Source organism: Dietzia sp. 2505 (genome assembly GCF_040546785.1).
Lineage (GTDB): Bacteria > Actinomycetota > Actinomycetes > Mycobacteriales > Mycobacteriaceae > Dietzia.
Window position 1 is genome coordinate 1 of sequence record NZ_JBEPON010000009.1, and the last position, 114,714, is coordinate 114,714.

Genomic DNA, 114,714 nt, shown 5'->3' on the forward strand with positions numbered 1-114,714 from the left:
GCGGCCAGGTTCTGCGCCAACGTCGCCGACCGCGCCACCTCACTCAACGCCTCCGCGCCCAACGTCTCGAGAGGCTCCGGCACGGCGCGAAGCGCGCCGAACGCCGCCGAACTCGTCGTCGTCATCATCGGACCCACCGCACCCCCCCGTGCCAATCAGACCGTGCCGTCATTCGAACGTGTGATCTATTGTATCTCCTCGCCCGAGATAGTACAAGAGTTCGAATATAAGCCTCGGGCGGGGTGCCCGGACCACCCGACGATCACACGCCAGCGGCGCCCCTCCACTGAAGGAGAGACGCCGCTGGTGGCACCGACCCTGTCGGGTCGCCGCGAGTCGGATCAGGCCGAAGCCTCTATTCAGGCAGAGGCACCCTTGGACTTACCGGCCGACTTGAGGTCGTTGCACGCCTCGACGACCCGCTCGGACATCGCCTGCTCGGCCTTCTTGAGGTACGAGCGCGGGTCGTAGACCTTCTTGTTGCCGACCTCGCCGTCGATCTTCAGGACACCGTCGTAGTTGGCGAACATCTGGCCGGCGATCGGGCGGGTGAACGCGTACTGCGTGTCGGTGTCGACGTTCATCTTGATGACGCCGTAGCTCAGCGCCTCCTCGATCTCGCTCTTGGCCGAGCCCGACCCGCCGTGGAAGACGAAGTCGAACGGCAGGTCACCCTCGTTGAGGCCGAGCTTCTCAACCGCGACCTCCTGGCCCATCTTGAGCACCTCGGGACGCAGCACGACATTGCCCGGCTTGTAGACACCGTGGACGTTGCCGAACGTCGCGGCGAGCAGGTAGCGCTGGCCGGTGTTGCCGGCCCCGAGCGCGTCGATAGTCGCCTCGAAGTCCTCGCGGGAGGTGTAGAGCTTCTCGTTGATCTCGTTCTCGACACCGTCCTCCTCGCCGCCCACGACGCCGATCTCGATCTCGAGGATCTGGTTGGCGCTGGCCGTCTTCTTGAGGAGTTCCTTGGCGATCTCGAGATTGCGGTCGAGCGGGGTGGCCGAGCCGTCCCACATGTGCGACTGGAACAGCGGGTTGCGCCCGGCGTCGACGCGCTCCTGCGAGATCTGGATGAGCGGGCGCACGAAGGTGTCGAGCTTGTCCTCCGGGCAATGGTCGGTGTGCAGCGCGACCAACACGTCGTACTTCTCGGCCACGATGTGCGCGAACTCGGCCAGCGCGACCGCTCCCGTCACCATGTCCTTGACGTTCAGGCCGGAACCGAATTCCGCTCCACCCGTGGAGAACTGGATGATCCCGTCAGAGCCCGCATCGGCGAATCCCTTGATGGCCGCGTTGATGGTCTCGGAGGAGGTGCAGTTGATCGCGGGGTAGGCGAAGCCCTCCTTGCGAGCCCGGTCGAGCATGTCCTTGTACTGCTCCGGGGTGGCGATAGGCATTGACGATCCTCCAGATTTCGGCGCTGTGACTCATCCCATCCTACGAGGTACCGCGAGGTGGCGGGCCCCGGAGGACCAGCGGGGGCACGGTTTCAGCCGTTTCCCAGCAGAGCGGGTCTACGATTCCCGAGGTGAACACGCACCTGGTGGCCGAGCAGGCCCAGCACGTCCTGGCGCTCGGTCCCGGATTCATGGACCCGGAGTTCTGGCTGTCCGGCGACGGACCGTTCGGCAACGCGATACTCCCGGCGCTCCTCGCCGTGGTCTTCATCGAGTCCGGCCTGCTGTTCCCGTTCCTGCCCGGCGACTCACTGCTGTTCACCGCGGGGCTGCTCACCCAGCAGGACAACTCCTTCGCGCCCCTATGGGTGGTGCTGGTCGCCGCCCCGATCGCGGCGTTCCTCGGCGACCAGGTGGGCTACTTCATCGGCAACAGGTGGGGCCACCACCTGCGGGAGCGGCCGGACGGGCGGATCTTCAAGCAGGTCTACATCCGCGAGGCCCACGAGTTCTTCGACAAATGGGGTCCGGCCACGATCATCCTGTGTCGCTTCGTACCGATCGTCCGCACCTACGCACCGCTGGTGGCGGGCATGGCCGGCATGCGCTACCGGGTGTTCGTGCTGTTCAACGTGGTGGGCGCGGTGTTGTGGGCCGCGGGGGTGACGGCACTCGGCGCATGGTTGGGGCAATTCACCCTGATCAAGGAACACATCGACCTGATCCTCATCGGGATCGTGCTGATCTCGGTGGTACCCATGGCCGTCACCGCCGGACCGAAGCTCGTCGACCGCATCCGCAACGGGCCCTCCGCCCCGGCGGTCTGAGCTGGCGGTCTGAGCTGGATCTCTACCGTGGCCGTCCGCCCCGCCAACGGAGGGCGGCAACGGCCGCACCGACCACCAGGATTACACCGATCCCCTGGAGTCCCGGGGAGTCGTCCGCACCGCCGTGGACGATCGCCACTCCCCCGAGGCCTACCACGCTCAGGACCCCGACGAGGATCAGGACGAACTCCGCTGCGTTCCTCATTCCTCCACCCATTCCAGCAGGTCCCCGGGCTGGCACTCGAGAACGCGACACATGGACTCGAGTGTGCTGAACCGCACCGCCTTGGCGCGCCCGTTCTTCAGCACCGCCACGTTCGCCGGCGTGAGACCCACCCGCTCCGCGAACTCACCCACGCTCATCTTGCGTCTGGCGAGCTCCACGTCAATCCGCACGACGATCGGCATCACACCACCGTGTCCATCTCGGAACGCAACGAGGTGGCCTGCCGGAGGAGCGCGCGCATGACGACCATGAGCAGCGCCGCGACGGTGATGACGACGACGACGAGGAAGAGCAACAGCGGCAGTCCGGGATCGTTCGCGTTGACGCCCACGAGCAACAGGACGAGCACGAGCATCACCCAGGCGGCGACGATCGCCCCGAGGATCACATCGACCCAGATCAGTGACGCGTCGGTGAAGATGCGGTCGGCCTTGACCAGCGCGAGCAGCTTCCAGGTGGCCACCACCACGACCTGGATGCACAGCACCCAGTAGATCGACACCGCCGTCAGTGGCCACCGCAGGTGTTCGTCGGCCGGTGACATCTCGGCCATGTGCGCGAACTGCCCCGGCAACGACATGGTCTGCAACAGGAGCAGTACCGCGAACAGCACCACCAAGGACACTCGTAGCGGCAGAACCGCTCGTCTTTCGATCTCCATCTCACGACTATGAATGACTAACTATCGAAAATCAATAGCTATCTCCTCGGCCGTTCGCAGCGTGCTCGCGGACCCAGGCGTGCATCGCGATCCCCGCGGCCACGCCCGCGTTGATGGACCGGGTCGAGCCGAACTGGGCGATCGACACGGTCCTCGTCGCCCGCAGCCGGGCGTCATCGCTGACCCCGGGACCCTCCTGACCGAACAGCAGCACACACTCGCGCGGGAGCCGGGCGGTCTCGAGCGGCTCGGCGCCGGGGAGATTGTCGACGGCGATGACGGGCACCCCCTCGGACTCAGCCCAGTCCATGAGCGCGGCGACGTCCTCGTGGTGGCGCAGGTGCTGGTAGCGGTCGGTGACCATGGCCCCGCGGCGGTTCCAGCGACGTCGCCCCACGATGTGCACCTCCGCCGCGAGGAACGCGTTGGCCGTCCGGACGACGGTGCCGATGTTGGCGTCGTGGCCGAAGTTCTCGATGGCCACGTGGAACGGGTGCCGCCGGGTGTCGAGGTCGGCCACGATCGCCTCACGCCGCCAGTACCGGTAGCGGTCGACCACGTTGCGGCGGTCGCCCGAATCGAGCAGGTCCGGATCCCAGCGCTCACCCGTGGGCCGCGGCTCACCGGGGTGCTCGAGTTCCCATGGGCCCACCCCGACCTGGCCCTCTCCCCACTCCGTCGGCCCGGCCCCGGGATCCGCCGTCGCCGCCTCCGGGTTGCCCGCAGGGCCGCTCACGAGGTGAGGCGTCGATTGACCAGCCTGATGACCCGCCCAGGCCCGATCTGGGACGCCAGGTACATCGCGGTGGCCTGCCTGCCCACCGGCCGGTGGACCTCGCGACCGAGGGCGCCGCGGAGCCGACCCAGCACCCCGGACGGGGTGTGCCGCGTCTGTTCGGCCAGGTCGAAGATCTTGCCGGCCACGTCGGCCTCGGTCAGGCGGACGCCCATGTTCCGCATCCCGGCGGTGTCGACGCCCTCGAGCATGCCGGTCCCCACATAGAGCGGCCACACCGAGCACACCCGGATGCCCTTCGGATCCCACTCGAGGTCCAGCGCCTCGGTGAGTCCACGGACGGCGAACTTGGTGGCCGAGTACACGGCCATCTCGGCCTGGCCATAGATCGCCGAGGCCGAACAGACGTTGACCACGGTCGGCGCCGGGGCCTTCTCCAGGTACGGGAACGCCGCCCGGCAGCCGTTCATCACGCCCTTGACATTGACGTCCACCAGCGCCGAGTCGCGCTCGTAGCTCGCATCCGTGAACGGCATCCCGTACAGCAGCCCGGCATTGTTGACCAGGACGTCCAGTGCGCCGCCGGAGCGGGCGGTCAACTCCGCCAGGGCGGACTCCCAGGCGTCCGGGTCCGTGACGTCCAGCGCGCCGGTGACCACACGGTCATCCCCCCGAGCCCACTCGCACGCTGCCAGGTCGAAGGCACCCACGAGATAACCGGCGTCGGCGAATCTGCGCGCGGTGGCCTCACCGATCCCGCGACCGGCACCGGTGATCAGAGCCGTCCGGATCCCGGTCCCACCCGGCGAGCCCGCGTCGGCGGCGCTCATGCCGACCGCCCGGCCGTACGGGCCGCGGCCGCCGTGCCCGTGAGCAACAGCAGCGCGGCGGTGGCGTAGGTGTCGATCACGCCGACGTCCAGGGCCCGCGCGAGCACCGTCCCTCCCTCCGTCTTGCGCCTGAGCAGGATCAACGAATCGCTGAGCAGGAACACCGGCCCCGCCACGGCCAACACCGAGGCACCGGGGCCGGACCGACGATCCACCGAGGTGGCCAGCGCCGAGAGGGCCGCCAGCAATCCTCCGTACGCGGCCAGCGGGGCGTTGGCCCGGTCCTCGGCCAGCAGGATCGCTCCGGCGGCACCGGCCACCACCCCGTGCACCGCCAATTGGACCGGCTTGAACCGCAGGCCCGACCGGAGCATCAGCCCGCCGAGAGCGAGATGCCCCACCCCGAAGGCGGCCGCGCCCGAGACGAGCCGGGTACCGGAGCGGCTGGCGTGCCCCCCGCCGAGCATGAGGATCACGTCGCCGGTGGTGTATGCCGCGCCGGTGATGGAGAGCAGTGCGGTGTCGACCGTCCCGAGACCGCCATTACCCGCTCCCGCGCCTCCGCGGGCCCCCTCACGGAGTGCGATGGTCAGCGCGGCCGGGACGATGAGCGGCTTGCAGAGCTTCTCCAGCGGGCCGAAACCGGTCGCCTTGGCGACCTCCGTCCCCGCGGCCGCGGCGAGGAACGCGGGTCCCTCCGGCCGGGAGGGGTCCATGAGCGAGAGCACCCGCTCCCGCAGCGCCTGGGTGAGGACGGTGGGGAAGGTCCCCGGCGTTGTCCACTTGGTGGTCATGTCACTCCAGTCCCAGGTCTGTCAGGCCGAGCAGGGCGCGGTAGTCCACGCCCTCGGCCCGGATCACGTCATCGGCGCCGGTGGCACGGTCGACGACGGTCGCCACGCCCACCACCTCGGCGCCGGCCTCGCGCAGGGCGGCCACCGCGGTGAGCGGGGAGTTGCCGGTGGTCGTGGTGTCCTCGACGACGAGCACCCGCTTCCCCACGATGTCCGGCCCCTCGATCCGGCGTTGCATCCCGTGCTTCTTGGTCTCCTTGCGGACGACGAACGCGTCGATCGGCCGACCCGGCGCGTGCATGATCGCCGTGGCGACAGGGTCGGCACCGAGGGTCAGCCCGCCGACCGCGTCGAACTCCCAGTCGTCGGTCAGTTCACGCAGCAACCGGCCGATCAACGGCGACGCCTCGTGGTGCAGGGTCGCGCGGCGCAGGTCCACGTAGTAGTCGGCCTCGCGGCCCGAGGAGAGGGTGACTCGGCCGTGGACGACGGCGAGCTCGGTGACCAGCTCGGCCAGGCGCGCCCTGGCGGTCGCGTCGACGGGGGTGGGGGCGGGCATCGGGCTCCTCTGATCAGCGGCGGCGGTGGCTGCAGCGACGGTATCGGTACCGGGGTCGACTCTAGACGCGGGCCACGACAGGTCGCGACAGAAGGAGGGCGGGCCGGTCGCGTGATGCGACCGGCCCGTCCTCGTTCAGCGAGAGACCGAGTCGGGGCTCGTACCTCTCCGCGACTTCTACTCGTCGACCGGCGGCTCCGGCTCCGGCTCGACCGGCGGCTCCGGGTCGACGGGCCCGTTCCCGCCGCCTCCCAGCGAACCGAGAGACCCGGTCGCGAGGCTGCCGCTGTCCTCGGGAATGACGACCGGCGGGGGCCAGCCGTCCTCGAACGTGGACCACGCGTACAGCTGGCCGGAGCCCTGCGCGGCCGCGGAGTTGGTCCCCTGGGCGCACATGGTGAAGAAGCCGATCAGATCCTCACCGCGGGGCTGGGTGGCCGGCGGCCCGAGCGCGATGGTCCGGTTGACCGTCTGCCCGTTGGTCATCTGGAACGACCCGGTCGTGCCGAACAGCCCGTCGACCTTGGCCTTCGTGTTTGCCTCTGTGATCTGCGAGCGAAGCCGGACCGCTTCGGTCGCCATGTCGCCCAGGCTGCCCTGCGGGAAGAACTGGGTGAGCGGCCACAGGGGCATGGTGATCGTCGACCCGGATGCCGAGATACTGACCGTCTCCGCCCGGACGTTCTGGTAGCGCGAGTAGTACTCGGCCGACATCTCGACGACGGGCGCCGTCGAGACCGTGCCACCGGGCCGGGCGCCCGCTGCCGTGTCCGGGTTGGGGGCCTCACAGAAGACGGTGAAGCCGAGGTTGTTGGTCATCGAGACCTGGACGGTGCCCGCTGCCCGGTCGACGTTGACGATGTCAACGGTCATACCCGCGTTGTTGACGACGACGGTGCGGCCGTCACCGTTGTCACCGGGGACGACGGTGACGGTGTTCTGCGCGGCTGCGGTCCCGGCCAGGCCGAGCACCATAAGGGCGCTCGCGGTCGCCGCTGTGAAGCCCTTGAGGGCGCTTGAGGTGGACATGAGTCTCCTTGAGAATTCGGTCTGGAGGGGGTTACGAGCCGACGGAACCGGCACCGAGGCTTCCCGTGGTGTCGGGGTCGGGCGCCGGGTTCGGATCCACGATGTTCTCGAGACCGGTGTAGAGGAACCAGTCGTTGGTCACCATGTTGCGGCACATGAACACCGCGGCAGCCCTCCATTCGCCACGGTCGCCGGTGGCCGGGACACCGAGTGCGGCCGAGTAGTCCACGGTGGCACCGGCCGGGACGGTGAACTGGAGCGCGTTGTTCACCCGGGGGTCACCCGTGCGTCCGGCGACCCGTGCCTCGTTGTGCGCCTGCCGGGGACCGGCTTCCGCCGAGCCGATGGCGCTGCCCGCGGGGAACACGTCGAGGGCGGAGCCGAACGACACCAGGTCACCGTTGGCGTTGGTGTCGGTGGGACCGGTGAAGACCCGGGTCCGGTAGTACTCCTGGACCTCCGCGGCCGCCGCCGCGGTGGTCACCTGGCCGTACCCGAGCGCGGTGTTCTGCCCGCCGATGTTGAACTGCGGGACCTCACACCGGAAGTTCGCGTCCGTGGTGTTCTCGATCGACCCGGTGATCTGCGTGGGCGCCTCTCCCTTGTCGTCGACCGTGACGATGAGTGAGGTGTCGTCGACCTTGATGACGTAGCCGCCGGGGTTCCCGCCGGGCACCTGGGCGAGCGCGGGGGCCGCGCCGGCCACGAGGGCCAGTGCGGCAGCCGCAGCGACAGCCCCGCGCACTGCTGTGGTGGTGGTTGAGATCATTCTTCACTGCTCCTGTCGTACCGATCCTCGTGGAGAGACCGGGGTCCTATCGGATTGCTCTGATCGCGGGTGACCGCGGGGTTGACTGTCAGCTGCCGAGGCCGGCGCTGCCGAGGCTGCCCGTCGAGGTGTTGGTCGCGTAGTCCGGCTTCACGCCTCCCTCGTAGGCGTGGAAGGCGTAGCGCTGACCGGAGATGGTGCAGGTCATGAACACGCCGGTCTGGAAGTCCGCGCGCTGACCCTGGACCGGGTGATCGAGCCGCACGTTCTGCTCGAACGCCGAGGTGGCGGGGATGTTGATGTTCGTCCCGAAGACCCCGTAGTGGCCGGCGAGACGAGCCTGCTCGAGAGCGGCCTCGTTCTGGTTGAGGGCGTCCCACTCCGGATTGAAGAACTCCGCGGCGCTTCCGGCCTGGACCTGTGCGGACCCGAGACCGATGTTCTGTGCACCACCCGCGGCGGAGGGGAGGTTGAGGGTCAGGTCGGCGAGCTCGGACAGCGGGTACTGGGTGAAGTAGTCGATAGAACGGGCCACGACCTCGGCGGTGGTGACGGTCGCCGCAGGTCCGCCGTCGATACCGGTGCAGTTGAGGTTGGTCCCGGTGTTGTTCTGCAACACCACCCGGACGGTCCCGGTCGCCTGGTCGAGGGGGTCGACGGCGAGCTGGATCTGCGTGCTGTCGACCGGGTACACCGTGGTGCGGGGATTGTTTCCCGGGATCTGGGCGTTGGCGGCCGGCGCTGCAGCGGCGACGAACGCCGCGGCCAGTCCGAGCGCCGCGATTCTGGCTGAAGGGTGCCACGTACGTGCCATGGATCGTTCTCCTTAACATTGGCTTAGATCTGGATGAAGTCGGATCCCGGGCCATCGGGGGCGACGACCGGCCTTCGTCTCAGATAGGTAGTCCCGGCAAGTGTGACATGACGCACACCACTGTCACACCCGACTTATTATTTAGATCCGATAACGTTTTGCCCCAATCTTCACAAACTTCACAACTGACACGTCAGTAACAATTTTGACACTTTTCGCCGGATCTGTCCTCTGCCAGCGCGTTCTCGCGCCTGAGCCGCACATCGCGAAGCTGTCGAGAAAAACCACTCCGTCCAAATAAGCCTGCGTATACCATTGGTACTCCCTAGTGGTTTATGTCACACTTCCCCTGTCGCACCGTTCGCTCAGCTGACGAACAGACAACCCGAACGCCCGTAACGGGCCGCCGAACGGCTTCCAGCACCACCCGTCGCGAGGCGCTGGAGACCTCCGAGATAAAGGACGCCCCATGTTGTTGAAACGAGCTACGGCACTGGTGGCCGGAGCCACCCTGCCGCTGGCCGCTGCCATCGCCATCGCACCGGCGGCTGCCGCACAGAACTCACCGACCACCACCCAGCAGGTGGAGGTCACCTACACCTGCACCCCCGACAACGCGTTGAACATCGGGGGCGTGAACACCTGGACCAACACGGTGGACGTCACCTACCCGACGTTCGTCTCCCCGGGTGAGTTCTTCGACGTCTCGATCCAGCCCGGACCGATGCAGCCCAACACGGTGCGCGTCGGCCGGATCACCTACGACATCCAGACCCCGAGCAACGCCGACTACCGCACGCAGGCGCTGACGGGCGGGGCGAGCGGGATCACCGCCGGCACCCCCTCGTTGGTCGAGGTCAACCCGACGACGAAGGCGACCCAGGCCGGTTCCAACACCGTCCGCATCTGGGGCAACGCCTCGGCCCGCTACGGGACGACGACCGGAACCAGCATCAACACGGGATTGCAGAAGAACAACAACCAGCCGTTCCAGCTGCCCGAGGTCACCTTCAGCATGCGTGCGCCGAACACGCCGAGCGAGCAGATCACCTTCGGCCTGGCCGGGGCCGGGGCCGCCGCGCCGACCGACGCTGCGTCGAGCCAGTTCCAGTACACCCGAGGCACCACTGCGGGCGGCACCGGCACCACAGGCGCCCAGGTCGAGTGTGCCGTGAGCGCCAACGCGGCAGCGCTCACGACCACCACGATCACGAACGCCCCGTGGGTTCCGTTTGAGTGGAACACCAACCTGAACGTCCAGGCTCAGCCCGGCACCCTCGACGAGGATTCGCTCGCCGTCAACGTGGTCACCTCGTTCATTCGCCCGGCGAACAACTTCCCCGAGGGCACGATGGTCACGATCTTCCGCGACGGTGTCGAGGTCGGTGAGGTGGAGATGCCGGCGAGCGGCACCACCGTCGCGTTCCCGGACGAGATCACGCGCACCGCCGACACCCAGGTGTATCGCTACACCGCGGTGGTGAACAACACCGACGCCCTCGGTGACACCTGGGTCGGCGCGACCGCGACCTCGTCGCCCGTCATCGTCACCGGAACCAACCCCGGTGCCGGCGGTGGCGGCGGTACCGGTTCGCTGGATCCCGGTTCCGTGGTCAACCCGATCGACTCGGCCATCGCGGGTTCACTCACCGGTAGCCTGTCCGACTCGGCCGGCTACGACATCGCTCCGCTGTCGAGCCCGAACGTCCTCGGTCTGCTGAGCTCCGCCATCTGACACACCCCGCACAACCGAGAGGACCTGTCCGCGCATCCGGCGCGGACGGGTCCTCTCGTCGCGGTAGGTCAGTCCCGGATATCCGGCGGCAACCTGAGACGGGTGGTCTGCTCGACGTCCGGATCCACTCCCGGGCGCTCACGACCGGTACCCGTGCCGGTCGAGGCCGCCGTCGACGACTCCGCGTCCGCGGCCTGCTCGTCCTCCGGTTCCGCACGCCGGTGCTTACCGCTGCCGGCCCGCGGGGGCGCGGGTGTCACCTCGGGCCGAAGCCACACGGGGGTCTGGTCGTCCGCCGGCTGCGCGTCCGATGGCTGGGCGTGGCGTCCACCGACCCCCGTGTCCAGATCGGACCCACCGTCGATGCGGGCCGCGTCGAACCGCTCGACCTCGGTGCGGATCTCGTCCTCGTCGTCCTCCGACCCGAGAGGTTTGATCCCCGACCCTCCCGTGGCCACGCCCGCCGCCAGCGGCGGGACCGAGGCGTCCTCGGGATATGCCTGACCGGCACCGCGTGTCGGCCGGGACAGGGGCGGACGCGTGGGCAGATGGTCCGCCGCCACGTCACCGCGCGCCGGCAGCGGCCCCGAGGGCTCCATGATCTCGGCGAAGGGGTCGGGCTCCTCCGACACCGAGTGCTCCACGGTGTGGTCCACCGTGCTGTCCCCGAGGGAGGAACCGGCAGCCTCCTCCGGCGCCTCACCGGCAGCAGGCTCCGGCTCGGTCTCGGTCTCGGTCTCGGCGTCTCCGCGGTCGGCCACCACCGGCACATCGGCGAGATCGCGCGCACCCTTGCGCTCCGGCACCAACCGCAGGTGCCCGGCGCGCCGGGGCTCGGGTTGCCGGCGCTCGGGTTGCAGGGACTCGGGCTGCTCATCCGCGCCCTGGTCATCCGGGTCCGCAACGGCAATGGGCTGCGCGGTGACCGAAGCCGGCGTCTGCTGAGCGACGTCGTCCGCAGCGGGCAGAACCGAGGTAGCCACCGATGCGTATGCCGGCGCGGTCGTCCCGTGCGTTCCGGTCCCGACCTCGCCGTCCATGCCCATAGTGGGGTCCGCCTCCGGGCCGTCCGCCGCCCCCGGTGAACCCGGGTCGATCTCGAGGGGCAGGGCGCGGGCCCGGCCCCCGATGGGCGGGAACGGGGCCAGCACATCGGCCATGCCGTGCAGGGCCACCACGACGTCGTCCCACGTGGACGGATCGTCGACGCCGTCGATCGTCGCCGCCACCCACTCACCCTCGGCCCAGATGCGGCGTACGTCGGCCGGGACGTCACAGACCGCGCTGGTCAGACGATCACGGTCGATCAGATCGAGTCGGCCGTAGTCGGAGCTCCGGGCCTCCAGCGACGCCACCTCGCCGGCGTCGTGGAATCCGGGCTCGGCGTCGACATCGGCGCGGCTCAGATCCAGGACCACGTCCGAGGCGGTGTCCCGGCGCAACGCCAGGACGGTCCGGCCGCCGGTGACGCCCATGATCGCCCGCCGCCCCCGGAACATCCCGTGCGAGACCGTGCCGAGTGCGCTGAGACCTCCCGCGAAATCGCCGTGCCGGAACTCCGGGGCCGGAGTGGGGGTCGGCTCGAACTCGCGGTCCTCCAGCCACCGCACCACGGGCGAATCGGCGAGCGGGTCGACGGCGGGCAGCACCTCCTGCTCGGGCCGGCGCCCGTTCTGTCGGCGGGCCGGGAGGAAGCCCCGGACCCGATCGAGCAGACGCGGCGCCGACTGTGCGGTGGGCTCGGCGATGGGTTCGGCGGTCGGCTGCGCCGCGGGTTCTGCGTCGCGGTCAGTGGCGGGTGCGGCGGCGGCCTCGTGGATGGGCCCATCGTTGACGGGCTCTTCGGGGCGCGCGATTTCCGGCCCGCCCGTTTCGGGTTCGACCGGGGTCGCCGGCGGGAACACGGACGCGTGTACCGCAGCGCCCGGATCCTCGGCGCCAGGCTTCACGGGTCCCGGACCCGCGTCACCCGGGCCTGCCGCGCGCTGGAACGGCGCCAGCTGCGGAGCCCCGGATTCGCCCGCGTGCTCCTCCCCGGACTCGTCGACGTCACCCGCCGGCGGGGTGACGGGCGGGGCTTCGTCGTCGTTCTCGTCGTCGTCGGACAGGACCCCCTCCCCTGCCGACCCGGCGCCGACCGCCGACGGGGTCCCGCGCGACGCGGCGCCCCCGCGTTGTCTGGCGTCCAGACGCAGGAGGATGAGCGCCGCGGCGAGCAGCACGAGGGCCAGGAGGAACCAGAACACGACCATGTCCACAGAGGGTAGTCAGCGCTGGTGGGGTTACCCGCCAGGCACCGCGGCGCTGCGTGACCTGGACCCGCCCGGGCACCGGCGGAGGCGCGGGCTAGCGGGGGTTCTCCCCCAGCGCGATCGGCCGCCGACGATCCGCCGACCACTGCGACCACGACCCCGGGAACAGTCGCCCCGCCTCGATCCCGGCCACCTCCATCGCCGCAAGTGCATGGCACGCGTGGATGCCGGAACCGCAGTAGACCACGGTGTCCTTACCGCTGGTCACGCCCACGTCGGCGAACATCTGACGGATACGCTCGGCGGGGAGGAACCGACCGCTCTCGTCGAGGAACGACGAGGTGGGCAGATTGACGGCGCCCGGGATGTGGCCGGCCCGCGAATCCATCGGCTCGGTGTGGCCTGCGTAGCGCTCGGCCGCGCGGACGTCGATCAGGACGCCCTCGTCGGGGCTGGCCCCCGTCTCGTCGATGTCGGCCGTGCGCATGTGATCGAGCCTGAAGGTGAAGTCGCCGCGCTCGACCGGGTTACCCGGCCCCACCGCCAGGTCCTCGCCCTCGGCGATCCACGCCTTCAGGCCGCCGTCGAGGAGATAGACGTCCTCCTTGCCGGCCCAGCGCATCAACCACCACGCGCGCGCCGCGGACGTGTTCCCCGAGTCGTCGTAGATCACCACGCGGCTGTCGTTGTCCACCCCGGCACGGCGCAGGGCGTCCTCGAAGTCGTCGGGCGAGGGGAGCGGGTGACGGCCCTCGCGGACGTTGCGCTGGCCCGAGAGCTCGGTGGGGAGATCGACGTACTGCGCACCGGGGATGTGGCCCGAGTAGTAGTGCTCGCGCCCGCGGGCGTCGCCGAGCCGCCAGCGCACGTCGAGGATCACGGGGGTGGGAAGGCTCGCCACGTCCCTGATCAACTCGCGCGCCGTGACGAGGAGGGGACTGACCTGGGTGTCGGATGCGGGTGCGGTGGCTCTGATCACGGGTCCATGGTAGTCGCGATGACGACGAGGCGGATCCCCTCATCGGGGACTGATCCGTCACTCTGTGGGCTCGGGGGCGGATACCCGACTTCCTGGCGAGCACACCGACGACTCATGGACTTAGTTCGACTTAGTCCATAGAATCTAGCTTATGACGACCGTGAATATCCACGAGGCGAAGACCCACCTGTCCAAGCTGTTGGAACGCATCGAGGCGGGCGAGACCATCACGATCGCGCGTGCCGGGCGCCCGGTCGCGGATCTGGTCCCCCACAGGCGGGCGGACATCGTATGGGGCGCACTCAAGGGTCAGATCGCCTACGTGGACGCAGACCTGATGGGCCCGGACGAGGACATCATCGCTTCGTTCGACGGAGAGTGACCGGGATGCTCCTCGACAGCCACGTGGTGGTCTGGCTCATGGACGACAATCCGCGTCTCGGCCCATCCTCACGTGAGGCGATCACCTCCGCACCCGCAGTGCTGTGCTCGGCGGCCTCCCTCTGGGAACTACGCATCAAGCACCTCAACGGAAAAGTCAGCTTGCCGACCGACTTCACTGAGTCCGTGTTCACAGCCGGAGTGGTCGAACTGCCGGTCTCATCAGCCCATGTGGCCGCCGTCGACCCTTCAGCACTGCCGCACCGAGATCCGTTCGACCACATGCTCGTCGCGCAGGCTCGCGTCGAGGGGCTGCGATTCGTCACCGCAGACGCTGCGATCCTCTCGGCCGGGCTCCCCTTCGTCGTCGACGCGAGGAAGTAGGCACTCCCCGCCGGACGGGCACCGTCGCGGGGACGCGTCACTCCGGGATCTGCGGTCGCCCGCCACGCACAACGAGACGGTCCCGACCACCACTAGGTGGTCGGGACCGTCATTCGCCGGACGCCGCGGCGACGCCACCCGGGCCCGTTGGGCACCGGAGTCGTCCGGCGCATCAGCCCAGCGTGAGCGACTCGCCGTCCTCCGCCAGCGAGACCCGCACGGTGTCGCCGTCGCGGATGTCGCCGCCGAGCAGGGCGCGGGCCAGCTTGTCGCCGATCGCCTGCTGCACCAGCCGGCGCAGCGGGCGGGCGCCGTAGGCCGGGTCGTACCCGCGCCGCGCCAGCCAGCCCTTGGCTGCGTCGTCGACCTCCAGGGTCAGTCGCCGACCCTTGAGTCGCCGCGCGAGCTCGTCGATCTGGATGTCGACGATCGACTCGAGCTGCTCCTCGCTGAGCGAGTCGAACATCACCACGTCGTCGAGCCGGTTGATGAACTCCGGCTTGAAAGCGCGCTTGACCGCGTCCATCGTCTGCTCCCGCGATCCACCCGCCCCCAGGTTGGAGGTGAGCACGAGGATCGTGTTGCGGAAGTCGACCGTGCGCCCCTGGCCGTCGGTGAGACGGCCGTCGTCGAGCACCTGCAGGAGGATGTCGAAGACGTCCGGGTGCGCCTTCTCGACCTCGTCGAGCAGGACGATCGTGTACGGACGCCGTCGTACGGCCTCGGTGAGCTGCCCTCCGGCCTCGTAGCCGACGTACCCCGGAGGGGCACCCACCAGCCGCGAGACGCTGTGCTTCTCCGAGTACTCGCTCATGTCGATCCGGACCATGGCCCGCTCGTCGTCGAACAGGAACTCGGCGAGCGCCTTGGCCAGCTCCGTCTTGCCCACACCCGTGGGGCCCAGGAAGAGGAAGGAGCCGGTGGGCCGGTCGGGGTCGGCGACCCCGGCGCGCGACCGACGGACCGCATCGGACACGGCCCGGACCGCCTCGCCCTGGCCGACGACCCGACGCGCGATCTCGTCCTCCATGCGCAGCAATTTCTCGGTCTCGCCCTGGAGCATCTTGCCCACGGGGATCCCGGTCCAGGCGGAGACGACCTCGGCGACGTCCTCAGGGCCGACCTCCTCCTTGAGCATCGCGTTGGAGGCGGCGTCGTTCTCCTCCGCCTGGGCGAGCTGCTTCTCCAGCTCGGGCAGCCGTCCGTAGCGGATCTCGGCGACCCGTGCGTAGTCGCCGTCCCGCTCGGCCTTCTCGGACTCGGTGCGCAGCGCGTCGAGCTCCTCCTTGACCTTCTGCACGCCCTGGATGGCGGTCTTCTCGTTCTGCCACCGGGCGGTCAGCTCGGCGAGCTTCTCCTTGGAGTCGGCGAGCTCGGACTGGAGCGCGACGAGGCGGTCCTTGGACGCCGCATCGGTCTCCTTCTGCAGCGCCACCTCCTCGATCTCGAGTCGGCGCACGATCCGCTCGGCGGCGTCGATCTCCTCCGGTCGGGAGTCGATCTCCATCTTGAGCCGGCTCGCGGCCTCGTCGACCAGGTCGATCGCCTTGTCGGGGAGGAATCGCTGGGTGATGTAGCGATCCGAGAGCGCGGCCGCGGAGACCAGCGCGGAGTCGGTGATCCGCACACCGTGGTGCACCTCGTAACGCTCCTTGAGCCCGCGCAGGATGCCGACCGTGTCCTCGACGCTCGGCTCCCCCACGTAGACCTGCTGGAAGCGGCGCTCGAGGGCGGCGTCCTTCTCGATGTACTTGCGGTACTCGTCGAGCGTGGTGGCACCGACCAGGCGCAGCTCACCGCGGGCGAGCATCGGCTTGATCATGTTGCCTGCGTCCATCGACCCCTCGCCGGTCGCGCCGGCGCCGACGATGGTGTGGACCTCGTCGATGAAGGTGATGATCTGCCCCTCGGAGGCCGTGATCTCGTCGAGCACGGCCTTGAGCCGCTCCTCGAACTCGCCGCGGTACTTGGCGCCCGCGACCATCGAGCCCAGGTCGAGCGAGAGCAGGGTCTTGCCCCTGAGCGACTCGGGGACGTCGCCGTCCACGATCCGCCGGGCGAGCCCCTCGACGATGGCGGTCTTGCCCACGCCGGGTTCGCCGATGAGCACCGGGTTGTTCTTGGTGCGCCTGGACAGCACCTGCACCACGCGCCGGATCTCCGAGTCGCGCCCGATGACCGGGTCGATCTTGCCCTCACGTGCGCGGGCCGTGAGATCCGTGGAGTACTTCTCCAACGCCTGGTACTGGTCCTCGGGGTTCTCGGTGGTCACGCGGGTGTTGCCGCGGACCGCGGCGAACGCCTTCTTGAGCGCGTCCTCGGTGGCCCCGAGCTCGCCCAGGAGCTTGGCCGCATCGCCCCCGGTGTGGCCCGCGGCGATGCCGACCAGGACGTGCTCGGTGGAGACGTAGTCGTCGCCCATCTCGGACGCGAGGTTCTGGGAGAAGCTGATGACGGCGAGGGCGTCGCGGTTGAAGTTGGGGGCGGCCAGCCCCGAGCCGGACGCACTGGGGTAGCTCGCGGTGAGCGCCTTGGCCTGGGTGAGCGCCAGTTGCGGGTCCACCCCGCAGGCCTGGAGCAGGGGCGTGGCGATCCCGTCCTGTTGTTCGAGCAGCGCCACCAGTAGGTGGCCCGGACGGACATCCGGGTTCCCTGCCGCCGAGGCGGCTTGGACGGCGGCCGACAGAGCCGCCTGGGTCTTGGTCGTGGGGTTGAACTGGCTCATCGACCGGTCCTTTCTTCGACGTGTTCTTGAGCGTACTCGGATCAATACCGGCCCACATCAGGACCGGACAGTCCGTACAACTACCGAACAGTTGAGTCTATTCCGCTCAAGTCGCCAATTCCGGTGTGAACGCCGCCACCACGTGAGTATGTTCTTACGGGTACCGCGAGGCCCCTCCCCTCGCATTGACCCAGAACAGGCCTCCGTTGACCCCCTCACCCCACCCCGCGCCGTGAACAGACAGCGATCCGTTCATCCCGCCGTCAGCTTCTCCGCCTACCTGCTGGCGATCGCCGTGCCGCTCGTCCTGGCTCTGGCGATCGTGGGATCCTCACCGGCCCTCCTGGCGATGGTCCCCGAGGAGCACCGCGGCACCGTCGCCTCCTTCGGCGAGGGCGCAGCCCGCGTGTCAGGCGGAGACGGCGGCCTGTTCAGGCCGGCCCACGCCGATGCCGTCAACTCCACGGTCCCGGGGACGGCCGTCCCGTTCCGGGGCGAGTGGTCGCCGCGCCGCGCCGCCGACATCCAGCCCCCGGCCGGGCTCATCGCGGGGGTCGACTACGCCGTGGACGCCACCGACGACGGGTACATCGCCCACTGGCCGTGCGAGCACGAGATCCCCGTGCGCTCCTACGACGCGCCCCCGGGCAGCGAGACCGACCTCGCGTGGGCGGTCGAGACTCTCGCCTTCGCCAGCGGCCTCCCCCTCAGGTACGCGGGGCCCGGCGCCGAGGGAGACCGCGAAGGCGACGGCGCCATCTCCGTGACGTACGGCGACCACCCGATGTTCCACACCGACCCGGAGATCGCGGGAGTGGGCGGCGTCACGGTGTGGCCGCGAGGGTTGGTCCTCCAGGGCTCGGTCACCCTGCGCCCGGATCAGATCAGCCACTCCCCCGGGGACACCTGGACCCGCAGCCTGACACTTCACGAACTCATGCACGCCGTGGGCGTCGACCACGCCGTCGCGCACGGCCCCGAGGTCATGGCGGAACGGCCGGGCCCGCACCCCCAGACGATCCTGGGCTACGGCGACCAGTTCGCGCTCCGGCTCGTCGGCTGCCTGTGACGCGCGGAGTACCCGCGACGACCCCCTCAGAGGGTCGTGACGACCTCGTCGTAGTCGAGTCGCGGCAGCCGGTCGAACCAGGCGTTCTCCGCCGGCGTGCCGATGTTGATCGCCACGAGCACGCGGTGGCGCCCGTCGGGGAAGAACTCCGCGGCGATCCCCTCGGCGTCGAACCCGGTCATCGGGCCGGCGGCGAGACCCGCGGCGCGGATGCCCAGGATGGTGTAGCCGACCTGCAGGCTCGCGTTGAGCTCGGCCGCGCCGACCCGCGCGGCCTCGTCCGCGAACAGGTCACGGGCGCCGGGGAAGTGGGGGAAGAGCCGGGGCAGTTCGTCGTGGAAGTCCACGTCGGCGGCGAGCAACGCGACGGCCGGCGCGGCGGCGGTCTTGGCCCGGTTTCCCTCGGCCAGGTGCGGCAGCAGTCGCGCCTTGGCCTCCGCGGACCGCACCACGACGATCCTCAGCGGTTGGTTGTTCATCGACGTCGGGGCCCACTTGACCAGGTCGTAGATCGCACGGAGCTGCTCATCGGTGACGGGCTCGTCGGTGAACGCGTTGGCGGAGCGGGCCTCCCGGAAGAGCAGGTTCTGCGCAGCGGAGTCCAGCTGCAGGGCGGTCGAGGCCTCAAAAGATGTTGTCATATCTACTAGAACCCCGGATCTACTCCGCCGAGTCCCGGCCGAATAGTGATGTCCGTCACCACGCGCGCCTACGCTCTCCTCATCGGCCGCTCACCTCGTCGTCGTCATCCCCCGGAGGTCTTCCCATGCCCACCCGCACCCGACCCGCGATGCTGGCCGCCCCGGTCGCCACCGCCGCCCTCGTCCTGGCGTCTCTGACCGGCTGCAACGCGATGGACCCCAACCAGGGCGGTGACACCACCTGCGGCGACTACATGGAGATGCCGCCCGAGGACCAGCGCGAGGTGATCACCACCTTCCTCGACGAGAAGGGGCAGTCCGATCCCGCCGGCATGGAGGTGACGTTGACCCAGGAATCGGCCACGCTCTACTGCGGAACAGTGGGCCAGTCGAGCGACCCGATCCGCAACATCGACACCGGGTAGCACCCCACCACACCCAATGGCCCGCCCGCTACGAACTATTGGTGACAATGGTCGGTGTGGAACGGGAGGTGATCTGATGAGGAACGGCGTCGTCGTCGACATCGGCGGCAGCGGAACGCGGATCGGTGCCGTGGTCGACGGCCGCGTGGTGGGGGTCCACGGGGCCGAGGTGGCCACCGCCGAGGATCTGGCCGCGGTGATCCGTGCCGTCGATCCCCTCCCCAGTGGCGTCGGCGTGTCGGTCAGCGGGCACGTCGACGCCGACCGTGGGGTCATCGAGGCCTCACGCGCCGCCGCCTGGGCCGAGGGGCCGATGCGCTCCCAGTTGGTCGCCCTTCTGGACGCCCCGGTGTCCGTGATCGGTCACGGCGACGCCCACGCCCTGGCCCTGACCCAACTGCCGGACGTCGAGTTCGGCGGCATCGCCATCTCCCTGGGCACCACCCTGTCGTTCGGGGCGCTCAACCGCCACGGCGCGCTCATCCACCCGTGCGGGCCCACCGGGTGGGATCTCGGGCACTGGCGGCTGGTCGTGGATGGCGGCACCACCGAGGCGTGGTGGGGCCTGGGCGGGCACGGGCTCTACGACCTTGAGCGGGAACACGGCGACGGCGCAGCCGAGATCTACGCCCACCGGGTGGGCTCCTTCGTGGTGGACGCCGTCCAGTTGTTCCGGCCGCGCACGGTCCTCCTCACCGGCGGGATCGTCGTGGGCCTGGGAGAGGCGCTGCACGGGCCGGTGGCCGAGCAGCTGCACACGTTGCCGCACACCATCTCGGCGCCACGGGTCGTGTTCTCCCCGTCCCGGGACACGGCGCTCTTCGGGGCCGCGGTGGCGGCGGGGCTCGCGATGCCGGCGGTGCGGTGACCCCTACTCGATCAACCCCCGCAGGTCGTCAGCCGTGAGGGCCGCGGAGAAATGCTCCCCGCTGTCCAGCACGGAGGCGAACAGCTCGGCCTTGCGTCGCTGGAGTTCGACGACCCGCTCCTCGATGGTGTCCCGCGCGACCATCCGGTACACCAGCACCGGGCGGGTCTGGCCGATCCGGTGCGCACGGTCCACGGCCTGCGCCTCGGTGGCAGGGTTCCACCACGGGTCCAGCAGGAAGACGTAGTCGGCGCCCACCAGGTTCAGGCCCACGCCCCCGGCCTTGAGGCTCAAGCAGAACACCTGTGCACCGCCCTCGGTGAACCTGCCGACGGCTCCTGCCCGATCGGTGGTCCTGCCGTCGAGGTGGGCGACCGTGATCCCCTCGGCGTGCAGCCTGTCGACCACCGTGTCGAGGTAGCTGGTGAACTGGCTGAACACCAGCGCCCGGTGCCCCTCGGCCACGACCTCACGCAGCGACGCGATGAGCTCATCGGTCTTGGCGGAAGGGATCGATGCGTGGTCGGGGTCCACCAGCGAGGGGTCCAGGCACAGTCGGCGCAGCACGGTGAGGCCGGCGAGGATGCTGATGCGGTTGGAGTCGAAGTCGTCGAGCAACGCCAGGAGCGACGCCCGCTGCCGGGCGAGTTCGCGCTCGTAGACCCGCCGGTGCGCGGCCGAGAGCTCCACCTCCATCACCGCATCGGTGCGCGGCGGCAGCTCGCCGGCCACCAGCTCCTTGCGTCGCCGCAGCAGGAACGGCCGCAGTCGGCGGCGGAGGCGACGCAGTGCCTCGGCGTCGCCGTCCTTCTCGATCGGGGTCCGGAACAGCGCGCGGAACTCCTTGGCGTCGGGCAGCACCCCCCGACAGGACAGGGCCGCGATCGCCCACAGTTCGGTGAGGTTGTTCTCCATGGGCGTGCCGGTCACCGCGAGCAGGAAGTCAGCCCGCAGCCCGGCGAGGGCGGAGAACAGCTTGGACGAGGGGTTCTTGGCCTGCTGCGCCTCGTCCAGGATCACCCCGGCCCATTCGATCCCCGCGTACGACTCGGCGTTCAGGCGCAGGACGGTCGCGGAGGTCACCACGATGTCGTGGGCGGCCGCGTCCTCGGCGACGGTGGTGGACGACTTGCTCTCCGTGGCAGAGCGTCGGGCCACACGCAGCGAGGGCACGAACCTCCGGGCCTCGGCCTCCCAGTTGGGAACGACCGACGACGGCGCCACCACGAGGAACGGCCCCGGCGAACCGCCCGGCCTCTCGTCAGCGCGGGCCTCGTGCGCGTGCGCGATCAGGGCCAGCGCCTGCACCGTCTTGCCGAGGCCCATGTCGTCGGCCAGGATCCCGCCGATCCGGTGTCGCCACAGCATGGCCAGCCAGTCCAGCCCCTGCTGCTGGTACGGCCGCAGCTCGGCGTCCAACGCGGCGGGCACCGGGACCGGTTCGGGGGCGTCCGAGGCCAGCTCGAGCAGTGCCTGCGCCCGACCGGTCGGTGGCGCGAGATCGTCGGCCAGCTCGGCCAGGTCCGCCCACAGTCCCGCCTGGCCGAGCCCGATCCGGATGTCACCCGTCTCGCCGTTCTCGCCGGCCCGGGCGGCCGAGGCGGCGAGCGCCTCCTCGAGAAGGGTGCGCAGCTCGCCGAAACGCTCGAGGTCCACCGGGACCAGCACGCCGTCGTCGGTGACGAACTCCGACTGCCCGCTCACCACCGCCCGGAACACCGTGGCGAACGGCACCGGCCGCCCCTCGACGGTCACGCCCACCGACAGGCCCAGCCAGTCGATGCCGGACCGGTCGTCCTCGGCCGCCACCCTGATCCGCGGCCCCTCGGCGGCCCGGCGGATCTCGGGGACCCCCTCGCGCACGGTCACCCGGACGCCGTCGAGGGCGCGCAACGCGGGTACCCCGTCCGCCAGCAGTACCGCCGCATCATGCCCTGTGACCCGCCAGGGCCCGGGCGAGACGACCCATCCCCAGCCGGCCTCGTCGACTCTCGCCGCGAGTTCGATCGACTCGTGGTTCGCCAGGACCGGTCCGGCGTCACCCAGGTCACCGGCCGTGAGCGGACGACGACGCGTCGTCTCGGTGCCGTCGCTCATCCGCAACACGTCGAGCCGGGACCACTCCGCGACGAGGTCCGGCCCGTCCGCGGAGTCGGGCCCGGCGTAGCGGCGGATCACGAGTTCGAACTCGACGCGGTCCGGCTCGGGGAGCTCCAGTCGACCGGCCCGGTCGACCACCGGGAACGCGTCGACGAGGCCGGGGAGGAACTCCCCGCAGAATTCTGCGACGGACTCGTCCGGGATCGCCAGCTCGCGCCATCGGCGAAGATCGCGGGCCACCCCGTGGTCGAGCCGCCCGACCGGGCAGAGCTCCAACACCCTGTCCCGGACCACCGCGACCAGGTCCCCGCGTTCCCCCACGAGTGCGCCGGGCAGGGGGCGGTCGGGTTCCTCGTCGTCGACGGGCATCGTCCGGGCGCCGTCGGCGTCGGGCAGCACCTCCGCCGCGGCGGTGACCATGACCTGCCGGCCGTCGGGCGACCAGGCCGTGAGCCCGACGCGTCGGCGCGGCCCGGGCCGGACGTCGTGCAGGCCGTCGTCGGGGACGATCTCCACCTCGGCCTCGGCCGCGGTCGAGATGAGTGGCCACAGCGCGGGGACCTCGGCATCGCACAGGTCCAACCACACCCTGGCCTGACGACGACTACGGGCCAGCGCGTCCACGGCGCGGAACCAGCTGGTCTGCGCGGCGGACATGTCCGCGGTCCACCCGTAGCGCAGCCGGTCCCATTCCACGCCCGCCGACTTCCACCGCCCGCCCCTGCCCGGGACCACGATGCGCGCACGGAGCCGGTTGCCCAACCCGGGCCGCAACCCGCCGGTCCAGCCGTCGTCCACGGTCTCGTCCGCCACCACCGACAGCTGCAGTCCGTAGACCTCGGACTCCCGCGGCGAGACCTGCTGCGCCGTGCCGTGGAACATCTCCTCGACCCGCCGCCGCCATTCGGGCACCGGCTCGGTGCCGCCGTCCACCCCGGCGTCCGGATCAGCGCCGGCGAACAGCATGAGCGCCGCGGCGTGCTTGCACCGCATCGCCACCGGGCACGTGCACGTACTGAGCTTCGGTCGCGACCAGCCGTCCCCGGCGGGATGCCCGAACGCGACCTCGGTCCGGTACCGCTGCCCCCCGGTGCCCGAGACCCGGGCCGACAACGTCCGCGACCCGGGGTTGTAGCTCACGTCGCCGATGGCGTCCGGGTTCACGTACGACCGCGCACGAGCGAGCGCCGCGGTCCCGACGAACCGCTCGACCTCGGACTCGGGGACCCACACGCTCGACCGCACGCACCCAGGGTAGGGGCGACCCACGACATCGCGGCGGGCGAGTTCGGCCACACCGTTGACCTCGTCCCCGGGGCGACCTAATATGAAACCAAATGGTTTCATATCAAACGCCCGAGGTGGATCTCAGTGACGACGACGTAGATCGGTTGTTCCGGGCGCTGGCGGACGCCACGCGCCGGGACATCGTCCGTCGCACGCTCACCGACGAGTGCTCCGTCTCCGACCTCGCCCACCACTACGACATGTCGTTCGCGGCGGTCCGCAAGCACGTCAACGTCCTCGAGGAAGCCGGACTGGTGACCGACGACCGCCACGGACGCGAACGCCGGATCCGGGGCAACCCCGAGGCGATCCGCAGGGCCCAGACCCTGCTGGACGGCTTCGAGCGCCTCTGGCGGGGGCGCATCGACAGGCTCGACGCCCTGCTCGCCGACGACTGACCACCCGAGCAACCCACGAAGACCACCGAAGGAGAAGGGGCCGATCATGCCAGTGACATCCGTAGACAAGGACCTCGAGGAGTTGACGATGACCATCGTCGCCGACTTCCCGGTGACGGTCCGCCGACTCTGGGACGCGTACGTGGACCCGCGCCAACTCGAGAGGTTCTGGGGTCCGCCGGAATGGCCGGCGACCTTCACCCGTCACGACATCTACCCGGGCGGTCGGTCGGAGTACCACATGACCGGGCCGGACGGAACCCGCAGCGGCGGTTACTGGGAGTACCTGTCCGTGCTCGAGGGCAGCTCGTTCGAGATCCTGGACGGCTTCACCGATGAGGACGGTCGCCCCGACCCCGAGATGCCGACGATGCGCGCGGTGTTCTCCTTCGAGGAGACCGACTCCGGCGCCCGCCTGACCACCACCACGTACTTCAACAGCCTCGACGAGCTCGAGCGGCTCATCGGCATGGGCATGGAGGAGGGCACCCGCTCCGCGATGGCCCAGATCGACGACGTCCTGGCCGACGTGCGCTCCTTCGCCGCCGACACCGGCACGCAGTCCCAGTTCCTCGACGATCGGACGGTGCGCTTCACCCGGATCCTGCGGGGCACCCCCCAGCAGGTCTGGGACGCCCACCACGATCCGGAACTGCTGGACCGGTGGTTCCACGGCCCCGACGGTTGGTCCCTGGTCGGCTGCCGGGTCGCCGCTGTGCCCGGCGAGACCACCCGCTTCGAGTGGGCCCCGGGCGAGGGGGTCGAGGGCGAGGCGTTCGCGCTCGTCGGCGAGCTCATCGAGACCGACCCTCCGCACCGCGAGGTCTTCACCGAGACGATGGAGGGGGCCGATGCGCCACCGACGCGCAACGAGCAGACCCTCACGGCCATCGGGGACGGGACCCTGATGACGCTCGTCATCACCTACGACAGCGCCGAACTCCGCGACATGATCCTCGGCACCGGCATGGTCGACGGGATGGAGGCCGGCTACCGGCGGCTCGAGTCGGAGGTCCTGGCCCACGCCTGAGAAGTCTCCGGGCGCCATCCGGCGCACCGCGTCACCAGCGCACACCGAGAGGACCCACATGCGCACGCTCATCATCACCGCCTTCATGTCGCTCGACGGGGTCATGGAGGCTCCCGGCGGCGAGGAGGGTTACCGCAACGCCGGCTGGACCTTCCGGGACATCCCCTTCGACGAGGCCGCGTACGAGATCAAGGGACGCGAGCAGGACGAGGCCACCGCCCTCCTGCTCGGACGTCGCAGCTACGAGGCGTTCTCGCCCGTGTGGCCGGGGATGACCGACGACTTCGCCAGGTACAACGAACTGCCGAAGTACGTCGTGTCGACCACCCTGACCTCGGGCGACCTCGTGGACAACTGGGGGCCGACGACCATCCTGCGTTCGGTCGGGGACGTGGCACGGCTCAAGGAGACCGACGGCGGCCCGATCATCGTGCACGGTAGCGCGATCCTCGGCCACTCACTGTCCGAGGCGGGACTGGTCGACCGGTATCACCTCCTGGTCTTCCCGCTCCTTCTCGGCGCGGGTAAGCGGCTCTTCAGCGAGGCCGACGTCGACGCCACCCCGCTGGTCCTCACCGAGCACGAGGCCTACGGCAACGGCGTCCAGGAGATGGTCTTCGACGTCGCCCGGACGGAGAGCGGCTGACGACAAGGGGGTCCGGCGGATAGTCAGCCGAGCATCCTGGCGAGCGCGAGCATGCCCTCGTCCTCGGTCGGCAGGGTGACGTGGATGAGCGCTCTGAGGGTGGCCGTCAACCGCGTCGCGAGTTCCTCGATCGTCTCGTCCTCCTCACCACCGTCGAGCCAGGCGAGCGTCTGCACCTCGATGCACGTCAACCAGGAGCGGACTGTCAGCCTCGCCAGACGCGTCGGTTCCCCGAGACCCACGCGCCGGTAGATCTCCTGTTCAGCGCGCAGGAAAACCATGGACACCACCGAGTCGTCCGTACCCGGCAGGCGCGAGTTCCGCAGCAGCGCCCTCGCGGGCAGCCTCACCTCCTGGCAGGTGTGGAGGAAGTCGTGGAGCACCCTGACGAGTTCGGCGTCCTGATCATCGGTGGCCTCGAGTCGGAGACGGTCGACGAAGTCCTGGGCGACCAGGTCCACCACCGACTGGTAGACCTCGTCCACCGAGGAGTAGTGGCGGTAGAACAGCGCCCGTGACACGCCCGCCCGGCTCACGATGTCCGCGACGGTGACCTTCTCCGAGATGGTCGCGGCGAACAGGGCGGACGCCGCCGACGTGATCTGGCGCATCCGATCCCGGGGCGGGAGGCGTCGACGCTGACCGTGGGGCCCGTCGGTTCCCCGGCCGGACCTCACCGCCCCCGCGTCGTCCCTGTCCGCACTCACGCGCCCCACCCTAGTGGGGCACGGCCGACCGGCCACTACAGGTCCACGGTGAGGCCGACACCCTCCGCGCGGTCCGTGCACAGCAGCATCTCCTGTGCCCCCGGCCGACCGGGTCCGCCCGCTCGCCCTCGGCGCTCCACGACGCCCTCGCACACCCGTACCCGGCAGGTACCGCAGAATCCCTGCCGACAGGAGTACGGGGTGTCGGCGGCGATGTCCAGGACGACGTCGAGCGCGCTTCGGTCGGCCGGGACCCGAAGCGACCGGCCCGTGCGGGCGAGGGTCAACTCGAACTCCCGCCCGGAGGTCACGGGGGGCGGGGCGAACCGCTCGTAGTGCAACGGTGCACGCACCGGCCCCCTCGCCGTGCGGACCAGGTCGAGAAGCGGGGCGGGTCCGCAGCAGTAGACGGCGGTATCGTCGTCCGCCCAGCCGAGGAGTTCCTCGGCCGTCGGGCGCCGGTCGCGCTCGTCGTCGACCAGCAGGGTGAGACGGTCACCCGCGAGCTCGGTCACCTCGTCGAGGAAGGGCATCGAGGCGCGGGATCGGCCGGCGTAGACGAGGTGCCAGTCCACCCCACGCGCAGCACTCTCCCGCGCCATGGCCACTATCGGCGTGATGCCGATCCCGCCGGCGACGAGCAGAACCCGGCGCTCTCCACAGAAGGGGAACGCCGTCCGCGGTCCCTGCGTGCGCAGAACGTCCCCCACGCGCACCCGGTCATGGATCTCCGTGGAGGCCTCCCCGATACGTCGGACCGCCACCATCAGCCTGGCCGGATCGGTGCCGCACAGCGAGTACTGGCGGCGCAGTCCGGACGGGAGCGTCACATCGAGGTGGGACCCCGGAGTCCAGGACGGCGCCGGCGCCCCGTCCCCGGGCTCCAGAACCAGCCCGACCACGTCGTCCGCGAGCTCCGGCTTCCCGACCACCCGCATCGGGCGTACCCGGTCAACGGGCCGGACCCGGTCGACCGACCATCCCTCGGACAGACCGGGGACGAACGCCACCGACGCGATCGCGCCGAGCAGCCGGTATCCGAGGATGCCCTGCCGGTGCCCCTTGAGCTCCCCCGGGATGGTCGCCATGTCAGTGCCCCGCCCGTGCCGCCGGCGAGGTGGCCAGGTAGCGGATCGCGGGTTCGACCGATCCCTGGGCGCTCGGGTGGTAGCGCCGACGCAGATAGGGCACGATCTCGCGCACGAGCACGGCGGGGCTCGGCAGGAGACCGCGTCGCGCCGCCGAGGTCCAGTCCCGCCAGCGCGCCTTGCGGTCGACCTCCGGGTCGACCGCCATGAGGAACCGGATGCCCCGGACCCACAACCAGAACAGCGCGGGGGTGACGAAGAGATAGGTGCGCACTCTACGGATGTAAGAATCGTCCAGATGGGTGAGCAGGTCGAAGCACACCGACCGGTGTTCCACCTCCTCCGCGCCGTGCCAGCGGAGCAGATCGAGCATCGTGGGATCGGCCCCCGCCCGGTCCAGCGCCGGGGAGTCGAGCACCCAGTCACCGAGGACGGCCGTGTAGTGCTCGATGGCGGCGATGAGCGCGATCCGCTCCACCAACCAGTTCTCGGCGCGGCGACCGCGGAGGTCGCGGTTACCCAGCAGGATCCGGAACGCCCAGTCGACCTGCCGGGTGTAGTCGGTGACGTCGACGCCGGCGGCGGCGAAGTGGTCGAGCACCCCGCCGTGGGCCTGCGAGTGCATGGCCTCCTGTCCGATGAACCCCAGGACGTCCTCGCGGACCCGGTCGTCCCTGATCATCGGCAGGGCCTCTCGGAGCACCTGCACGAACCAGTCCTCGCCGGCGGGCAACAGCAGGTGCATGACGTTGAAGGTGTGAGTGATGACGGGATCGCCCGGTATCCAGTGCCACGGCAGGTCCGACCAGTCGAACTCGACCTCGCGGGCCACGAGCACCAGCTGCTCCTCGTCCCGAGGAGGACGCCCGCGCTCCGTGCCGGTGTTGATCGTCATGGGATTCCTTCCGGTTGGCGTGCGGTTGGGGTGATCCGGTTCAGCCCGGCGTGAGGTCGGCGCGCGCGAGAGCGCGCAGCAACCCCGGCGCCAGGCCGTGCAGGCGCATCCCGATCCGGGACTCGGCGGTCACCGGGACGACGGCGCTGTTCCTGTCGGCGGCGCGCACGATCGCCCGAGCGACCTTCTCGGGGCCGTAGTTGCGCCGGGCGTACTGCCCGGAGGCCGCGCGCCGCGTCCGCTCCTCGGACTCCTCGTCCATCCCGACGTAGTGGGTGGATCGGCTGATCCCGGTGTTGACGAAACCGGGACAGACCACGGTGACGCCGATCCCGTGGCGCGCCAGGTCGCCCCGCTGTGACTCGCTGAGGGCCAGCACGGCCGCCTTGGTGGTGCCGTAGGCGGGCAGGATGCGGGAGGGCAGGAATGCCGCCGCCGAGGACAGGTTGACGAGCTGGCCACCGGTACCGTGGTCGCGCATCATCTCGCCGAACACCCGGCAGCCGTGGATGACCCCCCACAGGTTGACGTCGATGACCGCCTGCCAGTCCTCACGGGTGGTCTCGAGGAAGCCGCCGCCCATCCCGATACCGGCGTTGTTGATCACGACGTCCGGGACGCCGTACCGCTCCTTCAGCTCGTCCGCGAACTCCTGCCACGCGTCGGCGTCGGTCACGTCCAACCGGTACGGCACTCCCGTGCCGCCGACGAGACCGACCTGGCGGGCCGTGCGCTCGGCGCCGTCGAGGTCGCGGTCGGCGATGACCACGGTGGCCCCGCGGGTGCCGTACTCCACGGCCGTGGAGCGGCCGATCCCGCTGCCCGCGCCCGTGATGACCACGAGCTCGGTGGCCCGGCCACCGGCGTCCCGTGCGTCCCCCGGTCCGCCGGATCCGGTGACGGCCCGGATGTGCTCGTCGACCAGGCCTGCGACCACCGCGGGCCGGTCACGGACCACCCAGTGGCCGCCGACGACGGGCCGGACACTGACGTCGTCCGCACCGAGCCGCGCGCACTCCTGTAGCGCCGGCGTGACGAACACGTCCCGGGTCGGGGTCAGGACCTGCACCGGCACCGAGGTGTGGCGCCGCCGGGGGCGTCCGAGGTGGCGGCGCATGTTGGCGCGGTACATCTCGAGCCCGTTGATCAGATCGCGCTCCGGGCGCGGGGTGTCGTCCGGGGGGACCTCCGCGGCACCGGCACCGATCGCGAGGATCCGACGCCCGAGCCCGCTGCCCACCCTGCTGCGCCAGAGGGCCTCGGGCAACCGCGGGAGGTGGAACCACCCGATGTAGGTGGAGGACAGCGACTGGGCGAGCATCGGGGCGGTACGTTCGCGACCCTCCCCTGTGATCCACAGCCCGACCAGGTCGAGGCACGGACCCGAGATCGACGTGAAACTCGCGGCGCGCGAGGCCGCACCGTCCCCCGTGACGGCGTGCCAGGTCTGGATGGATCCCCAGTCGTGCCCGAGGAGGTGGACCGGCCGGTCCGGGGACACCGCCCCGATGACGGCGTCCAGGTCGGCGGCGAGCTGGTCGTTGGAGTAGCCGGCCCGGGAGGAGGACGCCTCGGAGTCCCCGGCACCGCGGACGTCGTAGCTGACGACCCGGTAGCGGTCGGAGAGTTCGCGGGTGATGCCGTCCCAGACGCTGCGGTTGTCGGGATAGCCGTGGACGCAGACGAGGGTCGGGGCGTCGGCCGGGCCGGTGACGGCGACTGCGAGGGAGAGGCCGTCGGTGGTCGTCACCCTCCTGATCTCCGTCTCGTTCCCGCTCACGCCGCGGTCTCCGAGGTCGTAGTGGTCTCCGAGTTCGGCGTGGTCTCGTGCGTCTGGCCCAGTCCGCAGGCCAGGCCCTGCCGCCTCCATCTGCGCACGTGCGGGGTCTCGTCGTCGAGCCATGCGGCCGACCCGTCCGGGCGCACCACCAGCGCCTCCTCGAACTTGACCCCGACCTCGCGGAAACCGATGTGCGGTTCGACCGCCCACAGCCCGGGTTCCGGACGGTGGTCGGAGATCGTCCCGGACGCCCACAGTGGTGAGCGGTTGTGGGCGCGCTCGACCATGAGGTCGCCGACGAGCGTGCGCACGGCACGGCTGCCGAAGCCGAACGCGATGAAGCGGGGGATGCGCGACTCGATGTCGCCGACCTGGTGGGCGATGACGCGTCCGGGGTAGACGCGGTGGCGGTTGTCATAGCCCTGGCGGCGGATCAACTCGTCGACCTCGAGATAGACGTCGCGCAGTGTCGCGCCCTCGGTGATGAGACGTGGGATCAGGTCGCGATAGGCGGCCAGGTCGCTCATCAGCTCGTCGTGGATCGGGTTCTCGCCGAGGACGCGGGCGTAGCCGATGTCCCCCACGGCGCGGTCCAGCACCGGCGCGACGTCGAGGATGTAGGGCATCCCCTGCTCCAACCGGCGGCGGGTCGGGAAGAAGTGCAGCGGCGTGGCGAACCCGCGGAAAGCGGTCCGGTCGCCGAACCACGCGAACGGGGTGTGGAACCACTCCCGCACACCGCGGTCGGTGAGCCAGGCGTGCAGGCGGGCGGCCACCTCTCGTTCGGTGACACCCTCGTCGAGGGTCGATGCCACGCTTTCGACGCATTCGTAGGACAGTCGCTGCACGTTCCGATAACGCTCGAGGAACGTGGCATCCGTCACATCACTGTGAGACATGGCGTCCATCATAGACACCGTGTCTCATAAAGCAAGGGCGGTGGCGCGGGCGGTCCCCGCAGGGAGCTACCTAGTCGCGATCCTCGAGTGCAGTGACCCGCGGATCCGGGTCCGTGGTCGCGGCCTTGGCCGCGAAGAACCGTTCGACGGCCAGGACGATCATCACCACCACGACGCCGACCGCCACCGCGGCCAGGACGACAGGCCAGTCGGACCCCGGTGCCAGGATGTCGGCCTCCTCGGTCTGCCAGGGCCACAGGGCGCGCAGGGAACCGAGCATCAGTCCGGCCATGGCGATGAGGGTGGGCTTGCGGAAGTCCTCCAGCAGGCGATCGAGAATCTTGACGAAGAGCGAGATCCCGACGAGCGCACCGAGCGCGAACACCCCGAGGTAGGCGAAGTTCCGGTCGTCCACGGCTCCGAGTGTCGGCGCGTAGAGCCCCATCGCCAGAAGCAGGTACGAACCCGACACACCGGGCAGGACCAGCGCGCAGATCGCTACCGCGGCGGCCACGAACACCAGCAGGTAGGACGGGTCGCTGATCGTCCCGCTCGGCAACCCGGACAGCACGAACGCCAGCGCCGCGCCGCCGACGAAGATCAGCCCCAGAGCCCAGTTCCGTCCACCCGGGGTGGCCCGCGCCATCCCGAGCGGCACCGCGATGCTCGCCGCGACCATGCCGAGGAACAACCCGCGTGCGATCTCCGGGCTTCCCTCGACGAAGCCCTTGAGCACCCCGGCCATGGTGAAGACCATCGCCAGCATGCCCACGGCGAGCGGGAGCAGCAGCCACCAGTCCACGTGACGGAAGGCCGCCGCCGTGCGCTCCCGCCGGTCCGGGCCGAGGATCGCCGACCGCATCCCGTCCACCACGTGCGCGCCGGAATCCAGTAACCGCGGGTACACGCCGGTCACCAGCGCGACCGTGCCGCCCGAGACGCCGGGTACGAGCTCGGCCATGCCGATCAGCGCACCGCGGAGCGCGTTCCCGACCATCCCGAGCGGTCCGGGTCGGGCGGGGAGCGGCGACCGCGGGTCCAGATCCGTGTCCGCGACGGGGTCGTGATGAACCGACTCCGCCGCGGCGCCGGGGGGCGTCCCTCCCGGTTCCGGAGTGGACGCAGGCCGTGGTGACTCGACAGACATCCCTCCACTTTCCCCGACGACCCGTGCCGAAGCCCAGTCACCACCCCGCCGACGGGCCATGACTGTGACCAACCCGTCACCTCGCGACCGTCTAGAATCGGCCGGACCGAGGGAGCGGACCGAGGCAACCGACCGAGGCAGCTGACGGGGCCGGCCAGTCGGCGCGAGGATCCGCGGCGAGGGAGGGAACGCGTCATGCCGATGCACTACCCGCCTCTCCCCGACGGCACCTACCGCTACGGCGATCCCCCGCAGCCCCTGCCCTCCCCCGTCCCGGGACCGGACCCTTCCGAGACCCCCAAGGCCGAGACCCCCACGTCCGACACCCCGGTGCCCGGGCCTCATCCGAACGCGCAGCACCCCGCGCACGAGTCGACCCCGCCGGAGGGCGATCCCGAGGGTGATCGCGCGAGCGGCAGGACGGCGGCCGCGGTGATCGTCGGAGGGCTGGCCCTCGTCGTCGTCGTGGTCCTGGGCCTCGCGCTGACCGGCCCCGGATCCGACCCCGGCGGCCCCACCGACACACCGCGTGGACCGTTGCCGCCCCAGGCCTGGCAGGCCCCCGAGCGCGCGCCGGGCGAGTTGTTCGACGTCGAGGGACGGTTCACCGTGATGTCCTCCCCGGGGGAGCCGGTCTCGGGCGACGGGTCCGGCTGCGAGCTGCCCGTCACGCTCTCGGACATCGGCGAGGGGACACGGATCACGTTGAGCGAGGGCGTGTCGACCACCCTCGGCAGCACCATGCTCGCCTATGACGGGGGCGACCTCTCCTCCTGCACCTTCACCTTCGACTTCGGCGCGGTCCCCTCCGGGGCACCCTTCTACCTGATCGAGATCCCCGGGCGCGGGCAGCTCACCTACACCGAGGACGAGCTCCGCGCGGGAGTGGACATCACGCTCGGCCGGTGACGACCGGACCCGCCCCGTCGGGAGCCGCCGGCACGGCCCCCTCCACCTGGCCTCGGTGACTCGTTGACCCGGCGAACGCGCCTCCGTAGACTCCGAAAGGCCAACCGGACGCTTGTCCAGAATTGTTGTCCCCCGGGAGCCGCCGTGAACCGCCCGTCCGTCCTCGCCCGCGCCGCCGGCGCCCTCGCGCTCGCGGCGGTCACCTCCCTCTCCGGAGTGGTCGCCACGCCGACGGTCTCCGCCGCGACCGCCGAATCCCCGTACGTGAACCCGGCCCCGGGTCTGCGCAACGTCCTGTGGGTGGGCAACAACTGGGAGGGCACCGCGGACGCCGTGCAGCCGGACGGGGACTTCCACCGGATCGCCCGGATCAACATCATCCCGGACCGCAACGAGCGCCTGGTGGAGATCCACCGCGACCCCGCCCGCCTCGCCATGTACTACGCCATCCGCCAGATGGTCGGCGAGGGCCACGACCAGTACGTCGACGACCTGTACTCGACCAAGGACGGACGGCACCTCATCGTGTCCCGGCCGAGCTTCGCCGACGTGGTCTCGATCGACATCGTCACCGGTGAGATCGCCTGGCGCTTCCCGGTCCAGGGTTTCCGGTCCGATCACATGGCGGTGAGCCCGGACGGATCCCGGGTCGCCGTGAGCGCGTCGACGGCCAAGACGGTCCACGTCCTCGACACCGCGACGGGTCGGGAGATCGGGAACTTCCCCTCCGGGGACAACGCGCACGAGAACGTCTACATCAAGGGCGGAACCCAGATCGTCAACGAGTCGATCGGCAACGTGTGGACGCCACTCGATCAACCGTGGGCCGACGTGACCAAGGGCGAGCGGGTGCTCCAGTTCGTCGACGCCGAGACGCTCCAGATCATCAAGCGCGTCGACCTGCGCGCGCGGCTCGCCGAGGCCGGCCGCCCTGAGCTGAGCATCGGGGTGCGCCCGATGACCTTCTCCCCGGACTACCGCTTCATGTACTTCCAGGTCTCGTTCTTCCACGGCTTCATCGAGTACGACATCGACGCCGACACGATCACCCGGATCGTGGACCTGCCCGTCACACCCGCCGGCGACGTGCCCCGCGAGGCTCACCTACTGGACTCCGGCCACCACGGCATCTCCATGAACCCCCAGGGCACCAAGATCTGCGTCGCGGGCACCATGAGCAACTACGCAACCATCGTCGACCGGGAGACCCTGCAGCACGGGCCGCTGGTCTCGACCGGCCTCAAGTCCTACTGGGTGACCACCGACCTCACCGGGGAGCACTGCTTCGTCTCCTGGGCCAAGAGCGACACGGTCAGCGTCCTGTCCTTCGAGACCGGCGAGGAGGTGGCCCGGATCCCCGTCGGGTACCACCCCCAGCGCATGCGGATCGGTGTGGCCCCGCAGGACTGGAGCGGCAACCCGGTGCCGCTCCCCGCTCCGGGAAACCCCCTGCCCGCGTTCTCCTGACCGCCGGTACCGGCGCCGGCGGCTATCCTGGGGCACCGGCGGACACCGACGGCAGGTAGGTAGGAGGCGCGGAGGTGGTGAGGATCCCAGGGGAGGACGACGACGCCTTCACCCGCGCCACGGACGTCGAGCGCCTCGTGTCGGACATCGACCTCTCGCCGTATCTCGGCAGGACCGCCGACCCCACGGCCACGCCGCTGACCGACCCCGTCCCGGTCTCCACGGCCACTCCCCCGCTGTTGGCCCTCCGCGACCTCCTCGCCGACCCGCGCTTCATCGGGCTGTTCGCCCGTGCCCTGCGGGACGCCGACCCGGATTTCCGCGAACTGTTCCCCCGCGACGCCTCCGGTGTGCTCGGCGAATTCGTCCGCGCCATGACGTGGGCGCTCGAGACGGTCGAGGACGCCCGGGGGGACGAGGCCGAGGTCGCCCCGGTGGTGGAGTTCGCCCGCCACCTGGGCGCCGACCACCGCAAACTCGAGCTCTCCCCCCGCCACCACCAGCGCTTCGGCGACGCCCTCGCCAGCACTCTGCGCCACCTGGCCGGCCGCGGCTGGGACGACCGACTGTCCACCACGCTGGCGACCGCGTACCGGGCACTGTCGACCGCGCTCCAGGAGGGCGCGGCCGCCGGCCAGGGGCCGGCGAGGGTCGGCGCGACCGTCGTCGAGGTCCTCCGGCCGACCCGCGACGTGGTGGTGGTCAGGTTGATCTCCGACGTGATGGTGGACTACCACCCGGGCCAGTACCTGAGCGTCCTGACGCCGTACACGCCGGGCGTGTGGCGCCGGCTCAGCCCGTCGATCCCGGCCAACCCGGCCGGCCAGATCGAGTTCCACGTCCGCGACGTCCCCGGTGGTGCGCTCAGCGGATCGCTGGTCCGCGGAGTCGGGGTGGGCGACCGGTGGGTCCTGGCCAGGCCGCTCGGGCTGCTCGAGGTGGATCGCACCGAGCCCGTCCGCGACGTGCTGATGGTGGCCGGCGGCACCGGGATCGCCCCGCTGCGCTGCCTGCTGCTGGACATGATGCGCCACGGATTCAACCCGCGCGTGCACCTGTTCTACGGCGCGCGGCACCCCGGCGACCTCTACGATCTGCCGACACTCGTCGACCTCGCGGCGACCGCTCCGTGGCTCACCATCCAGCCGGTCTCCGAGGAGGACACCGACCCGTGGTGGGCCGGCGCGCGGCAGGACCTGCCCCGCACGCTGCACCGGCGGCAGACCGGAACGCTGGTGGACGTGGTGACCGGCTGGGGTTCGTGGGCCGATCGCCAGGTGCTGCTGGCCGGGTCGCCGGAGATGCTGCGCGCCACCGTCCGCGGGATGGTCGCGGTCGGGACCCCCCGCGAGAACATCAGGTTCGACCGGCCCTGACCCGCTGACGGGCCGGCCCGGGGGTCAGGACTCCTCGAGGTCCCCCTCGGCGCGGTCGCCGCCGTCCTCCGGGGCGTCCTCACCCGCGGCCGCGCCCTCCTCGACCCCACCGGCGCCCGGGGGCCCGGGTGGTGTGGGGGGCGTGGTCACGGTCGTCGGAGCGGTGGGCGGGGTCGGGCTGGTCGGGCTCGGGGCGGTCGGGCTCGGGGTGGTCGGGCTGGGGGTCGGCGCCTCGCAGGGCTGGAAGACGCGGCGGAACCGATCCGGTACGCCCAGCTGCTCGAGTTGCTCACGGCACACCTCGGACGCCGGCTCCGCCAGGAACTCCCAGGTGTCCTCTCGCCACGACAGCAGCTCGAGATCGCCGTCCTCGCCGCTGACCAGCAGGAAGCGCCCGTCGCACTCGCGCACGGTCGTGTCGTCTCCCAGCTCCTCGGCCACGAACTCCGGCGAACAGCGCTCGGCGACCCCGGGCGGGCCGGTCGTGGTGGGCGTGGTCGGCCTCGGGGTGGTGCGCGGCGTCGAGGTGGTCGTCTCCGTGGTGGTCGTGGGCGCGGCCTCGGGCTCGCGGTCACCCCGGCCCGCACTGACCAGCCACACGATCAACCCGGCCACCAGCACCACGGCCAGCAGCAGCGCCACGATGATCCACGGGGTCTGCCCCCCGCCGGGCTCCCCACCCTGCCCGCCGTCGTCCCAGCCGTCGCCGCCGTCGCCCGGGGGCGGGACGTCCCCGGGCGGAGGGACGTGGGGCTGCGGGGGCATGTCACCGGTCGGGTGGGCGCCTGCCGGGTGGGCGCCGAGGGGCGCCGCTGCGGGGCCGGCGGGGTACTGCGACCACGCGGTACCGGTCCCGTCGCCCTCCACCGGCGGGAGGTGCTCGGTCGGCGGATCGGCCGGCGGCATCTGCTGCGTGGGCGGGTCCGCCGCCGGGTTCGGCTCGGTGGGCGGGTCCGCGGCCGGGTTCGGCTCGGTGGGCGGGTCCGCGGCCGGGTTCGGCTCGGTGGGCGGGTCGACCTCACCCTCGTCGCCGTCCCGTGGCCCGGTCACCGCACGACCTCCGCGGTCGACTCCCCGGTGGCCGACTCCCCTGTGGCCGACTCCTCAGTGATCCTGCCGTTCGCGAGCACGGGGATCGTCTTCCGGATGTCGGTCACCTCGTCGTCGTCGATCTCGAACACCACCAACCCCGCCTCGGGGCCCGCCTCGTCGCGCACGGTCCCGTCCGGTCCCACGAGCACGGAGTGCCCGACGCCGGTCGGTGCGCCGCGCGTGACCTCCACCCCCTCGACCCCGGGGTCGGCCTGACCCACGGCGACCAGAAACGTGGTGGCGTCCAGCGCGCGGGCACGGGCCAGCAGCAGCCACTGGTCGACCTTGCCGGGTCCCGATCCCCACGACGCGGCGCAGATCGTGATCCGCGCCCCGGCCGCCGCGAGCTGCCGGTACTGGCCGGGGAAGCGGATGTCGTAACAGACGCTCAGCCCGATGCCCACGCCGTCGACGGTCACCACGCGGGTCGCGTCGCCGGGCTCGACGGTGTCGGACTCGGCGAACCCGAACGCGTCGAACAGGTGGATCTTGTCGTAACCCACGTGCAGGTCGCGGTCGGGTCCGCCCGCCGCGTCGCCCCCGGCCGGTCCGGTCACCAGGAGGGTGTTGCGGACGCGACCGCCCTGACCGGGCGTGAACATTCCGACGACGACGACGACCCCGTGCTCACGGGCGATCTCGGCCACCGCGCCCGCCCAGGGTCCGTCGAGGGGCTCCGCGACCTCGTCGAGCCGGCCCGCCCCGAAAGCACGCATGGTGGCCTCGGGCAGCGCCACGATCCGGGCCCCCCGGGCGGCGGCCTCGGCCACGGACTCGCGGACCAGCCGGAGATTGTCGGCGGGGTCGCGTCCGGACAGGATCTGGGCTGCGGCGATGCGCACGGCGGTCCTCCTGGGGCTTTCGGGTTCGGGCGGTCTCCGGCCGGGCGGCCGTCCCCGACGCTACCCGCGCCGCAGCGCCCGGGCCGCTCGCGGCGCGGACCGCCGGACCGCCCGGGCACCCCGCTCCCACGTCGCCCACACGAGCAGTCCCACGACCACCGACGCGGCGAAGGAGAGCCACACGTGGCCGGCGTCGCGGATCGGCGGGTAGACGAGGAAGTGGGTGAGGTAGATGAACAGCGAGGCCGCGGCGAGCGGGGTGATCACCCGGACCACCGGGCGCGGCAACCGGATCGACGGGACCCAGATCAGGGCGAGCAGTCCGGCCACGATGACGGTCTCGCGCCCCGGGTCACCGAACCACCCCGGCACGCACAGCAGCGCGACCACCGAACACGCGATGCGGAGCCACACCGCCCGACCTGTCGAGACTGTGCGTCCGGGGGCGGCGCAGCGTGCGATCGCCCAGCCCAGGCCGAAGAGCCACAGCACGGCCGGCGCCGAATACCAGACCTGCGGGCCGCCTCCGAGGTCGATCAGGCCGAACCGCACGGCGAGCCCGGCGGCGACGAACGCGGCCGGGAGCGCGAGCGGCCACCGGAGGTCGAGGCGACTCACCGCCGGGACGGCCATGAGCGCCGCCACGAGCAGGAGACCGTAGACCACCGCCTCGATGAACCACATCTGCCACGGGTTCCACCAGCGGTCCTCCCACCACGAGCGCGGCCCGAACAGGTTGGTGGCCAACAATGGCGAATACCAGTGGTAACGGCTGGTCAACGGGGTGACGATCAGCAGCCACAGCGCCGCCGGTACCGCGATCCGGCCGGCCGTGCGCAGGACCCCGCGGGCGCGATCTCGCGCGCCAGCGGAGTGGAGTCGGAACCTCGCCATCGAGTACCCCGCGAGCGCGACCAGGACGTGGGCGCCGCCGATGATCGCGATGGCCCGCGTGTGGGAGCCGACGATCGCGAGGATGAACAGTCCGCGCAACACGATCGAGGTGTCCACGCGGGACCACGTCCGCCACGGCGCCCACCACCGGGCCACCGTCGGCACGGAGACGCGGGCCAGGTCGTCGAGTTCCCCGATCGGCCACAGGTGCCAGTCACGGGGCAGGCCCGGCACCCGGTCCTCGAGCCTCGTCGACAACACGACATAGGTCAGCGAGTCACCGCCGAGGTCCACGAACGTGGCCTCGGGGTCGAGATCGCGGGGGTCCAGTCCGAGGGCGTGCGCGATGAGCTCACCGGGGGTCCCCGCCGCATCCGCGGGGACGTCGCGGTCCCGCGCGGCGACGAGCTCGCGCAGCGCCATCTGATCGATCTTCCCCGCGGGGGTCCGCGGCGGCTCGTCCACGAGGAGGACCTCGACCGCCGAGGCGGGCAGCCCCGACGAGGCGACCGCGCCCGATACCGCGTCCTGCGCCCGATCGGCCTGTCTGGTCACCACCACCAGTCGGTCCGGCTCACCCACACACCACGCGTCCAGGCCACGATCGGCCAGCGCGGCCTCGACGCGTCCGAGGTCGATCCGGTGACCGAAGATCTTGGCCTCGCGACCCATGCGGCCCACGATCTCCACCAGGCCGTCCGGGGCGATCCGCGCCAGGTCGCCGGTGCGCAGCTCCGACAACTCGGGGCCGCGGGCCAGGTCCTCCGACTCGCGGGCGTATCCCATCATCACGTTGGGGCCGGTGTAGACCAGCTCACCCGGGGCATCGGGATCGGTGTCGTGCGGCCGGTCCACTCGGAAGGTGCCGCCGGGGATCGCGACACCGATCGCCCCGGCCCGGCTCCGCGCGAGATGCGGCGGGAGGTAGCCCATGCGGGCGGTGGCCTCGGTCTGGCCGTACATCACCACGAGCTCGGCGCCCCTGGCCTCGAGTCGCTCCGCGAGCGTGCGCACCTTCTCCGGGGCCAGCCGGCCGCCGGCCTGCGTGAGGTAGCGCAGGCGGGTGAGGTGGTCGAGCCGGTCCAGACCAACCCGCTCGAGCAGCTCCACGGTGTGGGGGACGGCGGCGAAGGTCGTCACGCCGTGGGCGCCGGCCCGCTCCCAGAAGGCGGGGCTCGACACGGAGTCCTCGTTGAGCACGACCGAGGCACCCACGAGCAGGTGGCTGTGGATGACGGACAGGCCGTAGCAGTAGTGCGGCGGGAGGGTGGTGATGGCGCGGTCACCGGGCTCGATGCGCAGGTACTCGGCGATCGCCGCGGCATTGGACAGCACGGCCCGGCGCGACTGGCGGACGAGCTTGGGCGACCCGGTGGACCCCGAGGTGCTGAGCAGCAGGGCCAGGTCGGGGTGGAGCTGGTGGCGCGGCGGGGTGTGGTGCGCGGAGTCCGCGATCGGCTCTCCCGCACCCGCCACGACGTCCGGGACCCACGAGTCGACGAGGCTGCGGGTGGCCGCGCTCTCCGGCGGCAGGAGGAGGATCGCGTGACCCGCCTCGTGCGCGGCGAGGTAGTCGACCAGGAAGTCACAGGTGTTGCCCGCGACCAGGCCGATCATCCGGCGCCCGGACGCCACCGCCGGGTACTCGGCCGCCCGGGCGGAGACCCGGAGCGCGAGATCGATGTAGGTGAGGGTGGTGTCGTCGCTGATCACGGCGACGGCCCGCCCACGGGCGGCGAGAGGCCCCGCGAGTCCCCCCACCCGCCCGGTATGGCCCACCTGCTCGATCGTCACCGGACCACTGTAAAAGGCAAGGCTATCCTGAGACAATTCCTTCACAAAGCGGGCTACTCGTGGTTCATCGGTCCTCGCGCTGGTGACGGGGCCGCCAGACCACGACCGAGGTGGAGCGCGGCACGTGGACCAGCTCACCACCGGCCCGGCCCCGCGCCGACCCCGCGCGGAGTTCCGCCAGTTCGTCGACCAGCTCGCGGACCCTGGACTGCAGCGCGTCCACCTGGTTGGTCAGCTCGATGATGCGCTTGATCCCGGCGAGGTTGACGCCCTCGTCCTGGCTGAGCCGCTGCACCTCGCGGAGCAGGGCCACGTCGCGGAGCGAGTACCTGCGACCGCCACCGCTCGTGCGTTCGGGGGTGACGATCCCCAGACGGTCGTAGGTGCGCAGGGTCTGGGCGTGCAGTCCGGACAGCTCCGCGGCCACGGAGATCACCAGGACGCTGTCGTCGGGGCCCAGTTCCCCCACGTCCCCCCGGGGGCTCATGCCGACCCGGCCCAGCCCGACCGTGGATCGAAGCCGGCCGCCCGCAGCGCCTCGTCGTATGCAGCGAGCTCGGCCTCGGCCATCCCGGCGGGGGGCGTGGCCACCCGGAGCGTGACCTTGAGGTCGCCGGTCCCGGACTTACGTGCGATGCCGCGACCCCGCACCCGCAGGATCTGTCCGTCACGCGACCCGGCCGGCACCTTGACGGTCACCCGTCCGGTGAGCGTGGGCACCGACACCTGGGAGCCACGGACGAGCTCCGGGTAGGAGACCGGCAGGTCGACGAGCAGGTCGGCGCCGTCGCGGTCGAACACGGCGTCCTTCTGCACGGTGACGGTCACGTACAGGTCGCCGGACGGTGCTCCGCGGAAGCCCGCCTCACCCTGGCCGGAGAGCCGGATACGTTGGCCGTCCTGGACCCCGGCGGGCACCTTGACGTTAATGGTGCGGGCGCGGTCGGTGACTCCGCTGCCTGCGCAGTCCGGGCACGGGTCGTCGATCTTGGACCCTGTGCCGCCGCAGTCGGTGCAGGGTTCGGCGAAGCCGAACGCCCCCTGGGTGCGCTGGGTGACCCCGGCACCGTGACAGGTGCCGCACACCTTGGGGCTGGTGCCCGGGCGGGCGCCGCTCCCGTGGCAGGTCAGGCACGGCGATGCGGACGAGAGCCTGATCTGCACCGTCTCGCCCAGGGCGGCCTCGCGGAACGACAGGGTGAGAGCGGTCTCGACATCCTGCCCGCCCTGCGGACGCTGTGCCCGGCCACGACCCGCACCGGCCCCGCCGCCACGGCCCTGGTTGAACAGGCCGCCGAAGAGATCGGAGAAGCCCCCGGCCCCTCCGGCTCCGCCTGCACCCGCGGCCCCTCCGAAGAGGTCGCCGATGTCGAAGTCACCGCCGGTGGTGGTGTATCGCCCCCCACCGGGAGGTGCGAAGCCGCCGAACCCACCGGAGGAGACCTGCGCCCGGAACTCGTCATACTCCTTGCGCTTGGCGGGGTCGCCGATGACACTGTTGGCCTCGCCGACCCGCTTGAACTTCTCCTCGGCGGCCTTGTTCCCCGGGTTCTTGTCCGGGTGGTTGTCGCTCGCGAGCTTGCGGTACGCCTTGCGGATCTCGTCCGCCGAGGCGGACTTGGAGACGCCCAGTTCGGCGTAGTAGTCCTTCTCGACCCATTCGCGCTGACTCACCAGACGCCTCCTTCCTCTATCGGTTCCTACTCAAGTCTCACTTTTCCACCTCGACCGCCGGTGTGCAGGTGCGCACCGCCAGGGCGGTGGCACCCGCACACCGGCGGGGCGGATCAGCGGACGGTGACCATCGCCGCCCGCAGGGTCCGCTCACCGTGGCGGTACCCCTTGCGCAGAACGGCGCCCAACACCGGCTCGGAGCCCTCGGACTCGTCCTGCACGGCCTCGTGGATCGCCGGGTCGAACGCGTCGCCCTCCTCGCCGAACGGCTCGACGTTGTGGGACGCGAGGAGCGCGTGCACCTTGTCCGCGAAGACCTTCAGCGGTCCCTCCTCGAGGTCCCCGTGGGCGCGAGCCCGCTCGAGGTCATCGACGATGTGCAGCAACTCGCCCAGGATCCCGGCCTTGGCGCTGTCGGCCTGGGCCTGTCGGTCCCGCTCGACGCGGCGGCGGTAGTTGGCGAACTCCGCCGACACGCGCTGCAGGTCCGCCGTCCGCTCGTCGAGCTGCGCCTGCAGCGCCGACGTGGCGTCGTCGGACGACCGGTCGCCGGCGGCGCCGTCGGTGGTGGGAGCGGAATCGTCCTCGACGATCTCGCCCTCCACCGCCTCCGACGGAGCGGCGCCGGTCTTGTCGTCGACCGCCTGCGCGGCGGCCACGTCCTCTGCGTCACCGCCCGCCCAGGCGGCCTTGTCCGTCTCCGGACCGTCCGCGTGTGGTGTGGTCACTGGAACTCACCTCTGGCTGTCTCGTCGTCCTCGGCGGCGGCCTCGACCTCGCCGGGGTCGACACCGGCCGCACCCTCGGCAACGATCTCGGCCTCGGGGGCGACGGGGGCGTCCTGGACGAACTTCTCGTCCACGGCCTCCTCGTCGGTGGCCTCCGGGTTGCCGGGATCAGGGATTCCGGTCGCGTCCGTCACTTGTCGTCCCCCTTCGGCTCGTCCTCGTCCACGACCTCGGCGTCGACGACGTCGTCGTCAGCCGAGCCCGTGGAGGTGGGGTCGCCGGCCTCGGCGCCCTCTGCCGCGGCGGCCTCGTAGATGGCCTGGCCCACGGCCTGGGCCTCGGTGTTGACCTTCTCCACGGCGGCCTTGATCGCGTCGACGTCCGAGCCCTCGAGCGCGCTCTTGGCCTCGGCGATCGCGGCCTGGAGGGACTCCTTCTTGTCCGCGGGGACCTTGTCCTCGTTCTCCGAGACGAACTTCTCCGTCTGGTAGATCGTGGACTCGGCCTGGTTGCGGGCGTCGGCCTCCTCGCGGCGCTTGTGATCCTCCTCCGCGTGGGCCTCGGCGTCCTTGATCATCTGGTCGATCTCCTCCTTGGACAGGCCCGAGCCGTCCTGGATGATGATCGTGTTCTCCTTGCCGGTGCCCTTGTCCTTGGCCGTCACGTGGACGATGCCGTTCGCGTCGATGTCGAAGGTGACCTCGATCTGCGGCACTCCGCGCGGCGCGGGGGCGATGCCCGCGAGCTCGAACGAGCCGAGCAGCTTGTTCTGCGCCGCCATCTCGCGCTCACCCTGGAACACCTGGATCTGCACCGACGGCTGGTTGTCGTCGGCCGTGGTGAAGGTCTCCGACCGCTTGGTGGGGATGGTGGTGTTGCGCTCGATGAGCTTGGTCATCACGCCACCCTTGGTCTCGATGCCCAGCGACAGCGGGGTCACGTCGAGCAGGAGCACGTCCTTGACCTCGCCGCGCAGGACGCCGGCCTGCAGCGCGGCGCCCACGGCGACGACCTCGTCCGGGTTGACGCCCTTGTTGGGCTCCTTGCCGCCGGTCAACTCCTTGACCAGGTCGGACACGGCCGGCATCCGGGTCGAGCCACCGACGAGCACCACGTGGTCGATGGTGGACACGGCGATCCCGGCGTCCTTGATGACGGCCTGGAACGGCTTGCGGCACCGGTCGAGCAGGTCCTGCGTGATCTTCTGGAACTCCGACCGCGACAGCGTCTCGTCGAGGAAGAGCGGGTTCTTGTCCGCGTCGACCGTGATGTACGGCAGGTTGATCGAGGTGGACTGTCCGCTGGACAGTTCGATCTTCGCCTTCTCGGCGGCCTCACGCAGACGCTGGAGCGCCATCTTGTCCTTGGTGAGGTCGATGCCGTTCTGCGCCTTGAACTTGTCGACCAGCCAGTCGACGATCCGCTGGTCCCAGTCGTCACCACCGAGGTGGTTGTCACCGGAGGTCGCGCGCACCTCGACGACGCCGTCGCCGATGTCGAGCAGGGAGACGTCGAAGGTACCGCCGCCGAGGTCGAAGACCAGGATGGTCTGCTCCTTGTCGCCCTTGTCCAGCCCGTAGGCCAGGGCGGCCGCGGTGGGCTCGTTGACGATGCGCAGGACGTTCATACCGGCGATCTGGCCGGCGTCCTTGGTGGCCTGACGCTGGGCGTCGTTGAAGTAGGCGGGGACGGTGATGACGGCGTCCGTCACGTCCTCACCGAGGTAGGACTCGGCGTCGCGCTTGAGCTTCTGCAGCGTGCGCGCGCTGATCTCCTGCGGGGTGTAGTTCTTGTCGTCGATCGAATCCGACTTCCAGTCCGTGCCGATGTGGCGCTTGACCGAGCGGATGGTGCGGTCGACGTTGGTGACCGCCTGGTTCTTGGCCGGCTGGCCCACGAGGACCTCGCCGTTCTTGGCGAACGCGACCACCGACGGGGTCGTGCGCGACCCCTCGGCGTTGGCGATCACATTGGCCTCGCCGCCCTCGAGGACGGCGACGCAGGAATTGGTGGTGCCGAGGTCGATACCGACTGCACGTCCCATGATGTTCTCCTTCTCTCCGCGCCGTTTCCGCGCGGACGGGGGTGGTCCGAAACTCCGTTGTTCAGCAGACCCGGCTCAAGGCTCGGATCAGTGACTCCACCCTGCCTCTCGGCGGTGGCGCCGTCAACCCAAGTTGAGTCCGGATCGCTGAGGTTTGACGCCCCGTATAACTGGGGACCGGCCAGATCCATTCCCGGAGTGATCCAGATCACGTGCAAACCTGCGCCCACCCGACTCAATCCCCCGTAGCGCCCATCCTCGCGCCCGCACGCCCGCACGCCCGCACGCCCGCATCCTCAACGATAAGAGCGTCCCGCACACCTGCCTCTCGGGCGATGCGTGCGGAACGCTCTTCCCGACGGGGGAATAGACGACCTGAGCTAGATGACTCCCTGCGCGAGCATCGCGTCCGCGACCCGGCGGAAGCCGGCGATGTTGGCCCCGGCCGCCAGGTCGCCCGGCATCCCGTACTCCTCGGCGGTCGCGGCCGTGGTGGCATAGATGCTGGTCATGATGCGGTCGAGCTCGGAGTCGACGCGCTCGAAGTCCCACTGGAGCCGACCGGCGTTCTGGCGCATCTCCAACCCGCTGGTGGCCACACCGCCGGCGTTCGCGGCCTTGGCGGGGCCGAACAGGATGCCCTTCTCGCGGATCACCTCGACGGCCTCCTCGGTGCACGGCATGTTGGCCCCCTCGGCCACCAGGCGGCACCCGTTGCCCGCCAGGGTCCGCGCGGCGTCGCCGTCGAGCTCGTTCTGCGTCGCGCAGGGCAGTGCGATGTCGCACTTCACCTCCCACACCGGACGCGCCTCGACGAACTCGCAGTCGCCCCGCTCCTCGGCGTAGACCGAGAGCCGCTCGCGTCGGACGTCCTTGACGTCTGCGAGCAGGTCCAGGTCGAGACCCCTCTCGTCGACCACGTACCCGGAGCTGTCCGAGCAGGCAACGACGGTGGCTCCCAGTTGGGTGGCCTTCCTCGCCGCGTAGAGGGCCACGTTCCCGGAACCGGAGACCACCACGCGGGAGCCGTCGAGGCTGAAGTCGGTCTCGCGGAGCATCTCGCGGACGTAGTAGACGAGCCCGTAGCCCGTGGCCTCGGTCCTCGCCCAGGACCCCCCGTAACCGATCCCCTTGCCGGTGATCACTCCCGCCTCGTTCCGGCCCGTGATCTTCCGATACTGGCCGTACAGGTAACCGATCTCGCGGGCGCCCACGCCGATGTCCCCGGCGGGCACGTCCAGGTCCGCCCCGATGTGATGGGCGAGTTCGGCCATGAACGACTGGCAGAAGCGCATCACCTCGCCGTCGCTCCTACCGTGGGGGTCGAAGTCGGAGCCGCCCTTGCCGCCTCCCAGTCCCAGACCCGTGAGCGCGTTCTTGAAGACCTGCTCGAAGCCGAGGAATTTCAGGGTGTCCTCGTCGACGGACCGGTGGAACCGCAGGCCACCCTTGTACGGACCCAGGTCGGAACTGAACTGGACCCGGAAGCCTCGCTGGACCTGGATCACTCCCGAGTCGTCGACCCACGGCACGCGGAAGGACACCACTCGTTCGGGTTCGACGATCCGCTTGAGGATCCCGCCCTCGACGTACTCGGGATGTTGCCCGACCACGGGGGCGAGCGACTCGAGCACCTCGTGCACGGCCTGCCGGAAGAGCTTCTGCCCGGGGTTGCGGGCCACCACGGACTCGAGCGCATCGTGCAGTGCGGCGTCGGCGTCGGACATGGGACCTCCGGTCAGGGGCTGCGGTCTGAGGGCTACGGTCTGAGGGCTACGGTGCGAGGGCTGGGGACTACGAGTACGCGGACCACCCGCCTCGGGCGACACCTCGGACCGAGGTTCCGCATGTCGGAGTGGCGGCCGGAACCGCGTCGCCGCCGTGCCGCAGCCTAGCGCCTGCCCTCTTCCACCACCGCGCCAGGCCGCGCCGGGCCCCGCGGCCAACCGGCCCGGGCGAAATTCCCCGCGGATGTGAATCCGGCCATACGATCAACGGTCACGGACCCGGCCTCATCCCTTCCCGTCTCGATAGGAACAGTGACCCCGATGCGCCACCTCCCCCGCCGCCGCAAGTGGAGTATCGGCGCCGTCATCGCCGTGATCGTGGTCGCGGCTCCGATCGCCGCCCAGGCCCAGCCTCGCGACGGCGCCCCGGCAGTGGACGACTCCCGCGCGATGGCCGCGATCGAGCACGAGTCCCTCGAGGACGCCCTCGCAGAGGTCGGCACCACCCCGGCCGACTTCCGGACCCAATCCGTCCTGGCCGACCGCCTGGCCGATGCCTCGGACGACTACACCGTCCGGTTCCCCGAGGCCTTCGCCGGCGTCAGGATCGTGGGAGCCGCCGGCCAGGTGGCCGTGGTCCGGGGCGCCGACCAGGCGGAGATGCTGATCGCGGACGCCCGGTCCCGCGGGTTCACGGCGTTCTCCGCACCCACCCCGGCCCGGCAGCTGGACCAGACGGCGGAGCGGGCACAGGACTGGGCGGACTCCCTTCCCCCCGGCCAGCGGGACGGGGTGACCGCGATCGACGTGGATCCCTCCACCGGCGACGTCACCGTGGTGGTGGAGGACTCGGGCACCGCTCCCAGGCCCCCCGCCGACCTCGGGGCGGGCGTGCGTACCGCAGGCCTCCGCCCCGCCCAGGGCTCCCTCGGTTCGGGCACGGCGACGCTGCCCGACACCCTGCTGCCGAACTCCATGGTGGGCGGGACCCGCATGTACGTCCTGTCCCCCTCCCGCACCGTCGCCAACTGGTGCTCCCTGGGGTTCAACGGAATCCGTGACGGACGGGTCGTCAACATCACCGCGGCCCACTGCAGCTCCTTCACGGACCAGGCGACGGGGCAGTCCGTTTTCCGGCCCGGCACGGTCTCCGAGAACGCCGGCTCTCCCAGGCTCGGGGCGTTCACGTCCGCGGAGGCCGACGAGGCTCTCGACGCGGCGCTGATCACCATCGATCCCGAGGACTACCCGCGATTCCAGAACTCGCACGTCCTCGCTGACGGTGCGCGCCCCCTCCCGTTGTCGGGCACGCAGTCCCCGGTCAGGGGGCAGGTCCTGTGCAAGTACGGTCAGCGGACCGGCTACACGTGCGGGAGGGTGTCCGCGATCGACTCGGCGTCCACGGGTGGGGTCAGGAACGTCACGATCGAGCTGTGCGCGATCGCGGGCGACAGCGGCGGCGTGGTGTTCTCCGATACTCGGGCGGTGGCCGTGACGAGCCTGTCCAACGCCTTCGACACCAACGACCAGCCCTACGCGGACTGCACCGTCGCCCGGACGGAGCTCGCCCGTCGCGGGGCGGTCCCGTTGATGCTCGGGGTGACCGTCGGTGCGATCTCAGCCCGCTTCCCTGGACTCGAGGTCGGAGCTTCCTGACACACCAATCCCACTAATCACACGTGTCACACTGGACTCAGTAATCACATCTCCGTAATCTTGGCCGCAACTGGTCGACCTGAAGTCGTCCACCGTGCATCACGGAAGGCCACCATGCGCACCACCTCGAAGCTCGCCGTCCTCACCGCCGCCGCGGCCCTGGTCGTCACCGCGACTCCCGCCGGCGCGGCCCCCTCCCCAGCTCCCGCCCCCTCGGCGCCCGCGACGACGCAGGCGCTCCCCGCTCTCGACGCCGCCCTCGGATCGCAGTTGACCTCTCTGGTCGAGGCCCTGCGCCGGGATCTCGGCCTGACCCCCGAGCAGTTCCTGGACCAGGCCGGGATCGGTGAGCGCCTGGCCGAGTCCCGCCCGCGGTGGGAGAAGGCGTTCCGTGACTCCTTCGGTGGGGTGTGGCTGGACGAGGAGGGCACGGGCCTGGTGGGCGTGGTCGCCGGGGAGGCCGGCGACCTGCTGCGCGCCGAGGCCACCGACGCCGGGTTCACCGTGCAGGACGTGGCCCTGACCACCGAGGAGCTCACCGCCCGCGAGCGACAGGTGGGCAAGATCGTCGACGACCTCCCGGAGGACCTGCGGGCACTTGTCACCGGGGTGCGGGTCGATCCCACCCGCAACACCGTGGTCGTGGCCACCCGCGGCGGCGAAGCCGCCCAGCTGGGCAACCTCACAGCCCGGCTGAAGGACCTCGCCGAGATCGACATGACCGAGGCCCCCGACCCCGCGTGGGACACCGCACCCTTCGGCAGTGAGGCGGGCGGGACCCAGTCCGACGGCGAACCGACCACCCAGGGCCTCGAACCCGCCACGACCCGCGCCGGCGCATCGGGCCCGACCGCCACCGGTGGCGACTCCGGATCTCTCGGCAGCCTGGCCCTGCTCAACCAGACCGGCGTCATCCCCGAGGGCCCGATGCAGACGATCGTCGAGCTCTTGTCCGGCCTCACCCCCGGCACCGGCTCGATCATCGACGGGATGAGCCAGACGATGGCCGACCCCGTCACCCCGGTCCCCGAGAACCAGACCCGCGCCGACGGGCCCGCGCCGACCGGACCCATCGCCGGGGGCACCGCCTACTCCGTCGCGGTCCCGGGCGGGATCCTCGAGTGCTCCACCGGGTTCAACGGCGAGCTCGACGGCGCGCCCGTTGTCATCACCGCCGCGCACTGCGCGGGCGCCGACGGCACCCGCGCAGCATTCGCCGACGGCGAGGAGTTCGGCACCATGACACGGACCCAGCGCGACGGGATCGACACGGCGCTCGTAGCCGTTGACCCGGAGCTCACCGACCGCTTCCGCACCAACCTCGTCGGCGCCGGTCCCGACACCACCCAGGCGATCACGGGGACGGCCGACCCGGTCGTCGGACAGAAGGCCTGCAAGACCGGGTTCCGGACCGGATTCTCCTGTGGCACCGTCTCCGAGGTCGGCGCGATGATCGACGTCGCCGGCTCCCGCACCATCGCCAACGCGTTCACGGTGGATCTCTGCGCCCTCCCCGGGGACAGCGGCGGCGTCGTGTTCTCGGGTGACAAGGCCCTGGGCATCTCCAGCGCGTCCAACGTCGCCGAGACCGGGACCTGCGCCAACGCCGACGCCGTGGCCAGGGAGAACGGGTACGTCCCGCGCCTGTCGGCGGTCCCGATCTCCGACGTCCTGGCCGCGCATCCCGGTCTGACACTGCGCACCAACTGATCCAGAACGACCCGCGGGCCCCGTCCCACGAATCGAGTGCACTCCGCTAAGGGGAACCTCAACTCGTGGGACGGGGCCCGCGTGGCTTACCTTTAACGACAAGACCGTCGACGGGCACCCCTGGGGTCGTCAGGTGCCCGTGCGTCGAGAAGTGCGACGAAAGGCCGCGAACCATGTCAGGCGTGACCATCACTCTCGGGACGATCGGTGTCCTGCTCAGTTTATTTGCTTGGGCCTCTTTCATCGGCGGCGTATCGCGCATGGTGCGGAGCATCATGCTGGGCCAGAAGGACGGCTTCAACCGATTCGGCCCGGTGTTCGCACGGATGAAGAACACGATCATCGAGGTCGGCGCCCACACCAGGATGGCCAGGAAGCGGTCGGTCGGCTTCTTCCACTGGTTCGTCATGATCGGCTTCATGCTCGGCTCGATCGTCTGGTTCGAGGCCTACATCCAGACGTTCAACCCGCGCGGCGGCTGGCCGTGGTTGTCGCAGCAGTCCTGGTACCACGTACTGGACGAGTTCCTCGGCCTGGGCACCGTCATCGGCATCACCGTGCTGATCATCATCCGCCAGGTCAACCAGCGTCGGGGCCTCAACCGCTTCAACGGTTCGGACCGCAGGGCCGCGTACTTCGTGGAAGCTGTGGTCCTCCTCGAGGGCCTGGGCATGCTCTTCGTCAAGGCCGGGAAGCTCGCGCTGTACCGCGAGGACGGTCAGGACTTCAACTGGGCACACGATTGGGTCTCCGGCCCCATCTCCACTGTTCTGCCGGCCAACGAGCTCATGGTCTCCATCTTCGCGCTGATCAAGCTGCTCACCGGCATGATCTGGCTGTACGTGGTCGGCCGCAACATCACCTGGGGCGTCGCCTGGCACCGCTTCTCGGCGTTCTTCAACATCTACTTCAAGCGTGATGCCGACGGCCGCACCGCGCTGGGCGCCCTCAAGCCGATGACCATGGACGGCGAGGCGCTGACCATGGAGAAGATCGAGGAGCGTACCGAGGCGGACGAGGACTTCGAGCCGGTCCTGGGTGCGGGCGCGATCGAGGACTTCTCGTGGAAGGGCTGGCTGGACTTCTCCACCTGTACCGAGTGCGGTCGCTGCCAGGAGCAGTGTCCCGCCTGGAACACCGGCAAGCCGCTGAGCCCCAAGCTCATGATCATGGCCCTACGTGACCACGCCCACGCCAAGGCCCCGTACCTGCTCGCCGGCGGTAAGACCACGATGGGCGAGGAGACGGGGCTCGTCGACGCCGAGGGCAACCCGGACGAGAAGAAGCTGGCCAGGATCCCCGAGGCCGCCCGCCTCGAGGCCCAGCGCCCGCTGGTCGGCCACACCACCGCCGACGTGTCCGACGACCCGATGGCCGCCGGCATCATCGACCCGGAGGCCCTGTGGTCCTGCACCACCTGTGGCGCCTGCGTCGAGCAGTGCCCGGTGGACATCGAGCACGTCGATCACTTCATCGACATGCGCCGCTACCAGGTGCTCATCGAGTCGGAGTTCCCCACGGAGCTCGCCGGCCTGTTCAAGAACCTGGAGAACAAGGGCAACCCCTGGGGCCAGAACAACTCGGGCCGCGACGACTGGATGAAGACCCTCGACTTCGACATCCCGGTCATCGGCTCGGACATCGAGGACTTCTCGGACACCGAGTACCTCTTCTGGGTCGGCTGTGCCGGCGCCTTCGAGGACCGCGCCAAGAAGACCACCCAGGCCGTCGCCACCCTGTTGCACACGGCCGGCGTGAAGTTCGCCGTCCTGGGCCAGGGTGAGACCTGTACCGGTGACTCCGCCCGCCGCGCGGGCAACGAGTTCCTGTTCCAGATGCTCGCCGAGCAGAACATCGAGACGATGAACAACGCCTTCGACGGCGTGCCCACCGGTCAGCGCAAGGTCGTCGTGACCTGTGCCCACTGCCTTAACGCCCTGAAGAACGAGTACGGCGACTTCGGCGGCGACTACCAGGTGGTCCATCACACGCAGCTGCTCAACCGTCTCGTGCGGGAGAAGCGGCTCGTGCCGGTCGCCCCGATCGACGGCGGCGTGACCTATCACGACCCGTGCTACCTCGGCCGTCACAACAAGGTCTACGAGGCCCCGCGCGAGCTCATGGACGGTTCCGGCGTGACCCTCACGGAGATGCCCCGCCACGGCCAGCGCTCCATGTGCTGTGGTGCCGGCGGCGCGCGCATGTGGATGGAGGAGACGGTCGGCAAGCGGATCAACGTCGACCGCGTCGACGAGGCGCTGTCGACCAAGGCGACCAAGATCGCCACCGGCTGCCCGTTCTGTCGGGTGATGCTCTCCGACGGCGCCACCGCGCAGACCGACGGCACCGAACTGGAGGGCCAGGTCGAGGTCGTGGACGTGGCCCAGCTCCTGCTGGAGTCCGTCACCCGCGACGGCGGTCTGCCCGAGCCCCGCGAGGCCGCATGGCTGGAGCAGCCGAAGCGCGAGATGACGTCCGCGGAGAAGGAGGCCGCCGAGGCCGCGAAGCCTGCCGAGGCCAAGACCGCGGTCGCCGAACCCTCCGGGACTCCGGACAACCCGGTGATCGACGAGGGCGAGGGCGCCGAGGTGGCCGCCGCCGGTACCGCGGGCACTGTCAGCGCCGCCGAGTCCGGCCCGTCGGCCGCCGACTCGAAGGGCGCGCCCAAGTCGGGCGGCCTGTCGCTCGGCGGTGGCGGAAAGGCCCCCGGCGGGCCCAAGGCGCCGGGTGGAGCCAAGGCGTCCGGTGAGTCCACGACCGAGGCCCAGTCCGCGGTCAAGGATGCCGAGCGCACGGAGGAGACCCGGGAGGCCGCCGTGGGTTCCGCGCCGGCCACCACCGGCGCTCCGAAGTCCGGCGGTCTGACCCTCGGCGGCGGCGCCAAGGCCCCGGGAGCACCCAAGGCGCCCGGTGCACCCAAGGCTCCGGGCGGAGCCAAGGCCCCCGGCGCCCCGAAGGCGGCGGCGCCGACCGCATCCCAGCCCGAAGCGGCCGAGACCGCTACGGCTGAGCCCGCCGTCGGCCTCGCACTGAAGGGTGGGGGCAAGGCACCCGGCGCCCCGAAGGCGCCCGGCGCGCCCAAGGCTCCCGGCGCCCCGAAGGCGACCGCCGCGCCGGCCGAGGAGGCGCCGGCACAGCCCGCGTCCGGGTCAGAGCCCGCCGCGGACGCGGACTCCGCGTCGCCGTCGGACACCGCGGCCGAGGAGTCGGGGACCGACGCTCCGAGCGCCGAGGCGTCCGCCCCGGCCGCACCCGGGAAGGGGAACTCGATCCCCCGCTCGACGAAGCCCGGCGGGTACGGCCTGTCCCTGGGCTGAGCACCCCCCAGGCCTCTGCGGCCCGTGATCGGAACCCCGATCACGGGCCGCAGGCGCATTGACTGGTCCCGCCGTCAGCAGGTGTGGTGCGCCTGCTGGACCTGGTAGACGGGGGTCGGCACCCCTTCCATTCTCGCCTTGAGCTGCAGGGCGAGGTACTTGGAGTAGTGGCGGGACTGGTGGAGGTTGCCACCGTGGATCCAGAGCTGCTCGACGTTCGTCGGCTTCCACATGTTGCGGAGTTCCCCCTCCCAGGGCCCGGGGTCCCGGGTGGTGTCGGAACCGTATCCCCAGACCTTGCCCACCCGGTCGGCGACGTCCTGCGAGATCAGATCGGTCAACCACTGGTTCATCGAGCCGAACCCGGTGGCGTAGACGATGAGGTCGGCGGGTAGGAACGTCCCGTCGTCCAGCTCCACCCCGTCGGCCCGGATCCGCGTCACCTGCCCGCGCGCCAGCGCGACCTCGCCGTCGATCACCAGTTGGCTGGCACCGACGTCGATGTAGTACCCGGAGCCGCGCCGGAGGTACTTGAGGAAGAGGCCGGATCCGTCCTCCCCGAAGCCCAGCTCGAATCCGGCCTCACTGAGACGCCGGTAGAACTCCGAGTCTTTCTCGGCCATCTGCTCGTAGACGGGGATCTGCACCCCGGGGAGCAGGCGGTAGGGCCAGGAGGCGAAGAGCATGTCGGCCTTCTCGGTCGTCACCCCCGCCTCCAGCGCGTCCTCGGAGTACAGGGGCCCGAGCGCCAGCGACATGAGCGACTCGCTCCGCGCGATGTGGGTGGAGGAGCGCTGGACCATGGTGACGTCTGCTCCGTGGTCCCAGAGCGCGGCGCAGATGTCGTGGGCCGAGTTGTTCGAGCCGATCACCACGGCCCGCTTGCCCTCCACGTCCCCCTCCCCGGTGAACTCCGAGGAGTGCCACTGTTCCCCGGTGAACGAGTCCGCGCCCTCGACGTGCGGGATGTTGGGGTAGCCCGAGACCCCGAGGGCGAACACCAACTGGGTGGGGCGGAGTTCCACCTTCTCGCCCCGCCGGTCCACCTCGACCCGCCACGTCCCGGACTCCTCGTCGAAGTCGGCCGTCAGACACTGCGTGCCGGACCAGTAGTCGAGCTCCATGATCGCGGTGTAGTGCTCGAGCCAGTCACCGACCTTGTCCTTGGACGGGAACACCGGCCAGTCATCGGGGAAGGCGATGTACGGGAGATGGTCGTACCAGACAGGGTCGTGGAGGTGGAGTGACTTGTAGCGCTTGCGCCACGAGTCGCCGGCCCGCTCGTTCTTCTCGATCACGATGGTCGGCACGCCCAGCCGCTTGAGCCGGGCGGCGAGCCCGATCCCGCCCTGGCCTCCGCCGATGATCACGGTGTACGGCTGCTCGGTGTACCCGAGGGTCTCCTGGCGTTCCTGCTTCTTCTCGAGCCACGTCTTGCGCCCCCTGCGGATGACGTGCTCGACGCCCTGGTCCCGGGTCCGGCGCCTCTTCTCCTCGTGGCCCTTGAGTTCCTGCATCGTGGTCAGGAGGGTCCAAGCCTTGCCGTCGCGCAGCCGGAGGTGGGCCCATCCGCGGCCGACCGCGGTCTCGAAGGTCACCCACGCCTCGGTCACGTCGCCGGACGCGGTCGCAGGGTCGTCGAGACTCCATGCGGAGGGCGAGACCGCGGGCAGCTGGGACTCGAGCATCCGGCGGATCTCCTCCCGCCCTTCGAGCGTCTTGAGGTTCCACGTGAAGGCCACGAAGTCTCGCCAGTAGCCCTCGGGGTCGAAGAGCTGCGCGGCCCGCTCCGCGTCCCCCGCCCGGAGGGCCTCGTCGAACTCCCCGAGCCACCTCTCGACCGTGGCGTTCGCGTCCACCACGTCGTCAGCCACCACGTCCTCGTTCTTCACATCTGCTCCCGCGCCTGAATAGTCGGCGCCCGGCCCACCCCGGTCGGCCGGTGCGTCTGTCGTCTGGGTCATGTCCGCTCCTTCGTGTCGTGTAGCTTCGGCAATGACGTAGATCACACTTTCTTCCCCAGGGGGTGGCAATGTCGTTGCACCCGGCCCTGCGGTTCTCTGACCCCCGGGCCTTCGCGGAGCGCTCCATCAGGGCCCACGGGATCGCGCTCTCCGGTGGCGCGACCTCCGACCTCGACTCGCGGGTTCTACAGGCGTGGAGGCGCAGTGGAGCCGCCGGGATCTCGCCGGACCAGGAACTGCCTGCCCGCGTGCTCACCCGCGACGAGGTCGCCGACGCCCGGCAGCGCACTCCCCTGCGACACATCGCCGCTGACGTGGTGGCCTCGGTGTCCGACACGTCCGCCGCGGGCCGGCACCTGGTGGTCCTCACCGATTCGCGGGGGTGCCTGCTCTGGCGGTCGGGAAGTCCCCACGTCCTTCGCCGTGCCGACTCGATCGCGTTCGCCGAGGGCGCGGACTGGTCCGAGCGGGGGATCGGCACGAACGGCATCTCCCTCGCGTTGGAGACCGGGACGCTGACCCACGCCACCGCGGGCGAACACTACGTCCGGGCCCATCACGGCTGGACCTGCACGGCCAGTCCCGTCCGCGACGCCCGCGGCAGGATCCTCGGAGTCCTCGACGTCTCTCATCCGGTCCGATTCTCGAGTTCCGAGACGGCGGCGCTGGTCCGGTGTGGGACCCGGTTGGCCGAGACCTTGCTCGCGAACGAGGTGGGCGGGCCGTCCCCGGACGACCTCCCCCCGCCGGAGCCGGGATCGCGCCCCGGCCCGGACGGGCGCGCGGACCGGGGCGACAACCCGGTGACGGAGATCCGTCTGCTCGGGTGGAGGCCGTCGGTGATCCGGGCCGACGGGTCGACGGTCGACCTCACCCCGAGGAGGGCGGAACTGCTCGCGCTCCTGGCGTCCCGGGAGGCGTGGACCGCGCGCTCCCTGTCCGAGGCGCTCTACGGGGACAGGGACGCGACGGCCACCGTCAGGGGCGAGGTCCGCAGGCTGCGTCAGCTCACCGGCCTGTCGATCGACTCCCAGCCGTACGCTCTGGCCTCCCACGAGCGGGGCTGCGTGGACTTCCTTTCGGTGGAGCACCCCGACGATCTCCTGCCACACTCGGAGATCCCCGCCATCATCGACCTGCGTTACGGGATCTGACACGGCGGGTCGGCGCGGCCGGAACCACATCCGACCGAGGTGGCACAATCAGCAGTCATGACGCCGGACAACATGGGACGCACGCTCCACCAGCCGCGCACGCTCGACCAGTCGTCCAAGCTCAAGGACGTCCTCTACGAGATCCGCGGCCCGGTGCTGGCACGGGCGAACCAGCTCGAGGCGGAGGGGCACCGGATCCTCAAGCTGAACATCGGCAACCCCGCCCCCTTCGGGTTCGAGGCGCCGGACGTGATCATGCGCGACATGATCGCGGCACTGCCGCACGCGCAGGGTTACTCGGAGTCCAAGGGCATCCTGTCGGCCCGCCGCGCCATCTTCACCCGCTACGAGCTGGTCCCCGACTTCCCGCAGCTGGACGTGGAGGACATCTACCTGGGCAACGGCGTGTCCGAGCTCATCACCATGACCATGCAGGCCCTGCTGGACGACGGCGACGAGGTCCTCATCCCGGCACCGGACTACCCGTTGTGGACCGCCATGACCTCACTCGCCGGGGGCAGGCCCGTCCACTACCTCGCGGACGAGCACGATGACTGGAACCCGTCGCTAGAGGACATCGCCTCGAAGATCACGCCCAAGACCAAGGCCATCGTCGTGATCAACCCCAACAACCCCACCGGGGCGGTCTACTCCCGGGAGGTCCTGCAGGGGATCGTGGACCTGGCGCGCGAGCACAGCCTGCTCATCCTGGCGGACGAGATCTACGACCGGATCGTCTACGACGAGGCGCAGCACACCTCCATCGCCTCGCTGGCGCATGATCTGCTGGTCCTGACCTTCAACGGCCTGTCCAAGACCTACCGCGTGGCGGGCTACCGGGCGGGCTGGATGGCGATCACCGGCCCCAAGGCGCACGCGGCCGGGTTCCTCGAGGGTCTGGAGCTGCTGGCCTCGACGAGATTGTGCCCCAACGTGCCCGCGCAGCACGCCATCCAGGTGGCACTCGGCGGGTATCAGTCGATCAACGAGTTGATCGAGCCCGGTGGCAGGCTCCACGAGCAGCGCGGCATCGCGTGGGAGAAGCTCAACTCGATCCCCGGGGTGAGCTGCGTCAAACCGATGGGTGCGCTCTACGTGTTCCCCAGGCTCGACCCGGAGGTCCACGAGATCCACGACGACCGCCTGTTCGCACTGGACCTGCTCGAGCGCGAACGCATCCTGGTCACCCAGGGCACGGGGTTTAACTGGCCGGACCCGGATCACTTCCGGGTGGTCACGCTGCCCGCCGGCCGCGACCTGGCCGTGGCGATCGAGCGGATAGGCAACTTCCTGGCCTCGTACCGGCAGTAGGGCCGCCCGCGTCCGCTCAGCGGCTCACGCCCCCGCCCACGGTCGCCCGGTCGAGTTCCGCCGGGGTCACGTCGCGGGAGAGCCACACCGCTGCCGCGGTGGTGAGCGGGACGCACAGAGCGAGGGCGATCGCGCCGACGAGTGACCGCATCAATTCGACGGCCACGACGTCGGAGGTGAGGATCGACAACGGCGAGCGGGTCCCCAGCGAGAACAACAGCAGCAGCGGCAGCGCCGACCCGGTGTACGCCAACACCAGGGTGTAGACCATGGAGGCGACGTGGTCGCGTCCGACCCCCATCGCCGACCGGAACACCTGGACGGGTCCGGCGTGCGGGTCGAGGTGGCGCATCTCGAACACTGTCGCGGACTGGCTCACGGTGACGTCGTTGAGCACGCCCAGGGCGCCGATGATGAAGCCGGCGAGCAGGAGCCCCGTCAGCGACACGTGCTGCACGAACACCTGGACCTGCGTCGTGGAGTCGCCGCTGAGCCCGGTGATCCTGGTGGTCTCGATGACCACCCAGCTCAGTAACGCCGACGCCAGCATCGCCGACAGTGTGCCGAGCAGCGCGGCGTGCGTCTTGAGGTTGACCCCGTGCACCACGTAGATCACCAGGTAGAGCACGGCGGAGCCGCCGACCACGGCCACCAGGATGGCCGGGTTGCCGTCCAGGATCGAGGGGAGGACGAACCCCACGACGACGAGGAGCGCCACCGCGATCCCGATCAGGGCCCGCAGCCCCTTCCACCGCCCGACGGCGACCATCACCACGGCGCCCACGAGGAGCCACAGCGCCATGGGCACGGTCCGGGTGAAGTCCTCGAAGGCGTAGATGTCGGTCTCCCCCAGGGGTGAGCGGCCCAGCTGGATCTGGTCGCCCTCGCCGAGATCCGGCGACCCGGGACCGGGCGGTATCTCCAGCAGTACCTCTCGGCCGGCGTCCGGGCCGGAGTCGAGTCGCACGATCGAGCGCGGGCACTCCGGTCCGGGGAACCGGGGTTCGAGCGGTGGACCGGGCAGCACCCGCCCGTTGTCCGGGGAGCCACAGGGCGCCACCTCGGTGGACACGACCTCACCGCGTTCAGTCACGACCGACGAACCGGAGGACTGGGCGAAGTACGGGTCCAGCTCAGGGTCCTGAAAGGTCGGCCAGAGCAACGCCACCCCGATCATCGTCGCCACCGCACCCAGGATCAGACCGACCACCGTGATCCGCCCGGCACTGCCGGACGGCACGAGGCGGGAGCTGCGTGGGGGGCGCTCGACCCGGTGCCGGTGCCGGGGAGGGGTCGCTGGCCGGTCGCTCACACCGGTAACCCTAACCCGCGCCGTGCCCGGTCGGAGCCGGAGGACGGCCACCCGGGCGCGGTCGACCGGTCAGGAGGCGCTCACCCCGCGGCCGAGGGCGCGGTAGGTCCAGCCGGCGGCGCGCCAGTCGTCGGCGGGCATGCAGTTGCGGCCGTCCAGCATGATCCGCCCGCGGGCCACCCGAGTCACGGCCGCCGGGTCCAACTCGAGGAACTCGGCCCACTCGGTGGCCACCAGCACCACGTCCGCGCCCTCACACGCCTCGATCGCCGACCCCGCGTACGCCAGCGTCGGGAACAACGCCCGCGCGTTGTCCAGCGCCTGCGGGTCGTACACCACCGCCTGCGCGCCCTTCAGCGAGAGCATCCCCGCCACGTTCAACGCAGGAGAGTCACGCACGTCGTCAGAATCCGGCTTGAACGCCGCCCCGAGGACCGCGATCGTCTTGCCGATCAACATCCCCCCACACGCCTCGGTCGCCAGGTCGACCATCCGCTCCCGGCGCCGCATGTTGATCGAGTCGACCTCCCGCAGGAACGACATCGCCTGATCAGCGCCCAACTCCCCGGCCCGGGCCATGAACGCCCGGATGTCCTTGGGCAGGCACCCCCCACCGAATCCGAGCCCGGCTCCCAGGAACCGCCGCCCGATCCGCGGATCCATCCCGATCGCGTCCGCCAGGACCGTCACATCCGCGCCCGCGGCCTCACACACCTCCGACACGGCGTTGATGAAACTGATCTTGGTGGCCAGGAACGCGTTCGCGCTGACCTTGACCAACTCGGCGGTCGCCAGATCCGTCACGATCACCGGACACGGATCCGACTGGAGGATCGGCGCATACGCCCCGCGCACCACCTCCTCGACCGCGCCACCCGGCTCGCGCACCCCGATCACGATCCGATCCGGCGTGAGCGTGTCGGCCACCGCGAAACCCTCGCGCAGGAACTCCGGGTTCCACACCACCTCCGCCCGCACACCCGGACGCGAGTGCTCGTCGGCGATCTCCTGCAACCGCGCCGCCGTGCCCACCGGCACCGTCGACTTGCCCACCAGCACCGCATCCGCCGTCAGGAGCGGCGCCAACCGCGCCACCACGTCCTCCACATACGACGTATCGGCCGCGAACTCCCCCTTGCGCTGCGGGGTACCCACCCCGATGAAGTGCAGGTCCGCGAACTCCGCGGCCTCGGCGTAGTCCGTGGTGAACCGCACCCGACCGGCCTCGACCTGCCGCATCAAGATCTCCGGCAACCCCGGCTCGTAGAACGGCACCTCGCCCGCCCGCAGGCGTTCGATCTTCGCCTCGTCGACATCCACGCCCAACACCTCGTGACCCAACTCGGCCATACAGGCGGCATGGGTGGTCCCCAGATACCCGGTCCCGAACACGGTCATACGCATAGCGCAGTTCTACCGTCCACGGACGACCTCCCGGGAACACCGGGGTGAACGCGGGACGAGCGTACTGTGGCCGAGCCCTGTGCACCGACGGGCCCGGTTCGGTGACGAGCCCGCTCAGCGGAAGTTGAGGTACGCCTTGGACGCCGTCGGGCCGCGCTGACCCTGGTACTTCGAGCCCGTCGCGGCGGTGCCGTACGGGACCTCTGCGGGGCTGGACAACCGGAACAGGCACAGCTGGCCGATCTTCATCCCCGGCCACAGCGTGATGGGCAGGTTGGCCACGTTGGACAGCTCGAGGGTGATGTGCCCCTCGAAACCCGGGTCGATGAACCCGGCGGTCGAGTGCGTGAGCAGACCGAGTCGACCGAGTGAGGACTTGCCCTCGAGCCGGCCCGCGAGGTCGTCGGGAAGGGCCAGTCGCTCGAGGGTCGCCCCCAGGACGAACTCGCCCGGGTGCAGCACGAACGGGTCCCCTGACGCGGGTTCGACGAGCTCGGTGAGGTCGTCCTGCTGCTGCGCCGGGTCGATGTGGGTGTAACGCGAATTGTTGAACACCCGGAACAGGCTGTCCAGGCGGACGTCGATGCTCGAGGGTTGGATCAGCGAGGCGTCGAGGGGGTCGATCGTGAGCCGCCCGTCGGCGAGCTCGGAGCGGAGGTCACGGTCGGAGAGCAGCACGGTCTAGAGGGTATCGCGACCCCCCGGCGAGCAGGCGGAGCTGGGTGCCCAACTCGGTGACGCCCACGCACGCCTCTGCGAAGGGCAGCCGCTCCCGGTGGATGCGCCCGTCCCGCCCGACGATCTCGATGTCCACCCCGGCGCGGTCGATGCCGACCAGCAGGGGACGCTCGGCCGGGAGGCAACGGCACACGCGCAGCGCCATCCGCGGCACCACCTGACAGCGCGGGTCGTTGAGATGGTGCAGCCAGTGCCCCTCGAGGTCGGCGAAGGGGTCGGGCCCGGAGGTCGCCAGGTCCTCGGGGTCGATGTCGGTCACCCCGTCGTCGTCGGTCAGCACGATCCGCTCGGCGCGGAGCCGGACCAGCGCGACGCCGGTCCCCACGTCCAACAGGACGGGGTCGGGGAGGTCGCGCGCGATCTCGCCCGCCGTGCGGCGCTGGGCGCGCACGCCCGGCAACTCCACACGACCCTCGACGACGACGATGCGGCGACAGCGCCCCTCGGCCGCTCCCCCGATGATCTCGTCCAGAACCTCGAGCCTCGCCCGCACCCCCCCGACGCCGATCGTGGCCGCGTCGGCCATCGGTAGCGAGACCCAGAGGTCGGCGGTCCCGGGCACCTGGTGCACCAGGCCCACCTCGGGAGCGGGCACGGCGCCCGGGCCGGAGGGAAGACTCAGCGCGGCCCGGGGGCACCGGCGCAGCGCCGAGCTCACTCGTTCCGCGGGCTCCGGGACAGGCCCCACCAGTGATCGCATGCCAACTCCTCGTCGAAAGTTCCCGCACCGTTCCGACGCCTCCAGGGAAAGGCGCCGGAACGGTCCGGGGGCGGGGACGTGACTACCCGCAGCGACTAACTTAGGTAAGGCTTACCTCTAGCGCAAGGGTTTTGGGCACAGTGGTGGGAAATGATCCGAGCCGGCCTCACCAGCCGAGGCGGTCCAGCTCGCTCTGCACGTCCGCGGAATGGTCACAGACCTGCGTGAACGGCATTCTCACGACCTCCCTGGGTCCGGCCGGGGACCCGACCGAGAGATCCAGGCCGAACCTGTCGATGCCCACGATCCACGGGCGGGTACCGGCGATCTGGCGGCCGGCGCGGAGAGCCAGCCGCGCCGCGAGTCCACTGTCCGCTCCGAGGCGGCGCAGCCACGCCTGCTCGTCGATGCCGATCGGGTCGACCGTCGCCGCCGCGAGGTCACCCCGGGGGATCACGTACGCGCCGTCCGCACACAGGTAGGTGACCCCGAGCGGTTGCAGTTCGCTCAGTCGCAACGATCCGGCCTCACCGTTGGGGCCGGGCCCGCCGTCGGCGGCGACCAGCCTGCGTCGCCGCGGCGCCGAGGACGCCGTGACGATCCCGGAGATGGTGACCACGCCGCGCGCCACGGCGCACTCGTCGTCACACGGCGTGGCCCGGGCCCCGGCGGCCGGCTCCCCGCCACGCCTGTCCCGAGCCGAGGGGCGACCGTCGACCGCGAAGGACGGTCCCGCCGTGGGCCGCCGACAGCGGCCGGTGCACACCGTGTCGACGATCTCGACCGCGGCCGAACCGCCCACCGACGCGATGCCGGCGGACTCCCCCACTTCCCGGGACATGCCGCCTACGTCCACCACCAGCACGATCACGCCGTCGTCGCGGACCCTGGCGGACCTCAGCGGCCTCGTCAGGAGGCCCGAACCGACGGTGCCGGCGGCACCGCGCGCCAGGACGGTCCGCACACGCTCGGCTATCGGCCGCTCCGTCACGTCGTCCATGTTCGTCCTCCTGGCAGGGTCGTCCGCCGGCCGGGCATCCGGCACCTGAAACGGACTCTCATCCATTTCAGCGTCGATCGCCGCCGGTTCCATACCCGTGTCCGCGCCGGATCCTCGTGAGACCGGCCACACCATCGCGGGCGAGGGGCACCCCTTAGGCGACCGCGGATATGCGCCGCACCCCGCTCACGTGGTGAAATGGGGGCATGGACGAGTTCAGGGAAGAGCCCTCGAAATACATCTGGCGATGGACCGTCTGGTCCTGGGTGTGCGTGGGAATCGCCGCCCTCATCGTGATGATGGGCCTGACCGGCGGCGGTTCGCTCACCCCGTGGATCATCGGCGCGCTCGCCGTCGCGGTCGTCGGCGGCGTCGGGTTCGGGTTCGTGCCCCGGGCCTCACTCGGTCAGACCAGGCGGCCGATGACCACCGGGGCCAAGCGGAAGGCCGCCCGAAAGGGACCCCGGAACAGCTGACGGCCGGAGCCTTCGTGCTAATCTGAACCGGCCTTCGGGCAGCATCGCCGATGTAGTTCAATGGTAGAACTTCTGCTTCCCAAGCAGACAGCGCGGGTTCGATTCCCGTCATCGGCTCAGAGATCGAGGCCCTCCCGTCATGGGAGGGCCTCGAGTCACTTCACCGGGTTCCCGTCGCCCTTCCCGTTACCGTTGTCGCCCCCGCGGCGCCGCAGGAGCTGGAAGCCGGGGATGCCCTGGACCGCTTCGAGACATTGCTGCGCCACCTCGAGGATCTGGTGGACCTCGGGTGCCACGGTGTCCAGCGAGGCGAGCACCGGCATCACGTCGTTCTCGAGGCTGTCGCCCAGCGCGGGCAGGTGGTCGATGAACTGGACGACGGCCCTGATCTCCTCGGGTTCGACCGATTCGAGTATCTCGTCGGCGATCGGTTCCAGGAGCGCGATGGTCTTGTCCGCCCACACCAGCACCTCTGTGAGGCGGGTCGCCACCCTCCTCGCGGTCTCCGGCGACAGTTCGGCGTCGACCAGCAGGGCCTCGACGACGGGCTTGACGGGGGCCAGCGCGGACTCCGCGAAGTCGACCATCGGCACGATCCGGTCCATGAGCCCGCCCGCCGAGGTCACGAGCCCGTCCGCGGTGTCGACCGTCGAGCCGACGCGCGCCACGACTCCGTCCGCCGAATCCACCGTCGAATCGACCCTGAGCACCACGCTGTCCGCGACGTCCACGGTCGCACCGATACGAGCCACGATCCCGTCGGCCGAGTCCACGGTCGACCCGACCCTGCCGACGATCCCGTCCGCCGAGTCCACCGTCGAGCCGACCCTGCCGACGATCCCGTCCGCCGAGTCCACCGTCGAGCCCACTCGGGCGACGATCGAGTCGGCGGAGGAGACCGTGCGCTCGACGTCGACGACCACCCGGTCGGCCCGCGAGACCGTGGTCCGTACCCCGTCGACGGTCTCCGCGGCCGTCACCACGATCCGGTCGATCGACGAGACGGTCCGCTCGACCTCGTCCAGCAGTCGTTGGACCCGCCGCACGATGGACTCCACGTCCTCCAGGAGCGCCATCACCCGCGCGGGCAGGAGGAGGAACTCCCGCGCCATCGAGAGTTCCCACTCGACCACCCGGAACGCGCTCTGGACGAGGGACGACGGGGACGGGACCCGGACCTGCATGTCAGCCATGGATCGATTCTGCCCGAACATCCCACCCGGGACCTCCCGATCAGCGCACCATGGAGGAAGCGGCGGGCGGACAGACCGGACAGCGTTCCCGGAAGGGGCACGACATGAACGCACAGCGGGTCACGACCTTCGATGATCTACGGCTCGACGACGCACCCGAGTACGGCGGGAAATCGGCCAACCTCGGGGAGATGACGGGCGCCGGGCTCGCAGTGCCACCCGGGTTCGCGATCGGCCAGTCGGCGTATCTGGAGGCGATGGACGCCGGCGGCATCCGCGCGCGCCTCCACTCCGAGCGGGTACCGGAAGAGGGCCTCACCGAGGCCGAGCTCATCGCCAGGTCGCAGGACCTCACGCGGACCGTCGCGGGGGTGGAGCTTCCGGTCCGGCTGCGCGAGTCGATCCTCGAGCACCACCGCACGCTGGGCACCGACGTCCCCGTCGCGGTCCGCAGCTCCGCCCCCGCCGAGGACGCCGGCGACACGTCGTTCGCCGGGATCCACGAGTCGTACACCGACGTCGTCGGCGGGGACGCCCTGCTCGACGCGGTCCGCAAGTGCTGGTGCTCGCTGTGGTCCCCGCGGGCGATGACCTACCGGGCGGTGTCGGGGTACGACGAGGAGCCCTCCATCGCCGTGGTCGTCCAACGGATGGTCCGCTCCGACACCTCCGGGGTGGCCTTCACCGCCGACCCCCGTACCTCCCAGACCGACCGGGTGGTGATCGAGGCGGCCTTCGGACTCGGGGAGGTCGTCGTGGGCGGGAAGGTCGAACCCGACACCTACGTCGTCTCCAAGTCCGACCTGCGCATCCTCACCGCCCACGTGGGCCGGAAGGTCACACGGATCGTCGCCGGCCGCACCGGGGACGGGCTGGTCCCCGTCCCCGAGGAGATGCAGAACACCCGCGTCCTCGACGACGAGCAGGTGCTGGCCGTCGCCCGACTGGCGATGGCGTCCGAGGCGCACTACGGCACACCGCAGGACACCGAGTTCGCGATCGAGGACGGCGAGCTCTACCTCGTCCAGACCCGGCCGATCACCACCCTCGTGGGGCGGGCGACAACCGGGGAACCGGCGGGCGGGGCCGGCGAGAACGGGACCGTGTCCGACACCGACGTCGACCCGATCGTCGAGGGACTGGGCGCGGGCCCGGGCACGGCCACTGGACGAGCGCGGGTCCTGCGCGAGCTCGCGGACGGGGCCGACCTGGCGCCCGGCGAGATCCTCGTCGCCACGATGACCGACCCGGACTGGCTCCCGATCCTCAAGCGGGCCGCGGCGATCGTCACCGACGAGGGCGGGGTCACCTGTCACGCGGCGATCGTCGGCCGTGAGCTGGGCCGCCCCGTCATCGTCGGCACCCGGTCGGCGACCACGGACATCCGCGACGGCCAGACGATCACCGTCGACGGCACCGCCGGTGTGGTCTACCCGGGCACCGTCCGCCGGGCCGCCGTCGAGCACGCCCCCGCCGACGCGGGTCGGGCGCCCGAGGTGAGGACCCGCGAGGTCACCGCGACCGCGGTATACGTCAACCTCGCGACCCCCGACGCCGCGGCCAGGGTCGCCGCGATGGACGTCGACGGCGTGGGCCTGCTGCGCGCGGAGTTCCTCATCACCAGCGCGCTGGACGGCGTCCACCCGCGCACTCTCATCGCCGAGGGGAGGGCGGAGGAGTACGTCGGCCGGATGGCCTCGGGGATCAGCACGATCGCCGCGGCCTTCGAGCCCCGGCCGGTCGTCTACCGCGCCACCGACCTGCGTTCCAACGAGTTCCGCGGCCTGCTCGGCGGGGAGGTCGAGGCCGAGGAACGCAACCCGATGATCGGCTACCGCGGGTGCTTCCGGTACACCCGGGAGCCGGACCTGTTCCGGTTGGAACTGGACGCGCTGGCCCGGGTGCGTCAGAAGCACGGCAACCTGCACCTGATGATCCCGTTCGTCCGCACCGGGTGGGAGCTCCGCGCCTGTCTGGACATCATCGACGCCCACCCGCTCGGGCGAGACCCGGGCCTCAAGCGGTGGATCATGGCCGAGGTCCCGTCGGTCGTCCACTGGATCCCCGAGTACGCCGCGATGGGCATCGACGGCGTCTCGATCGGGTCCAACGACCTCACCCAGTTGACGCTCGGGGTGGACCGCGACTCCGAGGTGTGCGCGGAACTCTTCGACTCGATGGACCCGGCGGTACTCGCGTTCATCGACCAGATCATCGACCGCTGCCACGACTCGGGGCTCACGGTCTCGCTGTGCGGTCAGGCCGCCTCGACCGACCCGGCGATGGCCGAGCATCTCGTCCGCAGGGGCGTGACGTCGGTGTCGGTGACACCGGATTACGCCGAGATCACCCGACGGACCGTGGCGCGGGCCGAGAAATCGATCCTGCTCGACGCGGCGCGATCGGCCGGACGCCGCCCACCAGCGAAATAAGAGTCTTCCCTCACCTTGGACGGATCGCTGACGACGCACTAACATCTGTCTTGTTACCGACGGGTAGGTTCCGGTGCGCCCATGGACACCAGTGCCGACCCGCGCGGCCACCTCCATTGCCACGACACCGCACTCCGATCGGAGAAGACCGTAATGGGTCACTACAAGAGCAACGTCCGCGATCTCGAGTTCAACATGTTCGAGGTCCTGCGCATGAACGAGGCACTCGACGCCGGCGAGTTCGGCGACATGGACACCGACACCGCCCGGGGCATCCTCTCCGAGGTCGCGACCCTCACCGAGGGCCCGGTCGCCGAGTCCTTCTCGTCGGCGGACCGCAACCCGCCGGTCTTCGACCCCGAGACCCACTCGGTCTCCCTCCCCGAGGACTTCAAGAAGTCGTTCCGCGCCTGGTACGACGCCGGCTACTGGTCGATGGGTCTGCCGGAGGACCTCGGCGGCATGCCCGCCCCCCGCGCGATGGTGTGGGCCACCGGCGAGATGATGCTCGGCGCCAACCCCCCCGCGTTCATGTACGGAGCCGGCCCGTCCTTCGCGGCCGTGCTGTACGAGAACGGCACCGAGGAGCAGAAGAAGTGGGCGGCCACCTGCGTCGAGCGCGGTTGGGGCGCGACCATGGTGCTCACCGAGCCCGACGCCGGATCCGACGTCGGTGCCGGCCGCACCAAGGCCGTCAAGCAGGACGACGGCAGCTGGCACATCGAGGGCGTCAAGCGGTTCATCACCTCCGCCGACTCTGACGACATGTTCGAGAACATCTTCCACCTGGTCCTGGCCCGCCCCGAGGGCGCGGGCCCGGGCACCAAGGGACTGTCGCTGTTCTTCGTCCCCAAGATCCACTTCGACTTCGAGACCGGCGAGCTGGGCGAGCGCAACGGCGTGTTCGTCACCGGTGTCGAGCACAAGATGGGCATCAAGGTCTCCACCACGTGTGAGCTGACCTTCGGCGGCCACGGCGTCCCGGCCAAGGGCTGGATCGTCGGCGACGGCGAGCTCAACCTGGGCATCCGGCAGATGTTCGACGTGATCGAGCACGCCCGGATGATGGTCGGCACCAAGGCCATCTCCACCCTCTCGACCGGGTACCTCAACGCCCTGGAGTTCGCCAAGGAGCGCGTCCAGGGTGGCGACATGATCGAGATGGCCGACAAGAACGCCCCCCGCGTGACCATCACCCACCACCCGGACGTGCGCCGGGCGCTCATCCGCCAGAAGGCGTTCGCCGAGGGCCTGCGCGCGGTGTACATGTACACCGCAGCCCATCAGGACGTCGAGATCGCCCAGCGCGTCTCCGGTGCCGACGGCGAGCTCGCCCACCGCGTCAACGACCTGCTCCTGCCGATCGTCAAGGGCGTCGGGTCCGAGCGGGCGTACGAGCTGCTCACCGAGTCGCTGCAGACCTTCGGCGGGTCGGGCTTCCTGCAGGACTACCCGATCGAACAGTACATCCGCGACGCCAAGATCGACTCGCTGTACGAGGGCACCACCGCGATCCAGGCGCAGGACTTCTTCTTCCGCAAGATCGCCCGCGACCGCGGTACCGCCATCGGTCACGTCTCGGCGCAGATCAAGAAGTTCCTCGAGGCCGACGGACCCGCGGAGCTGACCGCCGAGCGCGAGGTCCTGGCCACCGCGCTCGCCGACGTCGAGGCGATGGTCGGCACCTGCTTCGACCACCTCCTCGCCTCACAGGAGGATCCCAAGCACCTCTACACCATCGGTCTGGCCTCCGTCCGTCTGCTCATGGCTTTCGGCGACCTCATGATGGGCTGGCGACTGCTCGTCGGCGCAGAGGTGGCCCTCGGGGCGCTGGACGGCGCGTCGGACGCCGACAAGGGCTTCTACAACGGCAAGATCGCCGCCGCCAAGTGGTTCGCGAACAACGAGCTCCCGCTGATCACCGCCACCCGCGGGATCGTCGCCGGCCTCGGCAGCGAGCTCATGGAGCTGGACGAGGCCGCGTTCTGATCCACCGCTGACCCGCGCCCCGCGTTCCCCGGGGGTTGTGCGCCGTGTCCGGTCCCGACACGACGCACAAGCCCCGGGGATCCGTGCATTTCGGGCGCATCAGTGGCTCCGGGGCCGGGCGGGGACGGGGCGGGGTGGGGCGGGGCGGGGCGGCGGGAGTGGTCAGGGGCCGGGCAGGACCGGGATCCGGAACTCCGGCAGACCCGGGATCCGGATGGCGTCGTCCGGCACCGGCGGCGGCGCGACCGGGCCGGGCGGCTCGGCCGCGGGCGCCGGGCTCTCCACCCGACACTCGATCCGGACCCGGGGCGCATAGGTGGACGACACGGTGTCGGTGCTGACCGTCTCCTCGCCCCGCTGTACCACGCGGGTGACCCGGGCCGTGTACCCGTCGGCCCCCGGGTCCGGGGTGCACCCGCCGTTGGTGACGACGCGGGTCTCGGCGCGTCGGAGGTCGGCCCGGGGCGCGCTCGAGACCCGGACGGTGTACTCGCGGGTCCCCCACAGCCGGACGGTGACCGATCCACCGCCACCGGAGGCGTCGATCACGAGACCGGTCCCCTGGTCGTTGCGGAAGCCCACGTCCGCGGACGCGGTGGCGTCGCGGCCCGCGGGGAACTGCGCCCCGTCGACACCCCGCCCCGTCCGGACCAGCCCCTGAGCTCCGGCCTCGAAGGCCGCGTTGAACAGGGCGGTGGCCACCGCGTCGGCGGAGACGTCCCCGGAAACGGTGCCGGCGACGTCGGCCATCGAGAAGGACTCGCCGGCGGGGACGAACTGACCGGCGAGCGAGGCGATCATCGACTGCGCCCGGCCGCTGGCGCCCACCGCGACGGTGAACTCCCCGACCGGCTCGCGGATCCCGGCCCGCTCGGCCTCCTCGGTGGTGAGCTCCGGATCCCGGCCCACGTAACCGACGGGGAGCACCCGCGGCCCCTGGACGTCGGTGAGCTGGCCCGGAAGTGCACCGAGCAGCGGACCCCATGAGACCGTGCGCCCCTGGACCGCGGGCACCACGGAGGCGGACGACCCGCTGAAGGAGAACGAGGCGTCCCTGCCCTCCTGCTCGGTCTCCTCCATCAGCGGCTCCAGGATCCCCTTGGCCGCGTCCGCGTCGAACCGGGGCTCCAGCTCGGCCCCCTCGCGCACGAAGGTCAGATACTCGCCGATCCGGTCCCGGGGGAACACCACGGGCACGGCATCGGGGCTGTCGGGGTCGACCATCTCCAGCTCCCGCTCGGCGGGGACCGCCCGCTCCCTTCCCGGGGGCGGCGGCGGGGCCGGCAACCTGGTGGTGACGGTGGTGACGGGCGGCTCCGTGCCGTCCTCACGCATCCGGGACGCAAGCAACGTCACGTCGCGCCCGGCGGCGGGTTCGGCCACGTCGCGGATGAGCGCGCGGACCCGGTCGGCCTGCGTCTCGGTGGGGGTGTAGTCGACCACGAGGTCGACCCCGTCGTCGTCGAGCCAGTGGGCGAGCACCGCATCGCGCGAGCTCTCGATCCGCAGTCGCTGGCCGTCCAGCGGGATGGCGGAGCGGACCTCGTCCCGGTCGAACCAGATGGCGCCCTCACGCGGTTCGAAGTCCGCCTGTAGGGCCAGTCTCTCCAGGAACTCGGTCAGCCGCGCGTCCGGGATCACGCTGGCGATGCCCACCTCGGTGGACCAGACCAGGCTGATCAGCCGGGTGAACGGGTTGAGCGGCTGCTCACCCGCCCGGTCGAGGGTGCCCTGCCAGTCCACGGACAGCCCGACCGATCGGGGATCGAGGGTGGTGGACACGACGCCGGCCCGCAGGTCGACCTCCTCGTCGACCCGTGGTCCCAGCTCGCGGATCAGGAGCTGCTCGGCGTCGGCCGTGCGCATCCCGCCGACCTGGATCCCGGCCACCTCGGCCCCGCGCGGCACCCGTCCGATGCTGTGGACCAGATCGAAGCCGTAGAGCACCGCGAGCCCCATGAACACGCCGACACCCGTGTGGATCCATCTCGAGCGCACCCGGTACCGGCGACGATCGGCGGCAGCGGGCTGCGGGTCGACACCGTCGATCGCGACGGGCCGCGCGCGACCGCCGTCGTCGTCGATGGTGGTGGACTCGTCCACGCGTCCTCACGCCTCCTCACGAGCGGGGGCTCTGGCCCCGGCCGGTCGCCGTCCGGGGCCACACCTCACCCGGACCACTGTGGGGTCCACTATGACCGACCACTACCGATGAGTGCAGCCCCCGCGCCGTACGCGGGGGCTGCACTCAGGAAACGACCATCCGGCCGGGGACGCCGGCCCGGTCAGCGCGTCGGGCTCACCGTTCGACGATGGCCGTGACGCCCTGGCCACCGGCGGCGCAGATGGAGATGAGCGCGCGGCCCGAACCCTTCTCCTCCAGCAGCTTGGCGGTCGCGGCCAGGATGCGGGCCCCGGTGGCGGCGAACGGGTGCCCGGCCGCCAGCGAGGAACCGTGGACGTTGAGCTTGCTGCGGTCGATCGATCCGAGCGCGGAGTCCAGACCCAGGCGCTCGGTGCAGTACTCCTCGGACTCCCACGCCGCGAGCGTGGCCAGGACCTGCGAGGCGAACGCCTCGTGGATCTCGTAGTAGTCGAAGTCCTGCAGGGTCAGGCCGTTGCGCTCGAGAAGCCGCGGGACGGCGTAGGTGGGCGCCATGAGGAGCCCGTCCGGGGTGCGGCCGTCGTGGCCGTGGATGAAGTCCACCGCCGCGGTCTCGGAGTCCACCAGGTAGGCGCGGACCGGGAGCTTGTTCTCCTCCGCCCAGGCCTCGCTCGCCAGCAGGACCGCGGAGGCGCCGTCGGTGAGCGGGGTGGAGTTCCCGGCCGTCATGGTGGCCTCGGTGCCGTGGGCCTCGGCGTCCCGCTTGCCGAAGACCGGCTTGAGCTTCCCGAGCTTCTCCTCGGACGAGTCGGGACGCATGTTGTCGTCACGCGGCACACCGAGGAACGGGGTGACCAGATCGTCCTGGAAGCCGGACTCGTAGGAGGCGGCGAGGTTGTGGTGGCTGGCCGCCGCGAGTGCGTCCTGGTCCTCGCGGGTCACGCCGAGCTCGCGGGCGGTGATGGCGGCGTGCTCGCCCATGGACAGTCCGGTGCGGGGCTCCGCGTTCTGCGGCTGCTCGGGGACCAGCGACTGCGGGCGGATGTCACCGAGGAGCTTGAGCCGGTCGACCGTGCTCTTGGCCGAGGTGACCTTGATGAGGATCTTGCGCAGATCGTCGTTGACGGCCAGCGGGGCATCCGAGGTGGTGTCGGTGCCGCCCGCGATCCCGGCGTCGATACGGCCGACCGCGATGGCGTCGGCGACCTGGATGGCCGTGGCCAGGCCGGTGCCGCAGGCCTGCTGGACGTCGTAGGCGGGGCTGGACGAGTCGAGAACGGAGCCGATGACCGACTCGCGGGTGAGGTTGAAGTCCCGGGCGTGCTTGAGGACGGCACCCGCGGCGACCATCCCGACGCGCTTGCCCTGCAGGTTGTAGCGGCTGGCGAGACCGTCGATCGCCGCGGTGAGCATGTCCTGGTTGGAGGCGTCCGCGTACTTGCCGTTCGATCGGGCGAAGGGGATTCGGTTGCCGCCTACGATGGCGACCTTGCGGGGGCTGGTGGTCACGTGTGTCACTCCCGTTTGATCTCGGTATCCGGTGGCCCGTAGCGCGGCCCGACGAGTATTGTTACTCAGCGGTAAGTTACTTGTCGACCCGTAAGACCGCACCTCTCCAGGAGATGATCGCCATGGCACAGGGCAACCTCGACCTCTATTCGCAGTTCGTGACCTCGGCCCCCGGGTCGTTCATCGCCGGCAAGGTCGGCCTCCCGCAGCCCGAGCAGCTCCGCCGGTACGAGGCCGGGCAGCCCGCCCTCCACGGCCCGGTCCTGGTCGGCGGCGAGGGTCGCCTCGTCGAGCCCGTCCGCGCGATCCTCGAGTCGGACTACGAGCTGGCCGGCGCGGACGCCGAGGGCAAGTTCGCCGGCCTGGTCTTCGACGCCACCGGCATCCGCCGCACCGAGGACCTCAAGGCCCTGTTCGACTTCTTCAACCCCGTCGTCCGCCGCGTCGCCGCCAGTGGCCGCGTCGTCGTCCTGGGCACCACCCCGGAGGAGACCGGTTCGGTGGAGGAGCGCATCGCCCAGCGCGCGCTCGAGGGCTTCACCCGCTCGCTCGGCAAGGAGATGAAGCGGGGCACCACCGTCCAGCTGGTCTACGTCTCCGCCGACGCCGACACCGGCGCGTCGGGCCTCGAGTCCACCCTGCGCTTCATCCTCTCCGGCAAGTCCGCCTACGTCGACGCCCAGGTGTTCCGCGTGGGTGCCGGCGCCGCGACCGCCCCCGGATCCTGGGACCGCCCCCTCGAGGGCAAGGTCGCCGTGGTCACGGGCGCGGCCCGGGGCATCGGTGCGGAGATCGCCGCCGTGCTCTCCCGCGACGGGGCGCACGTGATCTGTTGTGACGTCCCCGCCGCCGGCGAGTCCCTCTCCGCGACCGCCAACAAGGTGGGCGGCACCTCGCTGCCGCTCGACGTCACCGCCGCCGACGCCGCCGAGGTGCTGGCCAAGCACGTGCAGGAGCGCCACGAGGGCGTCATCGACATCCTGGTCCACAACGCGGGCATCACCCGCGACAAGACCCTGGCCGGCATGGACTCGGCGCGCTGGGACTCGGTCATGGCCGTCAACCTCGTCGCGCCGGAGCGGATCACCGCCGAGCTCGCCGAGAAGGGCGTCCTCACCGAGGGTGGCCGCGTCGTGGGCGTCTCCTCGATGGCCGGCATCGCCGGCAACCGGGGCCAGACCAACTACGCCGCCTCCAAGGCCGGTGTGATCGGGTTCGTCGACGGCGCCTCCGCCGAGCTGGCGTCCAAGAATATCACCGTCAACGCCGTGGCCCCCGGCTTCATCGAGACCCAGATGACGGCCGCCATCCCGTTCGCCACCCGCGAGGCCGGACGCCGCATGAACTCCATGCAGCAGGGCGGTCTGCCCGTCGACGTGGCCGAGACGATCGCCTACTTCGCCAGCCCCGCCTCCTCCGCGGTCACCGACAACGTGATCCGCGTGTGTGGCCAGTCCCTCCTGGGCGCGTGATCGGGGTGGACCGCACGTCTTCGGAGGACACCGTGTCGGAGAACACCGTGGAGTACACCCGCCTGCCCGCCATCCCCAACCTCCTGGCCCAGTACGGCAAGGCCGCCGTCGGCTCGGTTCCCGTGGTGGGCGGCAAGCGCGACGGCACATCGATGCCCGAGAAGGGGGTCGAGGTCGAGGGCGTGCGCGTGGACGTGGCCAATCTGGCCGCCTACGCCCGCGTCTGCAACCTGCGGTTCGGTGACGCCCTGCCGCTGACCTACCCGTTCACGCTGGCCTTCCCCCTGAGCATGCAGCTCATGCTGGACCCGGCCTACCCGGTCCCGGCCATGGGCTCGGTGCACCTGACCAACGAGATCGAGTCCCACCGCCCGCTGCGGGTGGGAGACGAGCTCTCGATCCGCGCGCGGGCCGAGAACCTGCGCGAGCACCCCGCCGGGTTGCTGCTCGACATCGTCACGGAGATCCGTACCGGCGACGACGACGAGCCGGCCTGGGTCCAGAGGTCGGGCCTGCTCTCCAAGCGCAGGACGTCCCTGACACCACCCAAGGACGCGCCGCGCCCGCCGAGGCCCGAGCCGCCCACGGCCGCGGAGCTCGGCGACCCCACCGTGGTCAGGTCGGTGTCCGAGTCGCTGATCTCCGAGTACGCGTCGGTGTCCGGGGACCGCAACCCCATCCACGTCTCCAAGGTGGGCGCCAAGGCGTTCGGATTCCCGAACGTCATCGCGCACGGGATGTGGACGGCCGCCACCATGCTCGGCGTGGTCGAGGGCGCCATCCCCGAGCGGGCACGCTACTCGGTGGAGTTCGGCAAGCCCGTCGTGCTCCCGGCGAAGCTCGCGATCTACGCCCGGCGCGGGTCGGGCCCGGGCGTCGGGACCGGTGTGGGCTCGGGTGCCGGCGACCCGGCCTGGTCGCTGCGGGTGCGCAACCCGCGCAAGCTCGGCACCGTGCACGCCACGGCCACCATCGAGGAGCTCTAGCCCCTCCCGGGCGCACGACGTCCCCGACCCCGGTCACCCGCCCATAGACGGACGGGGGCCGGGGTCTGTCGTCGGTGCGGTACCGCCCTCGGAAATATGTGCATATGGTTTGTGTCACACCACAAGTCGACCGCACACGATCGAGGGAGCACCTGTGTCACCGACCCCCACCCCCCGCCCGACCAGATCTCGCCTCCGCAGCCGGTCCATGGCCGGCCTCGCCGCCGCGGCGGCCGTCGCGGTCGCGCTCCCCGTGACGGCCATCGCCCAGACCGGGTCCCTGGGGTCGAACGACATCAGCATCATCCCGCCGAACATCCTGTTCCCGCCGGTCGTGGGTGTCGGCGCGGGGGAGGGCATCCAGGTGGTGGCGAGCCCGGCGGTCACCGCCACGACCGTCCTCGACCGTCTCAACGTCCCGTGGGACGTGGTCCGGACCCCGGACGGCACGATCCTCACCGGCGAACGCGGCGGCCGCATGGTGGCCAAACTCCCCGGCGGCGCCCAGCGGAATGTCGCGATCGACCTGCCGGGGTTGGTCCGCCAGTCCGAGAGCGGCCTCATGGGAATGGCGGTCGACGCCGGGTTCGCCACCAACCGCCACATCCACGTGTGTTGGTCCAGTTCCGACGGCGGGACCCGGGACAACCGGATCACCACGTTCCGGGCCGCCGACGACTGGTCCGCGATGACCAAGGTCCGCGACACGCTGACGGGGATCCCGCTCAGCGCCCAGGGCATCCACAGCGGGTGCCGCCTGCTCGTGGCCCCCGACGGGTCGATCTACGTGGGCACCGGTGACTCGCAGAGCCCGACCGGTCCGCAGTCCCCCACCTCGCTGGCCGGCAAGACGCTGCACATCCGTCCCGACGGTTCGCCCGCGACCGGCGATTCGGTGATCACCTCGATCGGCCACCGCAACATCCAGGGCCTGGCCATCCAGCCCGGGACCGGGAACGTCTACTCCGCCGAGCACGGCCCGGACGTCGACGACGAGGTGAACCTCATCCAGCCCGGCGGCAACTACGGCTGGAACCCGAACATCGGCGGCAGCTACAACCAGAACGTGCCGATGACCGACACCACGCGCTACCCGGACGCCGTCGAGGCCGTCTGGTCCTCGGGCCGCCCGACGCTCGCCAGCGCCGACATCGAGTTCCTCAGGGGATCGGCATGGGGCGAGTGGGAGGGCGCCCTGGCCATGGCCAACCTCAAGACCCAGAAACTCGTCCTGCTCCGTCTCTCCGCGGACGGGCGGTCGGTGCGGGACGCCGCCGTGCTCCTCGAGGGCGAGTTCGGTCGACTGCGCTCCCTGGCGCCCGAGCCGGACGGCTCGCTGCTGATGACCACCTCCGACGCCGACGGTCGGGACCAGGTCATCCGCGTCAGCCCGGCACGGTGACCCGGGGTCAGAGCAACAGGACCTTCCGGGCGGCGTCGGCCAGCGCGACCGCGTAGCCGGCGCCGTGACCGGCCGAGTGGGTGGCCAGCGGGTGCAGCTGATGGAGCGGCACCCGCTGCCGCCACCCCTCGCGCAGCGGGTGGCGCTCCTGATAGCCGCGCAGGATCTCGTCCAGGTGCGGCGCCCCGAACAGCGCGAGCATGGCCAGGTCGGTCTCGCGGTGTCCGCCGTGGGCGGCGGGGTCGATGAGCACGGCCTCGACGTCGTCGGCCCCGGCCGCGGCGCGCGCCGGCGCCCACAGCACGTTCCCCGTCCACAGGTCGCCGTGGAGGCGGGCGGGTCGGTCGTCGGGGTGGTCCACCTCCCCGGCCGCGATCCGGTCGCAGGCGCGCTCGACGACGGCGAGGTCGGCTCCGCCGAGCACCCCCAGCTCCACCGCGATCGCGACGAACGGCCGCACGCGCTGCTCGGCGTAGAACTCGCCCCAGGACCGTGTGGGCCTGCACTCCTGGGGACGGTCGCCGATGAAGCACCGGCCCGCCCAGCCGTCGGCGGGTGCGCCCCAGGCGGCGGCCCCGGCATCGTGCATCACCGCCAGCGACCGTCCGAACCGCCGGGCCGCCTGCGCCGTGGCGCGACCGGCGGGAACGGGCTCGAGGGAGATCTCGTCGTCGTCGACCCCCAGGACCTCCACCACCCGGGGCCCGCCGGGGGCCGCGGCGAGCCAGGCCAGTCCGGCGGCCTCGTGGCGGTAGAAGTCGGGCCCGTGGTCCGATCGGCTCTTGACGAACGGCCGTTCCCCTCGTGCCCCGCTCATGTGCGCGTCTCCTGCCTCGTGTCGGTCCGTCCGAGAAGCCGACCGGCCATCAGGGCGATCAGCACGCCGCCGACGACCACCGGCGCGACGGTCCACCGCATCCCGGCGTGTTCGGCGATGAGGCCGACCAGCGGTGGGGAGGCCAGGAACCCCAGTCGCATGACCCAGTTGAGGACCGCCAGGCCCGTGCCCGGGGTCAGGCCCGGGACGGAGTCGGCACCCACCATCGCACCCGGGATGACGGTGGCGATGCCCCATCCGGCGAGCGCGAAGCCGGCGAGCAGCACCGCCAGGAGCACGGGACCGTCCAGGACGAACGACGCGGCCAGCGCACCGCCCGACCCCGCCACCACACACGCCCCGCCCATGCGGCCCACATGCGCGGCGCCGAATCCGTCGACCAACCGGTCGCCGGTGAGGCGGCCGAGCAGTTGTGCACCCTGCACCGCGATGAAGCCGAGCCCCGCCAGCCCGGCACCGGCCACCGCGACCTCGCGTAGGTAGAGCGCCGACCACGTCTGCGCGAAGTCCTCCACGACCGCCGCGCACGAGGCGAGCAGCCCGAACGCCACCAGCAGCAGCATCGCCCGGCCCCCCGGGATCCGGCGGTGCGGGACCTGGCGGTCCGCGGCCGGCGAACCGGGGGCTGCGACCGGTCCCGGTGCGCGATCCAGGTCCCGCCCGGACCGGTCCTCCGCCACCGCGGCGCCCAGCCGCAGGGGGTACGCGGCCAGCACTGCGCCCGCGCAGACGACGCCGGCCGCGCTCATCTGGCCCACCACCGGCACCCCGGCCCCGGCCGCGACCGAACCCCCCGCGGCGCCGAGCACCGCCCCGAGCGACCAGACGGCGTGGAACCGGTTGATCAGGGACCGACCGTGGAGGAGCTGCACGCGGATGCCGTGGGCGTTCATGGCCACGTCGGTGACGGCATCGCACACACCGAACAGCAGGAGCAGCCCGGCGAACACCCCCACCGTCGGGGACAGCCCGAGGACCGCGGCGACGAGCGAGGCCACGACCATCGTGGCCACCGCAACTGCCCCGTCCGAGCGTCTGCGCATGAGGACCGGGGCGAAGAGCCCACCCACGAGTGCGCCCGCGGGATAACACGCCATCGCGAGCCCGAACGCGGCCGGGCCCAGGTCCAGGGCGTCCTTGAGGTCCGGGAGACGGGGGACGATGGCGCCGAAGATCGCCCCGTTCGCGGCGAAGAGCAGGGCGGTGGCGGCCACCGGACCCCGCAGAGCGGTCCCGCGTCCGTCCGGGTCGACCACCTCTCCCGTCGCGATCACGACCGACAGACTACGTCGTGCACCCACGCCGGTAGCGTTGACGACGGTAACGGTCGGACGGGCGGGCGGGAGCACGACATGTACGGGGTGACGGCAGGGATCGAGGCCACGGACGACGGTCGCCACGTGGTGTGCAGCGTGCCGCTCCCGGTGGCGCCGGGGGTGGTGTGGGACGCGGTCTCGACCGGCGAGGGCATCTCGTCGTGGTTCGTGCCGTGCGCCCTGGAGCCCCAGGTGGGCGGTCGGATCGTACAGTTCGCCGATCCCGGCGCCCCCGATCCCACGACCGGGCCGGAGGCGGCCGCCGAGGCGATGCTCACCGCCACCGTCGGCGAGATCACGGTCTTCTCGCCCCCCTCCGGCACCGCGCCGGGGGAGTTCACCTTCGAGGAACATCACTGGATGGGCGAGGGGATCCCGGTGCCCCCGTGGACGACCTCCTGTGAGGTCGCCGATGACGGCGAGGGGGGCACGGTGCTGACCCTGCGGTCCGGGTTCGCCTCCGGCGGGCAACTCGCGGAGGAGTCGGTCGACGGCAGTGTCAGCGGCTGGGCCCAGTCCCTGACCGTGCTGGCGCACCGGCTCACCCACCGGCCCGCGGACGGCGTGGTGACAGTCCACGCGGCCACCGATCCCGTCGCGTCGTCGGTGCCGGGGTTGTGGTCGCGGGTGCTGAGCCGGCTCGTGGCCCCCGCGGCCGGGGCCGGTGCGGTCGCCCGGGCCGGCGAGGTCGCCAGGTCCGGCGAGGTCGGCGGCATCGTGGCGGCCGAGTCGGAGGCCTCCGCGTTGATCGTCCTCTCCGCGCCAGTCGACGGTGTGATCGAGCTCTACGTCTTCCCGGCCGGGGACACGCCCGAGGACGCGACGAGCAGCGCCGCCGTCGCCGTCCGCGCGTACGAGTACGTGGACGTCCCGGGCGGGTCGGGCGCGCCGCTCGGGGCCGCCGCGGTCGACGGCGTCGAGCCCACCTGGGACTCCGAGCGCTGGCGTGGGTGGCTCAAGGGCCTGGTCACGGACTGACCCGGGGGTGGCGGTCGATCGGCGACGAAACATCGACGTCTGGTGCGACGATGTCCACCGAGACAGCAGTACTGTGTCGGGGAGCACCAGCCGTGCGCCGACCACGAACCGCACATCGCAAGACCTGCACAGCGCACGAACCGCACACCGACGAGGAGCACCATCTGCAATGGCGGATTCCAACGACACCGTGACCATCGCGACCAGCGAGGGCGCGCCCGGCACGACCCTCCTGGGCATCGGCGCCTACCGTCCACGTCGCGTGGTGAGCAACGAGGAGATCTGCGAGACGATCGATTCGACCTCCGAGTGGATCTATGAGCGCTCGGGGATCCTCAACCGCCGCGTGGCGGAGCCGGACGAGGGCATCGTCTCCATGTCGAGCGCGGCGGCCAAGAAGGCCGTCACCTCGGCCGGAATCGATCCCGAGCTCGTCGACGCGGTGATCGTGTGTACCTCCACCAACTGGACCCAGGTGCCGCACGCGGCTCCGCAGGTGGCCACCGACCTCGGCCGGAACGGCATCGCCGCGTTCGACCTGACCGCCGGGTGCGCGGGATTCGGCTACGGCCTCGCCGTGGCCACCAACATGATCCGCGGTGGCGGCGCCCGGTACGTCGTGGTGGTGGGCGTGGAGAAGATGACCGACGGTATCGACTTCTCCGACCGCAACACGGCCTTCATCTTCGGCGACGGCGCCGGAGCGGTCGTCGTGGGCCCGTCGGAGACCAACGATGTCAGTCCGGTGGTGTGGGGGTCCGACGGTGAGAAGGGCGACGCCATCCGCCAGACCAAGGACTTCAAGCAGTACGTGGACGAGGTCGACGCCTCCGCGGCCGCCGCGCGCGACGAGGCCGTGCTCCAGCCCTACCTGCTCATGGACGGCTCCAAGGTGTTCCGCTGGGCCGCCGTGCAGGTGTCCAAGGTGTGCGCGGAGACGCTCGAGACCGCGGGCGTGACCGCCGAGCAGATCCAGGCGTTCATCCCCCACCAGGCCAACGGCCGTATCAACTCGGCCATGGCCAAGCACCTCGGTCTCCCCGACTCGGTGGCCATCGCCAACGACATCGAGCAGACCGGGAACACCTCGGCGGCCTCGATCCCGCTGGCCATGGAGGCCATGCTGCGTGACGGCGAGGCCGAGCCCGGTCAGGTCGCGCTGTGCATCGGCTTCGGTGCGGGACTGTCCTACGCCGGCCAGGTCGTCCGCCTGCCCGCCGCGCCGCCCGTCGACTGACGCCCGCCGCCTCCAGACGGCGCTGCCTCCCGCGGCCCCGGTTCTCGAGAACCGGGGCCGCGACCCTGTCTGATGGACAGGTGTTCATGAGAGAGTGATCTCATGCACACCTCACGTCCCCGTCGTGGCGCGGGCCCGGCGATCACCGGCGCCGTGGCGGCCGCCGCATCAGTCCTGCTGACCTCACTCGTCTCCCCCGCCGTGGCCGGGTCGACCCCGGCGATCCCCGCCGCTCCCCCGTCCACCGGGTCCACGATCGAGCAGGCCGGCGGCTCCACGCAGACGCTGGGGCAGAACATCGCAGGTCAGATGAGCGGTGACGGCCTCGGCCCGTCCGTCTACGCCGGCACCGGAACCGGTCCGTCGCGCTATGTGGCGCTGGGCGATTCGTACGCCGCCGTCGGCCGGGTGGCACCGGGCTCCTGGGGCGCCGGGCCCGTCGCGTGTGTGCGGACCGACGACGCCTATCCCACTGTCGTGGCCCGCCAGCTCGGTGTGGGGACGTTCATCAACGCCAGTTGCGGCGGAGCCACCGCCGACGATTTCTGGGAGCCCGCGCGCAACGGGGCGCCACCCCAACTCGATGCCCTCGATGCGCGGACCGACCTCGTCACACTGACCATCGGCGGCAACGACGTGGGGTTCGCCGCGGTGATCGTGGCCTGCGCCCTCCGGCCCAACACCGCGCCCGAGTTCCTGCCGACGGTGGACTCGGTGACCGCGCGACTCGCCGAGGGTTTCGACGCCACCACCGGGTGCTCCGATGTGATCGACCGCCAGGCCGCGCAAGCGCTCGAGGAACTCGACGGGCGGATGGACGCGGTGTACGCCGAGATCGCCCGGCGCTCCCCCGCCGCGCGCGTGGTGACCGTGGGATACCTCTCCGCCATCCCGGACGACCGGACCCTGCTCGCCTCTCCCGACTGTGCCCCGTTCATCGCGATCCCCGAGGCCGAACGGGACAAGGTCCGCGGGTTCCAGGAGAGCATCAACCGGGTGGTCCGCGACGCGGCCCAGCGCAACGGGGCGACCGTCGTGATCCCCGACGAGCCCGGACACTCGATGTGCACGCCCCCGGAGACCCGGTGGGTCGACTTCACCGGCCTGCAGACCTCCTCGGTGCCCGTGCATCCCACGTCCGCCGGGCACGCCCACGTGGCCGGTCGGGTGCTGTCCGCCCTCTCGGGGTAGGTCCGACGCCGGCCGACGAGAGTAGAAGTTGCTTAGTTGCCACAACTACCAACGGTGGGGCAACCGGGATAGCAGACTGCGGTCATGTTCACTCCCCTACCCCGCCGCTCCGCCGGCGCACGCACCCTCACCACGACCCTCGCGCTGGCCGCGTCCCTCGCGTTGGCCGCCGCGCCTGTCGCGGCCGCGCAGTCGACCACGCAGACGGACGGCACGATCGCCGTCGGCTCCCTCGGGTCCACGGCCGGGACGCCCCTCACCGCGTCCGGGTCGCTCGGCGACCTCGCCCAGTCCGCCTATCCGGCCTACGTGGCCCTGGGCGACTCGTACGCGGCCTTCGGCGACCAGTCCGTGCTGGCCGACGGCGCCACCGCACAGGCGTGCGGCCGCAGCGCCACCAACTACGCCAACGCCCTCGACCCCAACCCCGCCGTGGGCGAGCTCACCGACGCCACCTGCGGCGGTGCCCAGATCCCCGACCTCACGGTGTCGCAGCGCACGGGCGTCCCGCCGCAGTTCGACGCGGTGGACTCGACCACCGACCTGGTCACGCTGTCGATCGGCGGCAACGACGTCGGCTTCGGCACGATCGTCGGCTGCATCACCAAGCAGGGGCCGTTCGCCAGCGTGCCGAACTGCCAGACCGCCATCGGCACCACCATCGCGGCCGGCATCGCGGAGACCTTCGGCGAGGGCGGCGAGATCGACGACGTCTACGCGGCGATCGCCGACCGTGCGCCGGGCGCCACTGTGGTGGCCACCCAGTACCTGCCGCTCATGCCGGCCGAGGGCGGGAGCTGCACGTTCACCAACCAGCTCAACCCCGCCGACGTGCAGTGGGCCCGCGGGGTGGCCGAGACCATCAACGACGCGGTCGACGCCGCCGCCCAGCGCAACGGCCACATCTCGGTGCTGCCCACCTCCGATGTCGACCGCAGCGCCTGCGCACCGGCCGACCAGCGCTGGACCGATTTCCTCGGGGGCGCACCGACCAACGCGGCCGCGTTCCACCCCACAGCCCTCGGTCAGCAGGCCATGGCCGACGCCATCGCCGCGGCGATCTGACCCCGCGCCGCCCCACTCTGCCGCTCCGGCGCGGGCCTCGGCTCACCCGTCGAACAGCCCCTGTCCGACGTACCCACCCTCCGGCGCGCCGGGCGGGAGCGCGAACACGGCCGACCCGATCGGGACGGTCCACGTGTTGAGCGCGTCCTGCTCGGCGAGCCGCCGCTGGACGGGGATGTAGGTGCGCACCGGATCGGCCTGGTAGGCGGTGAAGATCAGGCCGCTGTTGCTGATCCGGCCCGGCTCCGGCGGGTCGTCGTAGTTGTACGGCCGCCGGAGCATGGCCTCACCACGATCGCGCTGCCGGGCCCGGGCCATGTGGGACCCGGGCGGGATCACCGGCAGACCGACCTCGTCGAGGGCCTCGAAGTCGGCCGGGTCGTGCTCGTGGACCCCGGTCAGCGGGGCACCGGTGTCGATCCGCCGGCCCATACTCAGCTCGCGTGACGTGCGGTCGATCTCCTCCCAGGTGTCCATGGTCATGCGGATGCGGCGCAGCACCAGTGAGGACCCGCCCCGCATCCACCGCTGGATCTGCCCGTCCGAGGACCTCCCGTCGGAGAACACGACCTGGTCGAAGTCCACGTCGTCGGGCCCGGGGTTCTCGGTCCCGTCGATCTGGCCGAACAGGTTCCGTTGCGTGCGGCCGGTCGGGTCGGTGCCGACGGCTTTGCGGAATCCCCGCTGCGCCCACTTCTGCTCGGCCACGCCTCGCACGCCGGACGCGAGGATCCGGGCGGCGTGCGAGACGATGAGCGGGTCGTCGGCGCAGATCTGGAGCAGCAGATCCCCTTCCGACCACCGGTCCTCGAGCTGGTCGATCTGCGGGAACGCCGGCAACTGCCGCAGCCACGACGGCCGCTTCTCCGGCATGCGCACCGCGTCGAACAGTCCCGGACCGAACCCGATGGTGACCGTCAGCCGCGCCGGGTCCCGGGCCAGTTCGGGTTCGAGGTCGGCCAGACCGCCGCGACCGGAGGTGAGCCGGGCGGCGTCCTGGGACCACGCGCGCAGGACGCCCTGTATCTCGGCGCGGGTGGCCCCCGCCGCGAGGTCGAACCCGACGAAGGCGGCGTGAGCCTGCGGCGCCGTGGTGATGCCGGCCTGGTGTGGGCCGTGGAACGGCTCGGTGGCGGCCCCCACGACTCCCGAGTCGGCGACGGTCTCCCAGTCGGGGACGGCCTCGTCGTCGTCGAGGACTCCCCGCCCCGCGTACCCGGCGGCGCCACCCACCACGCCGCCGACCAGTCCACTCCCGACGACGGCGCCACCCACCACGGCTCCGGCGCCGCGGGTGAGCACCGACCGCCGGGACAGACCGCGGGAGGACTGGTCAGCCATCGTGGTTCATGCCCCCGTGGTCCATGCCGCCGTGGTCCATGCCGCCGTGGTCGCCCCCGACGTACTCCTCCTCGCCGCCGCGGAAGTCGCGGGCGGAGACGGTGACGTCCTGCTCGGTGCCACCGCCCTGGACGCCGCCGGAGAACTGCAGGGTCAGCGTGATCTGCTGGCCGGTGGTGATGGGCTGGTCCAGGTCCATCAGCATGATGTGGTTGCCGCCGGGCTCCAGGATCAGCTCTCCGCCGGCGGGGATGACGAAGCCGTCCTCCTTCTCCTGCATCATCATGCCGCTGCCGCCGGGGACGGTCTCGTGCAGCTCGGTGCGGCCACCCAGCTCCCCGGAGACGCCGGTCAGGTGGAGGTCGTCGTCACCCTGGTTGCGGATGATGCCGAAGACGCCGCTCATGTCGGAATCCGTGGCCTTGGCCCAGCCGTCCTCGAGGACGACGACGCCGGCGGACTCGGCGCTGGTCGTCTGGTCGGAGGCGCTGGTGGTCTCGGTCGAGTCGTCGGAGGCGCCCGTGTTCTCGGGGGAATCGTCGGAGGCGCAGGCCGCCATGGACAGGGCGAGGGTCAGTGCGGTGGCCGCGGCGAAGGCGGCACGGGTGTGGGAACGCATGGGTGTGTCAGTCCTTGATGTGGTGTGTGAGGTCGCCCGCCGGCGCGTGGCTCGGGCGGTGCGTGGGGTGGGATCACACAGCCACGGGCGGCGCGCGGGTGCCTCCGCGGGCCAGGAGGAACCGGTCGCGGAGGGCGCCGGCGTCGTAGGAGGAGACGAGCGGGGCGACGACGACGAGGTGGGCCGTGCCCGGAAGCGGCATCACCCGCGCCGCCACCCAGGCCAGGGTCACGGACAGGACCGCCACCAGGGCGAGGGTCACGGCGATCGCGGCGAGGTGCGCGCCGAGCATCCCGGGGGTCAGCAGCGTCGCCGGGGAGGCGGCCACCTCGGAACCGGCGCCGTCCATCGCGGCGCGGACGAGGGCGGGGTCGGTCACGTGGTGGCCGAGCACGGCGTGGGAGGAGCCCGGGGTGGCCGAGTGCGTGTGCCCGGGCGCCAGGAGGAGGTGGACGACTCCCTGTCCCGCGATCAGACCGGCCCCCGCCACCGGTATCGGGGACCGCTGCCGGGCGATGGCTGCGGAGGCCGCCCCCACGCCCGCGCTCGCCGCCGCGATCAGCAGCATCTGCCCGGGGGTCGGGGCCACCGCACCCGTCCCGGCGGCCAGCCCGTGGGCGGCGATGCCGAACACCGCGCTGACCACCGCGACGATGATGCCGACGACCGCGGTCACCACGGGGGGCACCTCGGCTCGGAACCGGTCGGCGGACATGCCCCGATTCTAGTTGGACTCGGTGATCAGCTCGATTCGGGTGCGCTCCTCGTCCGCCAGTCCGGCCTCGAGCCGGGCGAGCATGTGGGGGCGCATCTCGGGCAGGTCATCGACCGCGAACCAGCGGACGTCGGTGTTCTCACCGTCGGCGGGGTGCGGGTCACCGTCGAGGTAGGTACAGGCGAAGGTGTGGTCGAGGTACTGCGCGCGGTCGCCGTTGCCGTAGGTGACCATCCGGGAGACGCCGATGGACGCGACGCGGTCCACGCGGATGGTCACAGCGGCTTCCTCCCGTGCCTCGCGGACCGCGGCCTCGGCGGGATGCTCGCCCGGGTCGACGATGCCGGTCACGGGTGTCCACCAGCCGTTGTCAGCCCGCCGCACAAGCAGGACGCGTGCGCTGTGAGGGTCGCGTATGACGGCGGTGGCACCCGCCAGCCAGAGCGGCGCCGTCCCCACGTGACGGCGGAGCTCGAGGACGAAGTCGGGGACGGACATAGCCCAGAGCGTATCCAGACCCCGAGAAGTGCGGCGATCCCCGCCGACCGTGTGGTCGACGGGGATCGCCGGCGAACTATCCGATCGCTGACTGGGTCAGCACGGAAGAGTCAGAGACTCAGTTCTGCTCCTCGACGGGCTCGCACTCCTGGCGCTCCATGGAGCCGTTGTCCTTGAGGAACTCGATGGCCTCCGGCGGGAGGTTGCAGACGAGGCCAACGTTGATCTGCGGGAGCGGCGGGAGGTTGACGCCACCGGAGACGGCGAGGCCGATGCCGATGCCGGCAGCAGCGAGCGAGCCGACCGCGAGCAGGGTGCCGGCGTCGACGGAGCCGCCCTCGAGGGAGCCGGAGTCGAGCGAGCCCTCGACGATCGTCTCTGAACCCTCGAAGGTGGAGCCGAGGTCCGAGGAACCGAGGTCCGAGGAACCGGCCGTGATCGCGTCGAGGATGCCCTCGAGCGAGCCACCGTCGAGCGAATCGGTGTCGGAACCGGTCTCACCGAGGGAGCCGTCGGCCAGCGAACCGGCATCGGAGCCGGTCTCGGTGCCCAGCGAGCCCTCTTCCGAACCGAAGTCCGAGCCCGTGTCACCGAAGTCGGAACCGGTCTCGCCCAGCGAACCGTCAGCCAGCGAACCGGCGTCAGAACCGGTCTCGGTGCCCAGCGAGCCCTCTTCCGAACCGAAGTCCGAGCCCGTGTCGCCGAAGTCGGAACCGGCGTCGGACCCGGTGGCGATGCCGTCAAGCGAGCCGTCCAGGTCGCCCGAACCGAAGTCGGAGGAACCGAGCCCGGCGAAGATCGAGGCGAGCGAGCCGGTCTCGGCGTCGCCCGACCCCTCAGCGGAGCCGGCGTCGGAGCCGGTCTCACCGAGTGAACCCTCGTCCAGCGAACCGGCATCGGAACCGGTCTCGCCCAGCGAGCCCTCGGCGGAGCCGGCGTCAGAACCCGTCTCACCCAGCGAACCGTCAGCGAGCGAGCCGGTGTCAGAACCGGTCTCGCCCAGCGAGCCGTCAGCCAGCGAACCGGCGTCGGAACCGGTCTCGCCCAGCGAGCCGTCAGCCAGCGAACCGGTGGCCGGGTCGGCGGAACCGAGCGCGAGGTCGAGCCCGAGGCCGAGGCCGCCGAGCGAGCCCTCGGCGCCGAGGCCGAGTCCGAGGTCGAGCCCGGCACTGCCGGTCTGCGCGTTGGCGACGCCCGGCATGGCGCCGAGCGCGAGTCCGGAGGCGGCGATAACGGCGATCATCCGCTTGGTGTTCTTCATAGGAATTGCCTTCCTGTTGTTGGTGACGACCCAGCGACCCGGGTTCTCCCCCTCGTCGCCCGGTCCGGTGTGAAGCCCGGGGGCCACCCACCGTCGGATCGTGTCATCACCCTATCGAGCAACTTTCTGGACCTGTTACAAGAAGTCCGCTTAAGCCACAGCAAATGCCCAGCCGGAAGGTCGCCCTCAGAACCCGAGGTCCGGTGCCCTATTGCGCCCGAATTAGCCTTCCTGCGCCACTACCTCGCCTTATGTAGACCTTAAGAAATAAATGCCTATTGATAAATAACCTGACGACGGGTCATTTAGTGATATTCATCACTTCTCACCTGAATTCGGCGGACTCGCCGTCGGCAAGGCGCGCGACAGGCTCCCGCGTGGACGAATGTGAGGTTAACCTCGGATAAATCTGTCCCCGATCCAGGAGCGCCATGACACCGAACAGCAGCGGGGTTCAGTTCCCCACCGATTCCGCCGGGAACCGCTCCTCGGGGCGGCTGGCCAAGCAGGTCGTCGCCGACGCACTCGCCACCGTGGACCCGGCAGCGGGCGAGCGGGTCCACAAGATCAAGGACTGGCGCAAGGGATACATCCAGCCCTTCACCGAACTGGTCAGTGCGGGCGTCGCCGATGCCGCCGCATGGGACGGGGTGGCCCGCGCCGCGCTCGATTCACTGCAGTCCAGGATGGTCGGCGTCCACGAGGTCGACGGCCAGACGGTCGAGACCCCGATGACGGACTACCTCGCCGTCGTCCCCTCCCGATCCACCCCGGGGACCGAGACCGTCCAGGGCACGGCGGCCCCCGCCACCGAACTGTCCATCCCCTACCGCGGCGAGGAACTGACCGGCGCGATGCTGCGAGCCCGGCTGGACATGTGGGTCGACGCCGGGGTGATCGAGCCGAGCTGCGCGGACGCTCTCAGGTTGGTGCAGGACAACCCTGAGTGGCTCTCGCTGCCGGGCCGCGCGATGCTCGTGCTCGGCCTGGGTTCCGAGATGGGGCCCGCCGCCCGGTTGTTGCGGTGGGGCGCCGACGTCCTGGGAGTCGACCTCCCCTCGAGCCCGGTGTGGGACCGGTTCCGCCAACAGGCCGCCGGTTTCGCGGGCAGGCTCCACTTCCCCACGGACGCGGACGGCCGGCCGGGCATCGACCTGCTCACCCAGCTCCCCGAGCTCGCCGCCTGGGCCCGTGCGGCCGCCCCGGCCCCGCTCACGGTGGGCAGCTACTTCTACGCGGACGGCGGAACCCACGTCCAGCTCTCGTCTGCGGCCGACGCCCTCGTCGTCGACCTGTTGAAGGACGGGACCGCCGACGCCCTGGCCTACCTCGCCACCCCGATGGACACCTTCGTGGTCCCGGCCGACGTCCGCCGCGCCTCGGACGCGGCACTCGCGGCGCGCAAGGCCACCGACGTCAAGAGGATCGTCGGCGCCCTGACCGGACAGAAGGTCTTCCACCGCAACTACGAGAAGGGGCACGGTCCGGCCGTGCACGACGCGCTGGTGCCCCAGCAGGGGCCCAACTACACGCTCGCCAAGCGGGTCCAGCGCTGGCGGGCCACCACCGCGTTCGCGGAAGGCCACACCGTCTCCGTCAACGTCGCCCCCGCCACCGACACCCGCTCGGTCACCAAGAACAAGATCCTCGCCGCCACCTACAAGGGGGCGCACGCGTTCGGCATCGAGATCTTCGATCCCGCCACCTCGTCGGCACTGCTCGCCGCGCTGTTGGTCCACGACCTCAACGTGGGACGGCCGGACGTCGGGGTGCAGTGGGAGCACGAGTCCCACGGGGCGGCCTCGGGAGGGTTGTGGCGCCAGCCCTACCTGCCGCGGACCGCGCTGCCCGTGGCCGCACTGCTCGGTACCGTCAAGAGGTAGGAACACGCCCCGGACCGATCTGCCGGTCCGGGGCCCGCCGGTGCCGACAGTAAGGACCCCGCCATGCCGAACCCGTTCTCCAAGAGCTGGAACTACCTCAAGGCCTCGCTCGACAAGAAGGTCGACGACAACGCGGACCCCAAGATCCTCGTCCGCCAGGCCATGGACAACGCCCGCCAGCAGCACAAGTCGGTGACGGACCAGGCGGCCGCCGTGATCGGCAACGCCAAGCAGCTCGAGATCGCCATGGGCACCAAGTCCCGGCAGCTCGACGAGGTGCAGGGCCAGATCCGGCAGACCCTCCAGGTGGCCGAGTCTGCGCGCGCCGAGGGGGACACCGCCCGCGCCGCCCAGTTCGACGCGCAGGCCGAGCAGCTGGCCGGTCGGATGGTCACCCTGGAACAGGACCTCGAGAACACCAAGCAGCTGCACGGGCAGGCGGTACAGGCCGCCGATCAGGCCAAGCAGGCGGTCAGGGAGTCCGATCAGCGTCTGCGCGAGACGCTCGCGCAGGAGGACCAGCTCCTGCTCCAGGCCACCCAGGCGGAGATGCAGCACCGGACCGTCGATTCCATGTCCTCACTGGAGGGCGTCGGCGGAGGCAACTCGCCCACGTTCGACGAGATCCGCGCCAAGATCGAGGGTCGCTACACCACGGCGCTCGGCAAGCAGGAGCTCGCGGAGGCCACGGGATCCCCGTCCAGCGCGCAGCTCGACGCCGCCGCGTTCACCCGCGAGTCCGAGGGCAAGAGCAAGCTCGAGCAGATCCGGGCGTCCATGGGGCTGAGCGGTGGCGGCACCGCCGTCGAGGGCGCCGGGGCGGGTGGCGCCACCGACCGGCAGTTGACCGAGGGCGCCGGGGCCGACGCTCCCGCGGACGCCGCGACGCCCACCGAGCAGACGGGATCCTCGGGCCCCACCCCGCAGGGCGCGGGGACCGCGGAGCCGGGGCCCTCCGACCTCTCCGGTGGGCCGACCCTCCCCCGCGACACCAGGGAGTAGAGGGTCGCGTTCCGGAATTGAGGCCATGGCATAGGGCCGATGCGCGATACGCTGATGCCGGCGCTGCGCTGACACCTGCCCCGGCGCCTCTCTGATCGCGAGGAGACGCCATGTCCACCACGCCCACGGCCTCCGGATACCTCGACGACTCGGGATCGGTCGTGTTCCCCCGCCGCCTGCCCATGTCCCGCGAGCAGGCGTGGGTCGCCGTCACCGACCCGGCCCGCACCGCCCGGTGGATCGGCCCGTGGTCGGGTGACCCCGCGTCCGGCACCGTCCAGCTCACCATGACCGCCGAGGACGGCGATCCCGTCGACGGCGTCGAGGTGGTGACCTGTGACGCCCCGGGCCTCCTGGTGGTGCGGACCGGTCCGGGCGGGTGGCTGCTCACCGTGAGGATCGAGGGCGACGACGGCGAGGCCGTCATCTCCCTGGAACAGGACATCGCGGACGCCGAGTCGGCCTCCTCGATCGGTCCCGGGTGGGACTACTACCTGGACCGGTTGGTCGAGGCCGAGGCGGGGCGGGACCCGGACGCGCTGAGCTTCGAACCCGACTACTACCCCGGGCTCGCCGAGTACTACCGGTCCCTGCTCGGCGGCTGAGCGGTCCGCGGCGATCACGTCGGTCGTGGTCAGAACGCCGTGTCGTACCCCGTTGCTAGTGTTCCCCTATCGAACACACGAGCGATCGGCTCGCTATCGGCGAAGGGGGAGGCGGATGCCGGCAGAACACGGTTCGGGGATCGCGGCGGCCGGTGTGGCCGCCCTCGACGCCCTCCGCACAGAGAACCGCGCCGCTGCCGCCCGTCTGCAGGCCTGCCACGATCTCCTGGAATTGTGCGAGGAGGAGCAGTTCGCCCGCGACGTCGAGGCCGGCTACTACGACCCCGACGGGCCGGAGCGCCCGCGCGACCACGCGGTGCTCGACCCCTTCGACGTCGCCTGTGCGGAACTGGTCGCCACGTACGGCGTCCATCACCACCGCGCGTCGGCGATGCTCACGCTGGCCAGAGAGCTCGTCATCCGCTTCCCGGGGATTGTCGAGGCGATGGGGTCCGGTCTCCTGGACGAGCGCACGGCGGGGATGCTCGTCCGGCAGATGCGGACGGTCGACCACTCGGTCCTGGACGCTGTGCACCGACTGGTCGTGGACTGGTTGCTGGACTCCATCGGCTCCGGCGAGCGGCCCGGCCGCAACGCGATCCTGGCCAAGACCGACAGCATCATCGCCGCCTTCGATCCGGAGGGGGTCCTGGCCAGGTGTGCCGCAGCCGCGCGTGAGCGTCGGGTCAGCGTCCGGCGCGGGGTGGACGGCATGGCCGAGCTCCGTGCACACCTCACCTCGACCGAGGCGTCCGCGATCCACGACGCGCTCGACCACACCGCCGGGGAGCGGTTCGATCGCGAGAAGCAGGCCCGGATCGAGGCCGTCCGCAACGGCACCGGCCCGGCGTACGACCCGCATGCCCGTACCCGTCAGCAGCACCGGGCGGATGCCCTCGTCGATGCGATCCTCGGTACCGGCGATCAGGGCGAGGGCGCCGGTGACCAGCGGGACGGCAGCCGACCGACCGGATCGGTGCCCACGCCGCAGATCAGACCGACCATCACCATCCTGGCCCCGCGCGGACCGGGCGAGGAGCCCGAGGTCTACCTCCCGCGAGGCGGCCCCGCGTCGATCGACGCACTCATCGCCCTGCTCGCCCGCAGCGTCGGCGCCCACATCTCCCTCCCCGACCCCGAGGCCGGGTCCACGGACTCGGTCGGCGGTGCGCGCCGCTACCGGATCAGCGCCGAGCTCGCCCGCCGGATCCGGCTACGCGACGGCACCTGCCGTCACCCCGGGTGTTCGGTCCCCGCCCAGGACTGCGACGTGGATCATGTCGTGCCCTTCGACCATTCGGACCCGGACCGGGGAGGCCAGACCGTCGAGGCCAATCTCATGTGCCTCTGCCGGCGGCACCACAGGTTCAAGACCTTCCACACCTGGTATTACCAGCTTCTGCGGGACGGAGCGCTGACCGTCGTCACGGAGAGTGGTCACACCATCACCACCCTCCCCGACGGCCCCCTGGCCAAGTGGCGGGACCGGACGCGCAACGGGTCCGAGGCACCTCCCGGACCCGGCTCCCCCGAGCGACCCTGGCTCCGCTCCCGGCCCCTCAGCACCCACTGGTACAGGCGGGCGTGCCGGATCGCCGCGCAGCGACGCGAGAACGCGGCCGCGGCTCGGGACGACGGGCTGGTCGGTGACGACCACGACCCCCCGCCCTTCTGACCTCCCCGGTCAGCGGTGCTTGAGCAGAACCGCGCGGATCCCCTCATGGAATCCGTCGCGCAGCCGGACCCGCTGCGCCTCGGTCAGGGTGAACTCGTTGAGCATCTGACAGGCGAACTGCAGTAGAGGGCGGTCCACCGCCGGCGGGAGCACGCCCCCGGAGAGCAGATGGGCCTGGTCGCGCTGCTCCTCGGTGGCGGCCTGCTCGTACCACCAGGTCGCGTACTGCTGGCCCACGTCGAACGGCGTCTGCTCGCCGGACGAGGTCCACACCTCCTCCGAGAGGGGCACGAACTTGGAACGCAGCGGGCGGCGGTGAGGCGCCATCATCGACGGGCTCGGGCGCGACGACCCGTTGGGCGGGGGCCCCGGTGTCGAGGTCCTGGCCTGGGCCCGAGCCGGGGACGGCGGCTGCGACTGGGGCTCGGAAACTTGAGGCACGGGTTCTTGGGGCTCGCTGTGCCGGGGGTCGACCTCCGAGCGCTGGAGCTGTTGCGGTGACTGGGGCTGGGGCTGCGGCTCTGACTCACGGACCTTCCCCTCCGGCCCTGTTCCGGCGCCCGGCTGCGCGCCCCGCCCGTTCACGGGCGTCGATCCCGCTGCGGTCTCGGCGCCATCGATCTCGTGTGGATGGGGCTCATCAGCATGAGACCCGGAGATCGCCGCACAGTCCTGTTCGTCGGCCGCCCGCTCCTCCGCGTCGGCGGCCCGCTCCTCGTCGGCGATCGTCAGGTTTGTCTCGTCGGCCACCGAGGTGGCGGAGGCGCGATCGGACCGGAGATCCACCTCGACCATTCCCACCGACTCCTCGCCGACCGGCTCGCTGGCGTCGTCGCCGGGCGCGGTGGGCCGCTCGGCGGAGGATCGCACCTTGGGCGGGATCGGCCCCTCCAGAACCCTGATCTGCATGGCGTCGTGGAAATCGGTGCGCGGATCCAGCACCAACGTCGTGTCGCAGGCGTGGCGCAACGCAGAAGAGATGGAGTCCCAACCGAACCCCACCAAGTGCATCCGCACGCCGGCGTCCACCGCCACCCGGACCCCCGGGATCATGTCGGCGTCCCCGGTGACCAGCACCATGTCGGAACACTGCCCCTTGTAGGCGGCCTGGATCATGTCCGCGACCAGAAGTGTGTCGACGGCCTTCTGGGTTCGACGCTCGCCCCATTCGATCAACTGACCCGCACGCAGCTGCACGCCCTCGATCACCCGGAGCGTGCGCTGATAGCGGTGCGGACCCGAATCCGGGATCCCGTCGTACCAGTTCTGTCGCTGGACCGGCTGGTCCACGAGACCGTGGGCGACCTGATCTAAACGGTGCACGACCGTGGCCAGGGATATCTCCAACTGACCGCGCGCACCCTCCTCCCAAGAGTTGTAGAAGCTAGCTAGTAGATACGAGGTATCCACTAGAACCAGTGTCCGTTCGAGCATGATGATCACTACCTATCACTTTGTCTACGTTGGACTTCCAGCATGCCGCAGGGCGGACGACCCCGCAGGGCCCGCCACCGATCACCGAAGGGCACCCACCATGTCGAGCCCCACCGCCACCCCTCCCGAGCTGACCGGAATGGTCGTGCTGGTCACCGGGGCCGCCCGCGGGCAGGGCCGGGCCCACTGCGAGGCCTTCGCGGCCGCCGGGTGCGACGTGATCGCCCTGGACCTGTGCCGCGACATCGAGACGGTCCCCTATCCGATGGCCCGGCCGGAGGACCTCCGGGCCACCGCGGAGGCCGTTCAAGCGCTGGGGCGGAGGTGCGTGACCGCGGAGGTCGACGTCCGCGACCTGTCCGGGATGCGGGAAGCCGTCGATGCCGGGGTCGCCGAACTGGGCGGACTCGACTTCGTGGTGGCCAACGCCGGGGTGTCTCCCCAGCCCAACGCCTCCTGGGAGCGCTCCGAGGAGGAATGGGACACCACCCTGGACATCAACCTCAAGGGCACCTGGGTCACCACGACGGCCGCGATCCCCCACATCCTGGCCACCGGCCGGGGCGGGTGCGTGGTGATCATCAGCTCGATGGTCGGACTCCGGGGCGCGCCGTTCACCGCCAGCTACACGACCTCCAAGTGGGCGGTCCGCGGGCTGGCCAAGTCGCTGGCCGGCGAGCTCGGCTTCTCGGGCGTGCGGTGCAATTCCATCCACCCCGGCAACGTCCGCACCCCCATGATCGAGAACCCGTCGATGATCGCCATGATGACCGGGGGCGAGGGCACGACGCTCGAGGACGCGGCCGAGACCTTCAGCGGCATGAACCAGCTGCCGGAGCCGTGGGTGGAGGCGTCGGCGATCTCGTCGATGGCCGTCTACCTGTGCAGCTCCGCCGGCGCGGGGATCACCGGGGCCTCCATCCCGATCGACCTGGGCGGAAGCGAGAAGTTCGGGTTGTGACAGGTCGGCCCCGAGAACGCACGACGGCCCGCCTCTCGGGTGAGAGGCGGGCCGGTGTGATGCGCTGGCTCAAGGGGCCGGGGATGTTACCCGGCCGCGCCTGATCAGGTGGACGGGGTGGGCGCCACCGGGCGGGGAACGCTGACCGTCGAACCGGTGGCGGTCCACACCAGAGTCCAGAAGATGTCGACGATGGGCTGGATGGCCTGCAGGAAGATGTCGTTGGCGCTGCTCATGATGTGTCCCCTTGTGATCCGTACTGAAAGCGTACTTGCGTATCTGGCGGTCTGGTGGTCCCCGTTGCCGCCGGACGGGCTCCAGTAATCTCCTCGAGCCCCCCGCGGCGCGTGACAACCCCTATGTCGCCGCGAACCCGGTCGACGTTACACAACCGTGACAAACGATGTGGCATCGTCGCGCTCCGCCGCTGGCCAGAGCACCCTAGTCTCGATGCGAGCGGGGTCGCCGGGCCCCGGATCGAGGCTCTCCGCCATGTGGTCGATGCCGAGAATTCAGTGTGACCCAACCGACTAAACCCTACCTACGCGACCGTAAGTTACGGTACCGTAGGTTTATGGCTATCACGGACATCCCGGAATTCGCGCACCTCTCCGAGGCCGACATCGAAGCACTCGGTGACGAACTCGAGCAGATCCGCCAGGACATCATCGGCTCCCTCGGCGAGCGGGACGCGACCTACATCCGCAACACGATCCGCTTCCAGCGCGCCCTCGAGGTGGGCTCTCGCGCCCTGCTGATGGTCGGTTCGCGCAACCGCACCGCGTGGGCCATCGGCGCCGGTGCGCTCGGGCTTTCCAAGATCGTCGAGAACATGGAGCTCGGGCACAACATCATGCACGGGCAGTGGGACTGGATGAACGACCCGGAGGTCCACTCCACCACGTGGGAGTGGGACATCGTGGGGACCGCCGAGCACTGGAAGCAGACCCACAACTACATCCATCACAAGTACACCAACATCGTCGGCCTGGACGACGACGTGGGGTACGGGGTGCTGCGCGTGACGCGTGACCAGCGCTGGCATCCGTTCTTCTACGGCAACCTGGTCTACAACGCGGCCCTGGCACTGCTGTTCCAGTGGGGCGTCGGTATCCAGCATCTCGAGCTGGGCAAGGTCGCGAAGGGGCGGGACGACCGCCGCGAGACCATGAACAAGCTCGGCCTGTTCGCCAAGAAGGCCGGACGCCAGCTCGCGAAGGACTACGTCTTCTACCCGGCGCTCTCGCGCAAGGGCTGGAAGTCCACGCTGACGGCCAACCTCGCCGCCAACGGCATCCGCAACGTGTGGACCAACGCAGTGATCTTCTGCGGGCACTTCCCCGACGGCGCCGAGAAGTTCACCAAGAAGGACGTCGAGAACGAGACGCGTGCCGAGTGGTACCTCCGGCAAATGCTCGGTTCCGCCAACCTCACCGGCGGGCCCGTCATCGACTTCCTCTCGGGCAACCTGTCGTACCAGATCGAGCACCACATCTACCCCGACATGTCGTCCAATCGCCTGGCCGAGGCGTCGGTCCGGGTGCGCGAAGTGTGCCGCAAGTACGACCTGCCGTACGTGGCCGGCCCGCTGCCCGTGCAGTACTTCAAGGCGTGGAGGACCATCGCCAAGATGTCGCTGCCCGACCACATGCTGCGACGCACGGCGGACGACGCCCCGGAGACGCACTCCGAGCGCATGTTCGCGGACCTGCCCAAGCCCCTCCCCGCACAGGAGGAGGGACAGCGGGCCGGCCTGCAGACGGCACTCGCCTACTCGGCGAAGCGGCGCGCCCGCAAGGTCGCCTCGGCGGTCTGACCCGCCCGGCCTCCCTCCCGACGCCCCGACACCGAAACCGGTGTCGGGGCGTGGAGTTGTTTCGATCCAGGAACGGGATCCCGGCGATAGGCTGACCCTCTAGTCGGCAGCGGCCCGCGCTACAGCGGTCGAGCCGAAGGCCTGTGAATCACGACGACGGGAGCCACCATGGAGGACCGGCGCATGCTCATCGCCGACTCGGCGATCGAGGTGGTGGCCAGGGACGGTGTCCGCGCGCTGACCCACCGCGCCGTGGACTCCGAGGCCGGACTGCCCTCCGGCTCGACCTCCTACTATTGCCGGACCCGTGCGCAGCTCCTCTCCCTCACCGTCGACAGGCTCACCTCGCTCCTACGCGGGTTCGTCGAGGTGTCCGGGATCCAGGAACTCGCCTCCTCCGATGCCGACGACGTCCTGGCGATGCTCACTCGGATGATCGAGGGCCTCCTCGCCGACTACCGCGGCGAACTGGCAGCCCGCTCCGCGCTCATCATGGAGCTCACCGGCAAGGACGACACCACAGATCTCGTGGCCGCCCTGCTCGACCCGAGCGACCTCCTCGGCGCTCTTGACGCCGCCGGGCTGCGCGACCCCGCCGCCGCCGCCCTTGACCTCCTGGCCGTGTACGAGGGGCTGCTCTGGGAGCGCACCGTGGGCCGGCTGGCCGGCGCTGAGGTCGACCACGAACACGACGCCGACCTCCTGGGGTCCGCGCTGTCGCGCCACGAGCATCGCGGCGGACGCCTCTTCGGCCTCCTGCGCTGATTTCCCGCCCCTGAGGGGCGACAACCCGAACATCTTCCTGCGCGTGGCTGCACCGCGCTTCCTGACGCTCGTCCAAACTCGGTCTCGGCGCCACTTAGGCTCACTTGGCTTGATTTTTAAGGTTCTCACAGTCTAGAGTTCCGCCGCAGAAGCACCGTGACATGTCAGTCAAGTGTCAAGTCTGTCTGTTTCGAGCCTCTGCCACCCCTCCGTCCGAGCATTCTCACAGCTGGCCATAACCGTTGTGCGGGTGCATGTATGCGGTGTTCAGTTGCGAATCCGGGTCGCCCTTGCGGCTCCGGGTTCGCCTGGACGGACCGTGCTGGACCGGTTCGGCCGCCGCCCGGCCGAGGCACTGGGGTGAACTCAGGCAACGAATTAATCAGTTTGTTTTGACAATCGAGACCGATATGCCATAGTGATTCTCGTCACTGATTCGCAACGAATCGGACGCACCCCTCCCCTCGGGTCGACCGACCCCCGCACCAGAAGGACGGTTCATCATGAGCCAGGCAGCCGCTACCTACTTTTTCACGCTCTACGCCCTCGTCAACGATCGCTTCCAGGACCGCAAGGACCGCGGCGCTACGGCCGTGGAGTACGGGCTGATGGTCGGGCTGATCGCGGTGGCGATCATCGTGACAGTTGGCTTTCTCGGTGGTCGCCTTGATGGCCTTTTCCAGCAGGTCCTGACCGCGCTGCCCGGCGGCGGCGCCGGTGGCGGCGGAGAGTAGTCCAGCGGCTTACTCCGGCGCAGTGCCCAGTCTGGGTGCTGCGCCGGAGTCAGTTTGACCCTTCACGCCCCTCTCCCCTCGAGGACCGCCATGACCAGACCCCTCAGCGACCGCGGAGCCGCGGCCCTGGAGTTCGCCCTGGTCGTGCCGGTCCTCCTCGCCCTCGTCCTCGGAATTATCGAGTTCGGTCGCGCGTACAACATCCAGACCACGCTCTCCAACGCCGCGCGTGACGGGGTGCGGGTGATGGCTTTGGAGAACAGCGTCACCGCAGCTCGGACGGCCACGCGGAACTCCGCCAGTCCCCTGGATCTCAGCCGGGCGACGATCAGCGTCACCCCCACCAGCTGCGCGGCGACGGCTACGACCCCTGCCGGCACAGCGACGGTCACCATCACCTACCCGCTCGAGCTGCTCTCCGGGTTCCTCCCGATCGACGACTTCACCCTGACCGGCAGAGGGACCATGCGATGCAACGGCTGAAGGACGACCGCGGGGCGGTCAGCGTCATGGTCGCGCTCCTAATGATCCCCCTCATCGGCTTCGCCGCCATCTCGGTCGACATTGCCTCCGTCTACTCCGAGCGGCAGCAACTCCAGACCGGTGCGGACGCCGCAGCCCTGGCTATCGCCCAGGACTGCGCACGCGGCAACTGCCGCACCCCCCGGGACACGGCCCAGCAGTTCATCACCGCCAACACCATCGACACCGAAGCCACCGCCGGGGTGGTACCGGTACCCACGCCGTCGTCCGGGCGGGTGTCTGTGACGGGCTCCGGAGTGCGCGAGCACTGGTTCGCTCCCGTCCTCGGCATCAACGAAACCGCGATAGCAGCATCCGCCACGACAGGGTGGGGCGCCCCCACCGGCGGCAGAGCGGTTCTTCCCCTGACCTTCTCGCTCTGTGACTTCCGGGCACAGACCGGTGGGGGGATGCCCTCGGGAACCGTCAAGCGCACTATCTTCGCGTCCAAGACCGCCGGAGCCAACGGGTGCACAGGCCCCTCTGGAAACCACGTGCCCGGCGGGTTCGGTTGGTTGGCGGCGAACTCCGGCAGGTGCAGCGTCGCCAACCGGATCAACGAGGTGCTCTGGAGCGACCCCGGCAACTCGGTCCCCAACGCCTGCACCGACGCCGACCTCGTCGCTCTGAGAAACGCGACCGTACTCATCCCGATCTTTGACGAGTCCGGGGATTCCGGCAGCAACGCCTGGTACCGCGTGTACGGATACGCCGCCTTCCGGATCACCGGCTATCGCTTCTCCGGTCGCGAATGGAACAGCAGCTGCAAAGGCAACGAGCGCTGCATCGAGGGGTACTTCACCCGCTTCGTCGACATGTCCGACGACTTCGACTACGGGCCCTCCGCCCCCGCCATGGGCGCCTCAGTGGTGGCCCTGCTCCCCCGATAGGTAAGTGAGTCCCCAGTGAATCGTCGCGTCGTGGCCATCGTGGCCGCCGTCCTCCTCGCGGTGCTCGGCGCCGTGATGCTGATCAGCTATGTCAACAACGCCGATCAACGAGCGATGGCCGACATGGAACCGGTCAGCGTGTTGGTGGCCACCGGTCCCATCTCCGAGGGCGCCCCCGCCGAGGCGTTGGCAGAGCTGATCGCCACCGAGTCCATCCCCGCAGCAGCGGTGGGGCCCGGCGCCGTCTCCGACCTCGCGGAGCTCGACGGACTCGTGGCCGTGACCACTCTGCAGCCGGGCGAGCAGATTCTCGCTGGCAGGTTCGCCGACCCGGCATCGATTCTGAAGCCCGGGGAGATCCCGGCACCGCCGAACCTCCACCAGGTCTCGATCCCCCTCGCCGCGCCGAGGGTTCTCGGCGGGACCCTGACCCCGGGGGCAACCGTCGGGGTGTTCATCTCGAAGGGGAATCCGGAGAGCGAGACTCATCTCGTCCTCCACAAGATCCTGGTGCTCAGGGTGCAGGGCGGCATCACCCCACCTTCCGACGCCGAGTCGGAAGCCGATCCAGCCACCGCGGCAATGCCCGACGGCGGCATGATCGTCACCCTCGCGGTCAACGCCCGCGACGCCGAGACAATTGTGTTCGGCGCCGAACACGGAACCATCTGGCTTTCTGTGGAAGGACCCGAAGTGCCCCAGGACGGTACCCGCATCGTGACTCCAGGGAACGTGTACGAATGAGCCGCATCGTAGTGCTGACCGAGTCCGCCGATCTCCGCGATCGGGTCCGGGCCGTGGTGGGAGATAATCTCGTGGACCTGCCCCTGGGTCCGCTTCCCTCCGATCCCGCCCGACTGCTGGCCATGTCCGGAGGAACCCAACCGCTGGCCGTGGTGGTCATCGACACTGGTCCCCACGACCAGGCGGCCGCTCTCGACCTGGCGGCCGGACTCCGGCCCGACCACACGGGGATCTCGGTGGTGCTGGTCAGTGACCGGCCCGAGGAGATCGGCTTCGCGGCCATGCGGGCCGGCGTGAGCGACATCGTGCATCCCGGTGCCGATCCGGGTGAACTCGGGTGGGTCCTGGAACGGGCCCGCCGAACCTCTCGAACCGGCCAGTCCGAGTCCAATGGCGGACCCGGAGGTGCCGCCAACGGCTCGGAGACCCCACCCGGCCGGGTGATCAGCGTGGCCTCCCCGAAGGGCGGCGTCGGCAAGACCACCGTCGCCACCAACCTCGCCGTCGGACTGGCCCGGGCCGACCCGCACTCCACGGTCCTGGTCGACCTCGACGTCCAGTTCGGCGACGTGGGCAGCGCCCTCAACCTCTCGCCGGAGTACACGCTGGTGGACGTCGTCCACGGACCCGCCGCGCAGGACACGATGGTGCTCAAGACCTTCCTCACGCAGCACGAGACCGGCCTGTACGTGGTGTGCGGGCCGGGATCACCCGCAGAGGCCGATGCCATCGGGGTGGAAGACGTCAGCCGGTTGCTCCAGACCCTGGCCTCGGAGTTCCGCTACGTGGTGGTCGACACCGCCCCGGGCCTGACGGAACTCACCCTCACGGTCCTGGACAACACCCACGACCTGGTCCTGGTGACGAGCATGGACGTTCCGGGGGTGCGCGGACTGCGCAAGGAGATCGACATCCTGCGCGAACTCGGGATGGTCTTCACCGGCCGCCACGTGGTCCTGAACTTCGCCGACACCCAGAACGGCCTCACCAAGACGGATGTCGAGGCGACCATCGGCGCCGCGGTGGACATGATGATCCCCCGCTCGAAGGGTGCTGTCGCCTCGGTTAACCAGGGCCTCCCCCTGCTGCAGAACGACAGACGCGACCCGGTGACCGCCCAGCTGAGGCAGCTCGTGGGCCGGTTCACCCCGTCCGCCGCCCGCACACCGAAGTCCGCGTCGGCGGTCGGGAAGTTCCTGGGCCGCCTCAGGCCAACGCCCGCGCCCGCAGGGACACCGAGCGCGTCGGGTTCGTCGATCTCGACGGGATCAGCGAGTTCGCCGGGCACCCGGTCCGAGGGCCGGCACCGGCTACACAGAGGCGAGAACAAGGGCGACACCCGGGGAGAGAACCGAGGAGAGCAACGATGAGCCTGTCCGAACGGCTCAGGGCCGCCAAGTCCCCCGACGTCGGCACCACCGCGATGTCTGCTGTCGCTCCGGCGCCCCCGGCCGCGGCTCCCCAGGCCACGACTGCTGAGCCCGGGCCGAGCCCCGAGCGACGCACACTCACCGCCCGCAAGGCCGCCCCACACGCGACCGGAGCCGACGCCGCCGCGACTCCGGCTGTCCCCGTTCCCGTCGTCACCCCGCCGACCGACGAGCCCTCGACGCCCTCCGCGGGCGGCGACGCGCTGTCCAAGCTCAAGGAACGCGCCTCGTCGGCTCTGTTCGAGCGGATGGGGGCGCGGTTGAACAACCCCTCGCTCACCGAGGAGCAACTCCACGCTCTGGTGCGCAGTGAGCTGAACCAGGTCGTCGAGGAGGAGACCGTCCCGCTGACCAGTGAGCAGCGCAAGCGGCTCATCGCCGACATCCAGGACGACGTCCTGGGCCACGGCCCACTCGAACGACTGCTCGCCGACCCCACCGTCACCGAGATCATGGTCAACGGGCCGGACATGATCTACATCGAGCAGAGCGGCAAGCTCTCCCGGAGCCCCGCGAGGTTCACCTCGGAGGAGGACCTGCGTCGAGTGATCGAGCGCATCGTCTCCCGGATCGGTCGACGAATCGACGAGTCCTCCCCGCTGGTCGACGCCCGGCTGGCCGACGGCTCCCGCGTCAACGCCGTCGTCCCGCCCCTGGCGGTCAACGGTTCGTCCCTGACCATCCGCAAATTCTCCCGGGACCCCTTCAAGGTCCCCGACCTGATCGGCTTCGGGACGCTCACCCCGGAGATGGCGGAACTCCTGCAGGCGTGCGTGCAGGCGCGGCTGAACATCATCGTCTCCGGCGGCACGGGCAGTGGCAAGACCACCCTGCTCAACGTCCTGTCCTCGTTCATCCCCGAGGGCGAGCGCATCGTCACCATCGAGGACGCGGTGGAGCTGCAGATGCAGCAGGACCACGTGGTGCGGTTGGAGGCCCGGCCGGCGAACATCGAGGGCAAGGGCGAGATCAGTATCCGCGACCTCGTGCGCAACTCCCTGCGTATGCGGCCCGACCGCATCGTGGTGGGCGAGGTCCGTGGCGGCGAGACCCTGGACATGCTGCAGGCGATGAACACCGGCCACGACGGGTCGCTGTCGACGGTGCACGCCAACTCCCCCCGCGACGCGATCGCCCGGTTGGAGACCCTCGTGCTCATGGCCGGGATGGACCTCCCGCTGCGCGCGATCCGTGAGCAGATCGCCTCGGCCGTGGACGTGATCATCCAGCTCACCCGGCTGCGCGACGGCACCCGACGCGTCACCGCGGTCACCGAGGTCCAGGGGATGGAGGGCCAGACCGTCACCCTGCAGGACGCCTTCCTGTTCGACTACTCCGCGGGCCTCGACGCGAACGGGAAATTCCTCGGCAAGCCGGTCCCCACGGGTGTCCGGCCGCGGTTCACCGACCGCTTCAACGAGCTGGGCATCACACTCTCGCCGCGGGTGTTCGGCGCCACGAACTCGACCGGTCCGGCGGGCAAGCCGCGGTGACCCAGAGCAGCCTCTCCCCGGCGGTCATCGGAGTCGTGGCGGTCTCGATCGCGCTGCTGGTCGCGGGATACCTCCTGGTCCGGACGCTCACCCGCACGCGCCTGCCCCGCGAACGGCGGCGCCCCACAGACGCCGACGTGCCGGGTCCCGTGACCCGCGCGTCGACCGCGCTCACGACGGCGATCGACACGATCCTGCGTCGTCGGGGAACCCCCGGCGCCGGGGCGCTGGCGGAGGCCGGGGTGAAGATGCGCCTGCAGGACTTCGTCTTTCTCGTGATCGTGGCCGCTCTCGCCGCCACCGCGGTCGGGTTCGTTGCCTCCGGGCCACTGCTCGGCATCGTGCTCGGCATCCTGACGCCGCTGGCGGCCAGGGTGGGACTCTCCGTCAAGGCCGGTCGCCGCCGGGCCGCCTTCGCCGACCAGTTGGACGATTCCCTCCAGCTGATGGCCAGCAGCCTCCGGGCCGGGCACAGCCTCCTCCAGGCCCTGGCCTCAGTGTCCCGCGAAGCCGAGGCGCCCACCTCCGAGGAGTTCGCCCGGATCATCAACGAGACCCGGGTGGGCCGCGAGCTGGCGCCGGCCCTCGAGGAGACCGCCGAGCGCATGGGCAGCCAGGACTTCGTCTGGGTGACCCAGGCCATCGCCATCAACCGCGAGGTCGGCGGCAACCTCGCCGAGGTCCTCGATGGCGTGGGCCACACCATCCGCGAACGCAACCAGATCCGCCGCCAGGTCCAGGCGCTGGCCGCCGAGGGCAAGCTCTCGGCCTACATCCTCATGGCCCTGCCCATCGGTATCGCGGGGTTCCTCTTCATGACCAATCCCGCGTACATGATCCCGTTCACCCAGAGCCTGCTCGGATACACCCTGATCGTCGTGGCCCTGATCCTGCTGGTCGCCGGCGGGTTGTGGCTGCGCAAGACCGTCAACATCAAGTTCTGACCCCGTCCCCGGCAAGAGACTAGGAGAGCACCGTGTCCCCCTCGGCCCTGTTCGCCGTCCTCGCCATCAGCCTGGCCATGGCTCTGCTGGTCTGGACCGTCCTCGTGGGACTCGGAGGGGATCGCGCGCGGACGGTCGCCAACCTCACCCTCGGCCTGGACACCGGGCCGGGTGGCGTATCACCCACCCAGGAGGAGGAGTCGACTCCCGGGGCGCTGGTCGTGCTCGCCCGGCGGCTGACCCCCGGCGGGTCCATCCGGATGCTGGAGAAGTTGCTCTCCCGCGCCGGCCGCCCACCCGGCTGGTCACTGGACCGACTGCTGGTGCTGAAGCTCGCCCTGGGCCTGGGGGTCGGCACCCTGAGTGTGCTGTTCATCCGCAGCGCCGAAGGGCCGCTCCCGGTGCTGCTCGGCCTCGCGACCACCGTGGTCTGCTATTTCCTGCCCGAACTCCTGCTGCACAGCCGGGGCCAGGAACGAAGCCAGGCCATCCAGCTCGAGCTGGCCGATACCCTCGACCAGATGACCATCGCCGTGGAGGCCGGGCTGGGCTTCGACTCCGCCATGTCCCGGGCGGGAAAGAACGGGACGGGCCCGCTCGCCGAGGAACTGGTCCGGACACTGCAGGAGATCCAGGTGGGCCAGACCCGCAGGCAGGCCTACGAGTCCCTGGCCACCCGCACCGACGTGGCTGACCTGCGCCGGTTCGTCCGCGCCATCATCCAGGCCGACGCCTACGGCATCTCGATCGCCGACGTCCTGCGCACCCAGGCCGCGGAGATGCGGATGAAGCGCCGCCAGCGCGCGGAGGAGAAGGCCATGCAGATCCCCGTCAAGGTGATCTTTCCGCTGATCCTCTGCATCCTGCCGGTGCTGTTCATCGTGCTCCTGGGCCCGACAGCGATGAACATGATGGAGGCCTTCTCCTAGTGCTCTCGAGCATCACAGCAACAGTGATCCTCACCGCCGTGGTGTGCGGGGCGCTCGCCGCGGCGCTGACCGGGTCGATCCGGTCCATCGCCGACTCCGACTCGCGCTGGCTGCGCTCCGGGCTGCACGTGGGCCTGGCCGCCGCCGGTGGAGCGGGGGCCGCCGGGCTGGCCGAATCCGGGTCCGTCGATGCCCTGCCCGAGCTGCTCGCGTTCGCGGCGCTCGCGGTGGCCTGCGGGCTGCTCGTGCCGATCGACCTGGCCGTGCACCGGCTGCCCGACCTCGTCGTCGTCCCCATGTACCCGGTCCTTCTGGCGGCGCTGGGCGTGGCGTCCGCGGTGACCGGCGACTGGGGCGCCCTGGGGCGCGCCGCCGCCGCGGCGCTCGCCCTGCTGGCCTTCTACTTCACCCTCGCGTTCATCAACCCGTCGGGACTCGGGCTGGGTGATGTCAAACTCGCCGGCGTGCTCGGCCTCTTCCTGGGCTGGCTGGGCTGGTACTACGTCCTGGTCGGCACTCTGGCCGCGTTCGCGCTCAACGCCGTGGTGGCGCTGGTGCTGCTCCTCAGCCGTAGAGCCGACCGCCACACCGGCATCGCGTTCGGGCCCGCGATGATCGCCGGTGCGGCGGTGGCCGCGTGGCTCTCGGTGGCAGGCTGACACACCGCTGCCCTGTCACTCATATGCCACCGCGCTACTAGCAGCGCGGCCTGACCGCGCAAACTTCGGTAACGCATACCGTTTTCCAAAGGAGGATGCGTGGGGGACCTGGACACCCTGTAAGTGATCAAGGGTCGCGAACCCACCGCCGCGCACTGCAAGAAGGGGCAGGACAACCCACCTACCAACGGGTGGACCCGAGGGTTCGGCAATTGCTTCGACGGAAACGGCGCTTCGTCCTCGGCCGCCTATATTCGCAGACTCCCGTGGAACGCCGGGGCCAAAGTAATCACTCTCGGATGGCCAGCCTGACGCTACGGTCAGTAGAACGGATGGTTCGCGCTGCGAAGAAGCGTGTATGAACACGCAAGTCCGTCTTGTTCGACGTAGCCGACTCCAGTGAGCGCTTCGCGATATGTGAACAAGTTGTACCGGTTCGCGAAGTAGACGTCGCCAACTCGATTGTCAGAGGAGGTGTCTCTCAACACTTCACCGATAGAGTCTACCGTTAGAGGCGCGGGGCCACAGACTGCGGTATCTCGGTATCCGGGGGAGCTGTCGAGGATGTTGAGGTAGAACCCAGAGGCCAGCGGATCGAGTTCCGCAAACTCAGTAATCGCCCTCTCGGCACCGTACTGCGCGAGGCGCGAGATATCAGCGTCGCGGCTCAGAGTCACCGATAGACGATCTTCCTCGTCAAGGTGGGATTGCGCCTCGGCAATTATTTCGCGTACCACCTGATTAAGCATCGCGATCGTTTCGACCTCTTGGGGGTTGGGCGCGTGGTCCGTCGGCACGGCGGGGGCCGTGTGACCGCCTACGGAACCGAGCGAGCCCGACGACTGCGCAGAGGCGATGGCGGGCACGGTGACGAAAAGAGACGCTGCCACAAATACTGCTAGATAATTCTTCATATGTGGATGTCACCATAGTTCAGGCACCCCTGCGGATCGTTCGGCAGGATTGAACGAAGGGCGACGTGAGGTCTCCGGAAATCGACTGAAATCCATCCACGGAGGCATTCCCGTTCCTCCTACTCAGGCAGCACTTCGGCGTTCTTACGCCCGAAGACTCGCAGATCCCCGTCAAGCCCACCCCGGTTAGTCCGCGATCGCCTCCAGCGGGTCGGTCTTGGCGGCCCGGTGGGCGGGCCACAGCGAGGCCAGCACCCCCACGAACGCCGAGGCCACCAGCACGATCCCGATGGTCTCCCACGGGATGGTGGTCTCGCTGAGACCGCTGTCCGCCAGCACGGAGACGAACGCCCACCCCAGATAGACGCCGACCGCCGCGCCGACCAGCGCCCCGAACATCGCGATCTGTGTGGACTCGAGGTTGATCGTCCGCCGGATCTGGGACCGCTGCATGCCCACGGCCCGCAGCATGCCGATCTCGGTTCGACGCTCGATCACCGACAACGCGAGGGTGTTGACGATCCCCAGCACCGCGATGACCAGGGCCAGGCCCAGCAGGGCGTAGATGATGGTCAACAGCTGGTCGATCCCACCCGACTGGACGTCGATGTACTGCTGCTTGCTCTGCACGGTGGCGATCGGGACGTCGGAGAGCTCCTCGGTGACGGCGGCCAGCGCCTGGTCGGGCGAGGTGCCCTCGGCGGCCCTGGCCAGCACGATCGCGGTCGAGCGGAGGTTCTCCGGCACCAGCCGTTCGTAGACGTCGATACCGGTGTAGAAGGGTCCGAGGATCTGGGCGTCGTCGTACACGCCGGTCACCCGGAGGGTGGACTCGCTGCCGTCCGGGCCGACGAGCGGAACCCGGGTGCCCATCGTCCAGCCGTTGTCACGCGCGACCTCCCGGGAGACCACGAGGGAGTCGGCCTCCGGCTCGAGAGAACCGTCGAGGACGGTGGCCTCGAGCAGTTCCCCGACCGGCCCGCCGGCAGCCGCGAGCGCCTGGGGCTCGCCGCCGAGCTGGCCGAAGCCGAACGCGAGCCACGCCACGTCTCCGACGCCGTCGACACCCGCGATCTGGTTCTCGATGCCGCCGGCCAGCGGGGTCGGCGGCCCCTGGGAGGCCACCCCCTGGACGATGACGTCGGCGGTGATCCCCTGGTCGATGAGGCCGCTGACGCTCTCCTTGGTGGTGGCGCCGAGCGTGCCGAACGCCGCCACCAGGGTGAGACCCAGGGTCAGGGCGAACGCGGTGGCCGCGGTGCGCCGGGTGTTGCGGCCGGCGTTGGTGGCCGCCAGCTTTCCGACGGCACCGAAGGGCGCGCCGATGACCCGCCCGATCCCGCCGGCGATGGGCCTGGCGAGCGCGGGCATCACGAGGAAGCTTCCGACGATCAGGGCCGCGGCGCCGACGCCCACGGTGATCGCGCCGCTCCTCGTGGTGTCCTGCCAGGTTCCGATGAGGGCCAGCATGATGCCGCTGACCACCGCCAACAGCCCGATCGACGTGCGCCAGCCGCCGCCGGCCTCCGACGAGGCGGCCCCGACCCGCATGCCCTGGACCGGGGCGACGCGACCGGCGCGGCGGGCGGGCGCCCAGGCGGAGAACACGGTGACCACGAAGCCCAGCACCAGTGGGGTGATGACGGACATCGGGGTGAGCGCCAGGGTCCCGGAGGGGATCCCCAGGTCGAAGGCGTCGAGTACCGCGAAGATGACCCTCGCCAGTCCGAACCCGGCCAGCACGCCGATCGCGGACCCGACCAGACCGGTCAGCGCGGCCTCGGCCAGCACGGACCGGGTGAGCTGGCCGCGGGTCGCGCCGATCGCCCGCAGCAGGGCCAGCTCGCGCAACCGCTGCGCCACCAGCATGGAGAAGGTGTTGTAGATGATGAACGTGCCCACGAGCAGCGCGATCAGGCCGAAGGCCACGAAGAAGTAGTTGACGAAGTCCAGGATGGTCGAGAGCTGCTCGGAGAGCCTCTCCTTGACCTCCTCGCCCGTGCTCACCTCGTACTCGGGGAACTCGGCGGCGAGCGTGTCGCGCATCTCCTCCTGGCTCACCCCTGGCACGGCGCGGACGGCCACGTTGGTGGCGTTCTCCCCGTCGGTGAATAGCGCGCGGGCCTGCGCGGAGGTGAAGCCGACGCCGACGTAGCCGCCGACGTCCGTCTCCGAGGAGTAGGAACCCACGACGGTGACGTCGATCATCCCCTGGGAGGTGGTGTACACCCGCGCGGAATCGCCGATCGAGAGTCCCGCGTTCTCCAGCACCGACTCGGGGAGGACGACCTCGCCGTCCGCGGCCGGAGCGCGACCGTCCGAGATCCAGCTGCTGCTCCCCACGGCCTGGTCGGGCTCGACCCACTCCAGCCCCTCCGACGGGGCGCCACCCGACTGATAGGGGGTGCCGTCGGAGTTGAACATCACCACGGTGCCGGTCACCCCGGGGGTGACGGCCTCGACGCCCGGCAGTTCGAGCGCGCGGTCGGCCACCTCGAACGGCACCCCGGCGCCCCGGGGGTCCTCGGGTTCGATCATCGCGGACAGGTCCGCCGTGCCCTGGTCGAGCAGTCCGTCGAACGTGCTCTTGAGGGTCGAGGTGAACACCAGCGAACCGGTGACGAACGCGGTACCCAGCACCACGGCGAGGACGGACAAGACCAGACGCAGCTTGTGCGCCGCGATGTTGCGGAGCGAGACCCGGAGCATGGGCCGGGAATGGCTGGGGGCGTGGCCGGACGTGGCGCCCGGTGTGTGGCCGGCGGCGTGGCGGGCGGCCATCACCGCTCCTCGAGCGCGCCCATGGCCGCCAGGATCTCGTCGGACGTGGGATGGGAGAGCTCACGCACGACCCTGCCGTCGGCGAGCAGCAGCACGCGGTCGGCGTAGGTGGCGGCGCGCGGGTCGTGGGTGACGATGACGACGGTCTGCTGGAAATCATCCGCCGCGCTGCGCAGGATCGACAACACCTCCGCCGACGAGGTGGAGTCGAGGTTGCCCGTGGGCTCGTCACCGAACAGGATGTCCGGGCGCCCCACCAGCGCACGCGCGCAGGCGACGCGCTGCTGCTGACCGCCGGAGAGCTCCGACGGACGATGAGACAGACGGTCCGCGATCCCCAGCCGCCCGATCACCTCGTCGAACCACTCGCGGTCGATGGCATGGCCCGCGATGTCCTGCGGGAGCGTGATGTTCTCCTCGGCGGTCAGGGTGGGGACGAGGTTGAAGGACTGGAACACGAACCCGATCCGGTCGCGGCGCAGCGCCGTGAGTTCCTTGTCCGCCAGTCCGACTATCTCCGTGTCACCCACGCGCACCGAACCCGAGGTCGGCCGGTCCAGGCCGGCCATGCAGTGCATGAGCGTGGACTTGCCGGAGCCGGACGGGCCCATGATCGCGGTGAAACGTCCGCGCTCGAACGAGGCGCTGACGTGGTCCAGCGCGCGGACCTCGGTCTCGCCCTCGCCGTAGGTCATGACGAGATCGGTGGCGACGGCTGCGAGCTCCGCGCCCTCCGCCCGGTGCTGGGTCTCGGCCTGCGTGGTCATCTGCTCCCCTGGATCGTGGTGGTCGACCTAAAGCATGCAGGAGTTCGGAGCCGATGCCGATGGGGGATGGCCCGGATCTTGCGCCCGGGCCTTCCCGGACGGCCACGCCTCGAGCGACCTGCGGGTCCTGAATCGGCGCTCGGCTCCGGAGACGGGGTCGGTGAACCCGATGGTCTCCGCGAGCAACTGCAGCGGATGGGAGAAGTCGCCGGGCCTGATCGTCCGCACCCGCGGGTACAGGTCGTCGCCGAGGATCGGCGTGCCGAGGGCGTTCATGTGGACGCGGAGCTGGTGGGTGCGCCCGGTGGTGGGCTCGAGGCGGTAGAGGCCGAGCGGAGTGGCCGACCCACCCGGTCCGGGCTCACGCACCTCGAGCAGGGTGATCCGGGTGTGGGCGTCGGGTGGGCCGTCCACCTCGGCGGCCTGCAGCACCCCGCGGGTCTTGACGATCCGGCTGGACCGCTCGCGGACGTGCGGCGTCCCCTCCGGCGCGGGGGCCACGGCCAGATAGGACTTGGCGACCCGCCGGGCGGCGAAGAGGTCCTGGTAGGCGGCGCGGTGCGCGGGGTCGACGGTGAACACCAGGACGCCCGCGGTGAGTCGATCGAGGCGATGGGCCGGAGCGAGGTCCGCCAGCCCGAGGTCGCGGCGGAGCCGCACCAGCGCGGTCTGGGTGACGTGTCCGGCGCGCGGGGTGGTGGCCAGGAAGTGCGGCTTGTCGACGACGACGAGGCGGTCGTCGGCGTGCAGGACCTCGATCCCGAAGGGCACCTCCACCTCCGGCTCGGGGGTCCGGTACGTCCACACGTCCATCCCCCGGCGCCGCCGGGTGGAGTCGGTGACGGCCACCCCGTCTGCGGTGACCACCTGGCCGGAGGCGAGGGCCGCCTCGAGCTCGGCGAGCCGGTCCGGGAACCGCCGGCGCAGCTCCTCGGGGATGCTGCGGGGCCCCCGACCGGGGTCGGCGAGCCGGATTCGGACCGGGTCCACACCGTCACGCAACGGCAGGGGCCTCCGCGGCCGTCCGGACTTCGGCATATGCAGAGTCTAGTCCTTGGGCTACACTCACTTTTCGCCCCAGGCACCTCATGCGTCACTCGAGCGCCAGCTGCCCCCATTCACCCCAGGAGCACCCATGATCGACGCCGTTGTCGACTTCTTCCTCTTCGGCCCCGGCCGCGCCTTCCTCCCGGCGTTCCAGGGCAGCTTCAACATGGCCTACCCGCCCAACGCCCCCTTCCCCGACGAGTTCTGAGAACGCCTCCACGAATCACCCGCGGCGGTATCCTCGGGGCATGGCTTCACTCGAGAATTCCGTGGTCGTCGGCATCGACGGTTCAGCAGCCTCGACCGGCGCCGTCGCGTACGCCGCCAACACCGCCGCCACCCGGCGGGTCCCGCTCGTCCTGGTGACCAGCTACACGATGCCGGCCGCCATGTTCGCCGAGGGCATGGTCCCTCCCCAACCCGTCTACGACGAGTTGGAGAAGGAGTGTCAGCCGATCGTGGAGCAGGCCAGGGCCACGGCCCTCAAGGTCGCCCCGGACATCGAGGTCTCGCACGCGATCGTCGAGGGCAACCCGTCGCAGGTCCTGATCGACTACTCCCGCAAGGCCAAGATGATCGTCCTGGGCTCGCGCGGCCTCGGCGGGATCAAGGGGATGGTCCTCGGTTCGGTCTCGGCCTCGGTGGCCAGCCACGCGTTCTGCCCGGTCGTGGTGACCCGCGAGGACACCGACGACCTCGACCGCTCGGGCCCGGTCGTGGTGGGAGTCGACGGTTCCGAGGTCAGCGCCAAGGCCACCGCGTGGGCCTTCGCAGAGGCCTCGGCCCGCGACGCCACCCTGATCGCGGTGCACACCTGGATGGACCCGCAGGTCCAGGCCGCCGCCGCGGGGATCGCGTTGACCGACGAGGACTGGCGGCAGCTTGAGGAACAGCAGCTCGAGATCCTGTCCGAGCGGCTCGCCGGCTTCTCCGACCGCTACCCCGACGTGCGGATCGAGCGGTTCGTCACCCGTGATCGCGCGGTCCGGGCCCTTGTCGAGCAGGCCGAGAAGGCCCAGCTCGTCGTCGTCGGGTCCCATGGGCGGGGCGGATTCACGGGCATGGTCCTCGGCTCGACCAGCCGGGCGCTCCTGCAGGCGTCACCCTGCCCGGTGATGGTCGTGCGCCCGGAGTCGCACTCGTGAGCGCCGGGGAGGACGTCCGGGTGCGGCGCGATGCCGCGGCCGGCCGGTTCGAGATCGTGGTCGACGACGTCGTGGCGGGTTTCGCCGACTACAGCGACGCCGACGGCGTCAGGACCTTCCCGCACACCGTGGTGGACCAGGAATTCGGCGGCCGCGGCCTGGCCGGGCGGATGATCGGCGAAGCCCTGGAGGTCACCCGCCAAGAGGGACTGCGTGTTCGGCCCGCCTGTGAGTTCGTCGAGCGCTACGTGCAGAAGAACCCGGACTCGGCGGACCTCGCCTGAAGGGCACTGCTCACATGACACCTGAGGTGCAGGTGAGTAACGAATAAGCGACGATTAACCCCACACACGGTCCGACCGGAGGCGTTCGGGGCGCAAGCGTGTTCTCCTGTGAGAGCGGCTCGCACTCGGGCCGAGTACCTCTCGGGAAAGGATTACATCATGGGGACAATCATCGCCTGGATCATCATCGGCGGACTCGCCGGTTGGATCGCCTCCAAGATCATGAAGCGTGACGCCCAGATGGGCATCATCGCCAACATCGCCGCCGGCATCGTCGGCGCGTTCATCGTCGGTTGGCTCGTCTCGTTCTTCACCAACAGCGAGGGTGGCGCGATGCCGCAGGCATTCTCCATTCCCGGCGTCCTCGCCGCTATCGTCGGCGCCTGCCTCGTGATCTGGCTCGTCAGCCTCGTGGGCGGTCGCAGCAACCGCGGCACCCGCGTCTGACGACGCACTGATTCCAGAGAGACGCTGACTCCGGAGACGAACGGTCTCCACACGAGTCCGAACGGCCCGGCCCCGCACCACAGGGCCGGGCCGTTCGTCTCACCACCGGAGGGAAGAAAGGACCAGACATGGGCCTCATCGACAAGATCAAGAACATCGGCAGGAACCCCGCCACGCTCAACTCGGCCGTCGCGAAGACCGGGGACTTCCTCAATGACAAGGCCGGCGGCAGGAACGCGGGGCAGCAGAACCGCGGGGCGGCCGGGCCGGACAGCAGCCCGGCCCACGACCCGGCCGACGTGCAGGCCGACGACACCGTGACCGGCGAGGGTCCTCCCGCCGGCGGACGACCCCCGGCCTGAACCGGGTGATCGGTCCCGGTGTGGCCTGACACGGCACCGGTCCCGCCGAGTCCGTGGTGCCAGCCGATAGTCTGTCCCCTGTGACGAGCGCACGGTCGACCAAACCCGGACCGCGGGAGCGGCTCCTGGCCACGTCGACCCGCCTGTTCTCCACGGACGGGATCCGCGCGGTGGGTATCGACCGGATCCTCAAGGAGTCCAAGGTCGCCAAGGCCAGTCTCTACAACACGTACGGTTCCAAGGACGAGCTCGTCGTGGCGTACCTGAGGGCGATGGCAGAACGGGACCGGGCCCTGTGGCAGCGACGAGCCGACGCCGCGCCGGACTCGCGCGGACGCATCCTCGCGCTGTTCGACATCGTCCGAGAGCGCGTGGAGCCGGCGACCCCCGGCTCGTGCCACCTCGCCGCCGCCATCGAGTTCCCCCGCCCCTGCACCGACGGCGAGCGCGCCATCCGGGCGGCGGTGTCCGACCAGCGGGCCTGGGTCGCCTCGACCCTCCGCTCCGAGCTCGCCGGTATGGGGCTCGAGGACCCCGACAACATCGCGGACCTGGCGGACCGGTTGGCGATCCTCCACGACGGTTCCGTCACCGCCGCCATGCTCGGTGAGGTCGAGACCTCGGCGATGACGGCGCGGAGCATGGCCGAGCTCATCCTGGGGATGGTCACGGAACCCTCGTGAAACGCGCGACGGGTGTGGTGGGCGAGGTGCTGGTGACGCTCGGCGTGGTGCTGGCACTCTTCGTCGTCTACCAGGTGTGGTGGACCGACCTGGGCGCGGCGCGCGCCCAGTCCGACGCCGACGCCGAACTGGACCGGCGGTGGGGTGGATCGGACAACCCGCGGGGTCGCGGTACGGGCACCGATGACGGGGGACCGTGGACGTCCGGACCCGGCGACGGCACCGCGTTCGCCCGCCTGTACATCCCCGCGTTCGGCTCGGACTACCGGTTCGCCGTGG

At 70.5% G+C, this 114,714-nt stretch carries 103 protein-coding genes and 1 tRNA gene (1 of these 104 only partly in view); 51 read left to right on the forward strand and 53 right to left on the reverse strand.

Annotated features, from left to right (window positions below):
* Positions 1-359: 359 nt before the first annotated feature.
* Entirely contained in the window at positions 360-1,403 is a 1,044-nt protein-coding gene (gene fbaA / locus ABIE38_RS15650; protein WP_354057823.1) for a class II fructose-bisphosphate aldolase, read from the reverse strand.
* Positions 1,404-1,594: 191 nt separating this feature from the next.
* On the opposite strand from fbaA, the gene ABIE38_RS15655 reads away from it, so the two are divergent.
* The gene (locus ABIE38_RS15655) at positions 1,595-2,230 is read left to right on the forward strand and encodes a DedA family protein (RefSeq protein WP_354058174.1); all 636 of its coding nucleotides are present in this window, start codon (positions 1,595-1,597) and stop codon (positions 2,228-2,230) included.
* A gap of 22 nt (positions 2,231-2,252) precedes the next feature.
* On the opposite strand, the gene ABIE38_RS15660 is transcribed toward ABIE38_RS15655, so the two are convergent.
* From ABIE38_RS15660 to ABIE38_RS15705, 10 genes are all read right to left on the reverse strand, one after another.
* Positions 2,253-2,435, reverse strand: coding sequence for a hypothetical protein (locus ABIE38_RS15660; RefSeq protein ID WP_354057825.1), 183 nt, complete (start codon positions 2,433-2,435; stop codon positions 2,253-2,255).
* Positions 2,432-2,638 carry a helix-turn-helix domain-containing protein gene (locus ABIE38_RS15665; protein WP_354057827.1) on the reverse strand — a complete coding sequence of 69 codons (207 nt, stop codon included), beginning with the start codon at positions 2,636-2,638 and terminating at the stop codon, positions 2,432-2,434. Before ABIE38_RS15665 ends, ABIE38_RS15660 begins: the two co-directional genes overlap by 4 nt.
* Positions 2,638-3,117, reverse strand: coding sequence for a DUF2975 domain-containing protein (locus ABIE38_RS15670; protein ID WP_354057829.1), 480 nt, complete (start codon positions 3,115-3,117; stop codon positions 2,638-2,640). The genes ABIE38_RS15665 and ABIE38_RS15670 overlap by 1 nt, the downstream gene beginning before the upstream one ends.
* 31 nt (positions 3,118-3,148) lie before the next feature.
* Entirely contained in the window at positions 3,149-3,853 is a 705-nt protein-coding gene (locus ABIE38_RS15675; RefSeq protein ID WP_354057831.1) for a TrmH family RNA methyltransferase, read from the reverse strand.
* Positions 3,850-4,683, reverse strand: a complete 834-nt coding sequence (locus ABIE38_RS15680; RefSeq protein ID WP_354057833.1) for an SDR family oxidoreductase — start codon at positions 4,681-4,683, stop codon at positions 3,850-3,852. The genes ABIE38_RS15675 and ABIE38_RS15680 overlap by 4 nt, the downstream gene beginning before the upstream one ends.
* On the reverse strand, positions 4,680-5,477 hold the full coding sequence (locus tag ABIE38_RS15685) for a lysoplasmalogenase family protein (RefSeq protein ID WP_354057835.1): 798 nt from the start codon (positions 5,475-5,477) through the stop codon (positions 4,680-4,682). The genes ABIE38_RS15680 and ABIE38_RS15685 overlap by 4 nt, the downstream gene beginning before the upstream one ends.
* 1 nt (position 5,478) lies before the next feature.
* Positions 5,479-6,036, reverse strand: a complete 558-nt coding sequence (pyrE, locus tag ABIE38_RS15690) for an orotate phosphoribosyltransferase (RefSeq protein WP_354057837.1) — start codon at positions 6,034-6,036, stop codon at positions 5,479-5,481.
* A 177-nt stretch (positions 6,037-6,213) separates the two neighbouring features.
* Positions 6,214-7,065 (reverse strand): hypothetical protein, encoded by an 852-nt coding sequence (locus tag ABIE38_RS15695; protein WP_354057839.1) that lies wholly within the window; start codon positions 7,063-7,065, stop codon positions 6,214-6,216.
* Between the two features lie 31 nt (positions 7,066-7,096).
* Positions 7,097-7,834 (reverse strand): hypothetical protein, encoded by a 738-nt coding sequence (locus tag ABIE38_RS15700; protein WP_354057841.1) that lies wholly within the window; start codon positions 7,832-7,834, stop codon positions 7,097-7,099.
* Between the two features lie 88 nt (positions 7,835-7,922).
* Entirely contained in the window at positions 7,923-8,648 is a 726-nt protein-coding gene (locus tag ABIE38_RS15705) for a hypothetical protein (protein WP_354057843.1), read from the reverse strand.
* A gap of 469 nt (positions 8,649-9,117) precedes the next feature.
* Here ABIE38_RS15705 and ABIE38_RS15710 point away from each other — a divergent pair, with 469 nt between their 5' ends.
* Complete coding sequence (locus tag ABIE38_RS15710; RefSeq protein ID WP_354057845.1) at positions 9,118-10,383, forward strand: hypothetical protein; 1,266 nt, start codon at positions 9,118-9,120, stop codon at positions 10,381-10,383.
* Between the two features lie 68 nt (positions 10,384-10,451).
* Here the strand turns inward: ABIE38_RS15710 and ABIE38_RS15715 are convergent, their stop codons facing one another.
* Together ABIE38_RS15715 and ABIE38_RS15720 are read right to left on the reverse strand one after the other, a co-directional pair.
* A complete protein-coding gene (locus ABIE38_RS15715; protein ID WP_354057847.1) occupies positions 10,452-12,635 on the reverse strand; it encodes a hypothetical protein in 2,184 nt (727 codons plus the stop codon).
* Between the two features lie 94 nt (positions 12,636-12,729).
* Positions 12,730-13,614 (reverse strand): sulfurtransferase, encoded by an 885-nt coding sequence (locus tag ABIE38_RS15720; RefSeq protein ID WP_354057849.1) that lies wholly within the window; start codon positions 13,612-13,614, stop codon positions 12,730-12,732.
* Between the two features lie 151 nt (positions 13,615-13,765).
* Between ABIE38_RS15720 and ABIE38_RS15725 the strand changes: the two genes are divergently transcribed.
* The gene (locus ABIE38_RS15725; RefSeq protein ID WP_354057851.1) at positions 13,766-13,996 is read left to right on the forward strand and encodes a type II toxin-antitoxin system Phd/YefM family antitoxin; all 231 of its coding nucleotides are present in this window, start codon (positions 13,766-13,768) and stop codon (positions 13,994-13,996) included.
* A gap of 5 nt (positions 13,997-14,001) precedes the next feature.
* On the forward strand, positions 14,002-14,379 hold the full coding sequence (locus ABIE38_RS15730; RefSeq protein WP_354057853.1) for a type II toxin-antitoxin system VapC family toxin: 378 nt from the start codon (positions 14,002-14,004) through the stop codon (positions 14,377-14,379).
* A gap of 172 nt (positions 14,380-14,551) precedes the next feature.
* On the opposite strand, the gene clpB is transcribed toward ABIE38_RS15730, so the two are convergent.
* On the reverse strand, positions 14,552-17,104 hold the full coding sequence (clpB, locus tag ABIE38_RS15735; protein WP_354057855.1) for an ATP-dependent chaperone ClpB: 2,553 nt from the start codon (positions 17,102-17,104) through the stop codon (positions 14,552-14,554).
* Between the two features lie 232 nt (positions 17,105-17,336).
* Between clpB and ABIE38_RS15740 the strand changes: the two genes are divergently transcribed.
* Positions 17,337-18,173: a hypothetical protein gene (locus tag ABIE38_RS15740; RefSeq protein ID WP_354057857.1), complete on the forward strand. Its 837-nt coding sequence runs from the start codon at positions 17,337-17,339 to the stop codon at positions 18,171-18,173.
* A 26-nt stretch (positions 18,174-18,199) separates the two neighbouring features.
* Here ABIE38_RS15740 and ABIE38_RS15745 read toward each other — a convergent pair whose 3' ends face one another.
* Positions 18,200-18,814, reverse strand: coding sequence for a malonic semialdehyde reductase (locus ABIE38_RS15745; RefSeq protein WP_354057859.1), 615 nt, complete (start codon positions 18,812-18,814; stop codon positions 18,200-18,202).
* A 125-nt stretch (positions 18,815-18,939) separates the two neighbouring features.
* On the opposite strand from ABIE38_RS15745, the gene ABIE38_RS15750 reads away from it, so the two are divergent.
* Together ABIE38_RS15750 and ABIE38_RS15755 are read left to right on the forward strand one after the other, a co-directional pair.
* Positions 18,940-19,239, forward strand: a complete 300-nt coding sequence (locus ABIE38_RS15750) for a hypothetical protein (RefSeq protein WP_354057861.1) — start codon at positions 18,940-18,942, stop codon at positions 19,237-19,239.
* Positions 19,240-19,315: 76 nt separating this feature from the next.
* Positions 19,316-20,107: an ROK family protein gene (locus ABIE38_RS15755; protein WP_354057863.1), complete on the forward strand. Its 792-nt coding sequence runs from the start codon at positions 19,316-19,318 to the stop codon at positions 20,105-20,107.
* A 3-nt stretch (positions 20,108-20,110) separates the two neighbouring features.
* Here the strand turns inward: ABIE38_RS15755 and ABIE38_RS15760 are convergent, their stop codons facing one another.
* Positions 20,111-23,452 (reverse strand): DEAD/DEAH box helicase, encoded by a 3,342-nt coding sequence (locus tag ABIE38_RS15760; protein WP_354057865.1) that lies wholly within the window; start codon positions 23,450-23,452, stop codon positions 20,111-20,113.
* A gap of 92 nt (positions 23,453-23,544) precedes the next feature.
* On the opposite strand from ABIE38_RS15760, the gene ABIE38_RS15765 reads away from it, so the two are divergent.
* Genes ABIE38_RS15765 through ABIE38_RS15775 form a run of 3 tightly spaced genes read left to right on the forward strand, consistent with a single transcriptional unit; the run spans position 23,545 to position 25,568 of the window.
* Entirely contained in the window at positions 23,545-23,892 is a 348-nt protein-coding gene (locus tag ABIE38_RS15765; protein WP_354057867.1) for an ArsR/SmtB family transcription factor, read from the forward strand.
* Between the two features lie 46 nt (positions 23,893-23,938).
* Entirely contained in the window at positions 23,939-24,922 is a 984-nt protein-coding gene (locus ABIE38_RS15770; protein WP_354057869.1) for an SRPBCC family protein, read from the forward strand.
* 58 nt (positions 24,923-24,980) lie between these two features.
* Complete coding sequence (locus tag ABIE38_RS15775) at positions 24,981-25,568, forward strand: dihydrofolate reductase family protein (RefSeq protein WP_354057871.1); 588 nt, start codon at positions 24,981-24,983, stop codon at positions 25,566-25,568.
* 23 nt (positions 25,569-25,591) lie between these two features.
* On the opposite strand, the gene ABIE38_RS15780 is transcribed toward ABIE38_RS15775, so the two are convergent.
* From ABIE38_RS15780 to ABIE38_RS15805, 6 genes are all read right to left on the reverse strand, one after another.
* Positions 25,592-26,275 (reverse strand): TetR/AcrR family transcriptional regulator, encoded by a 684-nt coding sequence (locus tag ABIE38_RS15780; protein ID WP_354057873.1) that lies wholly within the window; start codon positions 26,273-26,275, stop codon positions 25,592-25,594.
* A gap of 35 nt (positions 26,276-26,310) precedes the next feature.
* On the reverse strand, positions 26,311-27,363 hold the full coding sequence (locus ABIE38_RS15785) for a PDR/VanB family oxidoreductase (RefSeq protein ID WP_354057875.1): 1,053 nt from the start codon (positions 27,361-27,363) through the stop codon (positions 26,311-26,313).
* A 1-nt stretch (position 27,364) separates the two neighbouring features.
* On the reverse strand, positions 27,365-28,258 hold the full coding sequence (locus ABIE38_RS15790) for a metal-dependent hydrolase (protein ID WP_354057877.1): 894 nt from the start codon (positions 28,256-28,258) through the stop codon (positions 27,365-27,367).
* 40 nt (positions 28,259-28,298) lie between these two features.
* Positions 28,299-30,008 (reverse strand): SDR family oxidoreductase, encoded by a 1,710-nt coding sequence (locus tag ABIE38_RS15795; RefSeq protein WP_354057879.1) that lies wholly within the window; start codon positions 30,006-30,008, stop codon positions 28,299-28,301.
* A 26-nt stretch (positions 30,009-30,034) separates the two neighbouring features.
* The gene (locus ABIE38_RS15800) at positions 30,035-30,937 is read right to left on the reverse strand and encodes a M24 family metallopeptidase (RefSeq protein WP_354057881.1); all 903 of its coding nucleotides are present in this window, start codon (positions 30,935-30,937) and stop codon (positions 30,035-30,037) included.
* A gap of 70 nt (positions 30,938-31,007) precedes the next feature.
* Positions 31,008-32,084, reverse strand: a complete 1,077-nt coding sequence (locus tag ABIE38_RS15805) for a DUF368 domain-containing protein (RefSeq protein WP_354057883.1) — start codon at positions 32,082-32,084, stop codon at positions 31,008-31,010.
* Between the two features lie 195 nt (positions 32,085-32,279).
* Between ABIE38_RS15805 and ABIE38_RS15810 the strand changes: the two genes are divergently transcribed.
* The 3 genes from ABIE38_RS15810 (at position 32,280) to ABIE38_RS15820 (ending at position 35,836) form a co-directional block, all read left to right on the forward strand.
* The gene (locus ABIE38_RS15810; RefSeq protein ID WP_354057885.1) at positions 32,280-32,993 is read left to right on the forward strand and encodes a hypothetical protein; all 714 of its coding nucleotides are present in this window, start codon (positions 32,280-32,282) and stop codon (positions 32,991-32,993) included.
* 144 nt (positions 32,994-33,137) lie between these two features.
* Positions 33,138-34,460, forward strand: coding sequence for a YncE family protein (locus ABIE38_RS15815; protein ID WP_354057887.1), 1,323 nt, complete (start codon positions 33,138-33,140; stop codon positions 34,458-34,460).
* A 74-nt stretch (positions 34,461-34,534) separates the two neighbouring features.
* Complete coding sequence (locus tag ABIE38_RS15820) at positions 34,535-35,836, forward strand: FAD-binding oxidoreductase (protein ID WP_354057889.1); 1,302 nt, start codon at positions 34,535-34,537, stop codon at positions 35,834-35,836.
* A gap of 24 nt (positions 35,837-35,860) precedes the next feature.
* Here ABIE38_RS15820 and ABIE38_RS15825 read toward each other — a convergent pair whose 3' ends face one another.
* The 9 genes from ABIE38_RS15825 to gdhA form a co-directional block, all read right to left on the reverse strand.
* Complete coding sequence (locus ABIE38_RS15825) at positions 35,861-36,886, reverse strand: hypothetical protein (RefSeq protein ID WP_354057891.1); 1,026 nt, start codon at positions 36,884-36,886, stop codon at positions 35,861-35,863.
* On the reverse strand, positions 36,883-37,770 hold the full coding sequence (locus ABIE38_RS15830; RefSeq protein ID WP_354057893.1) for a carbon-nitrogen hydrolase family protein: 888 nt from the start codon (positions 37,768-37,770) through the stop codon (positions 36,883-36,885). Before ABIE38_RS15830 ends, ABIE38_RS15825 begins: the two co-directional genes overlap by 4 nt.
* 60 nt (positions 37,771-37,830) lie before the next feature.
* Positions 37,831-40,458: an AMP-binding protein gene (locus tag ABIE38_RS15835; RefSeq protein ID WP_354057895.1), complete on the reverse strand. Its 2,628-nt coding sequence runs from the start codon at positions 40,456-40,458 to the stop codon at positions 37,831-37,833.
* A gap of 64 nt (positions 40,459-40,522) precedes the next feature.
* Positions 40,523-40,945 (reverse strand): heat shock protein transcriptional repressor HspR, encoded by a 423-nt coding sequence (locus ABIE38_RS15840; protein WP_354057897.1) that lies wholly within the window; start codon positions 40,943-40,945, stop codon positions 40,523-40,525.
* On the reverse strand, positions 40,942-42,132 hold the full coding sequence (dnaJ, locus tag ABIE38_RS15845) for a molecular chaperone DnaJ (protein ID WP_354057899.1): 1,191 nt from the start codon (positions 42,130-42,132) through the stop codon (positions 40,942-40,944). The genes ABIE38_RS15840 and dnaJ overlap by 4 nt, the downstream gene beginning before the upstream one ends.
* 113 nt (positions 42,133-42,245) lie before the next feature.
* Complete coding sequence (gene grpE / locus ABIE38_RS15850; RefSeq protein ID WP_354057901.1) at positions 42,246-42,860, reverse strand: nucleotide exchange factor GrpE; 615 nt, start codon at positions 42,858-42,860, stop codon at positions 42,246-42,248.
* Complete coding sequence (locus ABIE38_RS15855; RefSeq protein WP_354057903.1) at positions 42,857-43,054, reverse strand: hypothetical protein; 198 nt, start codon at positions 43,052-43,054, stop codon at positions 42,857-42,859. The genes grpE and ABIE38_RS15855 overlap by 4 nt, the downstream gene beginning before the upstream one ends.
* Positions 43,051-44,904, reverse strand: a complete 1,854-nt coding sequence (gene dnaK, locus ABIE38_RS15860; RefSeq protein WP_354057905.1) for a molecular chaperone DnaK — start codon at positions 44,902-44,904, stop codon at positions 43,051-43,053. The genes ABIE38_RS15855 and dnaK overlap by 4 nt, the downstream gene beginning before the upstream one ends.
* A gap of 380 nt (positions 44,905-45,284) precedes the next feature.
* Entirely contained in the window at positions 45,285-46,631 is a 1,347-nt protein-coding gene (gene gdhA / locus ABIE38_RS15865) for an NADP-specific glutamate dehydrogenase (protein WP_354057907.1), read from the reverse strand.
* A gap of 321 nt (positions 46,632-46,952) precedes the next feature.
* On the opposite strand from gdhA, the gene ABIE38_RS15870 reads away from it, so the two are divergent.
* From ABIE38_RS15870 to ABIE38_RS15880, 3 genes are all read left to right on the forward strand, one after another.
* Positions 46,953-48,287, forward strand: a complete 1,335-nt coding sequence (locus ABIE38_RS15870) for a S1 family peptidase (RefSeq protein ID WP_354057909.1) — start codon at positions 46,953-46,955, stop codon at positions 48,285-48,287.
* 114 nt (positions 48,288-48,401) lie between these two features.
* Entirely contained in the window at positions 48,402-49,997 is a 1,596-nt protein-coding gene (locus ABIE38_RS15875) for a S1 family peptidase (protein ID WP_354057911.1), read from the forward strand.
* A gap of 173 nt (positions 49,998-50,170) precedes the next feature.
* Positions 50,171-53,314 (forward strand): (Fe-S)-binding protein, encoded by a 3,144-nt coding sequence (locus ABIE38_RS15880; protein ID WP_354057913.1) that lies wholly within the window; start codon positions 50,171-50,173, stop codon positions 53,312-53,314.
* 74 nt (positions 53,315-53,388) lie between these two features.
* Here ABIE38_RS15880 and ABIE38_RS15885 read toward each other — a convergent pair whose 3' ends face one another.
* Positions 53,389-55,278: an NAD(P)/FAD-dependent oxidoreductase gene (locus ABIE38_RS15885; protein ID WP_354057915.1), complete on the reverse strand. Its 1,890-nt coding sequence runs from the start codon at positions 55,276-55,278 to the stop codon at positions 53,389-53,391.
* A gap of 68 nt (positions 55,279-55,346) precedes the next feature.
* Here ABIE38_RS15885 and ABIE38_RS15890 point away from each other — a divergent pair, with 68 nt between their 5' ends.
* The gene (locus ABIE38_RS15890; protein ID WP_354057917.1) at positions 55,347-56,432 is read left to right on the forward strand and encodes a helix-turn-helix domain-containing protein; all 1,086 of its coding nucleotides are present in this window, start codon (positions 55,347-55,349) and stop codon (positions 56,430-56,432) included.
* Positions 56,433-56,489: 57 nt separating this feature from the next.
* Complete coding sequence (locus ABIE38_RS15895) at positions 56,490-57,743, forward strand: pyridoxal phosphate-dependent aminotransferase (RefSeq protein ID WP_354057919.1); 1,254 nt, start codon at positions 56,490-56,492, stop codon at positions 57,741-57,743.
* Between the two features lie 16 nt (positions 57,744-57,759).
* On the opposite strand, the gene ABIE38_RS15900 is transcribed toward ABIE38_RS15895, so the two are convergent.
* From ABIE38_RS15900 to ABIE38_RS15920, 5 genes are all read right to left on the reverse strand, one after another.
* Complete coding sequence (locus ABIE38_RS15900) at positions 57,760-59,055, reverse strand: YibE/F family protein (protein ID WP_354057921.1); 1,296 nt, start codon at positions 59,053-59,055, stop codon at positions 57,760-57,762.
* Positions 59,056-59,124: 69 nt separating this feature from the next.
* Positions 59,125-60,459 carry a UDP-glucose dehydrogenase family protein gene (locus ABIE38_RS15905; RefSeq protein WP_354057923.1) on the reverse strand — a complete coding sequence of 445 codons (1,335 nt, stop codon included), beginning with the start codon at positions 60,457-60,459 and terminating at the stop codon, positions 59,125-59,127.
* Positions 60,460-60,573: 114 nt separating this feature from the next.
* Positions 60,574-61,137: a dCTP deaminase gene (gene dcd / locus ABIE38_RS15910; RefSeq protein WP_354057925.1), complete on the reverse strand. Its 564-nt coding sequence runs from the start codon at positions 61,135-61,137 to the stop codon at positions 60,574-60,576.
* On the reverse strand, positions 61,118-61,897 hold the full coding sequence (locus tag ABIE38_RS15915; protein WP_354057927.1) for a hypothetical protein: 780 nt from the start codon (positions 61,895-61,897) through the stop codon (positions 61,118-61,120). Before ABIE38_RS15915 ends, dcd begins: the two co-directional genes overlap by 20 nt.
* A 166-nt stretch (positions 61,898-62,063) precedes the next feature.
* On the reverse strand, positions 62,064-62,897 hold the full coding sequence (locus ABIE38_RS15920; protein ID WP_354057929.1) for a hypothetical protein: 834 nt from the start codon (positions 62,895-62,897) through the stop codon (positions 62,064-62,066).
* Between the two features lie 206 nt (positions 62,898-63,103).
* Here ABIE38_RS15920 and ABIE38_RS15925 point away from each other — a divergent pair, with 206 nt between their 5' ends.
* Together ABIE38_RS15925 and ABIE38_RS15930 are read left to right on the forward strand one after the other, a co-directional pair.
* A complete protein-coding gene (locus ABIE38_RS15925) occupies positions 63,104-63,373 on the forward strand; it encodes a hypothetical protein (protein WP_017838404.1) in 270 nt (89 codons plus the stop codon).
* Between the two features lie 46 nt (positions 63,374-63,419).
* Positions 63,420-63,490: transfer RNA gene (locus tag ABIE38_RS15930), tRNA-Gly, on the forward strand.
* A gap of 38 nt (positions 63,491-63,528) precedes the next feature.
* On the opposite strand, the gene ABIE38_RS15935 is transcribed toward ABIE38_RS15930, so the two are convergent.
* Entirely contained in the window at positions 63,529-64,566 is a 1,038-nt protein-coding gene (locus ABIE38_RS15935; RefSeq protein ID WP_354057931.1) for a methyl-accepting chemotaxis protein, read from the reverse strand.
* 104 nt (positions 64,567-64,670) lie between these two features.
* Here ABIE38_RS15935 and ppsA point away from each other — a divergent pair, with 104 nt between their 5' ends.
* Both ppsA and ABIE38_RS15945 read left to right on the forward strand, forming a co-directional pair.
* Positions 64,671-66,998, forward strand: a complete 2,328-nt coding sequence (gene ppsA, locus ABIE38_RS15940) for a phosphoenolpyruvate synthase (RefSeq protein ID WP_354057933.1) — start codon at positions 64,671-64,673, stop codon at positions 66,996-66,998.
* Between the two features lie 153 nt (positions 66,999-67,151).
* A complete protein-coding gene (locus ABIE38_RS15945; RefSeq protein ID WP_354058175.1) occupies positions 67,152-68,987 on the forward strand; it encodes an acyl-CoA dehydrogenase in 1,836 nt (611 codons plus the stop codon).
* Positions 68,988-69,149: 162 nt separating this feature from the next.
* Here ABIE38_RS15945 and ABIE38_RS15950 read toward each other — a convergent pair whose 3' ends face one another.
* Positions 69,150-71,090 carry a VanW family protein gene (locus ABIE38_RS15950; protein WP_354057935.1) on the reverse strand — a complete coding sequence of 647 codons (1,941 nt, stop codon included), beginning with the start codon at positions 71,088-71,090 and terminating at the stop codon, positions 69,150-69,152.
* Positions 71,091-71,286: 196 nt separating this feature from the next.
* Positions 71,287-72,600 (reverse strand): acetyl-CoA C-acetyltransferase, encoded by a 1,314-nt coding sequence (locus ABIE38_RS15955; RefSeq protein WP_354057937.1) that lies wholly within the window; start codon positions 72,598-72,600, stop codon positions 71,287-71,289.
* A 122-nt stretch (positions 72,601-72,722) separates the two neighbouring features.
* Between ABIE38_RS15955 and ABIE38_RS15960 the strand changes: the two genes are divergently transcribed.
* The 3 genes from ABIE38_RS15960 (at position 72,723) to ABIE38_RS15970 (ending at position 76,460) form a co-directional block, all read left to right on the forward strand.
* Positions 72,723-74,072 carry a 3-oxoacyl-ACP reductase gene (locus ABIE38_RS15960; protein ID WP_502914797.1) on the forward strand — a complete coding sequence of 450 codons (1,350 nt, stop codon included), beginning with the start codon at positions 72,723-72,725 and terminating at the stop codon, positions 74,070-74,072.
* Between the two features lie 32 nt (positions 74,073-74,104).
* Entirely contained in the window at positions 74,105-75,058 is a 954-nt protein-coding gene (locus ABIE38_RS15965; RefSeq protein WP_354057939.1) for a MaoC family dehydratase, read from the forward strand.
* 154 nt (positions 75,059-75,212) lie between these two features.
* Positions 75,213-76,460, forward strand: coding sequence for a PQQ-dependent sugar dehydrogenase (locus tag ABIE38_RS15970; RefSeq protein ID WP_354057941.1), 1,248 nt, complete (start codon positions 75,213-75,215; stop codon positions 76,458-76,460).
* Positions 76,461-76,467: 7 nt separating this feature from the next.
* On the opposite strand, the gene ABIE38_RS15975 is transcribed toward ABIE38_RS15970, so the two are convergent.
* Together ABIE38_RS15975 and ABIE38_RS15980 are read right to left on the reverse strand one after the other, a co-directional pair.
* Complete coding sequence (locus tag ABIE38_RS15975; RefSeq protein WP_354057943.1) at positions 76,468-77,277, reverse strand: fructosamine kinase family protein; 810 nt, start codon at positions 77,275-77,277, stop codon at positions 76,468-76,470.
* The gene (locus ABIE38_RS15980; RefSeq protein WP_354057945.1) at positions 77,274-78,572 is read right to left on the reverse strand and encodes an MFS transporter; all 1,299 of its coding nucleotides are present in this window, start codon (positions 78,570-78,572) and stop codon (positions 77,274-77,276) included. Before ABIE38_RS15980 ends, ABIE38_RS15975 begins: the two co-directional genes overlap by 4 nt.
* A gap of 78 nt (positions 78,573-78,650) precedes the next feature.
* Between ABIE38_RS15980 and ABIE38_RS15985 the strand changes: the two genes are divergently transcribed.
* From ABIE38_RS15985 to ABIE38_RS16000, 4 genes are all read left to right on the forward strand, one after another.
* Positions 78,651-79,592, forward strand: a complete 942-nt coding sequence (locus ABIE38_RS15985) for an SRPBCC family protein (protein ID WP_354057947.1) — start codon at positions 78,651-78,653, stop codon at positions 79,590-79,592.
* Positions 79,593-79,761: 169 nt separating this feature from the next.
* Entirely contained in the window at positions 79,762-80,829 is a 1,068-nt protein-coding gene (locus ABIE38_RS15990; protein ID WP_354057948.1) for a beta-ketoacyl-ACP synthase III, read from the forward strand.
* A gap of 102 nt (positions 80,830-80,931) precedes the next feature.
* Complete coding sequence (locus ABIE38_RS15995; protein ID WP_354057950.1) at positions 80,932-82,020, forward strand: SGNH/GDSL hydrolase family protein; 1,089 nt, start codon at positions 80,932-80,934, stop codon at positions 82,018-82,020.
* Positions 82,021-82,104: 84 nt separating this feature from the next.
* Positions 82,105-83,085, forward strand: coding sequence for an SGNH/GDSL hydrolase family protein (locus ABIE38_RS16000; protein WP_354057952.1), 981 nt, complete (start codon positions 82,105-82,107; stop codon positions 83,083-83,085).
* Between the two features lie 42 nt (positions 83,086-83,127).
* Here the strand turns inward: ABIE38_RS16000 and ABIE38_RS16005 are convergent, their stop codons facing one another.
* The 5 genes from ABIE38_RS16005 to ABIE38_RS16025 form a co-directional block, all read right to left on the reverse strand.
* Complete coding sequence (locus tag ABIE38_RS16005) at positions 83,128-84,426, reverse strand: Dyp-type peroxidase (RefSeq protein ID WP_354057954.1); 1,299 nt, start codon at positions 84,424-84,426, stop codon at positions 83,128-83,130.
* Positions 84,419-85,045, reverse strand: coding sequence for a copper chaperone PCu(A)C (locus ABIE38_RS16010; protein WP_354057956.1), 627 nt, complete (start codon positions 85,043-85,045; stop codon positions 84,419-84,421). Before ABIE38_RS16010 ends, ABIE38_RS16005 begins: the two co-directional genes overlap by 8 nt.
* 73 nt (positions 85,046-85,118) lie before the next feature.
* Positions 85,119-85,760, reverse strand: a complete 642-nt coding sequence (locus tag ABIE38_RS16015) for a hypothetical protein (protein WP_354057958.1) — start codon at positions 85,758-85,760, stop codon at positions 85,119-85,121.
* Positions 85,761-85,769: 9 nt separating this feature from the next.
* Complete coding sequence (locus tag ABIE38_RS16020) at positions 85,770-86,258, reverse strand: NUDIX hydrolase (protein WP_354057960.1); 489 nt, start codon at positions 86,256-86,258, stop codon at positions 85,770-85,772.
* A 118-nt stretch (positions 86,259-86,376) separates the two neighbouring features.
* On the reverse strand, positions 86,377-87,519 hold the full coding sequence (locus ABIE38_RS16025) for a hypothetical protein (RefSeq protein ID WP_354057962.1): 1,143 nt from the start codon (positions 87,517-87,519) through the stop codon (positions 86,377-86,379).
* 431 nt (positions 87,520-87,950) lie between these two features.
* Here ABIE38_RS16025 and ABIE38_RS16030 point away from each other — a divergent pair, with 431 nt between their 5' ends.
* From ABIE38_RS16030 to ABIE38_RS16045, 4 genes are all read left to right on the forward strand, one after another.
* A complete protein-coding gene (locus ABIE38_RS16030) occupies positions 87,951-89,402 on the forward strand; it encodes a hypothetical protein (protein ID WP_354057964.1) in 1,452 nt (483 codons plus the stop codon).
* Positions 89,403-89,465: 63 nt separating this feature from the next.
* Entirely contained in the window at positions 89,466-90,404 is a 939-nt protein-coding gene (locus ABIE38_RS16035; protein WP_354057966.1) for a PspA/IM30 family protein, read from the forward strand.
* 110 nt (positions 90,405-90,514) lie between these two features.
* Positions 90,515-91,009: an SRPBCC domain-containing protein gene (locus ABIE38_RS16040; RefSeq protein ID WP_354057968.1), complete on the forward strand. Its 495-nt coding sequence runs from the start codon at positions 90,515-90,517 to the stop codon at positions 91,007-91,009.
* A 115-nt stretch (positions 91,010-91,124) separates the two neighbouring features.
* A complete protein-coding gene (locus ABIE38_RS16045) occupies positions 91,125-92,684 on the forward strand; it encodes an HNH endonuclease (RefSeq protein WP_354057970.1) in 1,560 nt (519 codons plus the stop codon).
* Between the two features lie 9 nt (positions 92,685-92,693).
* Here the strand turns inward: ABIE38_RS16045 and ABIE38_RS16050 are convergent, their stop codons facing one another.
* On the reverse strand, positions 92,694-94,118 hold the full coding sequence (locus tag ABIE38_RS16050) for an NYN domain-containing protein (protein WP_354057972.1): 1,425 nt from the start codon (positions 94,116-94,118) through the stop codon (positions 92,694-92,696).
* A gap of 100 nt (positions 94,119-94,218) precedes the next feature.
* On the opposite strand from ABIE38_RS16050, the gene ABIE38_RS16055 reads away from it, so the two are divergent.
* Entirely contained in the window at positions 94,219-95,079 is an 861-nt protein-coding gene (locus ABIE38_RS16055) for a mycofactocin-coupled SDR family oxidoreductase (protein ID WP_354057974.1), read from the forward strand.
* A gap of 104 nt (positions 95,080-95,183) precedes the next feature.
* Here ABIE38_RS16055 and ABIE38_RS16060 read toward each other — a convergent pair whose 3' ends face one another.
* Entirely contained in the window at positions 95,184-95,315 is a 132-nt protein-coding gene (locus ABIE38_RS16060; RefSeq protein ID WP_259846053.1) for a hypothetical protein, read from the reverse strand.
* Between the two features lie 338 nt (positions 95,316-95,653).
* Here ABIE38_RS16060 and ABIE38_RS16065 point away from each other — a divergent pair, with 338 nt between their 5' ends.
* The 11 genes from ABIE38_RS16065 (at position 95,654) to ABIE38_RS16115 (ending at position 106,005) form a co-directional block, all read left to right on the forward strand.
* Positions 95,654-96,895, forward strand: a complete 1,242-nt coding sequence (locus tag ABIE38_RS16065; protein WP_354057976.1) for a fatty acid desaturase family protein — start codon at positions 95,654-95,656, stop codon at positions 96,893-96,895.
* A gap of 168 nt (positions 96,896-97,063) precedes the next feature.
* The gene (locus ABIE38_RS16070; RefSeq protein WP_354057978.1) at positions 97,064-97,660 is read left to right on the forward strand and encodes a TetR/AcrR family transcriptional regulator; all 597 of its coding nucleotides are present in this window, start codon (positions 97,064-97,066) and stop codon (positions 97,658-97,660) included.
* A 503-nt stretch (positions 97,661-98,163) separates the two neighbouring features.
* The gene (locus ABIE38_RS16075) at positions 98,164-98,394 is read left to right on the forward strand and encodes a Flp family type IVb pilin (protein WP_354057980.1); all 231 of its coding nucleotides are present in this window, start codon (positions 98,164-98,166) and stop codon (positions 98,392-98,394) included.
* Positions 98,395-98,484: 90 nt separating this feature from the next.
* Entirely contained in the window at positions 98,485-98,877 is a 393-nt protein-coding gene (locus ABIE38_RS16080; RefSeq protein WP_354057982.1) for a TadE/TadG family type IV pilus assembly protein, read from the forward strand.
* The gene (locus ABIE38_RS16085; protein WP_354057984.1) at positions 98,865-99,806 is read left to right on the forward strand and encodes a pilus assembly protein TadG-related protein; all 942 of its coding nucleotides are present in this window, start codon (positions 98,865-98,867) and stop codon (positions 99,804-99,806) included. Before ABIE38_RS16080 ends, ABIE38_RS16085 begins: the two co-directional genes overlap by 13 nt.
* Positions 99,807-99,821: 15 nt before the next feature.
* On the forward strand, positions 99,822-100,550 hold the full coding sequence (gene cpaB, locus ABIE38_RS16090) for a Flp pilus assembly protein CpaB (protein ID WP_354057986.1): 729 nt from the start codon (positions 99,822-99,824) through the stop codon (positions 100,548-100,550).
* Positions 100,547-101,920 carry a CpaE/TadZ family protein gene (locus tag ABIE38_RS16095; protein ID WP_354057988.1) on the forward strand — a complete coding sequence of 458 codons (1,374 nt, stop codon included), beginning with the start codon at positions 100,547-100,549 and terminating at the stop codon, positions 101,918-101,920. The genes cpaB and ABIE38_RS16095 overlap by 4 nt, the downstream gene beginning before the upstream one ends.
* Positions 101,917-103,473: a TadA family conjugal transfer-associated ATPase gene (locus tag ABIE38_RS16100; protein ID WP_354057990.1), complete on the forward strand. Its 1,557-nt coding sequence runs from the start codon at positions 101,917-101,919 to the stop codon at positions 103,471-103,473. Before ABIE38_RS16095 ends, ABIE38_RS16100 begins: the two co-directional genes overlap by 4 nt.
* The gene (locus ABIE38_RS16105; RefSeq protein ID WP_354057991.1) at positions 103,470-104,417 is read left to right on the forward strand and encodes a type II secretion system F family protein; all 948 of its coding nucleotides are present in this window, start codon (positions 103,470-103,472) and stop codon (positions 104,415-104,417) included. Before ABIE38_RS16100 ends, ABIE38_RS16105 begins: the two co-directional genes overlap by 4 nt.
* A gap of 32 nt (positions 104,418-104,449) precedes the next feature.
* Complete coding sequence (locus ABIE38_RS16110; RefSeq protein ID WP_354057993.1) at positions 104,450-105,346, forward strand: type II secretion system F family protein; 897 nt, start codon at positions 104,450-104,452, stop codon at positions 105,344-105,346.
* The gene (locus ABIE38_RS16115) at positions 105,346-106,005 is read left to right on the forward strand and encodes a prepilin peptidase (protein ID WP_354057995.1); all 660 of its coding nucleotides are present in this window, start codon (positions 105,346-105,348) and stop codon (positions 106,003-106,005) included. Before ABIE38_RS16110 ends, ABIE38_RS16115 begins: the two co-directional genes overlap by 1 nt.
* A gap of 320 nt (positions 106,006-106,325) precedes the next feature.
* Here ABIE38_RS16115 and ABIE38_RS16120 read toward each other — a convergent pair whose 3' ends face one another.
* From ABIE38_RS16120 to ABIE38_RS16135, 4 genes are all read right to left on the reverse strand, one after another.
* Positions 106,326-106,919, reverse strand: coding sequence for a hypothetical protein (locus ABIE38_RS16120; RefSeq protein WP_354057997.1), 594 nt, complete (start codon positions 106,917-106,919; stop codon positions 106,326-106,328).
* A gap of 186 nt (positions 106,920-107,105) precedes the next feature.
* Complete coding sequence (locus tag ABIE38_RS16125) at positions 107,106-109,700, reverse strand: ABC transporter permease (RefSeq protein ID WP_354057999.1); 2,595 nt, start codon at positions 109,698-109,700, stop codon at positions 107,106-107,108.
* Positions 109,700-110,467: an ABC transporter ATP-binding protein gene (locus ABIE38_RS16130; protein ID WP_354058001.1), complete on the reverse strand. Its 768-nt coding sequence runs from the start codon at positions 110,465-110,467 to the stop codon at positions 109,700-109,702. Before ABIE38_RS16130 ends, ABIE38_RS16125 begins: the two co-directional genes overlap by 1 nt.
* A gap of 27 nt (positions 110,468-110,494) precedes the next feature.
* Entirely contained in the window at positions 110,495-111,505 is a 1,011-nt protein-coding gene (locus ABIE38_RS16135) for a pseudouridine synthase (RefSeq protein WP_354058003.1), read from the reverse strand.
* Between the two features lie 257 nt (positions 111,506-111,762).
* On the opposite strand from ABIE38_RS16135, the gene ABIE38_RS16140 reads away from it, so the two are divergent.
* The 6 genes from ABIE38_RS16140 to ABIE38_RS16165 form a co-directional block, all read left to right on the forward strand.
* Positions 111,763-112,659 carry a universal stress protein gene (locus tag ABIE38_RS16140; protein WP_354058005.1) on the forward strand — a complete coding sequence of 299 codons (897 nt, stop codon included), beginning with the start codon at positions 111,763-111,765 and terminating at the stop codon, positions 112,657-112,659.
* Positions 112,656-112,943 (forward strand): GNAT family N-acetyltransferase, encoded by a 288-nt coding sequence (locus ABIE38_RS16145; RefSeq protein ID WP_354058007.1) that lies wholly within the window; start codon positions 112,656-112,658, stop codon positions 112,941-112,943. The genes ABIE38_RS16140 and ABIE38_RS16145 overlap by 4 nt, the downstream gene beginning before the upstream one ends.
* Before the next feature lie 156 nt (positions 112,944-113,099).
* Positions 113,100-113,390 (forward strand): GlsB/YeaQ/YmgE family stress response membrane protein, encoded by a 291-nt coding sequence (locus ABIE38_RS16150; protein ID WP_179526021.1) that lies wholly within the window; start codon positions 113,100-113,102, stop codon positions 113,388-113,390.
* Positions 113,391-113,518: 128 nt separating this feature from the next.
* Positions 113,519-113,752, forward strand: coding sequence for a hypothetical protein (locus ABIE38_RS16155; protein ID WP_354058009.1), 234 nt, complete (start codon positions 113,519-113,521; stop codon positions 113,750-113,752).
* An 80-nt stretch (positions 113,753-113,832) separates the two neighbouring features.
* A complete protein-coding gene (locus ABIE38_RS16160) occupies positions 113,833-114,435 on the forward strand; it encodes a TetR/AcrR family transcriptional regulator (RefSeq protein WP_354058011.1) in 603 nt (200 codons plus the stop codon).
* A protein-coding gene (locus tag ABIE38_RS16165) for a class E sortase (protein ID WP_354058013.1) crosses the window boundary here: on the forward strand, positions 114,432-114,714 show its 5' portion. The gene runs 518 nt beyond the window's last position; 283 of the gene's 801 nt are visible here — the first part of the coding sequence; its start codon is at positions 114,432-114,434; its stop codon lies off the right edge, out of view. The genes ABIE38_RS16160 and ABIE38_RS16165 overlap by 4 nt, the downstream gene beginning before the upstream one ends.

Bases quoted from the DNA above. Each gene is read 5' to 3' on its own strand.
- ABIE38_RS15895 (WP_354057919.1), top strand. From the start codon at position 56,490: ATGACGCCGGACAACATGGGACGCACGCTCCACCAGCCGCGCACGCTC.
- ABIE38_RS16085 (WP_354057984.1), top strand. From the start codon at position 98,865: ATGCAACGGCTGAAGGACGACCGCGGGGCGGTCAGCGTCATGGTCGCG.
- ABIE38_RS16070 (WP_354057978.1), top strand. From the start codon at position 97,064: ATGGAGGACCGGCGCATGCTCATCGCCGACTCGGCGATCGAGGTGGTG.
- ABIE38_RS16125 (WP_354057999.1), bottom strand. From the start codon at position 109,700: ATGGCCGCCCGCCACGCCGCCGGCCACACACCGGGCGCCACGTCCGGC.
- ABIE38_RS15920 (WP_354057929.1), bottom strand. From the start codon at position 62,897: ATGGACGACGTGACGGAGCGGCCGATAGCCGAGCGTGTGCGGACCGTC.
- ABIE38_RS15700 (WP_354057841.1), bottom strand. From the start codon at position 7,834: ATGATCTCAACCACCACCACAGCAGTGCGCGGGGCTGTCGCTGCGGCT.
- ABIE38_RS16050 (WP_354057972.1), bottom strand. From the start codon at position 94,118: ATGCTCGAACGGACACTGGTTCTAGTGGATACCTCGTATCTACTAGCT.
- ABIE38_RS15800 (WP_354057881.1), bottom strand. From the start codon at position 30,937: ATGTCTCACAGTGATGTGACGGATGCCACGTTCCTCGAGCGTTATCGG.
- ABIE38_RS15695 (WP_354057839.1), bottom strand. From the start codon at position 7,065: ATGTCCACCTCAAGCGCCCTCAAGGGCTTCACAGCGGCGACCGCGAGC.
- pyrE (WP_354057837.1), bottom strand. From the start codon at position 6,036: ATGCCCGCCCCCACCCCCGTCGACGCGACCGCCAGGGCGCGCCTGGCC.
- ppsA (WP_354057933.1), top strand. From the start codon at position 64,671: ATGAACGCACAGCGGGTCACGACCTTCGATGATCTACGGCTCGACGAC.
- ABIE38_RS15875 (WP_354057911.1), top strand. From the start codon at position 48,402: ATGCGCACCACCTCGAAGCTCGCCGTCCTCACCGCCGCCGCGGCCCTG.
- ABIE38_RS15660 (WP_354057825.1), bottom strand. From the start codon at position 2,435: ATGAGGAACGCAGCGGAGTTCGTCCTGATCCTCGTCGGGGTCCTGAGC.
- ABIE38_RS15935 (WP_354057931.1), bottom strand. From the start codon at position 64,566: ATGGCTGACATGCAGGTCCGGGTCCCGTCCCCGTCGTCCCTCGTCCAG.
- ABIE38_RS15790 (WP_354057877.1), bottom strand. From the start codon at position 28,258: ATGACGATCAACACCGGCACGGAGCGCGGGCGTCCTCCTCGGGACGAG.
- ABIE38_RS15810 (WP_354057885.1), top strand. From the start codon at position 32,280: ATGCCGATGCACTACCCGCCTCTCCCCGACGGCACCTACCGCTACGGC.
- ABIE38_RS16045 (WP_354057970.1), top strand. From the start codon at position 91,125: ATGCCGGCAGAACACGGTTCGGGGATCGCGGCGGCCGGTGTGGCCGCC.
- ABIE38_RS15665 (WP_354057827.1), bottom strand. From the start codon at position 2,638: ATGCCGATCGTCGTGCGGATTGACGTGGAGCTCGCCAGACGCAAGATG.
- ABIE38_RS16040 (WP_354057968.1), top strand. From the start codon at position 90,515: ATGTCCACCACGCCCACGGCCTCCGGATACCTCGACGACTCGGGATCG.
- ABIE38_RS16130 (WP_354058001.1), bottom strand. From the start codon at position 110,467: ATGACCACGCAGGCCGAGACCCAGCACCGGGCGGAGGGCGCGGAGCTC.
- ABIE38_RS16005 (WP_354057954.1), bottom strand. From the start codon at position 84,426: ATGGCTGACCAGTCCTCCCGCGGTCTGTCCCGGCGGTCGGTGCTCACC.
- ABIE38_RS16065 (WP_354057976.1), top strand. From the start codon at position 95,654: ATGGCTATCACGGACATCCCGGAATTCGCGCACCTCTCCGAGGCCGAC.
- ABIE38_RS15715 (WP_354057847.1), bottom strand. From the start codon at position 12,635: ATGGTCGTGTTCTGGTTCCTCCTGGCCCTCGTGCTGCTCGCCGCGGCG.
- ABIE38_RS15745 (WP_354057859.1), bottom strand. From the start codon at position 18,814: ATGACAACATCTTTTGAGGCCTCGACCGCCCTGCAGCTGGACTCCGCT.
- clpB (WP_354057855.1), bottom strand. From the start codon at position 17,104: ATGAGCCAGTTCAACCCCACGACCAAGACCCAGGCGGCTCTGTCGGCC.
- ABIE38_RS16000 (WP_354057952.1), top strand. From the start codon at position 82,105: ATGTTCACTCCCCTACCCCGCCGCTCCGCCGGCGCACGCACCCTCACC.
- ABIE38_RS16075 (WP_354057980.1), top strand. From the start codon at position 98,164: ATGAGCCAGGCAGCCGCTACCTACTTTTTCACGCTCTACGCCCTCGTC.
- ABIE38_RS15885 (WP_354057915.1), bottom strand. From the start codon at position 55,278: ATGACCCAGACGACAGACGCACCGGCCGACCGGGGTGGGCCGGGCGCC.
- ABIE38_RS16140 (WP_354058005.1), top strand. From the start codon at position 111,763: ATGGCTTCACTCGAGAATTCCGTGGTCGTCGGCATCGACGGTTCAGCA.
- ABIE38_RS16055 (WP_354057974.1), top strand. From the start codon at position 94,219: ATGTCGAGCCCCACCGCCACCCCTCCCGAGCTGACCGGAATGGTCGTG.
- ABIE38_RS15730 (WP_354057853.1), top strand. From the start codon at position 14,002: ATGCTCCTCGACAGCCACGTGGTGGTCTGGCTCATGGACGACAATCCG.
- ABIE38_RS15870 (WP_354057909.1), top strand. From the start codon at position 46,953: ATGCGCCACCTCCCCCGCCGCCGCAAGTGGAGTATCGGCGCCGTCATC.
- ABIE38_RS15770 (WP_354057869.1), top strand. From the start codon at position 23,939: ATGCCAGTGACATCCGTAGACAAGGACCTCGAGGAGTTGACGATGACC.
- ABIE38_RS15925 (WP_017838404.1), top strand. From the start codon at position 63,104: ATGGACGAGTTCAGGGAAGAGCCCTCGAAATACATCTGGCGATGGACC.
- ABIE38_RS15945 (WP_354058175.1), top strand. From the start codon at position 67,152: ATGGGTCACTACAAGAGCAACGTCCGCGATCTCGAGTTCAACATGTTC.
- ABIE38_RS15985 (WP_354057947.1), top strand. From the start codon at position 78,651: ATGTACGGGGTGACGGCAGGGATCGAGGCCACGGACGACGGTCGCCAC.
- ABIE38_RS15915 (WP_354057927.1), bottom strand. From the start codon at position 61,897: ATGCGATCACTGGTGGGGCCTGTCCCGGAGCCCGCGGAACGAGTGAGC.
- ABIE38_RS16060 (WP_259846053.1), bottom strand. From the start codon at position 95,315: ATGAGCAGCGCCAACGACATCTTCCTGCAGGCCATCCAGCCCATCGTC.
- ABIE38_RS15755 (WP_354057863.1), top strand. From the start codon at position 19,316: ATGAGGAACGGCGTCGTCGTCGACATCGGCGGCAGCGGAACGCGGATC.
- ABIE38_RS15710 (WP_354057845.1), top strand. From the start codon at position 9,118: ATGTTGTTGAAACGAGCTACGGCACTGGTGGCCGGAGCCACCCTGCCG.
- ABIE38_RS15670 (WP_354057829.1), bottom strand. From the start codon at position 3,117: ATGGAGATCGAAAGACGAGCGGTTCTGCCGCTACGAGTGTCCTTGGTG.
- ABIE38_RS15960 (WP_502914797.1), top strand. From the start codon at position 72,723: ATGGCACAGGGCAACCTCGACCTCTATTCGCAGTTCGTGACCTCGGCC.
- ABIE38_RS15750 (WP_354057861.1), top strand. From the start codon at position 18,940: ATGCCCACCCGCACCCGACCCGCGATGCTGGCCGCCCCGGTCGCCACC.
- ABIE38_RS16155 (WP_354058009.1), top strand. From the start codon at position 113,519: ATGGGCCTCATCGACAAGATCAAGAACATCGGCAGGAACCCCGCCACG.
- ABIE38_RS15995 (WP_354057950.1), top strand. From the start codon at position 80,932: ATGCACACCTCACGTCCCCGTCGTGGCGCGGGCCCGGCGATCACCGGC.
- ABIE38_RS15685 (WP_354057835.1), bottom strand. From the start codon at position 5,477: ATGACCACCAAGTGGACAACGCCGGGGACCTTCCCCACCGTCCTCACC.
- ABIE38_RS15880 (WP_354057913.1), top strand. From the start codon at position 50,171: ATGTCAGGCGTGACCATCACTCTCGGGACGATCGGTGTCCTGCTCAGT.
- ABIE38_RS15840 (WP_354057897.1), bottom strand. From the start codon at position 40,945: ATGAGCCCCCGGGGGGACGTGGGGGAACTGGGCCCCGACGACAGCGTC.
- ABIE38_RS15775 (WP_354057871.1), top strand. From the start codon at position 24,981: ATGCGCACGCTCATCATCACCGCCTTCATGTCGCTCGACGGGGTCATG.
- ABIE38_RS16095 (WP_354057988.1), top strand. From the start codon at position 100,547: ATGAGCCGCATCGTAGTGCTGACCGAGTCCGCCGATCTCCGCGATCGG.
- gdhA (WP_354057907.1), bottom strand. From the start codon at position 46,631: ATGTCCGACGCCGACGCCGCACTGCACGATGCGCTCGAGTCCGTGGTG.
- ABIE38_RS15975 (WP_354057943.1), bottom strand. From the start codon at position 77,277: ATGAGCGGGGCACGAGGGGAACGGCCGTTCGTCAAGAGCCGATCGGAC.
- ABIE38_RS16015 (WP_354057958.1), bottom strand. From the start codon at position 85,760: ATGTCCGCCGACCGGTTCCGAGCCGAGGTGCCCCCCGTGGTGACCGCG.
- ABIE38_RS16010 (WP_354057956.1), bottom strand. From the start codon at position 85,045: ATGCGTTCCCACACCCGTGCCGCCTTCGCCGCGGCCACCGCACTGACC.
- ABIE38_RS16100 (WP_354057990.1), top strand. From the start codon at position 101,917: ATGAGCCTGTCCGAACGGCTCAGGGCCGCCAAGTCCCCCGACGTCGGC.
- ABIE38_RS15655 (WP_354058174.1), top strand. From the start codon at position 1,595: ATGGACCCGGAGTTCTGGCTGTCCGGCGACGGACCGTTCGGCAACGCG.
- ABIE38_RS15990 (WP_354057948.1), top strand. From the start codon at position 79,762: ATGGCGGATTCCAACGACACCGTGACCATCGCGACCAGCGAGGGCGCG.
- ABIE38_RS15805 (WP_354057883.1), bottom strand. From the start codon at position 32,084: ATGTCTGTCGAGTCACCACGGCCTGCGTCCACTCCGGAACCGGGAGGG.
- ABIE38_RS15725 (WP_354057851.1), top strand. From the start codon at position 13,766: ATGACGACCGTGAATATCCACGAGGCGAAGACCCACCTGTCCAAGCTG.
- ABIE38_RS16020 (WP_354057960.1), bottom strand. From the start codon at position 86,258: ATGTCCGTCCCCGACTTCGTCCTCGAGCTCCGCCGTCACGTGGGGACG.
- dnaK (WP_354057905.1), bottom strand. From the start codon at position 44,904: ATGGGACGTGCAGTCGGTATCGACCTCGGCACCACCAATTCCTGCGTC.
- ABIE38_RS15785 (WP_354057875.1), bottom strand. From the start codon at position 27,363: ATGGCGACCATCCCGGGGGAGCTCAAGGGGCACCGGCAGGGCATCCTC.
- fbaA (WP_354057823.1), bottom strand. From the start codon at position 1,403: ATGCCTATCGCCACCCCGGAGCAGTACAAGGACATGCTCGACCGGGCT.
- ABIE38_RS16120 (WP_354057997.1), bottom strand. From the start codon at position 106,919: ATGAAGAATTATCTAGCAGTATTTGTGGCAGCGTCTCTTTTCGTCACC.
- ABIE38_RS16035 (WP_354057966.1), top strand. From the start codon at position 89,466: ATGCCGAACCCGTTCTCCAAGAGCTGGAACTACCTCAAGGCCTCGCTC.
- ABIE38_RS16080 (WP_354057982.1), top strand. From the start codon at position 98,485: ATGACCAGACCCCTCAGCGACCGCGGAGCCGCGGCCCTGGAGTTCGCC.
- ABIE38_RS16135 (WP_354058003.1), bottom strand. From the start codon at position 111,505: ATGCCGAAGTCCGGACGGCCGCGGAGGCCCCTGCCGTTGCGTGACGGT.
- ABIE38_RS15890 (WP_354057917.1), top strand. From the start codon at position 55,347: ATGTCGTTGCACCCGGCCCTGCGGTTCTCTGACCCCCGGGCCTTCGCG.
- ABIE38_RS15765 (WP_354057867.1), top strand. From the start codon at position 23,545: ATGGTTTCATATCAAACGCCCGAGGTGGATCTCAGTGACGACGACGTA.
- ABIE38_RS16025 (WP_354057962.1), bottom strand. From the start codon at position 87,519: ATGAAGAACACCAAGCGGATGATCGCCGTTATCGCCGCCTCCGGACTC.
- ABIE38_RS15705 (WP_354057843.1), bottom strand. From the start codon at position 8,648: ATGGCACGTACGTGGCACCCTTCAGCCAGAATCGCGGCGCTCGGACTG.
- ABIE38_RS15680 (WP_354057833.1), bottom strand. From the start codon at position 4,683: ATGAGCGCCGCCGACGCGGGCTCGCCGGGTGGGACCGGGATCCGGACG.
- ABIE38_RS16030 (WP_354057964.1), top strand. From the start codon at position 87,951: ATGACACCGAACAGCAGCGGGGTTCAGTTCCCCACCGATTCCGCCGGG.
- ABIE38_RS15905 (WP_354057923.1), bottom strand. From the start codon at position 60,459: ATGCGTATGACCGTGTTCGGGACCGGGTATCTGGGGACCACCCATGCC.